Annotated in this window: 100 protein-coding genes and 2 pseudogenes (2 of these 102 only partly in view); 43 read left to right on the top strand and 59 right to left on the bottom strand. The window is 29.2% G+C overall.

Annotated elements, in window-relative coordinates; genetic code table 11:
- The 3 genes in view from ACJJVY_RS02440 to ACJJVY_RS02430 are tightly spaced (at most 51 nt apart) and all read left to right on the top strand, a layout consistent with a single transcriptional unit that may run on beyond the window.
- Nucleotides 1-140: the 3' portion of an ArnT family glycosyltransferase gene (locus ACJJVY_RS02440; RefSeq protein ID WP_405604769.1), read on the top strand. 1,543 nt of this gene lie to the left of the window's left edge; 140 of the gene's 1,683 nt are visible here — the last part of the coding sequence; its start codon lies off the left edge, out of view; the stop codon is at nucleotides 138-140.
- 51 nt (nucleotides 141-191) lie between these two features.
- Nucleotides 192-812 carry a DEAD/DEAH box helicase gene (locus tag ACJJVY_RS02435; RefSeq protein WP_405604767.1) on the top strand — a complete coding sequence of 207 codons (621 nt, stop codon included), beginning with the start codon at nucleotides 192-194 and terminating at the stop codon, nucleotides 810-812.
- Nucleotides 813-822: 10 nt separating this feature from the next.
- Nucleotides 823-1,452, top strand: a complete 630-nt coding sequence (locus ACJJVY_RS02430; protein ID WP_405604765.1) for a thiamine phosphate synthase — start codon at nucleotides 823-825, stop codon at nucleotides 1,450-1,452.
- A gap of 69 nt (nucleotides 1,453-1,521) precedes the next feature.
- On the opposite strand, the gene ACJJVY_RS02425 is transcribed toward ACJJVY_RS02430, so the two are convergent.
- The 4 genes from ACJJVY_RS02425 to ACJJVY_RS02410 all read right to left on the bottom strand — a co-directional run bounded on the left by ACJJVY_RS02425 (nucleotide 1,522) and on the right by ACJJVY_RS02410 (nucleotide 6,606).
- Nucleotides 1,522-2,415, bottom strand: coding sequence for a carbohydrate kinase (locus ACJJVY_RS02425; RefSeq protein WP_405604763.1), 894 nt, complete (start codon nucleotides 2,413-2,415; stop codon nucleotides 1,522-1,524).
- A 3-nt stretch (nucleotides 2,416-2,418) separates the two neighbouring features.
- A complete protein-coding gene (locus ACJJVY_RS02420; protein ID WP_405604761.1) occupies nucleotides 2,419-3,918 on the bottom strand; it encodes a mannitol dehydrogenase family protein in 1,500 nt (499 codons plus the stop codon).
- Between the two features lie 6 nt (nucleotides 3,919-3,924).
- Nucleotides 3,925-5,640, bottom strand: a complete 1,716-nt coding sequence (locus ACJJVY_RS02415) for a purine-cytosine permease family protein (RefSeq protein WP_405604759.1) — start codon at nucleotides 5,638-5,640, stop codon at nucleotides 3,925-3,927.
- A gap of 87 nt (nucleotides 5,641-5,727) precedes the next feature.
- On the bottom strand, nucleotides 5,728-6,606 hold the full coding sequence (locus tag ACJJVY_RS02410) for a hypothetical protein (protein ID WP_405604757.1): 879 nt from the start codon (nucleotides 6,604-6,606) through the stop codon (nucleotides 5,728-5,730).
- A 259-nt stretch (nucleotides 6,607-6,865) separates the two neighbouring features.
- Here ACJJVY_RS02410 and ACJJVY_RS02405 point away from each other — a divergent pair, with 259 nt between their 5' ends.
- Both ACJJVY_RS02405 and hxpB read left to right on the top strand, forming a co-directional pair.
- The gene (locus tag ACJJVY_RS02405) at nucleotides 6,866-7,603 is read left to right on the top strand and encodes an NrtR DNA-binding winged helix domain-containing protein (RefSeq protein ID WP_405604755.1); all 738 of its coding nucleotides are present in this window, start codon (nucleotides 6,866-6,868) and stop codon (nucleotides 7,601-7,603) included.
- Entirely contained in the window at nucleotides 7,603-8,244 is a 642-nt protein-coding gene (hxpB, locus tag ACJJVY_RS02400; protein WP_405604753.1) for a hexitol phosphatase HxpB, read from the top strand. Before ACJJVY_RS02405 ends, hxpB begins: the two co-directional genes overlap by 1 nt.
- Nucleotides 8,245-8,299: 55 nt before the next feature.
- Here the strand turns inward: hxpB and ACJJVY_RS02395 are convergent, their stop codons facing one another.
- From ACJJVY_RS02395 to ACJJVY_RS02385, 3 genes are all read right to left on the bottom strand, one after another.
- Entirely contained in the window at nucleotides 8,300-8,908 is a 609-nt protein-coding gene (locus ACJJVY_RS02395) for a DUF6515 family protein (protein ID WP_405604751.1), read from the bottom strand.
- A gap of 463 nt (nucleotides 8,909-9,371) precedes the next feature.
- The gene (locus ACJJVY_RS02390; protein ID WP_405604749.1) at nucleotides 9,372-10,100 is read right to left on the bottom strand and encodes a LytR/AlgR family response regulator transcription factor; all 729 of its coding nucleotides are present in this window, start codon (nucleotides 10,098-10,100) and stop codon (nucleotides 9,372-9,374) included.
- Nucleotides 10,101-10,103: 3 nt separating this feature from the next.
- Nucleotides 10,104-11,144 (bottom strand): sensor histidine kinase, encoded by a 1,041-nt coding sequence (locus ACJJVY_RS02385; RefSeq protein ID WP_405604747.1) that lies wholly within the window; start codon nucleotides 11,142-11,144, stop codon nucleotides 10,104-10,106.
- A gap of 845 nt (nucleotides 11,145-11,989) precedes the next feature.
- Between ACJJVY_RS02385 and ACJJVY_RS02380 the strand changes: the two genes are divergently transcribed.
- Together ACJJVY_RS02380 and ACJJVY_RS02375 are read left to right on the top strand one after the other, a co-directional pair.
- A complete protein-coding gene (locus tag ACJJVY_RS02380; RefSeq protein ID WP_405604745.1) occupies nucleotides 11,990-13,153 on the top strand; it encodes a DUF748 domain-containing protein in 1,164 nt (387 codons plus the stop codon).
- A 131-nt stretch (nucleotides 13,154-13,284) separates the two neighbouring features.
- A pseudogene (locus tag ACJJVY_RS02375) lies at nucleotides 13,285-14,522 on the top strand (serine hydrolase domain-containing protein).
- Between the two features lie 259 nt (nucleotides 14,523-14,781).
- Here the strand turns inward: ACJJVY_RS02375 and ACJJVY_RS02370 are convergent.
- Nucleotides 14,782-14,899 (bottom strand): annotated as a pseudogene (locus tag ACJJVY_RS02370) (transposase); the annotation flags it as partial.
- 324 nt (nucleotides 14,900-15,223) lie between these two features.
- Between ACJJVY_RS02370 and ACJJVY_RS02365 the strand changes: the two are divergent.
- Together ACJJVY_RS02365 and ACJJVY_RS02360 are read left to right on the top strand one after the other, a co-directional pair.
- Nucleotides 15,224-16,885: a serine hydrolase domain-containing protein gene (locus ACJJVY_RS02365; RefSeq protein ID WP_405604743.1), complete on the top strand. Its 1,662-nt coding sequence runs from the start codon at nucleotides 15,224-15,226 to the stop codon at nucleotides 16,883-16,885.
- Between the two features lie 98 nt (nucleotides 16,886-16,983).
- Nucleotides 16,984-18,846, top strand: a complete 1,863-nt coding sequence (locus ACJJVY_RS02360) for a DUF885 domain-containing protein (protein WP_405604741.1) — start codon at nucleotides 16,984-16,986, stop codon at nucleotides 18,844-18,846.
- Nucleotides 18,847-19,425: 579 nt separating this feature from the next.
- Here ACJJVY_RS02360 and ACJJVY_RS02355 read toward each other — a convergent pair.
- Both ACJJVY_RS02355 and ACJJVY_RS02350 read right to left on the bottom strand, forming a co-directional pair.
- Entirely contained in the window at nucleotides 19,426-19,986 is a 561-nt protein-coding gene (locus tag ACJJVY_RS02355; protein WP_405604739.1) for a type 1 glutamine amidotransferase domain-containing protein, read from the bottom strand.
- A 70-nt stretch (nucleotides 19,987-20,056) separates the two neighbouring features.
- Nucleotides 20,057-20,698, bottom strand: a complete 642-nt coding sequence (locus ACJJVY_RS02350) for an SDR family oxidoreductase (protein WP_405604737.1) — start codon at nucleotides 20,696-20,698, stop codon at nucleotides 20,057-20,059.
- 668 nt (nucleotides 20,699-21,366) lie between these two features.
- Here ACJJVY_RS02350 and ACJJVY_RS02345 point away from each other — a divergent pair.
- The 3 genes from ACJJVY_RS02345 to ACJJVY_RS02335 all read left to right on the top strand — a co-directional run bounded on the left by ACJJVY_RS02345 (nucleotide 21,367) and on the right by ACJJVY_RS02335 (nucleotide 24,756).
- Nucleotides 21,367-22,659 (top strand): APC family permease, encoded by a 1,293-nt coding sequence (locus ACJJVY_RS02345; RefSeq protein ID WP_405604735.1) that lies wholly within the window; start codon nucleotides 21,367-21,369, stop codon nucleotides 22,657-22,659.
- A gap of 98 nt (nucleotides 22,660-22,757) precedes the next feature.
- Complete coding sequence (blaOXA, locus tag ACJJVY_RS02340) at nucleotides 22,758-23,564, top strand: class D beta-lactamase (RefSeq protein ID WP_405604733.1); 807 nt, start codon at nucleotides 22,758-22,760, stop codon at nucleotides 23,562-23,564.
- 124 nt (nucleotides 23,565-23,688) lie between these two features.
- On the top strand, nucleotides 23,689-24,756 hold the full coding sequence (locus ACJJVY_RS02335) for a serine hydrolase domain-containing protein (RefSeq protein WP_405604731.1): 1,068 nt from the start codon (nucleotides 23,689-23,691) through the stop codon (nucleotides 24,754-24,756).
- Nucleotides 24,757-25,070: 314 nt separating this feature from the next.
- On the opposite strand, the gene ACJJVY_RS02330 is transcribed toward ACJJVY_RS02335, so the two are convergent.
- Genes ACJJVY_RS02330 through ACJJVY_RS02310 form a run of 5 tightly spaced genes read right to left on the bottom strand, consistent with a single transcriptional unit; the run spans nucleotide 25,071 to nucleotide 30,922 of the window.
- Nucleotides 25,071-26,366, bottom strand: a complete 1,296-nt coding sequence (locus ACJJVY_RS02330; RefSeq protein ID WP_405604729.1) for a DUF1566 domain-containing protein — start codon at nucleotides 26,364-26,366, stop codon at nucleotides 25,071-25,073.
- Between the two features lie 32 nt (nucleotides 26,367-26,398).
- Nucleotides 26,399-27,619 carry an ABC transporter permease gene (locus ACJJVY_RS02325; RefSeq protein ID WP_405604727.1) on the bottom strand — a complete coding sequence of 407 codons (1,221 nt, stop codon included), beginning with the start codon at nucleotides 27,617-27,619 and terminating at the stop codon, nucleotides 26,399-26,401.
- Nucleotides 27,620-27,621: 2 nt separating this feature from the next.
- Entirely contained in the window at nucleotides 27,622-28,365 is a 744-nt protein-coding gene (locus tag ACJJVY_RS02320) for an ABC transporter ATP-binding protein (RefSeq protein WP_405604725.1), read from the bottom strand.
- 5 nt (nucleotides 28,366-28,370) lie between these two features.
- Entirely contained in the window at nucleotides 28,371-29,579 is a 1,209-nt protein-coding gene (locus ACJJVY_RS02315; RefSeq protein ID WP_405604723.1) for an efflux RND transporter periplasmic adaptor subunit, read from the bottom strand.
- Nucleotides 29,580-29,590: 11 nt separating this feature from the next.
- Complete coding sequence (locus ACJJVY_RS02310) at nucleotides 29,591-30,922, bottom strand: TolC family protein (protein ID WP_405604721.1); 1,332 nt, start codon at nucleotides 30,920-30,922, stop codon at nucleotides 29,591-29,593.
- A gap of 296 nt (nucleotides 30,923-31,218) precedes the next feature.
- Between ACJJVY_RS02310 and meaB the strand changes: the two genes are divergently transcribed.
- Nucleotides 31,219-32,223, top strand: a complete 1,005-nt coding sequence (meaB, locus tag ACJJVY_RS02305) for a methylmalonyl Co-A mutase-associated GTPase MeaB (RefSeq protein ID WP_405604719.1) — start codon at nucleotides 31,219-31,221, stop codon at nucleotides 32,221-32,223.
- A 77-nt stretch (nucleotides 32,224-32,300) separates the two neighbouring features.
- Here the strand turns inward: meaB and scpA are convergent, their stop codons facing one another.
- From scpA to nfsB, 6 genes are all read right to left on the bottom strand, one after another.
- The gene (gene scpA / locus ACJJVY_RS02300) at nucleotides 32,301-34,436 is read right to left on the bottom strand and encodes a methylmalonyl-CoA mutase (RefSeq protein WP_405604717.1); all 2,136 of its coding nucleotides are present in this window, start codon (nucleotides 34,434-34,436) and stop codon (nucleotides 32,301-32,303) included.
- Between the two features lie 51 nt (nucleotides 34,437-34,487).
- On the bottom strand, nucleotides 34,488-36,287 hold the full coding sequence (locus ACJJVY_RS02295) for a methylmalonyl-CoA mutase family protein (protein ID WP_405604715.1): 1,800 nt from the start codon (nucleotides 36,285-36,287) through the stop codon (nucleotides 34,488-34,490).
- A gap of 315 nt (nucleotides 36,288-36,602) precedes the next feature.
- Nucleotides 36,603-37,004 (bottom strand): methylmalonyl-CoA epimerase, encoded by a 402-nt coding sequence (gene mce / locus ACJJVY_RS02290; RefSeq protein WP_405604713.1) that lies wholly within the window; start codon nucleotides 37,002-37,004, stop codon nucleotides 36,603-36,605.
- A 1,515-nt stretch (nucleotides 37,005-38,519) separates the two neighbouring features.
- A complete protein-coding gene (locus tag ACJJVY_RS02285) occupies nucleotides 38,520-38,720 on the bottom strand; it encodes a hypothetical protein (RefSeq protein WP_405604711.1) in 201 nt (66 codons plus the stop codon).
- A 168-nt stretch (nucleotides 38,721-38,888) separates the two neighbouring features.
- Nucleotides 38,889-39,665, bottom strand: a complete 777-nt coding sequence (locus ACJJVY_RS02280; protein WP_405604709.1) for a patatin-like phospholipase family protein — start codon at nucleotides 39,663-39,665, stop codon at nucleotides 38,889-38,891.
- Between the two features lie 568 nt (nucleotides 39,666-40,233).
- Nucleotides 40,234-40,893 carry an oxygen-insensitive NAD(P)H nitroreductase gene (nfsB, locus tag ACJJVY_RS02275; RefSeq protein ID WP_405604707.1) on the bottom strand — a complete coding sequence of 220 codons (660 nt, stop codon included), beginning with the start codon at nucleotides 40,891-40,893 and terminating at the stop codon, nucleotides 40,234-40,236.
- Between the two features lie 171 nt (nucleotides 40,894-41,064).
- Between nfsB and ACJJVY_RS02270 the strand changes: the two genes are divergently transcribed.
- Complete coding sequence (locus ACJJVY_RS02270; RefSeq protein WP_405604705.1) at nucleotides 41,065-41,946, top strand: AraC family transcriptional regulator; 882 nt, start codon at nucleotides 41,065-41,067, stop codon at nucleotides 41,944-41,946.
- A gap of 47 nt (nucleotides 41,947-41,993) precedes the next feature.
- On the opposite strand, the gene ACJJVY_RS02265 is transcribed toward ACJJVY_RS02270, so the two are convergent.
- On the bottom strand, nucleotides 41,994-42,800 hold the full coding sequence (locus ACJJVY_RS02265) for a universal stress protein (RefSeq protein WP_405604703.1): 807 nt from the start codon (nucleotides 42,798-42,800) through the stop codon (nucleotides 41,994-41,996).
- A gap of 336 nt (nucleotides 42,801-43,136) precedes the next feature.
- Between ACJJVY_RS02265 and ACJJVY_RS02260 the strand changes: the two genes are divergently transcribed.
- The 5 genes from ACJJVY_RS02260 to ACJJVY_RS02240 all read left to right on the top strand — a co-directional run bounded on the left by ACJJVY_RS02260 (nucleotide 43,137) and on the right by ACJJVY_RS02240 (nucleotide 47,290).
- Nucleotides 43,137-43,706, top strand: coding sequence for an acetate uptake transporter (locus ACJJVY_RS02260; protein ID WP_405604701.1), 570 nt, complete (start codon nucleotides 43,137-43,139; stop codon nucleotides 43,704-43,706).
- A 175-nt stretch (nucleotides 43,707-43,881) separates the two neighbouring features.
- Nucleotides 43,882-44,460, top strand: a complete 579-nt coding sequence (locus ACJJVY_RS02255; RefSeq protein ID WP_405604699.1) for a TetR/AcrR family transcriptional regulator — start codon at nucleotides 43,882-43,884, stop codon at nucleotides 44,458-44,460.
- Between the two features lie 20 nt (nucleotides 44,461-44,480).
- Nucleotides 44,481-45,113, top strand: a complete 633-nt coding sequence (locus tag ACJJVY_RS02250) for a nitroreductase family protein (protein WP_405604697.1) — start codon at nucleotides 44,481-44,483, stop codon at nucleotides 45,111-45,113.
- Between the two features lie 7 nt (nucleotides 45,114-45,120).
- Nucleotides 45,121-46,119: an NADP-dependent oxidoreductase gene (locus ACJJVY_RS02245; RefSeq protein WP_405611560.1), complete on the top strand. Its 999-nt coding sequence runs from the start codon at nucleotides 45,121-45,123 to the stop codon at nucleotides 46,117-46,119.
- Between the two features lie 10 nt (nucleotides 46,120-46,129).
- Nucleotides 46,130-47,290, top strand: coding sequence for an iron-containing alcohol dehydrogenase (locus ACJJVY_RS02240; protein WP_405604694.1), 1,161 nt, complete (start codon nucleotides 46,130-46,132; stop codon nucleotides 47,288-47,290).
- A 67-nt stretch (nucleotides 47,291-47,357) separates the two neighbouring features.
- Here the strand turns inward: ACJJVY_RS02240 and ACJJVY_RS02235 are convergent, their stop codons facing one another.
- Nucleotides 47,358-48,512 carry an endonuclease/exonuclease/phosphatase family protein gene (locus ACJJVY_RS02235; protein ID WP_405604692.1) on the bottom strand — a complete coding sequence of 385 codons (1,155 nt, stop codon included), beginning with the start codon at nucleotides 48,510-48,512 and terminating at the stop codon, nucleotides 47,358-47,360.
- A 233-nt stretch (nucleotides 48,513-48,745) separates the two neighbouring features.
- Between ACJJVY_RS02235 and ACJJVY_RS02230 the strand changes: the two genes are divergently transcribed.
- The gene (locus ACJJVY_RS02230; protein ID WP_405604690.1) at nucleotides 48,746-49,267 is read left to right on the top strand and encodes a 5' nucleotidase, NT5C type; all 522 of its coding nucleotides are present in this window, start codon (nucleotides 48,746-48,748) and stop codon (nucleotides 49,265-49,267) included.
- A 2-nt stretch (nucleotides 49,268-49,269) separates the two neighbouring features.
- Here the strand turns inward: ACJJVY_RS02230 and ACJJVY_RS02225 are convergent, their stop codons facing one another.
- From ACJJVY_RS02225 to ACJJVY_RS02170, 12 genes are all read right to left on the bottom strand, one after another.
- Nucleotides 49,270-50,565, bottom strand: coding sequence for a cryptochrome/photolyase family protein (locus tag ACJJVY_RS02225; RefSeq protein ID WP_405604688.1), 1,296 nt, complete (start codon nucleotides 50,563-50,565; stop codon nucleotides 49,270-49,272).
- Nucleotides 50,555-51,040, bottom strand: coding sequence for a hypothetical protein (locus tag ACJJVY_RS02220; RefSeq protein WP_405604686.1), 486 nt, complete (start codon nucleotides 51,038-51,040; stop codon nucleotides 50,555-50,557). The genes ACJJVY_RS02225 and ACJJVY_RS02220 overlap by 11 nt, the downstream gene beginning before the upstream one ends.
- 1 nt (nucleotide 51,041) lies before the next feature.
- Nucleotides 51,042-51,557, bottom strand: coding sequence for a glutathione peroxidase (locus ACJJVY_RS02215; protein ID WP_405604684.1), 516 nt, complete (start codon nucleotides 51,555-51,557; stop codon nucleotides 51,042-51,044).
- A 64-nt stretch (nucleotides 51,558-51,621) separates the two neighbouring features.
- A complete protein-coding gene (locus ACJJVY_RS02210; protein WP_405604682.1) occupies nucleotides 51,622-52,299 on the bottom strand; it encodes an SDR family NAD(P)-dependent oxidoreductase in 678 nt (225 codons plus the stop codon).
- A 1-nt stretch (nucleotide 52,300) separates the two neighbouring features.
- Entirely contained in the window at nucleotides 52,301-53,722 is a 1,422-nt protein-coding gene (locus ACJJVY_RS02205; protein ID WP_405604680.1) for an SDR family oxidoreductase, read from the bottom strand.
- 28 nt (nucleotides 53,723-53,750) lie between these two features.
- Entirely contained in the window at nucleotides 53,751-54,365 is a 615-nt protein-coding gene (locus tag ACJJVY_RS02200; protein WP_405604678.1) for a flavin reductase family protein, read from the bottom strand.
- A complete protein-coding gene (locus ACJJVY_RS02195; protein ID WP_405604676.1) occupies nucleotides 54,366-55,676 on the bottom strand; it encodes an ABC1 kinase family protein in 1,311 nt (436 codons plus the stop codon).
- Entirely contained in the window at nucleotides 55,673-56,332 is a 660-nt protein-coding gene (locus ACJJVY_RS02190; protein WP_405604674.1) for a TetR family transcriptional regulator C-terminal domain-containing protein, read from the bottom strand. Before ACJJVY_RS02190 ends, ACJJVY_RS02195 begins: the two co-directional genes overlap by 4 nt.
- Nucleotides 56,333-56,343: 11 nt before the next feature.
- Complete coding sequence (locus tag ACJJVY_RS02185; protein ID WP_405604672.1) at nucleotides 56,344-56,823, bottom strand: TspO/MBR family protein; 480 nt, start codon at nucleotides 56,821-56,823, stop codon at nucleotides 56,344-56,346.
- A gap of 157 nt (nucleotides 56,824-56,980) precedes the next feature.
- Nucleotides 56,981-58,291, bottom strand: coding sequence for a DEAD/DEAH box helicase (locus tag ACJJVY_RS02180; RefSeq protein WP_405604670.1), 1,311 nt, complete (start codon nucleotides 58,289-58,291; stop codon nucleotides 56,981-56,983).
- Between the two features lie 6 nt (nucleotides 58,292-58,297).
- Entirely contained in the window at nucleotides 58,298-59,635 is a 1,338-nt protein-coding gene (locus ACJJVY_RS02175) for a DEAD/DEAH box helicase (protein ID WP_405604668.1), read from the bottom strand.
- A gap of 146 nt (nucleotides 59,636-59,781) precedes the next feature.
- Entirely contained in the window at nucleotides 59,782-61,050 is a 1,269-nt protein-coding gene (locus tag ACJJVY_RS02170) for an MFS transporter (RefSeq protein WP_405604666.1), read from the bottom strand.
- 71 nt (nucleotides 61,051-61,121) lie between these two features.
- Between ACJJVY_RS02170 and ACJJVY_RS02165 the strand changes: the two genes are divergently transcribed.
- A complete protein-coding gene (locus ACJJVY_RS02165) occupies nucleotides 61,122-62,024 on the top strand; it encodes an EamA family transporter (RefSeq protein ID WP_405604664.1) in 903 nt (300 codons plus the stop codon).
- A 16-nt stretch (nucleotides 62,025-62,040) separates the two neighbouring features.
- On the opposite strand, the gene ACJJVY_RS02160 is transcribed toward ACJJVY_RS02165, so the two are convergent.
- Complete coding sequence (locus ACJJVY_RS02160) at nucleotides 62,041-64,536, bottom strand: ABC transporter permease (RefSeq protein ID WP_405611557.1); 2,496 nt, start codon at nucleotides 64,534-64,536, stop codon at nucleotides 62,041-62,043.
- A gap of 37 nt (nucleotides 64,537-64,573) precedes the next feature.
- The gene (locus ACJJVY_RS02155; RefSeq protein WP_405604662.1) at nucleotides 64,574-65,278 is read right to left on the bottom strand and encodes an ABC transporter ATP-binding protein; all 705 of its coding nucleotides are present in this window, start codon (nucleotides 65,276-65,278) and stop codon (nucleotides 64,574-64,576) included.
- 21 nt (nucleotides 65,279-65,299) lie between these two features.
- Here ACJJVY_RS02155 and ACJJVY_RS02150 point away from each other — a divergent pair, with 21 nt between their 5' ends.
- Nucleotides 65,300-66,046: an arylesterase gene (locus tag ACJJVY_RS02150; RefSeq protein WP_405604660.1), complete on the top strand. Its 747-nt coding sequence runs from the start codon at nucleotides 65,300-65,302 to the stop codon at nucleotides 66,044-66,046.
- A gap of 5 nt (nucleotides 66,047-66,051) precedes the next feature.
- On the opposite strand, the gene ACJJVY_RS02145 is transcribed toward ACJJVY_RS02150, so the two are convergent.
- From ACJJVY_RS02145 to priA, 3 genes are all read right to left on the bottom strand, one after another.
- Entirely contained in the window at nucleotides 66,052-68,154 is a 2,103-nt protein-coding gene (locus tag ACJJVY_RS02145; RefSeq protein ID WP_405604658.1) for a prolyl oligopeptidase family serine peptidase, read from the bottom strand.
- 149 nt (nucleotides 68,155-68,303) lie between these two features.
- Nucleotides 68,304-69,839 (bottom strand): SDR family NAD(P)-dependent oxidoreductase, encoded by a 1,536-nt coding sequence (locus ACJJVY_RS02140; protein WP_405604656.1) that lies wholly within the window; start codon nucleotides 69,837-69,839, stop codon nucleotides 68,304-68,306.
- Nucleotides 69,840-69,962: 123 nt separating this feature from the next.
- Nucleotides 69,963-72,407, bottom strand: a complete 2,445-nt coding sequence (priA, locus tag ACJJVY_RS02135; protein WP_405611554.1) for a primosomal protein N' — start codon at nucleotides 72,405-72,407, stop codon at nucleotides 69,963-69,965.
- Nucleotides 72,408-72,707: 300 nt separating this feature from the next.
- Here priA and ACJJVY_RS02130 point away from each other — a divergent pair, with 300 nt between their 5' ends.
- The gene (locus ACJJVY_RS02130; protein ID WP_405604654.1) at nucleotides 72,708-73,232 is read left to right on the top strand and encodes a hypothetical protein; all 525 of its coding nucleotides are present in this window, start codon (nucleotides 72,708-72,710) and stop codon (nucleotides 73,230-73,232) included.
- A gap of 269 nt (nucleotides 73,233-73,501) precedes the next feature.
- Here the strand turns inward: ACJJVY_RS02130 and ACJJVY_RS02125 are convergent, their stop codons facing one another.
- The gene (locus ACJJVY_RS02125; RefSeq protein ID WP_405604652.1) at nucleotides 73,502-74,425 is read right to left on the bottom strand and encodes a LysR substrate-binding domain-containing protein; all 924 of its coding nucleotides are present in this window, start codon (nucleotides 74,423-74,425) and stop codon (nucleotides 73,502-73,504) included.
- Nucleotides 74,426-74,527: 102 nt separating this feature from the next.
- Between ACJJVY_RS02125 and ACJJVY_RS02120 the strand changes: the two genes are divergently transcribed.
- The 3 genes from ACJJVY_RS02120 (at nucleotide 74,528) to ACJJVY_RS02110 (ending at nucleotide 78,593) form a co-directional block, all read left to right on the top strand.
- The gene (locus ACJJVY_RS02120; protein ID WP_405604650.1) at nucleotides 74,528-76,063 is read left to right on the top strand and encodes a catalase; all 1,536 of its coding nucleotides are present in this window, start codon (nucleotides 74,528-74,530) and stop codon (nucleotides 76,061-76,063) included.
- Nucleotides 76,064-76,133: 70 nt separating this feature from the next.
- On the top strand, nucleotides 76,134-76,646 hold the full coding sequence (locus ACJJVY_RS02115; RefSeq protein ID WP_405604648.1) for an ankyrin repeat domain-containing protein: 513 nt from the start codon (nucleotides 76,134-76,136) through the stop codon (nucleotides 76,644-76,646).
- 252 nt (nucleotides 76,647-76,898) lie between these two features.
- Nucleotides 76,899-78,593, top strand: coding sequence for an ArnT family glycosyltransferase (locus ACJJVY_RS02110; RefSeq protein WP_405604646.1), 1,695 nt, complete (start codon nucleotides 76,899-76,901; stop codon nucleotides 78,591-78,593).
- A 202-nt stretch (nucleotides 78,594-78,795) separates the two neighbouring features.
- On the opposite strand, the gene lon is transcribed toward ACJJVY_RS02110, so the two are convergent.
- Nucleotides 78,796-81,249 carry an endopeptidase La gene (gene lon, locus ACJJVY_RS02105; RefSeq protein ID WP_405604644.1) on the bottom strand — a complete coding sequence of 818 codons (2,454 nt, stop codon included), beginning with the start codon at nucleotides 81,247-81,249 and terminating at the stop codon, nucleotides 78,796-78,798.
- A gap of 155 nt (nucleotides 81,250-81,404) precedes the next feature.
- Nucleotides 81,405-82,022 carry a methyltransferase gene (locus tag ACJJVY_RS02100; RefSeq protein ID WP_405611552.1) on the bottom strand — a complete coding sequence of 206 codons (618 nt, stop codon included), beginning with the start codon at nucleotides 82,020-82,022 and terminating at the stop codon, nucleotides 81,405-81,407.
- Between the two features lie 102 nt (nucleotides 82,023-82,124).
- Here ACJJVY_RS02100 and ACJJVY_RS02095 point away from each other — a divergent pair, with 102 nt between their 5' ends.
- The 5 genes from ACJJVY_RS02095 to ACJJVY_RS02075 all read left to right on the top strand — a co-directional run bounded on the left by ACJJVY_RS02095 (nucleotide 82,125) and on the right by ACJJVY_RS02075 (nucleotide 86,060).
- Nucleotides 82,125-83,072 carry a hypothetical protein gene (locus tag ACJJVY_RS02095; RefSeq protein ID WP_405604642.1) on the top strand — a complete coding sequence of 316 codons (948 nt, stop codon included), beginning with the start codon at nucleotides 82,125-82,127 and terminating at the stop codon, nucleotides 83,070-83,072.
- Nucleotides 83,073-83,149: 77 nt separating this feature from the next.
- Nucleotides 83,150-83,716 (top strand): RNA polymerase sigma factor, encoded by a 567-nt coding sequence (locus ACJJVY_RS02090; RefSeq protein ID WP_405604640.1) that lies wholly within the window; start codon nucleotides 83,150-83,152, stop codon nucleotides 83,714-83,716.
- Nucleotides 83,706-84,230 (top strand): hypothetical protein, encoded by a 525-nt coding sequence (locus tag ACJJVY_RS02085; RefSeq protein ID WP_405604638.1) that lies wholly within the window; start codon nucleotides 83,706-83,708, stop codon nucleotides 84,228-84,230. Before ACJJVY_RS02090 ends, ACJJVY_RS02085 begins: the two co-directional genes overlap by 11 nt.
- Complete coding sequence (locus ACJJVY_RS02080; protein WP_405604636.1) at nucleotides 84,211-85,296, top strand: hypothetical protein; 1,086 nt, start codon at nucleotides 84,211-84,213, stop codon at nucleotides 85,294-85,296. Before ACJJVY_RS02085 ends, ACJJVY_RS02080 begins: the two co-directional genes overlap by 20 nt.
- A gap of 29 nt (nucleotides 85,297-85,325) precedes the next feature.
- A complete protein-coding gene (locus ACJJVY_RS02075) occupies nucleotides 85,326-86,060 on the top strand; it encodes a head GIN domain-containing protein (RefSeq protein WP_405604634.1) in 735 nt (244 codons plus the stop codon).
- Nucleotides 86,061-86,140: 80 nt separating this feature from the next.
- Here the strand turns inward: ACJJVY_RS02075 and ACJJVY_RS02070 are convergent, their stop codons facing one another.
- The 4 genes from ACJJVY_RS02070 to ACJJVY_RS02055 form a co-directional block, all read right to left on the bottom strand.
- On the bottom strand, nucleotides 86,141-86,683 hold the full coding sequence (locus ACJJVY_RS02070) for a DUF4252 domain-containing protein (RefSeq protein WP_405604632.1): 543 nt from the start codon (nucleotides 86,681-86,683) through the stop codon (nucleotides 86,141-86,143).
- Nucleotides 86,684-86,752: 69 nt separating this feature from the next.
- Nucleotides 86,753-87,268 carry a DUF4252 domain-containing protein gene (locus ACJJVY_RS02065; protein ID WP_405604630.1) on the bottom strand — a complete coding sequence of 172 codons (516 nt, stop codon included), beginning with the start codon at nucleotides 87,266-87,268 and terminating at the stop codon, nucleotides 86,753-86,755.
- A 32-nt stretch (nucleotides 87,269-87,300) separates the two neighbouring features.
- A complete protein-coding gene (locus ACJJVY_RS02060) occupies nucleotides 87,301-87,747 on the bottom strand; it encodes a hypothetical protein (protein ID WP_405604628.1) in 447 nt (148 codons plus the stop codon).
- Nucleotides 87,734-88,243, bottom strand: coding sequence for an RNA polymerase sigma factor (locus tag ACJJVY_RS02055; protein ID WP_405604626.1), 510 nt, complete (start codon nucleotides 88,241-88,243; stop codon nucleotides 87,734-87,736). The genes ACJJVY_RS02060 and ACJJVY_RS02055 overlap by 14 nt, the downstream gene beginning before the upstream one ends.
- Nucleotides 88,244-88,394: 151 nt before the next feature.
- Here ACJJVY_RS02055 and ACJJVY_RS02050 point away from each other — a divergent pair, with 151 nt between their 5' ends.
- The gene (locus ACJJVY_RS02050) at nucleotides 88,395-89,858 is read left to right on the top strand and encodes a S41 family peptidase (RefSeq protein WP_405604624.1); all 1,464 of its coding nucleotides are present in this window, start codon (nucleotides 88,395-88,397) and stop codon (nucleotides 89,856-89,858) included.
- 2 nt (nucleotides 89,859-89,860) lie between these two features.
- Here the strand turns inward: ACJJVY_RS02050 and ACJJVY_RS02045 are convergent, their stop codons facing one another.
- Nucleotides 89,861-90,766 carry a DUF72 domain-containing protein gene (locus ACJJVY_RS02045; protein ID WP_405604622.1) on the bottom strand — a complete coding sequence of 302 codons (906 nt, stop codon included), beginning with the start codon at nucleotides 90,764-90,766 and terminating at the stop codon, nucleotides 89,861-89,863.
- A gap of 1 nt (nucleotide 90,767) precedes the next feature.
- Nucleotides 90,768-91,721 (bottom strand): patatin family protein, encoded by a 954-nt coding sequence (locus tag ACJJVY_RS02040; protein WP_405604620.1) that lies wholly within the window; start codon nucleotides 91,719-91,721, stop codon nucleotides 90,768-90,770.
- Nucleotides 91,722-91,768: 47 nt separating this feature from the next.
- On the opposite strand from ACJJVY_RS02040, the gene ACJJVY_RS02035 reads away from it, so the two are divergent.
- From ACJJVY_RS02035 to pepT, 3 genes are read left to right on the top strand one after another with little or no spacing between them, the layout of a single operon-like run.
- Entirely contained in the window at nucleotides 91,769-92,812 is a 1,044-nt protein-coding gene (locus ACJJVY_RS02035) for an oxidoreductase (protein ID WP_405604618.1), read from the top strand.
- Nucleotides 92,813-92,814: 2 nt separating this feature from the next.
- Complete coding sequence (locus tag ACJJVY_RS02030) at nucleotides 92,815-93,375, top strand: hypothetical protein (protein ID WP_405604616.1); 561 nt, start codon at nucleotides 92,815-92,817, stop codon at nucleotides 93,373-93,375.
- Nucleotides 93,376-93,377: 2 nt separating this feature from the next.
- Nucleotides 93,378-94,619 (top strand): peptidase T, encoded by a 1,242-nt coding sequence (gene pepT, locus ACJJVY_RS02025; protein WP_405604614.1) that lies wholly within the window; start codon nucleotides 93,378-93,380, stop codon nucleotides 94,617-94,619.
- A gap of 37 nt (nucleotides 94,620-94,656) precedes the next feature.
- On the opposite strand, the gene ACJJVY_RS02020 is transcribed toward pepT, so the two are convergent.
- Nucleotides 94,657-95,196, bottom strand: a complete 540-nt coding sequence (locus tag ACJJVY_RS02020; RefSeq protein ID WP_405604612.1) for a 1-acyl-sn-glycerol-3-phosphate acyltransferase — start codon at nucleotides 95,194-95,196, stop codon at nucleotides 94,657-94,659.
- Nucleotides 95,197-95,240: 44 nt separating this feature from the next.
- Between ACJJVY_RS02020 and rmuC the strand changes: the two genes are divergently transcribed.
- The 3 genes from rmuC (at nucleotide 95,241) to ACJJVY_RS02005 (ending at nucleotide 97,211) form a co-directional block, all read left to right on the top strand.
- Nucleotides 95,241-96,560 (top strand): DNA recombination protein RmuC, encoded by a 1,320-nt coding sequence (rmuC, locus tag ACJJVY_RS02015; RefSeq protein WP_405611549.1) that lies wholly within the window; start codon nucleotides 95,241-95,243, stop codon nucleotides 96,558-96,560.
- Nucleotides 96,561-96,660: 100 nt separating this feature from the next.
- Nucleotides 96,661-96,894, top strand: coding sequence for a hypothetical protein (locus ACJJVY_RS02010; RefSeq protein ID WP_405604610.1), 234 nt, complete (start codon nucleotides 96,661-96,663; stop codon nucleotides 96,892-96,894).
- Nucleotides 96,895-97,025: 131 nt separating this feature from the next.
- The gene (locus ACJJVY_RS02005; protein ID WP_405604608.1) at nucleotides 97,026-97,211 is read left to right on the top strand and encodes a CsbD family protein; all 186 of its coding nucleotides are present in this window, start codon (nucleotides 97,026-97,028) and stop codon (nucleotides 97,209-97,211) included.
- A 53-nt stretch (nucleotides 97,212-97,264) separates the two neighbouring features.
- Here ACJJVY_RS02005 and ACJJVY_RS02000 read toward each other — a convergent pair whose 3' ends face one another.
- On the bottom strand, nucleotides 97,265-98,509 hold the full coding sequence (locus ACJJVY_RS02000) for a cation:proton antiporter (RefSeq protein ID WP_405604606.1): 1,245 nt from the start codon (nucleotides 98,507-98,509) through the stop codon (nucleotides 97,265-97,267).
- 85 nt (nucleotides 98,510-98,594) lie between these two features.
- Complete coding sequence (glyA, locus tag ACJJVY_RS01995; RefSeq protein ID WP_405604604.1) at nucleotides 98,595-99,869, bottom strand: serine hydroxymethyltransferase; 1,275 nt, start codon at nucleotides 99,867-99,869, stop codon at nucleotides 98,595-98,597.
- Between the two features lie 199 nt (nucleotides 99,870-100,068).
- Here glyA and fahA point away from each other — a divergent pair, with 199 nt between their 5' ends.
- Nucleotides 100,069-101,346, top strand: a complete 1,278-nt coding sequence (fahA, locus tag ACJJVY_RS01990) for a fumarylacetoacetase (protein WP_405604602.1) — start codon at nucleotides 100,069-100,071, stop codon at nucleotides 101,344-101,346.
- A 71-nt stretch (nucleotides 101,347-101,417) separates the two neighbouring features.
- Here fahA and ACJJVY_RS01985 read toward each other — a convergent pair whose 3' ends face one another.
- The 7 genes from ACJJVY_RS01985 to ytxJ all read right to left on the bottom strand — a co-directional run bounded on the left by ACJJVY_RS01985 (nucleotide 101,418) and on the right by ytxJ (nucleotide 109,359).
- The gene (locus ACJJVY_RS01985; RefSeq protein ID WP_405604600.1) at nucleotides 101,418-101,690 is read right to left on the bottom strand and encodes a hypothetical protein; all 273 of its coding nucleotides are present in this window, start codon (nucleotides 101,688-101,690) and stop codon (nucleotides 101,418-101,420) included.
- Nucleotides 101,691-101,747: 57 nt separating this feature from the next.
- On the bottom strand, nucleotides 101,748-102,716 hold the full coding sequence (locus ACJJVY_RS01980) for a deoxyhypusine synthase family protein (RefSeq protein ID WP_215995436.1): 969 nt from the start codon (nucleotides 102,714-102,716) through the stop codon (nucleotides 101,748-101,750).
- A 206-nt stretch (nucleotides 102,717-102,922) separates the two neighbouring features.
- Nucleotides 102,923-104,446 carry a GNAT family N-acetyltransferase gene (locus ACJJVY_RS01975; RefSeq protein WP_405604597.1) on the bottom strand — a complete coding sequence of 508 codons (1,524 nt, stop codon included), beginning with the start codon at nucleotides 104,444-104,446 and terminating at the stop codon, nucleotides 102,923-102,925.
- A gap of 9 nt (nucleotides 104,447-104,455) precedes the next feature.
- Entirely contained in the window at nucleotides 104,456-105,400 is a 945-nt protein-coding gene (gene speB / locus ACJJVY_RS01970) for an agmatinase (protein WP_405604595.1), read from the bottom strand.
- Nucleotides 105,401-105,415: 15 nt separating this feature from the next.
- Nucleotides 105,416-106,864: an arginine decarboxylase gene (locus tag ACJJVY_RS01965; protein WP_405604593.1), complete on the bottom strand. Its 1,449-nt coding sequence runs from the start codon at nucleotides 106,862-106,864 to the stop codon at nucleotides 105,416-105,418.
- 481 nt (nucleotides 106,865-107,345) lie between these two features.
- Nucleotides 107,346-108,896, bottom strand: a complete 1,551-nt coding sequence (locus tag ACJJVY_RS01960; protein ID WP_405604591.1) for a DEAD/DEAH box helicase — start codon at nucleotides 108,894-108,896, stop codon at nucleotides 107,346-107,348.
- A 61-nt stretch (nucleotides 108,897-108,957) separates the two neighbouring features.
- Nucleotides 108,958-109,359, bottom strand: coding sequence for a bacillithiol system redox-active protein YtxJ (gene ytxJ, locus ACJJVY_RS01955; protein WP_405604589.1), 402 nt, complete (start codon nucleotides 109,357-109,359; stop codon nucleotides 108,958-108,960).
- Nucleotides 109,360-109,523: 164 nt separating this feature from the next.
- Here ytxJ and clpB point away from each other — a divergent pair, with 164 nt between their 5' ends.
- From clpB to ACJJVY_RS01935, 4 genes are all read left to right on the top strand, one after another.
- On the top strand, nucleotides 109,524-112,133 hold the full coding sequence (gene clpB / locus ACJJVY_RS01950; protein ID WP_405604587.1) for an ATP-dependent chaperone ClpB: 2,610 nt from the start codon (nucleotides 109,524-109,526) through the stop codon (nucleotides 112,131-112,133).
- A gap of 86 nt (nucleotides 112,134-112,219) precedes the next feature.
- Nucleotides 112,220-112,720, top strand: a complete 501-nt coding sequence (locus ACJJVY_RS01945) for a SixA phosphatase family protein (protein WP_405604585.1) — start codon at nucleotides 112,220-112,222, stop codon at nucleotides 112,718-112,720.
- A 247-nt stretch (nucleotides 112,721-112,967) separates the two neighbouring features.
- Nucleotides 112,968-115,118 (top strand): VIT and vWA domain-containing protein, encoded by a 2,151-nt coding sequence (locus ACJJVY_RS01940; RefSeq protein WP_405604583.1) that lies wholly within the window; start codon nucleotides 112,968-112,970, stop codon nucleotides 115,116-115,118.
- Between the two features lie 7 nt (nucleotides 115,119-115,125).
- Nucleotides 115,126-115,343 carry the 5' portion of a hypothetical protein gene (locus ACJJVY_RS01935; RefSeq protein WP_405604581.1) on the top strand. 826 nt of this gene lie beyond the right edge of the window, so only the first 218 of its 1,044 coding nucleotides appear in the window; it begins with the start codon at nucleotides 115,126-115,128; its stop codon lies beyond the right edge, outside the window.

The raw sequence follows: 115,343 nt of genomic DNA, 5'->3' as shown, positions 1-115,343 counted from the left end.
AAGATTTAAAAGTTAAAATTATTACTCCTGATAAACCTGATAATTACGGACTTTATTTAACAATTAAAACAGGTTGGTTGCCAACTACAATAAATAGTGAACGTTATAAAATTAGGGTTTTAGAAAATATGAATGATTAAAATGATTACATCAATATAGTTGTATATTTGCCTTCTTTATATTAATAAATTATGATGCCTGCACCTTTTAAAAAATTACATCCACATTTAAAAGAGATTTTAGAATCTCTAGAAATATCGACTCCTACTCCATTTCAGGTAAAAAGTATTCCTATTATAAAAAGTGGTGCAAATGTTTTTTGTACAGCATTAGAAAACAGCGGAAAAACAACTACCTTAATATTAACTACTTTACATAAATTAAAATGCGAAGAAGCTGGTACAGCGCCAAGATCTATTGTTTTAGTAGAAAATAACGAGAAAGCAATTGAGTTGTATGAGGCTTTTTTAAAATATACTAGAAGAACTACTTTACGTGTCTATTTGGGTGATGAAAAAGAGCATATAGATTTATTAAAATCAGAAATATTTGAAGGAATCGATGTGCTTATTGCTACACCTAAAATTGTAAATCAGTTACTTTTATTAGAAGGTTTAAACACTACGCAAGTAAAAATTTTTAATGTTGATGATGCTAGTTTTTTAACCAATAACGCTGCTTTTACTGCTGTAATGGCTGTAACACAAAGTATTCATAAATGTCAATTTGTAATTTATTCAGAAAAAATAACTCCTACATTAAAACGTTTAGAGTCTTATTTTATGGAATATGCTAAAATAGTTTCTGCTTAAATTTTTAAAAATGACAATCCCAAAATTACATTATATTTCTCAAGGAAGTTCACCTAAAGAGCATATAGAAAACATTCAAAAAGCATGTTCATCTGGTGCTGAATTGGTACAATTACAATTAGAAAATATTTCTGATAAGAAATACTTAAAATTTGCTGCAGAAGCTAGAGGTATTACTGATCACTTTCAAACGAGATTAATCATCCATGAAAACTATAAAATAGCGAGTGAAATAAAAGCGGATGGTGTTCATTTAGGTACAACAACATCTATGTTAACTCCTGCTAGAAAAGAATTGTACACTTGGCAAATGATTGGTGCAACTGCCTGCAATTTAAAAGATTGCCAAACTTTACTAAAAAAAGAAGTAGATTATATTTCTTTAGGTTCTTTTAAATCTAATAAAGAAAATTTAGTTTTAGGGTTAAATGGTTTCACTTCCATTTTAGAAATTCTAAATACTGATACTCCAATAATTGGTTTTGGGAACATAACCAATCATGATGTTAAATCCATTTTAGAAACAGGAGTTTCTGGTGTCGCTGTGAGTGAAGAAATTACTCAAAATTTTGATTTGATAAAAGTTTATCATCAACTATTGAGTGCGTCTTCTATAGATGAACAACGTCATTCTTTTTAAAATAAAAAACAGTATATACACAAAATAATCTTTGTGTATATACTGAATGAAAAAAGGGAGAATTAATGCTTAATTTTTATACTCTAAACCAATAAACTCTTCAATTATTTGTTGATTAATTACTGGGTTTGCTCCTTCTGAACCAGCAACCAAAGCTCCCATTGCACAAGCAAAATCAATAGCTTTTTGTGGTTGAAAACCTTTTAATAATTTGCCTATTAAAGATGCTAAAAAAGAATCTCCTGCTCCAACTGTATCTACAACATCTACTTTAAAACCTTCATTCTGATAAAATATATTTTCATAATACAGAATAGCTCCTTCTCCTCCTCTAGTTACACAAATAGATTTAGTATTTGTTTTTGCTGCTATAAACTTTATGGTTTCTTCTAAAGAAGTTGCCTTACAATAGAATAATTTAGCTATTTCAAAGATTTCTTCATCATTAAATTTGATAAAATCAGCTTCCATCATCAAATGCTTTAAAATATCATCTGTATAATGAGGTGCTCTTAAGTTTACATCAAAAACTTTATATTTTGCAATTTTTAAAAGTTGATATAATGTATTTCTAGAAACCTCATTTCTTGCAATTAAACTTCCGTAAATAAAAGCATCTGCATCTTTAGTAATTTCTTTAACGCTTTCTGTTAATTCAAGATAATCCCAAGCTCTCGGAAAATTAATTGTATAAGAAGCAGAACCATTAGTATCTAAAACAACTGCTACTTCTCCTGTATTATGTTTTTTATCAACTTGTACATTTTCTATATGTATACCACGTTCTTCAATAAAATCTTTTATTTGAGCACCTAATAAATCATCTCCGATTTTGGTAATAATAGCAACATTATTTTCTAAAGATTGTAATCTTAAAGCAACGTTTAAAGGAGCTCCACCAATCTTTTTATGATTCGGAAAAACATCCCATAAAACTTCTCCAAAGCAAACTATATTTTTCATATCCTAAATAAATTTAAGCACAGAATTATTCATTTTTACTACACATTCTTCAATACCTAATTCTGTAATATTATTGTACGCTTTTGTGTATGCTTCAACAAATCTTTTAGAATCTTTTAATTTTCCAAATATTGTTGTTATTTCTAAAAATGCTTCAGGGTTTTCTTTCGCAGCAATTGCTTTTTCATTTAAAACAGCTTTCATTGCATCTTTAATCAATAAAGGTTGTCCTTGTTCATTTTTACCTAAACTATAAATTGCCCAAGCAGCAATAACAAATGCAGCAAAGTTTACAGAACCATTGTTTTCTAATTGTTTGTTTACAGTTGGTAAAATAAATATTGGAAATTTAGCAGAACTTTCTGAACAAATTCTATCTATTTGATCTTTAATATAAATATTACCAAATCTTTCTAATAAAGAAGCTTTATAATCATCTAGATTGACACCTTCTAAGCCAGCTAAAGTTGGTGTAACTTCTATATTCATGTAATTTTTTAAGAATTTTTTAATTTCAGTATTATTTACTGATTCATCTATGGTTGCATAACCAATTAAATCACCTAAAATGCCTAAAACAGAATGTCCTGCGTTTAATAAGCTTAATTTCATTTTTTCAAAAGGAACAACATCTTCTACAAATTGAGCTCCCACCTTTTCCCAGGCAGGTCTTCCTGCAATAAAATCATCTTCTATAACCCATTGTTTAAAAGGCTCACAAACAACTGGCCAAGCATCTTTAATACCAGATGTTTCTAATAAATTTGTAATATCAGATTCTGATGTAGCTGGTGTAATTCTATCTACCATAGCATTCGGGAAAGATACATTTTGTTCAATCCAAGCAACTAATTCTGGTTCAGCTTTTTCTACATAACTTAACAACATTTTTTTAGCCATGTGTCCGTTACCTTGTATATTATCACAAGATTGTAAAGTAAAACCTAATAAACCTCTTTCTTTTCTTAACTTTAATGCTTGGGTTAAATATCCAAAAATCGTTTTAGGTGCTTGTGGATTTTTTAAATCGTGATGAATTAAAGGATTCGTAAAATCAAAAGCTCCTGTTGCTTCATTATAATTATAACCACCTTCTGTAATCGTTAAAGTAATGATTTTGGTATCTACACTTGCCATTTTTTCAATCACTTTTAAAGGATTTTCTGGCGCATATAAATAATCTACAATAGAGCCAATAACTCTCTTTGTTAAAGAACCATCTAATTCTTTAATTACTAAAGTATATAAACCATCTTGCTCTTTAAGAGTATTGTAAATTTTAGCATCAAAATCTAATAAAGCAACACCACAAATACCCCATTCTGTAACCGATTCGTCATGTAATAATTGGTCTGTATAAAAAGCTTCATGTGCTCTATGAAACCCACCAATACCAACATGTACAATTCCTGTTTTAATAGTACCTCTGTTGTAAGTAGGACAATCAACTTTATCAGCTATTTTAGCTAAATTGTTCTGATTCAATTTAATTATATTTTCCATGATTTTTTATTTATTTAAAGAATTACCTCTTCTAAGTGCCCAAATAGATGTTACAAAATAGATAACCGTACAAGCAAATGCATAAGTGTAAAATGTTTCTTTATTTTCTATGTAGACGTTTTCGTTTTCACTGCCAAATAAAACAATACAAGCTAGAACAAGGGTAATAGCCAATACAACCATGGATATCACTTTTAATACTTTAGTGAATAAAGAAATGTCTTGTATAATAATAACTTCTTTTTCTGCCTTTTGTTCTTGATATTTTTCTATATTAATATTTCTTATTCTCTCTTCTTCCTCTTCTTTTGGATATTTCTTTTTCGCACCATATTTTCCTGCTAAAAAAGTATAAATAAGTATTGTAAATATCCAAGTTGGTATAAATAAATAATAAAAAGACATTACATTTAAGATATTTAAACCAAAACCAAACACCAGTCCTAAAGCCCAAGAAGCAATTGCTGGTGTGCTAAATGTTAGTTTTTGATATCGTGCAAAATAACGTGTGTAACCTATTTTAGGGAAAATTTGATGCTCTGCAAAAACGATACTACCTACTGGCACTACTAATAAACCGGCGTACGTTAATAACGGAAGCATTTGCGAGAATACAAAAGGAAAACATGCCACTACCATAGTTACTAAACCAACTACAATTGTTGTCTTTTTTCTTGAATTTTTAGTAAAAATAGCTTGTGCAGCTAAACCAGCTCTATAAAGATTGGCTACTGCGGTGGTCCAACCAGCTACAATAACAATTACAAAACCAGACCAACCTAAAGCATAAAAAGCAACATCCCCTGGATCTAATTCTACAATAGACTTACCAATAATAACAGCTGCTCCTGCTCCCATAATTCCTGCAGAAATCCACGCAACAAAATGCCCAAACATCATACCTGTACTAGTTGTTAAACCGTAAGATTTCTTTTTAGCAAAACGAAATAAAGCCATATCTATAAGACCAAAATGTGTAATTGAGTTTGCAGCCCAAGCAAAACCAATTACTTCTAACAAACCTATACCAGGTTCTCCATCACTATTCAATCCCGTCCAAATAGATTTATCACCTAAATTAATAAGTTCAGCCCATCCACTTGGTAATGTTTCTCCTAAAACATCTAAAGAAAGTGCAGGTAAAAGCACAAATGCACCACTAACAAACATTACAAATAACCAAGGAGCACAAATTGCAGAAAACTTAGAAACTGCTGTAAAACCATAGATAGCAATAGCAACTACTACAATACCAACACATAAAACAATTAAAACAAACCAAAGATTTGTTGGATACCAATCTAATTGTGCCGGAATGTCAAAAGCAAAACGAACTGCTGTGGAAGAAACTGTAATCATAGCAGCAGAAATTACTGTAAAAATAACTACGTTCGCCCAATTGTAGAGCTTTGTCATAGAATCTCCAGCAATTTTATTCAAATAAGTATATAAACTTAATCGGGTATCTACAGCAATAGGAGATGCAATAAACGTCCAGCTTAAAACGGCTAAAATATTACCAATTAATAAACCTAAAATAATATCTTTAGTTGTTGCACCTAAAGCAACAAAAGTAGCTCCAATTACAAACTCTGTGGCGGCAACATGCTCTGCGGCATATAATCCGGCAAAATGAGACCAATTATGTAGTTTATTTTTAGCGATTGGTAATTGTTCTACTTCTAAATTTTCGAACTGCTGATATTGATTAGATGTTTCCATATAATGTTTCTTAAAATTAATTCTTCTTTTCTTTGTTTACATTGCTTTGATATGGCAAATTGAAAATATTTAATAGTTTTTATTTATTTAAAATAAGGTAAGGTTTAATTGTAATACTGTTCTCTCTTGTTCAGGGTTCCACATAAGTGTTACATCAACAGGGAATTTATATTTATTGATAGATAATTGTTTTTTATAAGTAGCACCTATATTTATAATGTTTCCTGCACTTTCTGTGTAAAATGTTTTATCTGTAAGAAAAGACCAAGCACCACCTACAAAAAGAGATAAGCTTTCTGTCTCATTTTGCCATACTTTACTATTTACTTCAAAATAATGCGTCCAAGAATCTTTTAAGCTTCCATCTGTTTGTACTTCATAATCACCAGAACCTCCATTAATAATTGTTGCTAAATATAATAGTGTATTTGGTGTTATATTATATCCGAAGTTAATATCTACAAAATTATAACCTTGTGTTTTATCGTAACTCCAATAACTTAATTGATCTCCTCTTTCTTCTACTCCTGTAAAATTATTATGAGTTACTGCTTCAATAAAAAAGCGATCAGAAAAACGGTATTTTGTATAAATTGAAAGTTCTTTATAAAATGCACTTACATTTTCTCTGGTATTTATATTTTCTACATCTACAGATGCAAAACTTGCTCCTCCCCAAAATCCAAAAGTAAATTTCTTATCCTTAGAATTAAATTCTAAACTTGTTGCAAATAATGCTCCAGGATGCACCACAAAACCATGCCATGTGTGCATATTTTTTACATGTCCGCTAATACTAAAAGGTGTATATTCTTTATTAATTGTATCCGTTTGTGCAAACAAATTGTTTATTGATAATAAAATAATCAAACTAAACACAAGTGTATTTTTTTTGTCTATTTTTTTTATTAATATTTCATTTAAAAATTTTAATGATTCTTTAAAATAAATAAATATGAATTTCATTTTATAAGTTTTATTATTCATTTGCTCTATATAACGTCATAATTACGTTTATTTTTCAAATGTATGGAAAATTTATACATAAAAAACAAATTTTATAAAAAATATACAATATTTTACCTTTATACTATTCTATATTGACCTTGTTTTACATTAATATAAGGTGAATAGCATTTAATTTATAACGTACCTAAAACGTTTATTAACACAAAACAAGTTTCTTAATTATATTTTATTTAAATTTGTTGCTTAAAATATTTTTATGAAAAACAAATTGATTGATAATATATCTGTAGATTGTGTAGTTTTTGGTTACGATACAAATACCAAATCTTTAAATGTATTATTGATAAACCGTTACTTAGAGTCTAAATCTAATAACGAAATACTTGTGGATGACTATGTGCTTACAGGTTATCATGTTTATGAAGATGAAACTTTAGATGAATCTGCAGCTAGAGTATTAGAAGAGTTAACTGGATTAAAAAACATTTATAAAAAACAATTTAAATCTTTTGGAGACCCTAATCGCTTAATGAATGATAAAGATTTAATTTGGGTTAAGAACGAAGACTTTAATTTTAGAACCATTACAATCGCTTATTATTTTTTATTGAAAACAGAAGATGTAGCTGTTGACAAAAACAAATATAAAGCTAAATGGTTTCCGGTAAATAATTTACCAGAATTAGGGTTTGATCATAAACAAATTATTTTAGAAGCTTATGAAGATCTAAAAAACAAATGTTTACAAGAACCGATTATTTTTGAATTGCTACCAGATAAATTCACAATTAACGATGTACAAGATTTATATCAATCCATATTAAGTATAGAAATAGATAACCGTAATTTTAGACGTAAGTTAATCAATAAGAAGTATATTATTCCGTTAGATGAAAAACAAGTTGGTGTTTCTAAACGACCTGCACAACTATATATGTTTAGTAAAGATATCTACGATAAAATGTTTCAAAAAAATTATTTAATCAGTATATAATGACTCTTAACACTTTTATTTTTGATATGGATGGAGTGATTATTGACTCTGAACCCTTTTGGAGACAAGCTCAAATAGAAATTTTATCAAAATACCATAAAACAATTTCTGTAGCCGATTGTATTAAATATACAATGGGTAAAAGAATTGATGATGTTGCTTTAACTTGGTGTCAATTACACTCTTTAAAAATAGAGTCAAAGTTATTGGAGCAAGAAATTATAGCTGCTGTTGCCGAATTAATTAGCGAAAAAGGAAAAGCTAAAACGGGGTTGTATGAGTTATTAGATTTTTTAAAAGAAAAAAAAATCCAAATTGGTTTAGCTACTTCTTCTAGTCTACCTATTATAAATGCCGTTTTTAATAGATTATCTATAGCTCATTATTTTGATGTAGTTTGTAGTGCTGATGAAGAAATTTACGGAAAACCACACCCTGCCGTTTATTTAAAAGCTGCTAAAAAATTAAATGTTACACCTAATAACTGTATGGTCTTAGAAGATAGCGTTACTGGACTAATTGCTGCAAAAGCAGCTTCTATGAAAACATTTGTAATACCAGAAGATAAAACTGATACAAGATTTAGTATATCTGATAATATATTTTCAGACATGCTAGAAATTATTGAGGTTTTAAAATAAAAAAAGAGTATGATTCCACATCATACTCTTTTTAATATTACTGAATAACAAATTGTTAATTCATATCTATAATCCCTACAACTTCATAAGCTCTAGTTCCGTCTATTTGAACTTTTTCATATAAAATATTTGCATATTCATAATAAGTTAATCCATCTATAGTTACTTTTTCATAATCACTTGGTAATTCATAAATTATTGTACCAATTTCCGGATCTACCACTTCATAATCATTATTAATTTGATTATAAAAAATACCATTAATTGTAAAATAAATATGATTGTTAAACTGAATTCTTCTATAATTAGCTGGTAAAGTTCTTACTCTAAAACCTACTTTTGGTGCAATTGGTATATACATTCCTCTAGATTGTGTATAATACTTATTATTCGCATAATAATAACTTTGTCCGTTATGTTTAACTACCGTTTTATTAGGTACATTTCTAACAGAAACTACTTTTTTTGTTTGCTTCTTATAGGTTACTTTACTACTCGGTATTTTTTTAGTAGACACACTTCTAGTAGTAACTGTAGTTCTTTTAGTTGTTGTATTTTTTTTATTATTTGTTGTTGTAGTTGTTCTTTTTTGTGCAATTATCTGTGTAGAAATTGCTACAATAAACAATGACGGTAAAACGAATGTTCTTATAAATTTTTTCATACTTTTAATGTTTTAAATTAATTTTCTTTCTATACTATTAAGACCCTAAATTTTAAGTCTGGTTTAATCTGTTAGCTACCTTAATAGATAAATTGTCTAATTTTATAGACTAAATAGGTGATTTTATATACGGAATTTATTTCAAGAAAGAAGAATTCTATAAAGAATACAAAAAGTTTATTTGATAATATAATTAATAACTGGAGTTAAATTTAAATGAGATGTGATTTCTCAATCGTTCCTTAGTTCTTAACACAATTTTAAGCTTGTTTTGTTAGTATTTTATTATCTCTTTTGTTTTTTACACAAATTTTTCTTTCTGACAAAGAAGAAATCGTATAAAGAATATTATGCCTATACTGCATGATATGAATCCTAAACACATAGGAATGAAATTATTGACTTTAATTTGTGAATGGATTATTTTTTACGCAAACTGTTATCACTACCTAAAAAGTTAACATTACAAAGAATTATTATTTACAAACTTTAAAAACTTAGCTTTGTACTGCTCAGAAACTGTAATACGTTGTTTGTTAATAATAATCTGACTGCGTTCTATAACATCCACATTTTTTAAAGAAACAATAAAAGAACGATGCACTCGCATAAACTGAGTTTCTGGCAACTCTCCTTCTAAAGATTTTAAACTCATTAAGGTTAAAATAGGTTTCGGATTGTCTTTCAACCAAATTTTAATATAATCTTTTAAGCCTTCAAAATATAATACATCTGCTAATTTTATACGTAGTTGTTTGTATTCAGATTTCACAAAAAGAAACTCTTTTTCTTCTGAAACAATTGATTTTTTTGTGCCTTTTATCAACTCGAACCAAGTATTGGCTTTATTAGCTGCGGCTAAAAACTCTGCATAATCAAAAGGCTTTAACAAATAATCTAAAGCTTCAACTTTAAAGCCTTCTAAGGCATAATGATCAAAAGCCGTAGTAAAAATAACACGTGCTTCTTTAGGTAGCATTTTAGAAAACTCAATCCCCGTTAAATCTGGCATTTGTATATCTAAAAAAAGTAAGTCTACAGGATTATTTTTAACAAACTCCATCGCTTCAATAGCGCTACTACACTTTTGCTTTAACTCTAGAAAAGGGGTTTTTTCAACATAACTTTCTACTAAATTTAGTGCCATAGGCTCATCATCTACAACAACACAGGTTATTTTTATATTGCTCATAACTTAATTTGTATCAATTTCTAAATGTACTAAAAAACGATCTGCTTTTAGAGTGGTTTTAAACTCATGTTTTTGTGGATACAATAATTCTAAACGTTTTACTATGTTTTGTAAACCTATACCAGAACCACTTTTATCTTCCGTAAGCTTTGGATAATTATCGTTTTCAATAGTAAAGATTACGTTTTTATCCTTGCAAGTCATGTTTATAGAAATTAAACTTTCTTTACTTGCAGAAACTCCATGTTTAAAAGCATTTTCAATTAATGAAATAAATAATAAAGGTGCTATTTTAATATTCGTTTCTTTTACAGGAAAACTATAATTAACTAGGGTTTTATCGGAAACACGTAGCTTCATTAAATCGACATATTTTTTCATAAAATCGATTTCTTTCGTCAATAAAACTTGTTCTACATTGGTTTCATACAACATATATCTCATCAATTTACTTAAACTATGTATGGATGTTTTTGCCTGATCTGGAGAAATATCTACCATTGCATAAATATTGTTTAACGAATTGAAAAAGAAATGTGGTTGTAACTGATAATGCAAATGCTGTAGCTCTGATTGTAACTTAAAATTTGCAGCTTCTTTGCGCTCTGCTTCGGTTTTAACCCAACGCGTTGTTGTTTTTACAGCTATAGAAAATAATAAAGGTGCCATGTAAGAAACCATTTGTACATATATGAACATTTTAAAAGGAGGCCCAATTTCTTCCCCGTTTTCTGATATCTTTCTTCTAGTAAATTCTTGAAAAAAAGCGCTTTCAATTGTTTCTTTTAGGAAAATAAAAAATGCAATTAAACTTATGTTGATAACTAGAAACCAGATTGTTTTTTTTGTGAATAGAAACCGATCTATTAAAACAAAATAATTGAAGTAAAAAATAACTGCAGAAAACACCAACGGAATCCAAAAGTGTGCAATTACTCTATCAATTTCTTGCTCTTGTCCGTATGATAACAAATAAGGCATACTAAAAAGGACAAACCATACTAGTAAATGTGATAGAAACGTAATATTTTTATTTTTATCCATGTTGTTTTATTTTGAATCTTTATATATCTGCAAGTTCTAATTATCTTTCACAAAAATAATACTAAGAACTCCTTACCTACTGTAATTTTAATTGATATGATAAAGATAAACCAAATCCTTTTTTGCAACCCTATAGTATAGACAGTTTCAACTTTTTACTATACTAATAAGGATATTATATCGATGATAATTGAATGTTTTTATAGTAAGAGTAGAGATTCGTTTTTACATTTATTTTTAAATACGACAAAATCTCTTTTAGAGGTTTTATAGGTTTCTATAATAGAACCCAAACAAAACTTTTTTTAAACCTTACCACCTGCTTTTTAATAGCTATAAAAAATTCCTTTAACGCTTTATTTTATATAAGTTTGATTTTATTAAACTTATATAACCAACAATATAATTCTTAAACTCTTTGTGTACTTGAGATTAATAACAACAAGCATCAATTGTTTTTTTTGATATATCTATTCCTGCGACTTCTTTGTAATTTTTCATGTTTTTAAATTCAAGTGAATAAATATGTTGCCTTAACTACTTACTTTACTCCAAATGATTCTTAATAACTTTATAAAAATATTTAATTCAAAATAAGGTCTGAATTTTGATACCTCTAAATCTCAAATAATTTTAAAAAAAGTAATACCCTCAAACATTTGAGTACTTTACTTTTACTGAATGTATTAAAAAATACAATTAATTTATTCAAACAAATAAGATTAAACTTATCTTTAGATTAAAGAAATCTCGTTAATCTATTTATGTGTTAACATTTAAATAAAGATTACCTAAATATTATTTGAATAATTAAAGACATAATTATAAAAAACTATATACTTAAAATGACAGAAGTCTCAGAAAAAAAATCAATAAAAAATAAAAGTAAAAAATCTGTTTATAAAAGAAAACGATATGTAATTCCTTTAGTTTTTATTATTTTACTACTAATTTTTCGTATCTACTTACCAACTTTAGTCAAAAATTACGTTAATAAAATACTTGCAAATATCCCTGAGTATTATGGCCACATAGACGATATAGATATCTCTTTATTTCGTGGGGCATATGTAATTAATAATTTGCAGTTAGACAAGCTAGACGCAAAAACAAAAGTTCCGTTTTTAAAATTTCCAAAAACAGATATTTCTGTACAATGGAAATCATTATTTAATGGCAAAATTGTAGCAGAAATTATTATGGATAATCCAAAAATTGTTTATGTTTTCGAAGATCAACAAGCCACAACCGAGGGAGAAGAAGCAGATGTAGATGATTGGACAAATGTAATAACAGATTTAGTTCCTTTAGAAATAAACCAATTAGATATACGTAATGGAAAATTAGCATTTGTACAATTATCAACAGATCCTAATATTGATTTGTCTATTGATAAATTAAATTTAACAGTTATAAATTTGCGTAATGTTGTAGAAAAAGAAAGAACTTTACCATCATCTATATCTGCAACTGGTATTTCTTTTGGAGGCGGTGAAGTAAGTCTAAACGGCAATCTAAATATCATAAAAGAAATTCCGGATATGGATATCACTTTTTCATTAAAAAATAGCAACGTAACAGCTTTAAATGATTTTAGCAATTACTATGCAGGTATAGATTTTGAAAGTGGTACAGCAGAATTATATAGCGAAATTGCTATAGCAGATGGTTTTTTAAAGGGCTATATGAAGCCCTTACTTACAGATAGTAAACTCTTAGGAAAAGAAGATGGTTTTTTAGAAACCTTATGGGAAGGACTGGTTGGATTTTTTAAATTTGTTTTAAAAAATCAAAGTACAGATACATTAGCTACAGAAATCCCTTTAGAAGGAGATTTAAATAATGTAGAAGCAGGAATACTACCAACAGTTGGTGGCATATTTAAAAATGCTTGGATTAAAGCATTTAAAGGAGAAACAGATGGTACTATTGAATATAAAGATGCTTTTAAAAATGCCAAAGAACTAACTAGCAAAGAGAAAAGAGCCGCAAAAAAAAGAGAAAAATAAGTTAGATTTAAACCCTTTTAAGGATTTTTATTTTTGCAAAATCATATATTTTATGGGTATTTTATTACAGATATAAAGAGTTGTATACAAGCAGAAAAACAACATAAACAAAATTTAACCGACCAACATAAATGAAATACATAGTAGCAATTATAATATTTTCGACAATTTTATTTTCATGCAAAGAAAATAACGAAACTAAAAAAAAGCTTAAAAAAGACAATACCGTAATAAACGATACTTTAACCAAAAATTTAAAATCAGCTTTTGAGAAAGATGCTATCATTGGATTTTCTGTATCAGTTGTTGATGATAAAGGCGTGATTTACGAAAATGGATTTGGCTTTACAGATATAGCGTTGACGAAAAAATATACGCCAAATACAACACAGAATATTGCTTCAATATCCAAGACTTTAATAAGAGTTTCACTTTTAAAAGCACAAGAATTAGGGAAATTAGATTTGAATGAACCAATAAATACCTTCCTTTCAAAATAATAAACCCTAATTATCCAGATAAACCAATTTTAATTAAACACCTTGCTTACCATTCTTCTTCAATAATTGATATTGACGAAGTGTATGCAAAGTCCTATGTGCTAAAAAAATCAGAACACAATAAAAATGAAGGTGTTTATGATTGGTTTAGTATGCCGGAAAGTAAAATTTCACTCATCGAATTTATTGAAAATAGTCTTACTGAAAATGGGAAATGGTATACTAAAGAAACTTTTGCCAATACAGAACCGGGAGAAATAAGAGAATATTCCAATATTGGAGCTGCTCTTTGTGCACAAATAATCGAATTTGCAACTGGACAAGATTATCCCTCTTTTACAAAAGACTATATATTAAAACCTCTAAAAATGACATCTTCAGGTTGGTCTTCAAAAGATATTGATACGACAAAACGTTCGAGATTATTTGCAAATAAAGAAATGCTTATAGCTGAATATTCTTTAATAACTTATGCAGATGGTGGCTTTATAACTTCAAATAATGATTTAGGATTGTTTTTAACAGAATTAATGAAAGGTTACAAAGGAGAAGGCACACTTTTAAACAAAGATAGCTACTCAAAACTATTTGAAAAACAAAGGTTTCCGAATGTGAAAACTGGTGAAGAATTTGGAATTTTTATGGAATTTAGTAAGGAATTTATAAAAATAAAAGAAAATGTAATTGGTCACAATGGTTCAGACCCAGGTGTGATGACAGCTATGTATTTCAATCCAACAACTGAAACAGGCAAAATACTTTTAGTCAATACAGACTCTGATTTCGATGATAATTTTTGGCCAGAAGTTGTGTCTATTTGGAATTCATTGATAAAATACGAGACCAAATTGAATAGCGAACTTAGGTAAAAATGTATATAAATAGAGAAATAATGAATGTGAAAAGAAAATAACGTTTTACAACACTATATTAAAAATATAAGAAGGTCTAAGCTTAATTTGAAAGTCTGTGTTTCTTTCGAGGTCATCAAATATAAAACTTGTCGTTTATAATAGAAAAGATAAAAGTAAAATATTTATATTTAGTTAAATAATAAACTGAAACGAAAGAACTTCTTCCTTTTAATTTCTTAACCAAATCACTTATAGATAATGAAGGACGATACTAAATATGGATATAATTTTTTGAGACAATTCATTTTAGAATACGTACATCTTCTGATTCACATATCTGAATGAGAATAGCTCTACAACGTTGCTATATCTCCCTCAAGAACCTGATACCTATTTGCCACAAAGTTCCTAAAGTAATCGTTGAAAGTTTGCTTTTTAAATATTATTACCCTTAGTAGTTTTGTAGTATTATAAAAAGACGAGAACTACATTATTTATTTCAGCGAATTTAAAAAAGAACATGTTTGGCAAGCCACTTAACTTATGAATAAACAAATACATTTCACAATAAAACACAGTTATAAACACCTGAATACATGTTGATTAAAATTTTTTATAACTTTATATTTGATTTTTTTTATTAAATTAGGTGCTTAAAATATATAACACCCATATCCATATAAAAACACTTTGACACTAATTAAAAAAAAATAGCTATGAGAAAATATTTACTATTATTATTTCTTATTTCTTTTACAATTTATTCGTTTGGTCAAATTAAAGAAAGTCAAGCGATAGATAGCATTTTTTCGGAATGGAATAAGAAAGATGTACCAGGATGTGCGTTAGGAATAATAAAAGAAGGAAAACTAATTTATACCAAGGGATACGGAATGGCAAATATGGAATATGATATTCCGAACTCTGCTACTTCTGTGTTTAGAATCGGTTCAACTTCCAAACAGTTTACGGCTGCATCTATTGTACTACTTACAGAGAAAGACAAACTAAGTTTAGATGATAATTTGAAAAGCTTATTCCCTGATTTTCCTGAATATGCAGAAAAGATTACAATTAGACATTTACTAAATCATACGAGTGGTATTAGAGATTACTTGCAAATTAGTTATTTAAAAGGATTGGGAGATGATGACTATTATACAGATGACAATGTTATGAAATGGCTAATACATCAAACTGATTTAAACTTTGCGCCTGGTGAAGAATATTTATACAGTAATTCTGGATATTGGCTTCTTGGTCAAATCGTAAAAAAGGTAGCTGGAATGAATATGGCTGAATTTGCTAGGAAAGAAATATTTGAGCCTCTTGAAATGAATAATACACATTTTCATAATGACCATACACAAATAGTAAAAAATAGAGCGTCTGGATACGTTCCTGATAATAATGAGAACTATAAAATCAGTATGACTACATTAGATATGATTGGTGATGGTGGAATCTTTACTTCAATAAATGATATAAAGAAATGGGATGACGCCTATTATGAGTCAGCTGTTTTAAGTAGAGAGTTTTGGAATGTAATGACACAACAAGGTGTATTAAATAATGGAGAAGTTATTGACTATGCTTCTGGTTTAATGATAAGTAAATACAAAGGATTAAAAACGGTTAGACACGGAGGAGCTTTTGTTGGTTTTAGAGCGGAACTATTACGCTTTCCAGAACAAAAACTATCCATTGCAATATTTGCCAATAGAGGTGATGCCAATCCATCAAGAATGGCAAATCAAGTTGCTGATATATTACTGAAAGACAAACTAATTAAAAAAAATGTTAATATAGATAAAAAAGTAAAGTTTGATGTTCCAAAAGAAGAATTTCAACAAGGACAATTAGTAGGTGATTATGAAATACAACCTGGTGTTGTTCTCAATTTATCTATTAAGAATGACTCATTAAATGTACTTCAAACTTGGGATAAATTAAGCTATACTATTGTAAAAGTAAGTGGGAATACTTTCCAAATATCAGGAAATGAAAATTTAAGTTTTTCATTTTCTAATGTAAAAGATGGTTTTACACAAACGCTTAAAGTTTTACAAGGTGATAGTGAGACAATCGCAGAAAGAAAAAAAGAGATTGATACTTCGGGAATCAACCTAAAAGATTACACAGGAAGTTACTATAGTAAAGAACTAGATGTGAATTATAATTTTGAAATAGAAAACGAAATTTTAATTGTTAGAATTGAAAATACACAATCAATTATTGAATGCACAATTAGTGACTTAGACCAATTTTCAACGGAACTAGGATTAGTAAGGTTTCAACAAAAAGATGGCCAAGTTTCAGGGTTTGAATTAGATTCAGGAAGAGTTAAAAATTTGAAATTTAAAAAACAATTAGATTAGCATCGTTTCTAAAAATAGCCATTTTTAGTATTAAAACAAAAATTAGTGTTTACCCACTACTTTTCATATACAAGACCGCTAACAAAAAAACAACTATTATGAAAAAACACCTTATTAACTTTACCGCATTATCAATGGTTTTTCTACTATTTTCTTGTGCCACAAAAAACACTGAACCAACAGAACTACCAGAGGGTACAATTACAGAAAAACTTAATTTTATTAAGAATCCCAAGAATTTTAATAGTGAAAGTGAGCGGCTAAACCTACTTTTTGAAGCCTATACTGATTACCAGATAGAGGCTTCACCTATGATGGCCACATTTTCTGGCAAACCTGGATATGACCACCTTTGGGATGATTTTTCAGAAGAAGGATTGGAAAAAGATTTGTCTGTGTTAAAAATTTTTGATGAATCGAAAGATTGGTTTCAACCCGATGAATTAACTGAAGAGGACAAAATCAACTTAAATATCTTTAGTAGATCTATAGGCAACGACTATTCGTTATTCAGTCAATTTCCAGTACAATACTTCATGATAGATCAAATTCAAGGTATTCACAGTATTATTCCTGCCGTTATTCAAATGATGCCAACCAATTCACCAGAAGCCATTGATAACCTCACCTCTAGACTTGAAGGGATTTCAGCACTTTTAACAGATGTTGAAAAGGTCCTTTCTAAAGGAATTGATAAAGGAATCGTGATGCCCAAAAATACGGTATTATTAGTACCAGATCAATTAAAACAGATGTATTCTAAAAATCCCGAAGAAAGTGTTTTTTATATGCCTTTCGCAAATTTAAAAGAAGACACCAATATAGAGGGACAGCAAACGATACATGAAATTGTTAGCCATATAATCGGCACCAGCATCAACCCTGCATTAAAGCGCTTTACCACTTTTATGGAAGAAGAATACCTACCCAATACACGTGAAAGCTATGGACTTAAAGCATTACCAAACGGTGAGGCATGGTACCAAGAATATATAAAATACTTTACCACCACAGATATGACCGCTAAAGAGATTCACGATTTAGGGCTTTCTGAAGTAGCCAGAATACGGCTCGAAATGGAAAAAATTATTTTGCAATTAAATTTTGATGGAGACCTAAATGACTTTAATGATTTCTTAAGAGAAGACCCACAGTTTTACTATAATACCCCAGAAGAATTATTAGCTGCTTATCGTGATATCTGTAAAAGAATTGACCCTGTTTTACCTCAGCTTTTTGGTAAACTACCAAGGCTTACTTACGGTGTTAAGAGAGTTCCCGCATATTCCGAAAAAGCCACAACAACGGCCTACTATCAGTCTGGTTCGTTAAAAACAGGTATCCCTGGGTATTTCTTTGCCAACACCTATAATTTAAAAAGTCGCCCGAAATGGGAAATGGAAGCCTTGAGCATACATGAAGCAGTACCCGGGCATCATTTGCAGATTGCAATTGCGCAAGAATTAGAAAATGTACCCGAGTTTAGAACTATGTTATCCTTTACTGCTTTTGTAGAAGGTTGGGGACTTTATTCTGAAAGCCTAGGCCCTGCTTTAGGAATGTATAAAGACCCCTATGCCAAATACGGACAATTGACTTATGAAATGTGGCGCGCCATACGGTTGGTTGTGGATACAGGTATCCATGTTTTTGACTGGTCTAGGCAAGACGCCATTGATTATTTTAAAACAAATTCTGGTAAAAGCGAAAATGATATTACGGTGGAAATAGACCGTTATATTGCTTGGCCAGGACAGGCTTTAGCTTATAAGATTGGTGAACTAAAAATCAAAGAACTTAGAAAGCGTTCTGAAACAACTCTAAAAGATCGATTTGATATTAGAGCGTTTCATGATGTTGTTCTTGGTAGTGGTTCCATCCCATTAGATGTTTTAGAAGACAATATAGATCATTGGATCAACGAGCAAATGGCAATTGAAAATAATACTGTTAATAAATAATATAACATACCATTTTGTGTTGTTAGTTTTCATAATAACTCTATCACTCAAAGTCAAGATTGCAATTTTGTCATATATTCCAGATGCTTGTGGTCCAAAAAGCTTTCAAAGAAGTGAAGAGAATTTTTATAACTGACAATGAATATATGTGTATTGAAAGTTTATAAAAGGTCAGCGTATATATGAAAATTACTCCATGCATTTGTGAGTCAATTGAATAATAATAATAATACTTACAACATGGATAAAGTTAACACAAGTTATATCCTTTGAGGTTAGAGATATTAAAAATGGAGGTTATTTAAAAAATATTGATAATAGACAAAAACAACAAATTTTTATCTAATTTATTATAAACTAACTTAAGAACAACTGACATATAAAACAACTTTTTTCTATATTAATATTGTACTAAAAGTGTTTAATCTATATCCTAAATCTATCTATACTAGAACATAGGATGATTATTAATAAATAGAAACATCTGAATAAGTATTGTAATATTTTGATTTATATTGATTAAAAAAAGGCATCCAATTAAGGATGCCTTTTTTTAATTAAATTATACAACTTTTACTATTATGCAATCTGCTCTTCATGTTTACCTTCATAAACCTCTTCAACTAATTTTGCATTAAATGCCGGTAAATCTTCGGGAGATCTACTAGTTACTAACCCAGAATCTACCACTACCTCTTCATCTACCCAATTGGCTCCTGCATTAATCATATCTGTTTTTATTGAAGCATATGATGTCATCTTTCTATCTTTTAATACATCTGCTTCGGCTAACAGCCATGGTGCATGACATATTGCTGCTACTGGTTTATGATTTTCAAAAAAAGATTTTACAAAATCTACAGCATCTTTGTTGTTTCTCAATAAATCAGGATTAATTTGACCTCCTGGTAACATTAACGCGTTATAATCTTTGTGAGACACCTCATTAATAGTTTTATCAACTTTATATGAATTACTCCAATTACCATCTGACCACCCTTTAATTTCACCAGATTGCAAGGATACAATATGCACATCTGCTCCTGCCTTTTCTAATGCCTTTTTAGGTTCACTTAATTCGCTTTCTTCAAATCCGTTTGTTGCTAATATTGCTACTGTTTTTTTATTTAAATTTTCCATGTTATAGTTTTAAAATTTTAATATTCGTATTCTTTTATTTTATTATTCATTCTAGATATATAGGTTTAACCTAATAAACGCTAACATTTAATTCATTCATAGCTTTACTTATAAACATATCTCCTTCTATAATTTCGAATGTGGTATTATATGGAGCACCATCATGTAATGCCTTTACTAAAGTTTGAGCCACATCTGCTCTACTTATTTCTCCTTCTTTATTCAATTTGTTTTTAAATTCAATTTTTCCAGTACCCTCAGAATTTTTAAGAGTTCCTGGTCTTACGATTGTGTATTTAAGTCCACTATTTCTAAGGTGTTCATCTGCATTTTGTTTCGCTTTCATGTAGTCTTTTAAATCTTTTACTGATTCAGGATTGTCAGCTCCCATAGAACTTAACATTACAAATCTGTTAATATTTGCCATTTTAGAAACTGCTATTAAGCGCTTAGCTCCTTCTTGATCAACTTCAATAACATTTTTACCACCAGATCCTGCTGCAAAAATCACTTTATCAACACCATTTATAGTATGCGTTAAATCTCCAGTTAAATCTGCTAAAACCGTATCTACTCCTTCAGATTTAAATTGATTTATTTGCTCTTTCTTTCTTACCATTGCAACGGGATTAAAATATTGTGATTCTTTTAAAAGATTAACTATTTTTTTTCCTGTGGTACCGTTGGCACCTGCTACTAATATATTTTCCATCTGTTTATTTTGTATTTACATAAAAAGTACAAATAATGACTAAGTATCATTCTACTCAATTAAAAACTCTGTTTTTAATCTTTCCTTTTTTAAACTAACAAAGGCCACTATAAAATGCTAAGTGTTATTTTTAACAACCACTCTACTTGCTTTATATGTTTTTTGTTCTATACAAAACTAAATGGAATGATTTGCTAATCTTAGCGCTAATCATTCTTATCTTGATGCAAATAATAATTTATGAAACTCTTAAGATTTTCTTAGTATCTAATTATTGTTGTGATTTTTCTTTATGTACGAAGGCCTATGTGACAACAAATAATTTATTGTTATTATTTACAGTCACCTTTTTATCTATATCTATAATTGTAAATATCATGATTGCAAAAATTTTAACAAAAGTATTTAAATCAACCATTACAATTGTTAGTCTCTATTTTTTCTCTTATAGAAGATATTTTAGAAATTTGACAATTATTTTTTATAAAAATCTTAAAAGTTGTTAGGGAATTAAATAGTTGAAAAATAATTTTAAATTATTGTGGCTAATACACTTATAAAATCTTTACGAATTTTTCTTTGTTATCAATTATTTATTAACTTTATAGCTTAACTACAACAAAGAAAATTCTACAGGCACGTTAGGCATAACTAAAAAAACAAATTGAGTGAATAAAAAAATTGGACTAAAAGATGCCGTTTTTATTGGAATTGGAGGAATGGTTGGTGGTGGAATTTTTGCTGTTCTTGGTCTTGCTGTTTCTTTAGCTAAAGGAGGAACGCCTATCGCTTTTCTTTTAGCAGGAGTAATTGCGTTATTAACAGCTTATTCATATGCTAAACTTTCAAAAAAATACCCAGAAAATGGAGGTACTGTAAGGTTTGTTCATCATCAATTTGGTAATGGTATTTTTGCAGGAGGTGTAAATAATCTTCTTTGGATTAGTTATATTGTAATGTTGGCGCTGTATGCTTCTGCGTTTGGCTCATATAGTGCTGAATTAATTTCAATTACTGGAGAAAAAGACATTGATGTAAAAATTTTTCAATCCTCTATAATTATCCTAGCATTACTAATTAATTATTTAAGCATAAAACTTGTTAGTATTATTGAGTCTGTTTCAGTAATAATAAAATTATTAATTCTAATTGCCTTTATAGGAGTTGGTTTTTATGGAATTTCTTTACATCCTGAAAATGTAAATCAACTATCAACAAAAAACTGGGAAGAACCTTTACTATTACTTTCTGGAGGAATGGTAATATTTGTTGCTTATGAAGGGTTTGAATTAATTGCAAATTCAATTTCAGATTTAAAAAACAAAGAAAAAAACACTGAGAAAGCTTATTTCTATGCCGTTGGTTTTGTCGTAATACTTTACATATTGATTGCTATCGTTACAGTAGCCGCACTTCCATTTCAACAAATTGCTAATGCACAAGAATATGTTTTAGCAAAAGCAGCCGAACCTACTTTAGGTCAAATAGGGTTTACAATAATTACCATTACAGCAATGATATCTACTTTTTCAGCAATTAATGCAACTGTTTTAGGAAGTGGAAGAGTTAACTATGATATTGCAGAGGATAAAGAATTACCAAAATATTTTTGCCACAAGTTCTGGGGAAAACCAATAGGATTTATTATTACCTCAATCTTATCTGTTATCTTGGTCAATTCAATTAATCTTCAGAGTATTTCAACTGCTGGAAGTGCTGGCTTCTTGTTGATTTTTACTATTGTTAATTATATTGGATATAAAAAACATACAATTTTAGATTCGAATAAATTCATTCATTTATTTTCAACCATACTCTGTGCATCGGCTTTTGTAACACTTTTAACACAGCAATATTCTGAAAACAAAACGGGTGTTTTGATTGCTTTTGGAATAATCCTTTTTTGTTTTCTACTTGAATTAGTCTACAAAAGAACGATATCTAACAGCATAAAAAATTAATTGTTAGTTCTAATCTAATTACGTAAATATTTGTCGTATTCTATTCGACTTTTATTAGTTAAATCATGTACAAAATCACAATAAAAGCTATCAGCAGTATGAATATAAAAATATTAAATATAGTTTTAGTAATATACCTTTTAGTTTCTTGTAATGAAAAAACTAATAAAAAAGAAATATTTAAACCCGAATTTCAATCAATTATAGATTCCAATAATGTAAACGGTTCTATTCTTATTTATGATTTCCAAAAAGATTTATTCTACTCTAATAACTTTGATTGGGCTAAAGTTGGACGATTACCTGCTTCTACATTTAAAATCCCGAATTCTATCATTGCTTTAGAAACTAAGATTGTAGAAAATGATAGTACATTATTCAAATGGAATGGAGAAAAAAGAGCTTATAAAATTTGGGAGCAAGATTTAATATTAAGAAATGCTTTTCAATATTCTTGTGTGCCATGCTATCAAGAAATTGCCAATAAAATTGGAGAAAAAAGAATGAAAAAATATCTTAATGAATTGCAATTTGGTGATATGGATGTTACCTCTGAGAATTTAGATCTATTTTGGTTAGAGGGAACATCAAAAATTAATCAATTTCAACAAATAGATTTTTTAAAACGGCTTGTTAATTCAGAATTAAAAATTTCTAAAAGAACTAAAGAAATTATGAAAAAAATATCTTTTATTGAAGAAAATAAAGGGTATAAATTGTATGGAAAAACAGGTTTATCTATTAGAAATAGTAATAATAATGGTTGGTTTGTAGGTTATATTAAATCAAAAAATAAGATTTACTTTTTTGCTACTAATATTGAACCTAATAAAAATACAAATAAAAAAATATTCCTAAATTTAAGAAAAGAAATTACTCTAAAATCTTTAGAATTAATGAAATAAATATATTTTCTAGCAACGGCTAAAATTAATACGTATTCTATACTTTATAGAAGTTTTGTGTATATTTACTAAATTACCAAATTATTTTTATTTGGTTTTTGTAAAAGAAAAAGAAAACACTATTATGATTTATAGGTTATTTATAATATTTATTCTTTCAACTATTTTAAGTTGTCAGTCCGATAATTCAATCGAGTTAGACACACCAGAAGAATCTTTATATTTCCCACCTATTAATACCAATAATTGGGAAAACATACCTCCAACTCAATTGAACTGGGATTTAAACAAACTTGTAGAATTGAAAAATTTTCTTATTGAGGAAAATACAAAATCTTTCATGGTATTGGTCAATGGAAAAATTGTAGTAGAAGAATATTATAACGGTCATACAGCAAACGATACTTGGCAATGGAATAGTGCAGGTAAAACCTTGGTAACAGCTACAACCGGTATTGCGGAACAAAATGGATTAATTGACATTAATAATAAAGTCTCTGATTATATTGGTACTGGGTGGACAAGTGCTACATTAGAACAAGAAAATTTAATTACGGTAAAGAATTTACTAACTATGACGTCTGGTCTAGATGAAGTACCTCAATTAGTGATCAAAAACAATTTAGTTCCTCTTGCAGATGCTGGAACACGTTGGGCATATGGTAACGTGTTTCAACGATTAATGAATGTAGTTGAAGATGCTAGTGGAACCGAATTTGAAAGCTATTATAATACTGAATTAGGTAATAAAATTGGTATGGTTGGATTCTGGAATAACGGATTTTTTTATCGTATTTATCATAGCAATACAAGAAGTATGGCAAGATTTGGATTATTGGCTTCTCAAAATGGAAACTGGGACGGAGAGCAAATTATTAATCAAGATTTCTTTTTAGATAGTAAAACAACTTCTCAAAGTATCAATCCAGCTTATGGTTATCTATGGTGGTTAAATGGAAAAAGTAGCTACATGCTACCATCTACTCAAACAGAATTTACAGGAAACCTAATTCCTAATGCACCTGCAGATCTGGTTGCTGCTTTAGGTAAAGATGAACAACGCATCTATATTGTACCTAGTAAAAATTTAGTAATTATAAGAATGGGTGAGGCTACGGAATCTGAAGATAATTTTGCTTTGTCTTCTTTCGACAATGTTTTCTGGGAGAAATTTAATGAAGTAATTAACTAAAAAAATGGGAATAAAAATATACATCTTACCCCCTATTCTTCCTAGTAAAGAGGAACTAATGAAAACACAAACGGAATTATTTGAAGTTATCTTCCTAAAGGAACTAACTTTAATGAAATTAATATAAAAAAACTCCTAACTATTCAAGAAAAACTAAACGCAGATCTCACAAAATTATTGCATATAAAACTCCGAAAGAAATGATGCAGAATGAATTAAAATTTGTCCCTTAATAACATCTAAAACAATAATAATTTGTTGCGTTGCAACGTTGAATCCAAGATGACCTCAACAATTTAAACTCTTATATATTTTTATTTCACATTTCTTACTAGACGCACATAATTGTAATAACGCTCTCCGCCTTCTCCTGCTGGTCCATGCTCATCTTTTGTATCAAATCTTACGGCTCCTGCTCCATGGAAATCTAATCCTTTAGGATTTACAGCTCTACCAAATGCTACATACCAAGCATAATAATAAGGTTTTCCTTTTTGAAATCTTGCTGATGTACTTGTCCAAAAATACGGATAATCTTTATCTCCATTTTCATTGATAATTTCAGAAATAGCAAATATCGGATTGATTGCTGCTCCTTCATTACTAGAATCCTCAGCACCTGGTGCATAAGTATAATCTACAATACCTTGTAATTCTTTTACGTTTGGCAAACGCCAATCGGAATATCCTGCCAATTCAGATTCTTCTGCATAAGCCAAAGCATTTTTCCAATCTAACCCTTTTTCACTATCTTTCGTAGACCACATTAAGCCTGTTGATTTATCTGTAATTGTTTTATCTTCATTAACTACAAAATCATTTATTCCGTAAATATTTCCACGAACTGCACGCACATGTTTTAACATTGGGTTTCCTGATGGACGCTCCCCATTTCCTGGAGGTGGTGGTCGATTTTCATCTTTTTGCTCTCCCTGTTGCCCTTGTGGATTTTGATTTCCTGGAGGTGGACCTTTTCGTTCTCCTCTACCTTTAGGTTCTTCTCCTGGATATGCTTTAATATGACCAGTAGCATGATTGACTCCAAAAGCAGCTGTATATCCACCTTCTTCTGTATGACCAATATATGGGTTATCTGCCCAATATTGCTCACTCTTATCTACATGTTTATTATTAACTAACGAAAAACAAGAAGTATTTAAATAAGGCCAACCTTTGCTAAAATCACTAATAGAATACAATTCTTTTAGTGTAGGCATTCTCCAATCATTATAACCACCCAATTCTAAATTCTCTACATACTCTTTTGCTCCTTGCCAATCAAAACCTTGTGTAGTTGGGATTTCTTGCCACATTAACCCAGAATTTAAATCTGAGACAGTTCCGTCTTCATTTTTCTTAAAAGACATCTCTTTCCCTTTTAAATAATTTGCATCTTGTCCATAAAGAGGATCTCCTGGATTTAAATCATTTAAAATTTCACCATCTTCTCCATAAGCTACCACTTGTCCTGTTGCTATTTGTGTATAATTAGATTTTGTTGTTACAGCTTCTTTTGTATTCTTTTTTTTATTGGTACAAGATTCTATTGTAACAACAACTAATAGCAAACACATTGTTTTTAAAGCTGTTCTATTTATTATCGTTTTCATTTTTATACTATTTTATGACTAATGTTGATTTTTTACTCGTAACGTAAAGCTGTAATTGGGTCTAATGCTGATGCTTTACGTGCTGGATACCATCCGAAGAAAATACCTGTTACAGCACATACTGCAAACGAAATAACAATAGAATACATAGCAACACTTGTTGGCCAATGTAAAAATTGTTCTATAAAAACCGTGGCGGAGAGTCCTAAGAGAACTCCTAAAAGTCCCCCAGTAATACTTATTAAAATGGCTTCTATTAAAAACTGCATTAAAATATCTGCTCCTTTTGCTCCTACCGCCATTCGCAAACCAATTTCTTTGGTACGCTCTTTTACCGAAACATACATAATATTCATAATACCAATACCTCCAATCAATAAAGAAATACTTGCGACAGCTACCAATAAAATGGTTAACATTTCACTTGTAGAACTAAAAGTAGAAATTAATTCTTCCATAGAACGAACAGAAAAATCATCTTCCTCATTGTCCATTAATTTGTGTTGGCTACGTAAAATAGCAGTTACTTCTGTTACTGCTTCTGGTGCATCATCTTCACTAATTGCAGAAGCCATAATCTGATTTAAATAGTCTATAGCCAAAATACGTTTTTGAACTGTAGTATAAGGAGCTATTACAACATCATCTTGATCTTGTCCAAACGTATTTTCTCCTTTTTCTTCTAACACCCCTATTACTTTAAACGGAATGTTATCAAAACGAATCATTTGTCCTACAGGATCTTGACCATCAGGAAAAACATTGTCTACTACGGTTTGACCAATTAATGCAACTTTAGATGCAGACTGCACCTCAACATCTGTAAACATAGAACCACTTTGTAAATCCACCACTTTAATGTCTAAATATTCTGGATTAACCCCATAAATAGTACTTGGCCAGTTGTTAGAGCCGCTAATTACTTGACCGCCACCATTTACAACTGGTGTCATAAAACTTAACAGGCTTGTTTGTTCTTTAATCTTTTCGTAATCTTTAAGTGTAAGCGTTTGTACATCTCCTCCACTCCCTCTTGCAGGACCTCTTGTATCTGCACCAGGTCTTATAGTAATCATATTAGAACCCATACTAGAAATGGTAGTACGTATGCTTTCTTTAGATCCTTCTCCAATTGCCAACATTGCAATTACAGAAGCAACACCAATAATGATTCCTAACATGGTTAACAATGTTCTTGTTTTATTAAGAACAATAGCTTTAAAAGCAATTTTAAGTAAGTTTAATAGTCTCATAATTAATGGTCTTCTTTAGGTAGTTTTGCTAATTCATTTGCAGCAGACTGTACCTTGTTATTTTTATAATCTTGCATAACGTGGCCATCTTTTAAAACCACTGTTCTGCTACTAAAAGTTGCAATATCTGGCTCATGCGTAACAAAAGTAATCGTGATTCCTTTTTTGTTTAATTCTTGAAACAAAGACATAATTTCATACGATGTACGTGTATCTAAGTTTCCAGTAGCCTCATCTGCTAATATCATTACCGGATTGTTTACTAAAGATCTTGCAATAGCAACACGCTGTTGTTGTCCTCCAGAAAGTTGAGATGGAGTATGGTGTAATCTTTCTCCTAACCCTACCATTTTTAATGCTTTTATAGCTCTTTCTCTTCGTTCTTCTGTAGAAACCTTACTGTTATATAATAAAGGTAATTCTACGTTTTCTATAGCAGATGTTCTTGCTAATAAGTTATACGATTGAAAAATAAAACCTATTTTTTCGTTTCTGATAGTTGCTAATTCATTTCTACTTAAATCTTTAACACTTACATTGTCAATTTCATACAAACCAGATGTTGGTTGATCTAAACATCCTAAGATATTTAACATGGTACTTTTACCAGAACCACTAGAACCCATTATGGTTACAAACTCCCCTTCATTTATAGTAAACGAAATCCCTTTAAGCGCATGAACCGTTTCGGTGCCCATGGTAAACTCTCGCTTTAAATCTTCTATTTTTATAATTTCTTTGCTCATTGCTATTATTTTTTTCCTGGTGGTTTTGGCATAAAAGGACTCTCATTAGATCCTCCTGGTCCTCCTGGATTTCCTTCTGATCTAGAAATAGCTTTTAAACTATACACTAATTCATCACCAACATTTATTCCACTTAAAATTTGAACATTTACCCCATCACTAGCACCTAATGTTACTGTTTTTTCTGTTATACTTCTATCCGTACCTAATACCCAAAGTGTTTTACTTTTACTTGCTGTATTTACAGTAGTTTCTGGTAAATTATGATGTAAATTATACGTTGATAAAGTTTCTGCTTCTGGTTTAAAATTAATAGCTTTTGCTTCTGCAGACAATACATTTTTTAACTCTAAAGTATACACAGAAATTGTTGCTGTTAAACCTGGTTTCAACTTTAAATCTTCATTATCAGCTTTAATTACCACTGTATAAGTAACTACATTAGAGGTTACTGTTGGGTCTAAACGTACTTGCGTTACTACACCATTAAATGTTTCTCCTATATAAGCATCTACAGTAAACTCTACTCTTTGTCCTTCTTGTACTTGTCCTATATCCGCTTCATCTACGTCTGCTTCTACTTGCATTTCTTTTAAGTCTTGTGCAATTGTAAATAAGGTTGGAGTACTGTAGCTTGCTGCAACTGTTTGTCCTTCTTCAATATCTTTAGATAATACTACTCCGTCTATTGGCGAGTATATATTTGCATATCCTAAATTGGTAATGGCAGATTGTAAGTCTGATAAACGTTGTGTTACCGTTCCTTTTGCAGTTTCATAATCATACACAGCATCATCAAAATCAGATTTACTAATTACTTGACTATTGTATAACGATTTTTGTCTTTCATAAATAGTTTTCATATATTTTCTTTGTGTTACCGCATTGTCATAAGAAGCTTGTGCTTGTGTTTTAGCTGCTTTTAAATTTGTCTTATCTAACTCTGCAATTAACTGCCCTTCTTTAACAACACTATTATAATCTACATATACTTTTTCTACAACTCCAGATACTTGTGTACCTACATCAACTTGGTTTATTGGCTCTATTGTTCCTGTTGCAGTAACCATTGTTGTTACATCAGATTTTTTTGCAGTAATTGTTTTTGGTTCTATAATGATTGCATCATCTCCTTTTATTAAAAAAAGATAAGCTGCAAAAGCAATTACAGCAATTGCTACACTGCTTATTATGATATTTTTTTTAGTTTTCATGAGAGTATTAATTAAAGTTTAATGTCGTTTCCTTGATAAAATTGTAATAATTGATGATATAAAATATTTAAATACTTAGCTTGTAAATAATTTTGTTGTGCATTGGTGTATGTATTTTGGCTAATTACTAAATCTGTAGTACTTAAATCGCCTAACTCATATTTCTTTTGTGCTAACTTGTAACTTTGTTCTGCTGCTGCTTTAGAAGCTTCTGATGCAATTACTTGCTCTTGAGAAGACAATGCGTTTTGATAAGCCGTTTCTACCTTTTTATAAACTTCTTTTTCGGTAGTTAGTTTTTGTATTTCTGCTTTTTCTATATTAATGTTTGCTGTTTTTACTGCCGCTTTTGTTTGATTTCTGTTAAAAATTGGTATTGTTAAAGACAAACCCAATTTTTGATTAAAGTTGATATCAAACTGATCAGAAAAAGTACTATCATCTACACTTGTGTAACCAGAACCTAAACTACCAGATAACTCTAATGTTGGCAAAAAGCCTCCTTTAGTAATTTCTAATTGTTTTTTGTTAGCATCCACATTTAAATTACTCGATTTAATTTCTGGTAAATAACCTAAAGCATTTTTGTATACTTCTACTTTATTTAATTCGATATTTAATAAGTCTAAATTATCATCTACACTTTCTATCTCCATTTCATCCATTGGCGATAATTCTAATAATTGCTTTAGTACAATAATGTATTGTTGATAATCGTTTTTGGCTGCAATAACATTGTATTTATTGGTTGCAGCCTGACTTTGAGCTTCTGTATAGTCACTTAATGCAATAGTACCAGCATCTAATCTCGCTTTAGCTCTTAAAACTTCTTTTTCTGACACAGATAAATTATTTTCTGCTACAGCAATACTTTCTTTGCTATATAAAGTCTGTAAATAAGTTTCTAAAATTGTTAAAACAATATTGTTTTTTTCTACTTCTTCATCAAAAACACTTTGGTCAAATAATATTTTATTTTGCTTAATTTGATTGTTGATCTGATTTCCTTGAAACAAAGTCATAGAAGTGTTAATTCCCACATTTGTACTATGTATTTGGTCTGTTACATAATTACTTGTAATAGGATCAATAGTATTCCCGTTAGAAAAACTTTGTGATGCACTACCAAAAAGGTTTGGTAATTTTGATGATTTTGATGTGTTATAATCAACCTCTGCAATATTTTTATTCAAAGCTGCATCCTTAATAGTAATGTTATTTTCTAAAGCATAATCTATACTTTCTTGTAAAGACCAAACTTTGGTAGATGGTTTTGTAGCTGTTTCTTGTGCAAAACCTAATTGCACTAAAAACAAACTTGCTATAATTACGAATGATTTCATTTTTCGGTGTTTTAATTTAACACTTCAAAGATGTAACTATATGTATTCTTATAAAATAAGAATAGAAGTTTAGCGCAATTGACTATACAGAAAGTCCTTTTTTATCGATGAGTTTTAAAAGATGTTTATTTATAGCATTAACCCTCAAATTTGCCATAAAATAATAATTGCCTGTTATATAAAAATTGCTATTTAATTTGTAGAAGAAAAATATTTTATGTCATACTTTTTTTATTTTATTATTATCTTTGTTATCCTAAAAATTTTTGATAATTGCAGCTTATTATATCTCAAAAATGAAAAAATATAAATCTAAAAATAGATTAACATCAAAAGCTTATATCGATGGAGTTTTAAAAGGTGATAGAGTTATTTTGTCTAGAGCAATTACAATTATCGAAAGTAATTTAGAAGGTGATAAAATATTAGCTAAAGAAATAGTTCAAGAAATATTACCAAATTCTGGGAAATCGATTCGTATTGGTATTACGGGAGTTCCCGGAGTTGGTAAAAGTACTTTTATAGAAGTCTTTGGTTTGCATTTAGTAAATGAAGGACATAAAGTTGCAATATTATCTATAGATCCAAGTAGTCAACGTTCTAGAGGTAGTATTTTGGGAGATAAAACTCGAATGGAAGAATTGGCTATTTTACAAGAAGCGTATATTAGACCTTCTGCCTCTGGTGATACTTTAGGAGGTGTTTCCAACAAAACAGGAGAAACAATGTTGCTTTGTGAAGCTGCTGGATATGATATTATTTTAATTGAAACTGTTGGTGTTGGGCAATCTGAAACTGCTGTACATGGAATGACAGATTTCTTTTTATTGTTGATGTTATCTGGTGCTGGTGATGAATTACAAGGAATTAAAAAAGGAATTATGGAAATGGCTGATATGGTTATCATTAATAAAGCCGATGGAGATAATATGAGAATGAGTCAAATGGCTAGATTACAATACCAAAATGCGCTTCATATTTTTCCAGAATCTGAGTCCGGTTGGAGTCCTGTGGTAACTACTGCTTCTGCAATAAAAAATATAGGGATTTCTAATGTTTGGGATGAAGTTTTAAAATTTAAAAAATTGGTTAATGAGAATGGTTATTTCTTAAAAAATAGAAATCACCAACAAATAAAATGGATGTATAATAATATTAATGAAGAATTAAAACAATTGTTTTATGGTTCAAAAAAAATTAAAAGCGAGCTTTCAATTTTAGAAAAGGATATTGTTTCTGCAAAAATTTCGCCAGTTAAAGCGGCACAAAAAATACTTGAAGATTTTAAAAAATCACTTTAATTTAATTTTGTAATATAAAATTACAAAAAAATCTAAACAATAAATGTTTGGGATTTTTAGTATCTATAATTTAAAACTTATTCTTTCTCTAAATACTTTTCCATAATTGTAATCGCAGCTTCAGAAATTACAGTACCAGGTCCAAATACAGCAACTACTTTTCTTTCGAATAAATAATCATAATCTTTTGCAGGTATAACTCCACCAGCAAAAACCATAATATCTGGTCTTCCTAATTTTTCTAATTCACCAATTAATTGAGGAATTAAGGTTTTGTGCCCAGCTGCTAAACTAGATGCTCCAACAAAATGTACATCATTTTCTACAACTTGTTTTGCAACTTCTTCTGGAGTTTGAAATAAACCTCCCATATCTACATCAAAACCTAAATCTGCAAAACTAGAAGCAACAACTTTTGCACCTCTATCATGTCCATCCTGACCCATTTTTGCAATCATAACTCTTGGTCTGCGACCTTCAATTTCTGCAAATTTATCAGTCATTTTTTGCGCTTTCGCAAACACACTATCGTCATTTACTTCTTTTCCGTACACTCCACTTATCAATTTAGTATCTGCTTTGTGCCTACCAAAATGAACTTCTAAAGCATCAGATATTTCACCTAATGTAGCAAAATTTTCTGTACATTCAACAGCTAAAGCCAATAAATTACCTTCACCTCCTCCAGCACAATTCTCTAATGCTTTAAGTTTTTTAGCAACTACATCAAAATTGCGCTCAGCCTTCATTTTATTTAAACGTGCAATTTGAGAATCTCTAACAACCGTATTATCAACTTCTAAAATTTCAATATTTGATTCTTCAGTTGTTTTAAATTTATTTACTCCAACTAAAATATCTTGCCCCGAATCTAAACGCGCTTGTTTACGAGCAGAAGCTTCTTCTATACGTAATTTTGGAACACCAGTTTCAATAGCTTTTGCCATTCCTCCTAGTTCTTCTATTTCTTCAATTAATTTCCAAGCTTTCTTTGCTATTTCTTGCGTTAAATACTCAACATAATAAGACCCAGCCCAAGGGTCAACAGATTTGGTCATCTGTGTTTCATCTTGAATAAATATTTGCGTATTACGTGCTATTCTAGCCGAAAAATCTGTAGGTAAAGCAATTGCCTCATCCAATGCATTTGTATGTAAAGATTGTGTTCCTCCCAATGTTGCAGCCATTGCTTCAATACAAGTACGAGCTACGTTATTAAAAGGATCTTGCTCACTTAGACTCCAACCAGATGTCTGACTATGTGTGCGCAATGCCATAGATTTTGGGTTTTTAGGATTAAACGTTTTTATGATTTTTGCCCATAGCATACGCGCCGCACGCATTTTTGCGATTTCCATAAAGTGATTCATACCAACGGCCCAGAAGAATGATAAACGAGGCGCAAATTCATCAATTTTTAAACCTGACTTTAATCCAGTTCTAATGTACTCCATTCCATCGGCTAAAGTGTATGCTAATTCAATATCTGCGGTTGCACCAGCTTCTTGCATATGGTAACCACTAATAGAAATGGAATTAAATTTAGGCATATTTTTAGTCGTATAATCAAAAATATCACCAATAATTCGCATAGAAGGTGCTGGTGGATAAATATAAGTGTTACGCACCATAAATTCTTTTAGAATATCATTCTGAATCGTTCCTGAAAGCTTATCTAAAGATACACCTTGTTTTTTAGCCGCTGCAATATAAAATGCCATAATTGGTAATACAGCACCATTCATTGTCATAGAAACAGACATCTTATCTAATGGAATTTGATCGAACAAAATTTCCATATCTAATATAGAATCTATAGCAACACCTGCTTTACCAACATCACTAGTTACACGTGGATGATCAGAATCATAACCACGGTGTGTTGCTAAATCAAAAGCTACTGAAAGTCCTTTTTGACCTGCAGCTAAATTTCTTCTGTAAAAAGCATTTGACTCTTCTGCAGTTGAAAATCCGGCATATTGACGAATTGTCCAAGGACGCATTGCATACATGGCGCTATAAGGTCCTCTTAAAAAAGGAGGCACACCGGCTGTATAATGTAAATGTTCAGCTTCTGAAATATCTTCTTTTGTAAAATGTTTTTTTACAGGTATGCCTTCAGGAGTATTCCAAACGTCTTTAGTCTCTTCTTTAGTTTCAACTGTATGTTTTACAGCTGAGTTTAATGTTATATCTGAAAAATCGGGTTTCATGTCGTTTTTATTTAGAGATTTCAATAGTTACATGCATTCGCAAAAGCAATTTCATACTTCTAAAGATTTAAAGGTTTTTTGGAGTTTTTTCTGAATAGCAGAAAGTGTTACAAGAACATCTGTTCTCATATTAACCACACCATCTAAGCCCGCTTCAGTTAATTCGTCCATGTTTTTTGGTGCGCCTGCTAACAATAATACTTTGTCTTTATTAAGCTTCCTAAATGTATTTATAAACTCTAATGCGGTAGCATCATAATCATCATCAGAACTACAAATTACAACCACATGCGCTTCTGATTTTGCACTTTTGGTAGCCGCTACATTAGCATTTTCAAAACTTTCTTCTTGGTGAACATCAAAACCACTAACGCCAATAAAATCGTAAACAAATGCAGCTCTCGCTTTACGCATTGTTAAATTACCATAACTCGCTAATTGTACAATAGGACGCACATTGGTTTCATCTACTAACTCTTCAGTAACTCTACGCATCTCCTCTATTTCTAAAGATGCACGACGTGGTGTTAATACTTTTGGGTTTGAAGTAGCCCCTTTAGAAAGGAGATTTTTGTCTACAGTTTCCATAAGGTTTGGATATTTATTTATTCCAACCATAGCTATACGACGTTGACTAATTAATTTCAGCTTTTTTAAACGGATTTCAGCTATTTGCTGCTGAATGGTTTCGTTTTCAAACACGGTAAAGAAACCACCATCACTTTCAATGGATTTAAATAATTCTAAAGCTTTTTCTGCTATTTTAGAACTAACTTCTTCAATATAATAAGAACCATCAACAGGATTTGATACTTTACCAAAGTAAGATTCTTCTCTTAAAATGGTTGTAATATTACCTGCAATTCGACTTGAAAAATCAGAAGGGTTCTTAAACTCTTTATCGTATGCATCAATTAAAACACCATCTACATTTCCTAATATAGCAGACATGGCTTCGGTAGTACAACGTAACAAATTGGTTTCTGCATCGGTAATAGACTTACTCCAAATAGACGTTTTAGCAGTAATTGTATTGCTAAAATCTATAACATTGTATTTAGCTGCGATTTCACCTAATAAGTTATTGAAAGCTCTAAATTTTCCTATTTCAACAAAATATTCTAAACCAATTGCAAGCTTTACATTTAAATGATCAAAAACACTTTGAACAGCAACACCCTTTTCTTTTAATTTTTCAATTAGAAAAACCAAAGAGCTTAACGTGTAAGCTATTTCTTGAACTTGATTAGCTCCAGAATCTAAATATTCTGTTCCGGAAACTGTAAGAACTTTAAGATTTGGAAAATAGGTTACTAATGATATTAACTCGGCAATCACTTCTATTTGATTTTCATCAAAAGTACCTGTTGTCACATAATTAGAAATTAAACCTGTGTCAATAAAACCTTTTAAATTTTCTCCTTTAGAAAAGGCAACCAATTCTTTAGTAAAAGTAACAGCATCAATATCTAATTTAAAAGATACCTCGATTTCATTCAAATTAATACCTTTTAATAATTCTGCAACGGATACACTTTCTTTTAATTCAAAAACAACACCATTAAGACCTTCTTTTACAGCTATTAATGCTAATTCATTACCTTTAGAAGCAGATGTAACAATAATACTTCTATAGTTGACTAAAGCCTGAGAATTTTCACCTGTATTTTTAAGCTGAGTTATTGTGTCTTCACTCGTATAACAAGGCTGTATATTAAGACCTGTTAAGTTTTTCCAAACAAGTTTTCTGTCAAAATCTGCACCTTTTAAATCTACGGTCAATCTTTCCATCCATTGTTCTTTAGAAACATGTGGGAAATCTGAAAAAAGTGGTTTGTATTTAGTATTCAAAATATTAAAATTATTTAATTTATAGTTATAATTATCATAATAAATCGCATATAAAATCAAGTGTAATTTCAAGAACAAATTATTACAAATAAAGCTTTAAAACTTACTCAATATTGACTCATATAATTGCTTATTGCTACAAAATATCAACTTGTATTTTATTAAAACACTATTTAAATATAGGTAAATTGTTAAAAAAAAAGATAAATCATTTGTCTTAGCCAATATATGTTTGTTACGTTTATTATGATTGATATATTCTTAGCTCTCATGAAAATTATTATTGCTAGTTTTCTCTTTAAATTTTAATTAATACTATTTAGAACATAATTCTGTAAGTACACCAAAGGTAAATTTAGGATTAAGAAAACCTATATCCAAACCTTCCGCTCCTTTTTTAGATTGATTATCAATTAAGCGAACTCCTCTCTCTTTTGCTATCTTTAGAGCTTTATCAACATTCTCTACAGCAAAAGCAATATGATGAATTCCTTGCCCCTTCTTTGCAATATATTTTCCTATGGGACCTTCTGGAGATGTACTTTCTAATAACTCAATTTTTGTGCTACCTACCCAAAAGAAAGCAATCTTCACTTTCTGATCAACTACCTCTTCTCTTGAATAACATTTTAATCCTAAAACAGTTTCGTAATATTTTATGGATTCTTCTAAATTTTCAACAGCAATACCTAAATGTTCTATGTGTGAAATATTCATAATAATTATTTTTCTTTAACAAATTTAGTTTTTAATTTGAAATATTCATAATAATTTTAATCTATCTATGAACTTTATTACTAATGAAGCATTATTATTAAATAAATATCTTTAAAATAATTTAAAGAACATTATATTTCGTTTAATAAAAAAACCTTTATTATATAAATTTATAATGAATATTTTAGCCACCAATAAGTTCGAAGTGTTCTTTTAAATTTCAAAATTAATATATTTATAGATATGAAATACAAGAAATTAACCTTTAATTTGAAGTTAGAAATATTATCTGTGATTGTTAAATCCTGCCGAAAATGCAGTGTAAGTACTGCCTCTTTTTACAGTTGGAAAAAGAAATCTGAGCACAAAGGCTAAGCAGGTTTAAAAGCAACACATAACACTAAAAGCAAATAACTTGAATAGGGTGAATAAGAGAATCGAGTATTAAGAAAATTGTTAATCGATAGAGAAATCTAGCTTGAAGTTCAACGTGAACTTTTAAAAAAAAGTTTGTGACGTCTGATCCTAGAAATATTTAGTGGAAGCCATTTGTCAGAAAAATAAGTGTAGTAAGAACAAAGTTATAGAAATGTGGTATTTATCGAGTAGCTATTGCAGAGAGATTAGCTGTGGTAAAAAGTGTAATAAAGAGAATTTTCACAAAATGAAAGGTTTGTATTGCAAGACAATTTAATAACCTCTATAAAACAAATTTAAAAGCACGGATTTATAGACTATTGTTATCTATTAATAACCATTAGTCATAAAAAGTTGTATAGAGTTATGAATGAAGAAAGCTTAATAACAGAATAGAAGTAGTACTGGATGCAAATTTATAATGTTTAGGAAAGTCTACATTTAAAATACCTGGAGATAGATATAAAATGGTTTGAGTACCAAGGATGGATAAAAATGCTTATGCACTCTCAATTATAAACCTTCACACACGTTAAATATAAAAAGACTATTTTTCTTTTAGAAGTAAACAAAATCACGTCATAGCTCTAATCTCTGAATTCTTTGGAAATTATGATTATCCTACTAAGTGTGATTGTTAAAAGTGATAATTGAAGTCAATTTACAGCAAAAAATGGACCTGAATATTTAGGTTTAATAGATGTACAACCAGAATTTAAACACATTATAACACAATAATAAAACGCACACATGGAAGTCTATAACGGAATATTAAAAAATAAGTCTTTAAAAGGTTCAACTCTCTATATTTTTGGAGAGATACAATAAATACTAAAACGTTGTGTTAAATTACATAACAATAAAAGGCTTCACAGATTGTTGCGACACATAACACCAATACAAAAAATGGAATGTCGATAAAAAGCTAATTATAATGAAAATTTAACTGCATAATTTATAATTGAAATTTAAAAGATTACTCTTATTTTACAGAGATAAAACAAGTAAAAGCAAGGATTTTAATAAAATATTTATAATTAAACCCCTTAATTTAATAATACACTACTATTCAATTTTTATATTATTAAATACATTATATTAACTTTTCTTAACAAAAACACCTGCTAAAAGTGTAACAATACCAATACCTAAAGTTATATAAGCATTTGTATTATCTTGAGATTCAAATTCTGCAATCCCAATATCTAAAGATGCTTCTGGATTAATTAATTCATATCCTCCGTATATTAAAAGTCCAATACCAGCTATAATTAAAATTGTTTTTATCAATGTGTTCATAATTATTTTTTTGATTAAGTTTTATTATGATACAAATATAAGTTGCTTATAAAGTGTAGTTTTGCTCATATAAACTTCTTCTTAACTCATATAATTTTTTAAAATAAATGAGTTAATGCAAATCAGAACTTAATTAAGCTTAAAAAAAATAAATTTATTTAAAACGAATTAGATCAAATTAAGATACTCTTTGGCTGAATTATAAATTTTTTCGGCTTCTTTATTATCTAAACCAGAGAAAGTTGATAAAGGGAAACTAATGGTTGTTTTGGTAAAATCAAATTTAAAACTTTCGGCAGAATGTGCTCGTAAATAAGTAGCTTGAGTAATTACTTTTAAAGTTGTGTTTAATTCTTGTGCAGTTTTTACAGAAGGCTCACTAACATAACTTCCTATAATTGGTAAGTCTGACGCCAAAAAAGGTTTTACAGGAAAATTATCTATAATACCACCATCTGAATATAATATTTTATTGATTTTAATCGGACTAAAAATACCAGGAATTGCACAAGATGCTAGTACTGGTTTTAATAACTTTCCTTTGCTAAAGTAGCGTGGTTTTCCATTTTGCATATTAGAAGCAACAATATAAATAGGTATATCCAGTTCGGTAAACTTCGCTTTTATTTGATTTTCTATAATCGATTTAAATAAAATAGTATCAAAAATACCTGCTTTTTTAATACTAAAAAATGAAAATTTAAAAAGACTTGTTTTTTTAAATATTGATAAAATTTCTTGAGTAGAAACTCCTGAAGCATATAAAGAAGCTACCAACGCACCACCACTACTACCAGAAATTGCATTAATAGTTAAACCTAATTCTTCTATTTTTTCTAAAATGGCCAAGTGAGCTGCACACTTTACACCACCTCCTGATAATACTAAATTGATAGGTGTATTTTTATTTAATTTATGAAGCCTTATGACACTTTTATTTTCCAATTTTAATAATTTATTTAGTGTATTTTATCACCTTAAACTTTGAGTAAATATAGTTTTTATATTAGAAATATAAGAAATTAAAATGTTCTTAATTTATTTATTACTTCTTTATAATAAGTTTAGTTTAAAATAGTAAATGTTCAATTTTATCCTCATTATATACATCGGTATGTGCATTATTATAACTTACCCTATCATTGTCAAAATAAAGATCTAATTGATTCTTATGAAGTTCTTATACTGCCAACTCATAAAGAATATATAAACCTTTTTCTACTAAAGACCAATGTTGTCCGTAAGCTTCTTTAGCCTTTTTAGTATTGAATAAAGAGCCATGATTAACAGCAACTGTAGTGATATTAGGGTGTTGTTTATCAAAATGAAAACTCCAAACGGTTAAAATTTAATTTACTTTATATAGGCATCGCTTGCGTTAATAGAAACAACTCCTGTAAGAATACCTTTTTTAACTGTTTTTGGTATTTGTGCGTTTGCAAAAAAACCTACTACTAGTGCTAATGCGATTAAAATATTTTTTTTATGACTTTAATTTGAATAAAAATACTAATTATATTTCAGTGAATAATTCACTTTCTGGTAATCTAGATTTTGGTGTTTTATCTGTGGAATTAAAATCAGATTCTGCTCTGTAACCTATAGAAACAGCCACTAAAGCTGTAAAACCTTTTTCTCTTAAACCAAATTCTTCATCTAATGCTTTTACATCTATACCTTCCATTGGAGTTGCATCTATACCTAAACTCGCTACACCTAGTAAAAAGCTTCCTATATTTAAGTAAACTTGTTTTTCCATCCAGTGTTGTTGGTCTTTTAAATCGTATTTATGAATACCTGCAAACGCTTTAACAGCACCTAAAAATCCGTTTTTTATGTCTTCATTTGGAAACCTTCCATTTTTATCTTCAGTATCTGCAATATGTTGGTAATAGGCATCATCTGCATCAATTTTTGAACAAAATAATACAACTGCTGAAGCATTAGTTACTTTAGGCTCATTAAAATGAAAGAAACCTTGAGTTCCTTTTGCCATACGTGCTTTACCTTCTGTAGTTTCAGCAACTATAAAGTGCCAAGGTTGTAAGTTTACACTCGATGGGCTCATTCTTAATAAGTTTTTGACTTCTGCCATATCTGCTTCAGATATTTTTTTTGTTGAGTCATATTCTTTAGTTGTGTATCTCCAGTTTAGTGTTTCAGATAAATTCATTTTTATTTCTATTTTTTGAGTTCTTAATTAATTATGTGACAAAGATAATTTTAACCATAAAGAGTTTTATGGTATAAAAGAAGGAGATAGTTGTACAAAAAAAGGTTTATTTATTATTTATTATAAATTAATAAGATTTTTTATCTAATTTTGAATGAAATTAAACAGATAATGAACGTAATTGAAGCTTATAAACCTTTTGAAATACAAGAAATTGAATTAACAGAATGGAAACAAAGACCTGTTAAAAATAATTTTTTTGAAGTAGTTTTAATAAAAAAAGGGAAAGGAACACAATGTATTAATTACAATGAATCTCTTTATAAAAAAGGTAGTATATACTTACTTCCTCCTTTAAAATGCCATTCTTTTACAATCGAAAAAACTACAAAATTTGTATTTTTAAAATTTACTGACTCTTTTTTTAAAAGTGCTACAAAAATTAATATTGATAGAAATGAATGGTTTAAAGAAGCTTCTTATATATTGTCTAATTATAATCAATTACCAGGTGATATTATAAAAAATGAAATGGATAGAAATCATTTGTCTAACCTAATTGAAATGATTTTACAAGAATCTAGAAATTACGACATTTCTTCTGTAAATCTTGTAACAAGTTTAATGACTAGTGTTTTAGAACTATTAATCAGAAATATTAAAAAAAGTAGTTATTTTGAAATATTAAAAGATAGTAATAATGATAGAATTACTAAAATGCTAACTTATATAAATGAAAATATTGATAAAACTGAATTGTTAAAAGTTGAGAATTTGGCTAATGTTTTTATGATGTCTCCTACTTATGTAAGTGAGTTTTTTAAGAAACAAGTACAAATGTCTTTAAGAGAATATATCATTAAAGCAAAACTAAAACTTGTAGAAATACGTTTATTAAATTCTGATTTCACTTTAACACAAATTGCAGACGAATTAGGTTTTACTGATGTAAGTCATCTATCTAAAACTTTTAAACGTTATGTTGGTAAATCTATTAGAGATTTTAAAAATGACGGTAATTATATACTTTTAAAAAGAAATGTTTGTGCCTAGTGTTAATGTTTAAAACTTTTAATATAGAAATATTATCTTTAATTTAATTATTCTATAGATATAGAAAATAAAGGTATATCTAAACCAGAAGCCATTTCTCTTGTTTTACTTTTGTGTAATAAAGATTCCCAAAAACCATATTTCTTTGGTATCATTACTAATAATTCTGATTTAGACTTTTCTATTTCCTTTTTAATTTCTTCTAAAACTGTTTTAGATTTTACATTTTTATACAAAAGTGTAACTTCATTTAAACCTCTATCTATAGAATCATTAGTAATTGTTTTCATATTATCAATTCTCTTATCAACATAAAATACAGTTACATCAGATTTTAATTCTACAGCAATTTGTCTTAATTTGACTAATTTTTTTAAAGGGATATCATCTAATAAATCGCAAGCAAAAAGTATTTTTTTTAAACCGGTAAATTTTGCTTTTATAGGAATTGCTAATACAGGAAAACGTTTTAAACTAATTAATGTTGTTGTAGGATTGCCTAATAAATTTTGTTCCATAGATTTAGGAGACATACCAATTACTAAGAAACGCGCTTTGTATAAAGTCATTAATTCTTCTATTTCATCTTCTAAAGTGGAAAATCTACACTTAAACTCAGTTTCAACATTAAATTTCTGTTTAATTTCTTTTGTTATTTTTTTTAATTTTTGTCTATTGATCTCAATAAAAACATCTAAAGAGTTAGCAGATAATCTACTATTTGCTGCATGTATAGGTAGTTTAAAAGCATTAAAAATAATCAACTTTGTATTAAACTGTTTCGCTAATGAAGCAGCATATAAAACAGCATTATCTGATAATTTCGAGAAATTTGTTGCTACTAAAATACTCATAACATATCATTTTTAATTACCACTTAAATTTAAACAATTAAAAGCAAAATTGCAATCTAATTAACATATAACTTAACACAAATCTTTTTTTTATTAATACTCAAAACCTCTAATCATACTAATAGAAACATTATATTATTTTAACTATTCATTATAGATATAAAATAAAATTTTATCTATTTTTATTAATTTGATAATAAAATTCATTAATATTTATAAATTAAGAATTAATCACCTTATATTGCAATAGATTATATTTAGATTTTTTTAATGATAAAAATCATGATTTAAACTAAATGTATATAACATCTTTACACATTCATTAAAAATAGTAAAATGAGCACAACTAAATTAGGAAACCCTGCTGTAGTAGGTTTATCAGGCTTCGGATTAACAACATTACTTTTACAGTTTCATAATCTAGGTTGGTGTGGTTTAGGACCAATTATAGCAATGGGTTTTATTTTTGGTGGTTTAGCTCAATTAATAGCTGGTTTTATGGAACAAAAAACAGGTAATAATTTTGGGTTTGCTGCATTTTCTACCTACGGTGCTTTTTGGATTGGTTTAGGTATTATTTGGCTCTTTAATTTTTTCGATATATATCCATCAACTACAACCGATGTTGGTTTTTATTTGGTTGGTTTTACTTTGTTAACACTTATTTTTTTAATTGGTTCTTTATTTATTCATAAAGCAATGGTAGTAACATTTGCTTCTTTGGCATTAGGTTTTATTTTGCTAGACTTTGCTCATTTTGGTTTTCCTGAAGCAACAACTTCAGCTGCAATCATTTTAATCTTTTGTGCTTTTAGTGCTTGGTATATGATGGCAGCAATTGTTATAAATGATGTAGCTGGAAAAGAAATATTAAAAGTTGGTAAACCTATTATTAAAAGTCTTTAATCACCTCTTCTTCAAGAATAGATCCTTTAATCTTTTTAAATTCATTATTTTATTAACTATAGTTTTATATAAATTACTTGCAATGTTAAAATTAGCATAGGTTATTGTTAAACTTACATTAAAAAAAAGAATGAACATTCATTTTTATGTATCTTTGCTGTAGAATTAATTTAAAATGGCAAAACTTCAGAAAAGTATAGATAAAAAAAACGCATTAGTAAAAGCTACTATAGAGTTAGTTAACAACAATGGTTTTCATGCAACACCTATGAGCAAAATAGCTAAAATGGCTAATGTATCTCCTGCTACTATTTATTTATATTTTGAGAATAAACAAGATTTAGTAAATCAAACTTATATAGAAGTAAAAGAAAAATATACTAAATATGCTTTTGAAACTTATAATACAAATATGTCTGTAGAAGATGGTTTCGAATTAATTTGGAAACGTATTGCCGAGTTTAAATTAAAAGAATGCGAAAACGCAATGTTTTTGGCTCAATGTGATAATACACCTATGATTGATGAAAAAAGTAGACAAGAAGGTATTAAACACTTACAACCCCTACTCGACCTTTGGCAACGTGGTATAGACCAGAAAATTATAAAACCTTTGTGTATATATATTCTATATGCTTACGCAATAAATCCCTTATCATTTTTAATGATGGTACAAAAACGTGGTATTATTACCTTAAAAGAATCAGATATCGAAGAAGCTTATCAAGCTGCTTGGAATAGTATAAAAAAATAAAATAAATAAGAATAATAGATATGGAATTATTAGATAAATTAAATTGGAGATATGCTGCAAAAGCAATGAATGGAGAAATTGTAGCTGATGATAAAATTGAACGTATTTTAGAAGCTGCTCGTTTAGCTGCAACTTCTAGTGGTTTACAACCTTTCGAAATTTTAGTAGTAAAAAATCAAGAAATTAAAGAAAAAATTAAACCAATTGCTTGGAATCAATCTGTAATTACAGACTGTTCTCACTTATTGGTATTTGCTGCTTGGGATACTTATACACCAGAACGCATTAATTATATGTTCGATTTAACAAACGAAATTCGTGGTTTTAAAAACGAAGGTTGGGAAAACTACCGCCAAATGTTATTAAGTTCTTATCCACAAAGAGATGCAGAAGAAAACTTTAACCATGCAGCAAAACAAGCATACATAGCTTTTGCTCATGCAATTATCGCTGCAGCTTATGAAGGTGTTGATGCCACTCCTTTAGAAGGTTTTGATCCTGCTGCTGTAGATGAGATTTTAAACTTAAAAGAAAAAGGGTTACGTAGTGCTGTTTTATTACCATTAGGTTATAGAGCAGAAAAAGAAGATTGGTTAGTAAATTTAGTTAAGGTTAGAAAACCTATGACAGATTTAGTAACTGTAATAGATTAAAAAAGAAATTATGAAAACTATTTTATTAAACAATAGACCCAAAGGGAAACCTACAACTTCTAACTTTGAATTTGTAGAAGAAAATAAAATATTAACTGTAAATGAAGGAGAAATACTTTTAGAGGCTAAATATGTATCTGTAGATCCTTATTTAAGAGGAAGAATGAGTGATGCAAAGTCTTACGTGCCACCTTTTGAGTTAAATAAGCCAGTACAATCTGGTATCGTTGCAAAAGTAATTGTTTCTAACAACGATAAATTTTTAGAAGGCCAATATGTTTCTGGTTTATTAAACTGGCAAACGCAACAAGTTTCTACAGGTGTCGGTCTTACTAAAATTGATGAAACCAAAGCCCCTTTAAGTGCATTTTTAGGTATTTTAGGAATGACTGGTTTAACTGCATATTTAGGGTTAAACGAAATAGGAAAACCAAAAGCAGGAGAAACCATTGTTGTTTCTGGAGCCGCAGGTGCCGTTGGCTCTGTAGTTGGTCAAATTGCTAAAATTTTAGGTTTAAATGTAATCGGGATTGCAGGTACTGATGAAAAAATAGAATTATTAAAATCTAAATTTGGTTTTGATGCAGGTATCAACTACAACACAAGTACTAATATAGATGCAGATTTAAAAGAATTAGCTCCTAATGGTGTAGACATTTATTTTGATAATGTTGGCGGACCAATTTCTGATGCTGTTTTATTTAACATCAACAGATTTGCACGTATTATTATTTGTGGTGCTATTTCTGTTTACAATGAAACTGAAACTCCTAAAAGTGTTAGTGTACAACCTTTTTTAGTTAAAAACAGTGCTTTAATGCAAGGTTTTATCGTAAGTAATTATGCAGATAAATTTCCAGAAGCAACGCAACAACTAACCAGTTGGTTATCAGTTAGTAAATTAACTTATACAGAAACGATTGTAGAAGGTTTCGATAATATTCCGAATGCTTTTATCGACTTATTTGATGGAAAGAATAAAGGAAAAATGATTGTTAAAATTTAAAAAAAACAAAATGAATAATTTTGAATTTAAAAATCCAACCAAAATAGTTTTTGGTAAAGACACCATAGCAAAAGTAAAAGAAGAAATACCTAAAGATGCTAAAGTTTTATTATTATTTGGTGGAGGAAGTATCAAAAAAAATGGCATTTACGATCAAGTAAAAACAGCCTTAACAGATTTTGATGTAGTTGAATTTGGTGGTATACCAGCAAACCCAGAATATGCTATTTTATTAGAAGCTTTAGAGGTTATAAAAAATGAAAACATCACCTATTTATTAGCTGTTGGTGGTGGTTCTGTAATAGACGGTACAAAGTTTTTATCTGCTGCTGCTATTTATCAAGGTAAAACTCCTTGGGATATTTTAGCTAATAATGTTAGAACAGAAGTGGGTATGCCTTTTGGTACGGTTTTAACATTACCAGCAACAGGATCAGAGATGAATTCTGGTGCAGTAATTACTAGAGCAGAAACTAAAGAAAAATTAGCCATGGGTGGTCCTGGTTTATTTCCACAATTTTCTATTTTAGATCCGCAAGTTATTGCTTCTATACCTAAACGTCAATTGGCTAATGGGCTTGCAGATGCTTTTACACATGTTTTAGAACAGTACATGACATACCCAGTCGGTGCTATGCTACAAGATCGTTTTGCAGAAAGTATTTTACAAACTTTAATTAAAGTAGCTCCAAAAGTTATAAAAGATCCTACTAACTATAAAGCTGCATCAAATTTTGTGTGGAGTTGTACAATGGCTTTAAATGGTTTGATACAAAAAGGAGTACCAACGGATTGGGCTGTTCATGCAATGGGCCATGAACTTACTGCTTTGTATGGTATAGATCATGCACGTACTTTAGCTATTATTACTCCAAGTCATTACAAGTTTAATTTTGATGCTAAAAAGCAAAAGTTAGCACAATATGCAGAACGTGTTTGGAAAATTAAGAAAGGAAGTAAAAATGATAAAGCTTTTGATGCTATAGAAAAGACTGAAAATTTCTTTAAAGAATTAGGTATTGACACTAAATTATCTAATTACACGGATGAATACGAAGGTACAGCTGAAAAAATTGCAAAACGTTTTACTGATCGTGGTTGGTTAACATTAGGAGAGCATAATAATTTATCTCCTGATAAGATTGAAAAGATTATAAAAATGGCTTATTAAGCATATATTATATAATCAAATAAAAAAGGTTGTCTTTTAAAAGCAACCTTTTTTGTTTACATCAAGTTTAAAACTTACTTAATTTACTTTTTAAAAAGTTATTACTATTGTTTGTGCTAATTTCTATCCAAACAGGTAAATGATCACTAATTTGGTCTCTCTTCCAATATCTATTAAAATAAGAAGTGAATTTTTCATCAGAAATAAGTGTTGTAGGGTCATTTTTGTGTAACAACATTAATTCTTTGTATTCATTGATAACTTCTGGTGTATTTTGATAAACATAATTAAATAAATTAAATACTCCTCCAACCTGTTTACCGTTTTCATCAATATTCAACCTAAAATAATATCTTGAATTAAAAAAGATACGATCATAAATCTGAGTGAGACTTGTGTTTGTAAATTTACCTTCTAAACCCGTAGATTCTGTAAAACCAATATTATGAAATAATTGTACAATATCCGTATCTTCCTTATACAAATTAGTATCACCTAAAATTACTGTGTCTCTATCATCAGATGAAAAACGAGCTAATTTCTTTTTTAAAACTTCGGTTAATAACCGAACTTCTTCTTTTCTAATTTGATGATCAGTAGGCATATCTATACCATTTGTTCCTTCACCTGGATGTAAATGAATACTTATAATCGAAAACTTTTGCCAACCACTTTCAAAACCTGTAAAAGTAGGGGTTCTTTTTAATTGACTAATTATTGGATGTTGATGAAGAATTTCTGGTGGAATTACAATTTCTCCAGACAAACCAGAAAGGGTAACTCGTCTAGAATCATATAAAAAACCAAAACGTTCATCATTACCAGAGTTTCCTTCTGTAATATCACTAATTGTATGTTTCCAATAACTCCCTAATATTGATAAAACTTTTTTAAAATGACTGATATCACTATTAATTTCTTGTAATGCAACTATATCAAAAGCATTAATAGTTTCTGCTATGTAATATAAAGACTCTGCAGTTCTGTCTTTTATTTTTCCGAAGTTTTTAATATTCCAAGAAGCTAAAAGTAAGTTTTCATCAACCTGTTTACTCGGTATTTCTTTTAAAAGTCCTTCTCTTAATTTAACAATATTTGTAATAATTCTTTTTTTGTCTTTGTCTGCTAACAACCTTTTATAATTGTTTTTATTATCTAACATTATTAATGAATAACGGTTGTTTGTTAATTCATTATCAGGTCTTAAATCGTTGTACCACATCGCTATTTTTTTTACTAACAAGATACTTATTTACAACACATTAGCCATGTTTTTTTCAGTTATTTTATTGTTATATTTTATTAGAAATATTATATCTAAATAAATCTATAATTTTTTTTTGTAAATTTTTTGGAATTATTCTTTTAAGTTATTATAACTTTAAAAAAAGATTAATTGTACATTTTTCTATTGACTTGTATTGATTAAAGTAATTAATTCGTAAAAAACTATTTATGACGATTTTTGTAGATATGGATGAAGTGTTGGCAGACACTTATGGTAAACATTTAGAACTATATAATAAAGAATTTAAAAAAGAAATATCTTTAAAAGACATTATTGCCGGAGAAATATGGGATAATGTAGAAGATATTCATAAAGAAGAGGTTTTAAAGCATGCTTACGTTCCTGGCTTTTTTAGAAGTTTAACACCTATGAAGGATTCTATAGAAGTTATGGAAGCTCTTTATGCTCAACATGAAGTTTATATTGCCACAGCAGCAACTCAATTTCCAACTTCTTTAAAAGAAAAGTGTGATTGGTTAGATGAGCATATGCCTTTTATTACTTGGCAACATCGTATTTTATGTGGTGATAAATTTATTTTAAACGGAGATTTATTAATTGATGACCGTGTGTATAATTTAGAACATTTTAAAGGCGACACCCTGTTATACAACTCGCCACATAATGTGTATGAAACTGGTTATACACGTGTTTCTAACTGGCAAGAAATAGCTAATAAATTACTATAATACTACACTGTTAAAGCATCTTTATATGTTTTAATAGCTCTTTCTCTAGCCATTTTATGCTCAACCATTGGTTGTGGATAAGAAAGGTCATCAAAATCTTGTACCCATTTACGAATGTATTTTAAATCTTTATCAAATTTTTTAATTTGTTCTGATGGATTAAAAACCCTAAAATATGGAGCAGAATCACTACCTGTACCTGCACTCCATTGCCAGTTTCCATTATTTGCAGACAAATCATAATCTAATAATTTTTGGGCAAAATAAGCTTCTCCCCATCTCCAATCGATTAATAAATGTTTGCATAAAAAACCCGCTACAATCATACGAACTCTATTATGCATATATCCTGTTTTATTTAGTTCTCGCATACCAGCATCAACAATTGGGTAACCGGTTTCTCCTTTACACCATTTTGCAAATTCTTCTTCATTATTACGCCAAGGAATGCTATCATATTTTTGTTTAAAATTGTGTGTTACCACTTTAGGAAAATGAAATAAGATTTGCATAAAAAACTCACGCCAAATTAATTCGCTTAAAAAAGTTGCATTGATATCTAAAGCCAAAATGACCATTTTACGAACGCTTACTAAACCAAATCTTAAATACGGAGACAAATTAGAGGTTTTATCTAACGCAGGAAAGTTTCTTATCTCATCATAATTAGATAAATTATCTAAATTATAGGGTTTTACCTTTATGTTACTTTCTTTAAAGCCTAAACTTTTAATACTTGTAAAATCAATATTAATTTTTAATAAATTACTTAAACAATCTTCACTATTATAACTCTTTGTATCAAGCTCTCTATCAAAGTTTTTTAACCATTTATTTTTATAAGGTGTAAAAACAGTATAAGGAGTATTATCGTTTTTTAAAACCTCTTTTTCCTCAAAAATTACTTGGTCTTTACAAGCGGTAACTTCTATCTTTTTTGATGCTAAAAAATCTGATATTTCTTTATCTCTCTTAATTGCATAAGGTTCATAATCCTTATTAAAAAAGATGCTTTTTATATCATACCCTTCCGTTAATTCTTTCCAAATAGTAAGTGTATTTCCTTTTTTAATTAGCAAACTAGATCCTTCTTTTTTTAACTGATAATCGATGTCTTTTAAAGAATTGTATATAAAAGTTATTCTAGCATCGTCTTCGGGTAAAGTATTAATGATTTCTGTATCAAAAATAAAAATAGGAAGCACATTATTACCAGAATTTAAGGCTTTATAAAGTGCAATATTATCCTCTAAACGTAAATCTCTACGAAACCAAAAAAGAGTAATTTTACTTGTCATTAAATAATTGATTTAAAGTGGTAAAACGATGTGTAAAAATATTTTTCAACTGATTTTTTATAAAAATAGTTTGTGAAATATCTCCTAAAAATCCAAAAGGAAGTTTGTAAGATATTTTATCATTCATTAATGTTTTTCCGTCTGGTAATTCTTTAAACCAATGCTCATGATGCCACATTTTGTAGGGACCAAAACGTTGTTCATCAATAAAAAAATCATTTTCTTTTACTTTGGTTATTTCTGTAACCCAATTTTGTTTTACTCCGGGTAATATTCCAACTTTGTATGTAATTATTTGTCCTTCGTAAGCACTTTTTTCAACTTCTGATGTAATTGAAAACCCCATATGATCTGGTGTAATATTTTCTAAATTGATAGGCGAACTAAAAAAAGTCCAAGCTTCTTGTAATGAAACATTTAAAACTTGCGATGTTTTTAGTGTATAAATACCCGAATGTTTTTTAAATTCTATCATGTTAAATCAATTTTATTATTTTAGAACTCATTGGTTTGGTTAACGAATAAAAGTAATCTATAAATTTTCCGTTTTCATCAATCAAGTACTTTTGAAAGTTCCATTTTACGGTAGAGTTCGATTTTCCGTTCAACTCTTTTTTTGTTAACCATTTGTACAACGGATGTTGCTGCTCTCCTTTTACATCTACTTTTTCTGTTATTAAAAAAGTAACTCCATAATTTACTTGACAAAAAGATTCAATTTCTGAAGAATCCCCAGGTTCTTGTCCTCCAAATTGATTGCAAGGAACACCAATAATCATTAATTCTTCTTGATAGTTATTATACAACTCTTGCAACTCTTTATATTGTCCAGTAAAACCACATTCTGATGCTACATTGACAAACAAAATCTTTTTTCCTTTGTAACTATTTAGATCAATCAAGTTTCCTTTAATATCTTTTATAGCAATGTTATAAATAGATGTCTTAGGACTTAATGCATGTGCTTTTGTATTTGAATTAAAAATTCCCATAATTCCTATTTCTTTTATATTGTAAAGTGTTTCTATAATAATATTTCTCTTTAAAAAAGTGATTTTACACTTTTAATGTCACCATTCCTGCATCAATCGGAAATATTTGTCCCGAAATAGATTTGGCATTTTCAGAAAGTAAATAATTAGCCAAAGATGCCACTTCTGCAGGTTCTAAATATTGTTTTAAAGGATGACGCTCTTTCATAACTTCTTTTTGTTTATCATTTCTTAATAAACGAGCCGCTAAAGGTGTGTCTGTAACTGTTGGTGCAATTACATTAAATCTAATTTTTGTAGCATATTCTGCCGCTAAAGATTTTGCCAAACCTTCTACTCCTGCTTTACTAACCGCAATACTTGCATGAAAAGGCATTCCCATTTGTGTTGCAACGGTACTAAACAAAACAACACTTCCATTATTAGCACTCAATACTTTTTCGTATTTTTTAATCACTTTAATGGCTCCTAAAACGTTGATTTTAAAATCATCACTAAAATCGTCTAAAGTCAATCTTTTAAAAGGTTTTAAGTTGATGCTACCTGGGCAATAAACCAATCCGTCTAAAGTATCTATTTCTGGTAATTTGTCTTCCAAAACATCTAAAATAAACTGTTTGGTATTTTCTTTACTTTCACATTCTGTACGACTTATGGTAATTACATTATGTGTGCTTTTTAAAGCATTTACAATTGCCGCTCCTATTCCTTTGCTTCCGCCAACTATTAAAATTGTTTTCATATTATTTTTTATTAATTAATGAATTTATCATGCCCTTAAAAACAAATGCATGAAATGGTAACACAGAAAACCAATAGAATCTACCCAAAACACCTTTAGGTCTAAAAACTGCACGCTGTTGTAATTTTCCGTTAGTAATTTTAAATTCTAACCAAGCTTCACCAGGTAATTTCATTTCGGCAAATAACAATAACCTTTTTTCTTTTTTATCAGCCAATAAAACTCTCCAAAAATCTAAAGGATCACCGGCTTCTAAATGTGTGTTGTGTGTTCTTCCTCTTCTTAAACCAACACCTCCAAAAACCTTATCTACATATCCTCTTATTTTCCATAACCAATTAAAACTGTACCAACCATTTTGCCCACCAATAGACCAAATTTTGTTTAAAGTATAATCCTCATCTTTAATATCTCTTACTCTTACATCTGTAAAACAACCAAACTCTGGTAATTGAATGTGTTTTGCCAATTGATCATTAAAAACCCCACTACTCATCGCATCTTTCCAACTAGAAACTACATCATTTTGTTCTATTTTCTGAAAAGCTAAAGACACTGCTTTTTGGTAAGTAATTGGTACAATATTTAGTGTTTTGTATAAGTTATTAGGCTTTGCAATCACTTCAATCTTCATACTATCTACCAATGCTTGTGCCAATTTAAAAGAAGTAGAAGTTACAAAATATAACCAATAAGATGATAATTTAGGACTAAGTACTGGCAAAGTAAAAATATATCTTTTAAAACCTCTAACAGCTGCAAATTGTAATAGCATTTCTTTGTAAGTTAATACTTCTGGCCCTCCAATATCAAAAGATTGATTGTATAATTCTTCTTTACATAAAGCTCTTTCTAAATAAGACAAAACATCTCTTACAGCAATTGGTTGTGTTTTTGTATTTAACCATTTAGGCGCAATCATTACAGGTAGTTTCTCTACAATATCTCTAATAATTTCAAAAGAAGCACTTCCACTTCCAACTACAATTCCTCCTCTAAAAGTTGTAAGAGCATATTTGTTAGATTGTAATGTTTTTTCTACTTCGAAACGAGACTTTAAGTGTTTAGAAAGTGAATTATCATTTACAATTCCACTTAAATAAATTACATGTTTAGCTGTTGTTTCTTCTATTAATTTTTTAAAATTTAAAGCACATGTTTTTTCTAAACTTTCAAAGTTACTCGCATTAGTAGACATCGAATGAATTAAATAATAAGCAGCATCAATATCTTTTGGAAACGTAATATTATTTACATCTAAAAAATCAACTTTTAAAAAAGTAATATTTTTGTGATGCTCTATTTCATCCGGAATTCTATCTAAATCACGGACACAACAAACTAAATCATGATTTTTTTCGAGTAAATTTAAAACCAACCTTTTAGCAATATAACCTGTTGTACCTGTGATAAGAATTTTCATCTAAAATTTTTAAATTATGAATCTGTAACTATTTTTTTGGTCTTTGATAAGTCATCTTTTTATAATTATTTGGCACTGCATAAGCATCCAAACCATTAATAACAGCCGTTTTTGCTTTTGATAAGTTAACAAGACCATCATTTTCAATTAAAACATCATCTATATATAAATCTACAATTTTACCTAACACTAAAATAGTATCGTTTGCTTTAATATAATATTCTTCTAAATATTTCATGCCCATTTTAACTGCACAACCTTGTACAAAAGGTGCTTGAAATTCGTTTAAGTATTCTTCTTGTAAGTTGGTTTTGTCAAACTCAGAAACTTCCGAAGGATATTTAGCAGAAGTATGGTGTGCATCTTCTATAATGTCTTGATGAATGTGATTAATCGTATAAAAACCTGTTTCTTTTATATTATCGTAAGTATTACGAATAACAGTATTGGGCCTTAAAACAAAACCTAAAATTGGTGGATTAGAACCATAATGTACTACAGAACTAAAAACAGCCACATTAGAAACAGCATCTTTAGATTTTGTAGCAATTAAATTTGCCGATTTAAAACCCGATACACTATTAATTAAATTAATTTTGTATAAATGATTTAAACTATTAATGTCTTCTAATGTAAAATGCATTTACAAGTTTTTAAAATTATTAATTTTAATATTTGTTGCTTTTAAATCATGCATTAAATTGTACAAGCCAAAAAATGTTCTATTGATGTAAATAAAATGTTTAGAACCTCTATTACCATTCATTTTCTTTAATTCTGTGCTTTTAGCGTATTTCTGACCTAAATCGCTAATTTTACCAAAGAATACTTCATCAGAAAAATCGAATACTTCTTCATGAAAAGGTTGTGTAAAAAGTGCTAACATTTCATAAAAAAGTGCTTTAAAAAAGTCTTTTTCTTCAGGAGAATCATCTGCTCTTAAAATTTCTAATTCATATAATTTCGATTCAAAAAAAACAGGATTTTCAATATTTTCTTTTTTGGCTAATTCAAAATAAGGAACATAAAAACTATCCGGAACTTCTTTCATACAACCAAAATCAATCGCTATCAATTCATTTTCGTTAGAGATTAAAAAGTTTCCAGGATGCGGATCTGCATGTACTTTTCTTATAACATGTAATTGATACATGTAAAAATCCCAAAGTGCTTGACCTATTTTTGTTAAGTCTTCTGTAGAGTTATCTTTATTTACATATTCTGATAAATGTACACCTTCCATCCAATCCATGGTTAAAATACGCTGTGTAGAAAATTCAGGATAATAATTCGGGAATTTTAAATTCGGTATTTTAGTACATTTACTAGCAACTTCGTTACTCTGTTCTAACTCTAGAATATAGTTTGTTTCTTCTGTTAATTTATTTTCTACTTCTTTAAAATACTCATCAGAACCTTCTCCTTTGATGTTAAACATTTTCATAGCAATAGGTTTTACCATGGCTAAATCTGTAGAAATACTTTCTGCCACACCAGGATATTGAATTTTTACCGCTAGTTTTTTACCATCTTTAGTTGCTTTGTGTACTTGACCAATGCTTGCTGCATTTACAGATTGTGTAGAAAAAGTATCAAAAACTTCTGTAGGACTTTTCTTAAAATACTTTTTAAAGGTTTTAACCACCAAAGGTGGAGATAAAGGCGGAACAGAAAATTGAGACAAAGAAAATTTTTCTACATAAGCACCTGGTAAAATATTTTTTTCCATGCTTAGCATTTGTGCTACTTTTAAAGCAGATCCTTTCATGGTTTTTAAACCATCATAAATGTCTGTAGCATTTGCTTCGTCTAAATTTCCTTTAGCTTCTTCTTCTGTTTTTACTATTTTTTCACCATAATATTTTACATAATTGGCACCTACTTTTAAACCTGTAGAAACTAACTTAGAAGCTCTTTGAATTTTGGATGTTGGTATACTATCTATGTTTTTCATACAGTTGGTTTTTTTTCTTTCCACAAAAATTTAGCAAAGTCGATTACGCTTTGCACAGGTGTTACATCTCTTAAATCGAAACTTGCTTTTACAGATTTTTCAATAAAAATGTCTGTTTTTTCAAAATTGGTAGAACTATCATCTAACCAAAATTGAATGGTAAATAATAAATGTACCCAAGCTGCTTCTTTAATTCCTTTTTCTTGAATTTTATTGATAGTTTCATTCTTAAAATCAATATTATCTGTTTCTATTTCTTTGCTTATGAAATCAATAAACACAGTTCTTAGTTCTGATAATAATTTTAAAGACTCTAACTTATTCTTATTTTCTTTTAATTTTAAATGAACATAAGATCTATTTGCTGTCAATAGTTCGAAAAATGTATAATAAAAACTTAACAATTTACTTTTAACATCGTAAGTTTTGTATTCTTCATTCTGAAGTAATAACTCTATTGTTTTTGAACAAAACACCGAAAATATGTGCTTTTCTAATGCTTCAAAACCATTAAAGTATTGATAAAACAAACTCTCATCAAAATTATTTTTTTTACTAAAAGCATATACAGTTTTAGAAGTAGATTCTTCCATTAAAACTTCATCCATGTATAATTCTATAATTTTATCCGCAGAAATACTCTTTTTTTTAGCCATAATTCTATTCTTTAATTATTAAAAATAATATAAGCATTTAAGCTCATTGCAATTGTCATCCATACTAAATACGGAACGATTAATAAGGTAACCAATTTTACTTTGTTAAAAAATTTAAAAGTGAAATAACCTATTAATAACCATAATAAAACAATAATTACTATACCTATTTTTGTTTGATGTTGATTAAAGAAAGCTAAATTCCAACCAACATTTAAAAACCATTGGGCAACATATAATGTAATTAGCTTTTTATCTAAAAAAGGAAATTGAAAACTCAATTTTGTCATATAAAAAGAAAACAAGAACATAATGGTTGTCCATGCTGCTCCAAAAACCCAACCAGCAGGCGTCCAAGGTGCTTTGTTCAAAGAAAGATACCAATCTTCTTTAGGTCCATTTTCCATTAAAAGAACTCCAATACCCAAAGCCAAAAAGTTACTTAACAGAAATATAATTATTCTAACTATTTTGTTTTCTTTCCAATTCATATGCAAATTTACAATTTTTGTTTAACTTAATTAAATAATAATTAAACAAAATAAATTATAAGACTATCAAACAAATTGATACAAACAAAAAACCCATCAATAATTTGATGGATTTTTATATAAAAAACTTTTTACAGCCATTATTTTATCTATAAAATTACAAAACAGTAATTCTAACTTTTTTCTTTTTTAATCTAGTATTATTTAAATTTTCTACTAATTCATCTGCTTTAACTAAAGGAACCGCCACAAAAGCACAATCTTGTTTCAATTCAATATCTCCTAATTCTTCTCTAGACAACTTCCCTTGTTTTATAAATAATCCAGCAATATCACCTTTAGAAATTTTATCTTTTCTACCACCAGAAACAAATAAAGTTTCCCAATAAGGAGCTTCTCTTTCTGCTTGTTTAGAAATATTTTGAACCTCTACATTTTTAATAAAATCTGGCAAACTTTCATCTTTCCATTTTAAGACATAGGCAGTTCCTTCTGCAGAAACTCTTGCTGTACGTCCGTTTCTATGCGTAAACTCTTCAACAGCCAATGGTAATTGGTAATGAATAATGTAGTTCATTTCTGGCACATCAATACCTCTTGCCGCTAAATCTGTGGCAATTAAAAGCTGATTTGTTCCGTTTCTAAACTTAATTAAAGAACGTTCTCTATCTTTTTGTTCCATTCCTCCACTAAAACAACCATGTCTTATATTTTTGCTTTCTAAAAAAGCACTTACACTATTAATGGTATCTTTTAAGTTACAGAAAATAATTCCTTGCTGATTTCCTAAATGATTTAATAAATGTAATAACGTATTCAGTTTGTTTTTTGCTGGAGAAATAACTGTTTTAATAGCTAATTTAGATGTAGTTGCTTTTAAGTAATTTACTGTATTTGGTTTTCTTAAACCTACAAAATCAGGAATTTCAACACCCTGTGTCGCTGACGTTAGAATACGTTTACTTAAAGCTGACAATTGATTGATAATTCCTCTCATTTCATACTCAAAACCAACTTCTAAAGATTTATCAAACTCATCTAAAATTAATGTTTTTATAAAATCTTTAGAGAATCTTTCATTTGCAAAATGATCAGAAACTCTACCTGGTGTTCCTATTAAAATAGCTGGTACGTGTTTTAATTCTATTTTATCTTTAGACATTGGTCTACCTCCGTAAACAGCGTTTACTTTGTAACCAGAACCCATAGAACGAATTACTTGTTCTATCTGAATAGCCAACTCTCTAGACGGAACCAAAATTAATGCTTGTACTTCTTTAACTTCTGGATCTAATGTTTTTAACAAAGGTAAACAAAACGCCAATGTTTTTCCTGTTCCTGTTGGCGATAATAAAATGATATTATCATTTTTATGAATCGTTGCAATTGCTTCCTCTTGCATTCTATTTAACTGACTAATATTCAGTTTTTGTAATATTTCTGCTTGGTCTTTGATAATATTTGCCATGTAGTTTTATTTTTTACGTTTTTTAGGAGCGTCTATTTTTGGAATACTATTACTTGTTTGTGCTAAATAATTTGCTAATATTTTATCAACTAACTCATCTTTAGTTAGATGATGAAAAACAGTTCTAATTTGATGCTTAAAATCTTCTGAAACGTTACGGTTTGGTTTTGTTTTAAAAATTTTTTTCGCCCATAAAAGTCCATTATTTTCTTCAATACTTTTAGCATCTGCTTTTTTATATCTACTAAAAGAAATCCCTAATTCTTTTTCAAAATCTGCAATATCTTGTACTTCTTCCTCTTGTAAAATTGTTAAAGATAATCCCTTTGCTCCTGCTCTAGCTGTTCTACCACTTCTATGTACATAAGCATCATACGTGTCTGGTAAATGATAATTAACTACGTAAGCAATTTCTTTAACATCGATACCTCTTGCAGCCAAATCGGTAGCTACTAAAATGTCTATATGACCATCTCTAAATTGCCCCATTATTCGATCTCTAATCCCTTGTGTTAAACTACCATGTAAAGCACCAGAAGAAAATTTATTTATGGCTAAATTCTTGGCTAATTTATTAACTGCTGCTTTGGTTTTACAAAAAATGATTCCCCTTTGTCCTTCTTTAGAGTTTAAAAAATGTAATAAAACCTCTAACTTTTCAATAGGTTCTACTACTACATATTGATGATCAATTCCTTGATGCCCCATAGTTGCCATGTCTGCTTCTACCTGAACAACTTCTTTAGACATGTAATTATTTACCAATTGTTTAATGCTACCTGGCATTGTTGCAGTAAATAATAAAGTTCTTCGATTTTTAGGAATTTCTTTAATGATGATATCTAAATCCGTTTTTAAAGCAGTAACCATTTCATCTGCTTCATCTAAAACTAAATAATTTACATTTTTAACGTTAATACCTTCTCTTTCTATCAAATCTACCAAACGCCCAGGAGTTGCTACTACAATTTGTGTCGATTTTTTTAGACGTTCTATTTGTGGTTTTATTGGGATTCCTCCGCAAACAGCTGCTATAGAAATAGCTGGAATTTCTGCTGCAAAAGAAACTAGGTTTGCGTGTATTTGATGACCTAACTCTCTTGTTGGTGCTAATATTATTGCTTGCACATTGGTATTTGTAACATCTATTAATTGTAATAAAGGCAAACCAAAAGCAGCCGTTTTTCCGGTTCCGGTTTTAGCTAAAGCAACTAAATCTTCTTTTTGTTTCAATACAACAGGTATTGCTTTTTCTTGAATATCTGTTGGAATCGTAATTTGTAATGCTGCTAATCTCTTTTGAATTTGAGATTCTATTCCTAAATCGGAAAAACGTTTTGACATAAAAAAATATTTTATGCAAAGATAGTTACACTTTTATTGCTTGTACCACCAATTAGTATTTATTGATTGGTTTTTTTGTATAAATATTAATAAAACTAGTTCTTTTCTACTAAAAGAGAAATATTTATATTGATAATAGAACAAAATTACCGTTCTTTTAAATGTTTAAAAACAGCCATTGTTAACGGAATATACATAAAGCCACCAATGATAAAAATGATAAAAGCCCTTTGTAGACCAAAGTATTCTGCTAAATATCCTACCATGGGAGGACCTAAAAACATCCCCACAGTTGCATAAGTACCAATAATAGCAATTACAATTCCAGTGGCATATTTTTTAGCTTTTCCTGCCATCATAAAAGTAATAGGAAACAAACTAGCAACTCCAAACCCTGTCAAACAAAAACCAATCAATGCAATCCAAAAAAAAGGAAATACCACCACAACTGTCATTCCACACATAATTAAAATAGCACTTAAAAAATACAGTTTCTTAACACCAAAACGCTCCATTAATTTATCAATAATAAACCTAGAAACAGACATACAAATCATAAATAACAAATACCCATAAGTAAAAACTTCTACCTTTATTACATCTTTAAAGTAAACACCATTCCAATCATAAACTCCACCTTCACAAATGGCTGCAAAAAACAACATCAAACCTAGTAACATAATGTATCGGTTTGGTTTACCTAACTTAAATTTATTGCTATTGGTAGATTTATCCTTCTTTATTAAATAAGGGTAGGCTATAAAAACACTTACCAAAGAAAAAAGTGAAACCATTAAAAAATGTATTTCAACAGAAATTTTAAGCGCCAACATTAGAGTAGTAAATAAAACACCTACAACACCACCAATACTCCACAAACCATGAAAAGAACCAACAATAGGTTTTTCAAATTTTTCTTGTACAGAAATCGATTGTGTATTTATGGTAATGTTGATAATCCGCAAACACAAGGCAAATAAAAAAAGTGAAAATATTAATAATAACAAACTATTAGAAAAACCAATTAAAAACAGCGATATAAAATAAAAGATATAAGCAAATTGTTGCGGAATCCGACTATCATATTTAGAAATCAACCAACCAGAAAGAGGAATACCAACAATGGCACTTATAGGCATAATCATTAACATGTTCCCCAATTCTTGCTCATTAAAGCCAAACTTATCTTTAATAGTAGGTATTCTAGAAGCCCAAGAAGAAAAGCAAACACCAGACAGTAAAAAATAAGTTGATAACGCAATACGTTGTAAATTTCTTTCTTGCATAAGATCTTTATTAATGGGCAAAAGTAAATATTTTAGGAAATGTAACTCTCTTTTTGTGTTAAATTTTCGGGGAACATAAGAACTCTTTTTACGATTAAAAAAAACGTATACCCCTATAAAACAAATCATTAATTATTAATAATTAAATAATGGACTTTAAAAGTTTCATATCGAAAAAATAAAATATCTTCGCGCGCATTATGTGGATGTATCTAGGACTTTTAGCAGCCTTATTTTTAGGCTTACACAATTTATGTAAAAAACATGCTGTACAAGGCAACGAAGTGTTCCCAGTGTTATTAGGCACTATCTCTTCGGGTTTTCTATTGCTACTCCCCTTTTACTTAGGTTCGCTTTGGCAGCCAGATTATATGAAAGAAATACAAATGTTTGTAGAAAGTATTCCGTGGCAAACACACGGTTTTATCTTTATAAAATCGGCTATAATGGCTTCTTCTTGGGTGTTAGCCTACCAAGCTTTAAAACATTTACCAATAACCATCGTTACTCCTATTCGTTCTGCAGGTCCTTTTTTTACTTTTATAGGCGCTATTTTTATTTATCAAGAAAAACCTAATTTCTGGCAATGGATTGGTTTCTTCTTAATTATTTTCTCAGTAATGCTCTACTCTAGAATCGGAAAAAAAGAAGGCATCAACTTTAAAAGAAACAAGTGGATATTTGCCATTATTGGGGCAACTTTTTTAGGTGCTTCTAGTGGTTTGTATGATAAGTTTTTAATACAAACTTTAACTTTAAACCCACAAACACTGCAATTTTGGTTTTGCTTTTACACTGTATTAATACTATTAGTTATTTTAAGTATTACGTGGTTTCCTAATGCAGAAAAGCGCAAGGCATTTAAATGGCGATGGTCTATACCTTTAGTAGGTATTTTACTACAAATTGCTGATTATTTTTACTTTAGAGCATTGCAAGATCCAGAGGCTTTAATCATGTTACTTTCTGCTATAAAACGTAGTCAAATTATTATTGCTGTTGTAATTGGTGGTATCCTTTTTAAAGAACAAAATAAACGTAAAAAACTAATTCCTTTAGCCGGAATTTTATGTGGTGTCTTCTTGATTTTATACACCAAGTAAGACACCATAATCTCTTTTACACTTCTTTTCTTAAAACCTCTAGTGGCGGACTCTTTAAAACTGTACGAATATTACTCAAACCAATAAGTAAAACCAACAGAGTAATACCTGGTAAAAAAACCAAAAACGGAATTGCAGAAGGTATAAATGGTTCTTTAAACAACAAATTTGCTAATAATTGACTACTAATTAATGATAGTAAAATACCCACCAAACTACCCAATAAACCTAAATACACATATTCTAAAGCTGTAATTTGCAGTATTTGTTTGCTCTTTGCTCCTAAAGTTCTTAGCAAAACACTTTCTTTAATACGTTGGTATTTACTATTTCTAACTGAACCAATTAAAACAATAATTCCTGTAAGAATACTAAAAAATGCCATAAAATTGATTATCCAAGAAATCTTATCGAGGATGTCTTCTACAATCGTAAATATCTGACGAATGTCTAAAATGGTAATATTAGGAAACTTTTTCACTAAATCTCTTTGTAAATCCGCAGAACTTTCCGCATCAGAAACATAAGTGGTAATGACATTAAACTGTGGTGCATTTTCTAAAACCCCTTCAGGAAAAACAATAGAAAAATTCAATTGAATATTACCCCAATTTACTTTTCGAATGCTACCAATCGTAGTTTTCATTAAAACTCCTTGAATGTTAAAAACAATTTCATCACCTACTTTTAAATTAGCATCTCTTGCAATATTATCTGAAATAGATATTAAAACAGGTGCATCTTTTACTTGCTTTTCTACCCAATTTCCTTCGGTTATTTCTTCGGATTCTAATAACTTACTTCTGTAAGTTGCTCTAAATTCACGATTTAATATCCAACGTTTACTTCTAGAAGTACTGTCTTTTCTAATCTCATTGGCCAATCTACCTTTAATTTGATGCATACGCATAGTCACAATCGGTATGTTATCAATAATATCTAATCCTTTAGGAGTAATAGTATTTACAACTGCTTTTTTTTGATCACTTTGTACATCCATTAAAATGATATTGGCATCATTTTTACTCGTATCAATGGTAGTTTTGGATAATAAAATATCTTTTGTAAAATACAACGTACTAATTAAAAAAGTTCCCAAACCGATTGCTACAATCAACACCATGGTTTGGTTATTAGGTCTGTATAAATTTAACAAACTTTGCCTTTTGGTAAAACCCCATTTTTTTGGAAAATATTTTTTAATGACTTTCATAAACAAACTAGCAACACCTGCTAGTATGGCAAAAGCCACTAAAATACCTACTGTAAAAAGCAATCCGTTTAAAGCATCTTTTAACAACCAAAAAGAGAATAAAAAGATAAAAACCAAGATGGCTGCAAAGGTTAATATGCGTGCTTTTTTAGGTTCTTCTAAATGATCATCGGTACCTCTTAATACTTCTAACGGAGATACATACCAAGTACCTAACAAAGGCAACAAGGCAAATAAAACCGACATTAAAACCCCTAACGTGATTCCCATTACCAAAGGTTGTGCTGTAATGGCTATTTGTACATCAAAAGGTAAAAACTCTTTTAAAATATAAGGAAATGCATATTGTAAACCAATACCAATGGCAGAACCTATAATACCGCCAACCAAACCGATTCCTACAATTTGTAACAAGTAAATGATAAAGGTTTGTTTTCTAGAAGCGCCCAAACATTTTAAAACGGCTACGTTTTTTAATTTCTCTTTGATGTAAATATGTACCGAACTTGCAATACCCACACAACCTAAAAGTAAGGCGATAAATGCTGCTAAATTTAAAAACCGACTCACATTATCGTACCTTCTTCCTAAACGAGCACTTGTACTTGTATGTGTATCTATATCTGCATTTTCATCATCTAAAATAGGATCTAATTTTTTATCTAACAAATCTAAATCCATTTCTGGTGCTGCTACAAAAAAGTATTGATATTCTTTTCTACTTCCTACTTGCAACAATTCCGTTTCCTTTATAAATCGATATGGAATTAATACTGTTGGAGCAACCGAAGTAGAAATGGCTGTACTACCTGGAATCGATTTTAACACCCCAATAATCGGAAAAGTTGTTTTTCCTAACTTAATAGAATCTCCTGTTTTTAAATCGTATTGTAATAATAAAGTAGCATCTACTAAAGCCCCCCCTAATTGTTGATATTCTTTTGCTGCACTTACTGGTTCTGTATCTAAAGTTCCGTAAAAGGGAAAATTACCTTCCATAGCACGAACTTTTACCAACTTTGTTCCGTCGTTTTTAGGAAAAGCCGCCATAGACACAAAATTGACTTCAGAAGCAGCAACGTTTAAAGAATCTATAATGGCCATCACCTTTTTAGAAGGTAACTTTTTACTATCAATAATAAAATCTGCCCCCATTAAGGCTTTCGACTGATTCTTGATATTATCTTTTAAATTCTGACTAAATAATTGAATGGAAACCACAGCCGCAATCCCTAAGATAATAGATGCCATAAACAACATCAATCTAGAAAAACTTGCTTTTCCGTCTCTCCAAGCCATTTTAAAAAGCCATTTTATTGGAGTTTTAGAAGTAGAATTATGCATTTACAGTCGTTGTTTTTTCGTTAGATATTATCTTCCCTCCTTTTAATCTTAGTATTTGCTGTGTTCTATTAGCCAATTCTAAATCGTGGGTAATAATAATTAAAGTTGTACCTGCTTCTTTGTTTAAATCAAACAATAATTGAATTACCTTTTCGCCAGTTTCTTCATCTAAATTTCCCGTAGGTTCATCAGCAAATAAAACCGATGGCTTATTAGAAAAAGCTCTTGCCAAAGCTACACGTTGCTGCTCACCACCTGATAATTGCGAAGGATAATGATCAAACCTTGCTCCCAAACCTACTTTTTCTAATAGCTCTTTTCCTATTTTAGTAGCATTCTTTGCTCCTTGTAACTCTAAAGGAACAATTACATTTTCTAAAGCAGTAAGTGTAGGTAATAATTGAAAATTCTGAAAAATAAATCCGACTTCTTTGTTACGCAATTGCGCTAATTCATCTTCATTTAAATTTTCTAAATTGCTGCCGCATAATTCTATATTACCAGAAGTTGGACTATCTAAACCCGCACATAAACCCAATAATGTTGTTTTTCCACTACCCGATGGCCCCACAATAGAAAAGATACTACCTTTTTCTACATCAAAAGAAATATTTGATAAAACAGTTAGTTTTTTAGAACCACTTATATATGTTTTCTCTAGTTCGTTAATCTTTAATATCTTTGTTACTGTATCCATGGAAACTTTATTTTACGAAGAATGATAAAACTGAAAAATAAACAATTGCTTTTAAATTTTAATACTAGCGCATCAAAAATTTTATTAAAATTTAGTTATGTATTCTTACTTGTTTTATTTTCTTGTGGAAACGGAGACACTTCTAAGAAAAAAGATACCACTAAAACAACCATTGAAAAAGCTACTAATTCATCAGAAGAAAATACTACAAAAACTATCTTATTTTTTGGTGATAGTTTAACCGCAGGTTATGGTCTAGAAGATGTAAATAATGCCTATCCTTCATTAATTCAATCAAAAATAGATTCGCTTTCTTTAGATTATACCGTGGTAAACTCTGGTGTAAGTGGAGAAACAACAGCTGGAGGAAAAAGTAGAATCAATTGGGTGCTTAAAAACCAAGATGCCGCTATTTTTGTATTAGAATTAGGTGCTAACGATGGTTTACGTGGCGTACCACTACAAGAAACTAGAGAAAATCTACAAGCAATTATTGATGCTGTTTTAAAGAAAAATGCTAATACTAAAATTGTATTAACAGGTATGCAATTGCCACCCAATATGGGGATTGATTATACCACAGAATTTAAAACAATTTTCCCTGAATTAGCTAAAAAGAATCAATTGACTTTAATTCCTTTTTTATTAGAAAACGTAGGTGGTATTCCTTCTTTAAATCAAGGAGATGGCATTCATCCAACGGCTAAAGGACATCAAATTTTAGCTAAAAATGTATGGGCTGTTTTAAAGCCCATTATTACATTATAAAAAGTTTATTCTTTTGTCAATTCATTGATTAAAAAACTATAAATAAACGTTTTTTCTTCAAAATAGCTATTGTATTGGCTTGCTCCAAAATGCCCTTCTTTTTCTTGTGTCCACAGTAAAACTGGGTTCTTTTGGTTGATACCATTCTGTAGTTTACCAGCAAATTTATAAGATTGATAAGGCGGTACTCTTGTATCATTAGTACCTGTAATTAATAAAGTAGATGGATAATTTACATTCTCTTTAATGTTATAGAAAGGCGAGTAAGAAAGTAAGTTCATAAATTCATCTTTCTTTTTTACAGTACCAAATTCACTTTTATTAACAATAGAAGCACCTGTTTCTGTTTGTTCCATTCTAAGCATATCTAAAGCGCCTACATTTATTACAGCAGCACCAAATAACTCGGGTTTTTCTATCATTGCTCCAGCAGTAATTAATCCACCATGAGAAGTTCCAATAATTCCAATTTTCTTGGGCTTCGTATAACCTTCATTAACTAAATATTCAGCAGCACTAGAAAAATCTAAAATTCCATTTTTCTTTTTCAAATTTCTACCTTCTTGCCACCAATCGTAACCTAACTCTCCTCCACCTCTAATGTTTACATAAGCAAAAGCACCACCATTTTCTATAAAATAAATTACGCCAGCATCAAAATTAGGTTTAGCAATTGTACCATAACCACCATACGTTTTTAATAAAAAAGGAGTATTACCATCTTTAGCAATCGAATCTTTGTAAACAATAAACATCGGTACTTCTGTGCCGTCATGAGAAACAAATTTTTTACGCATAAAATGGTATTTTTTAGCATCAAAATTTACTTCTGCTTTTCCTAAGTACTTAAATGTATAATCTTTTAAGTTTAACTTACAAGTAACAGGAGGTATTGTATAAGAAGACAATTTAAAGGTAAACTCTTTCTTAGTTTTATTGTAATATAGGTTGCTAACACTCATTCCATCTGGAGTAACCACTTCTCCTAAAACTTTTCCTTTAGTATCAGAAACTACCAAAAAAGAAGATTTTTCTGTTTGAAAAGAAGTAACAATTTTATCTTCTACAAACTCATAATCTGTAAATACAGCACCTTCATAAGACGGACTTATTAAAGACCATTTTTTGGGCTCGTTAACAGGAAAAGAAATTAAAAACCTATTTTTTTTAATTTGGGTATTGGCTATTATTGTATCAGATTTAAATCGTAAAATACTCATATCATAATTAATGTCCGTAAAAAGTGGTGTAAATTTTTTGGTATTACTTTTAGGTCTGATATATAAATAACTATAATTTTTTGTTAATCGATTTGATTTTTTTATTAGGTATAAACTTTGATTTTCTGTTCCATATAGACTCAAAGTTTCATCTTTTGTATCTACACTAAAAACCTTTTTATCTTCTGATTGTGGTGTGCTTAAAGTGTGATACATCACTTCTGGAAATGTTCTTCTTACCTTTTCTGCATTGTAATGGTGTTTTACATAGAAGAAACCTTGTCCGTACCAATTAATTTGAGGCGATAAAACTTCTGTTAAAGTTTCTTTAAAAAAAACTCTATTTTTAATTCCTACTATTTTAATTTCTTCCCAATCACTACCATTTCTGTTGTATTGATATGCTAAAAATCGATCGTCAAAAGAAGGTCTTAAACTTGTAAAACTAATTCTGTCTGTTTTAGATATAGAATTTGGTCCTATTAACTTTTGATAAGTAGATTTATTCCCTTTTTTATAATAAATATTAGGTTGAGAATTCTTTCCAGGATACATCAACCTATAATATATTTTATCATTTCTTTCTGAAGAAGAATTCTTATCAAAATCCATTTCATACCAATCATATGCTTTCATCTGTTTTCTAGCACCATTTGTATTTGATAATTTATTTAAATATTTTAAAGAAACTTTATTTTGATTTTCTACCCAATCTTTCACCTTTACGTCTCTTAAATTCTCTAACCATTGATAATTATCCGTAATTTCTATATCATGATATGTATCTATTACTGGTATTTTATCTGTAATAGGATATTTTAGTTGGGATTGTATGGAGCATGTTAAAAAAACAAAAAGAGTTAAAAAAGCTTTTGGAAATTTATTCATATTTAAATAATATAAGTTTCTATTTTAAGAGATAATAAAGTTTGCAAAATAATCTATACAGAATGATTTATGTGTTTAAAGACAAATAAATTGACAAAAAAATAACATAAAAAAATCAATGTTGAACTTCAAAAACTACTCAAAAAACATTACCAATCAATCGGAAAATAATCTTTTAAGAATTTACCACACCAATGTTTACCTGTATTAATTCCGTCTATTAATGGATCCATAACTCTTGCTGCACCATCTACAATATCTAAAGGAGGTTGAAAATCGTGTGTTTCTACTTTCTTTTTTGATAATTCTGCTGGATCTTCATCGGTAACCCAACCTGTATCTACAGCATTCATATAAATACCCGATTTTGCAAAGGTTGATGCTGATGTATGTGTTAACATATTTAAAGCTGCTTTTGCCATATTGGTATGCGGATGCCTGTCTACTTTTTTAAATCGATGAAACTTCCCTTCCATCGCTGTAACATTGATAATGTGTTTTTTACCTGTATTTTCTTTCATCATTAAATTAGACAAACGATTGCATAACACAAACGGAGCAACAGCATTTACCAACTGTACTTCTACCATTTCTGTTGTTTCTATTTCGCCTAATTTTAAACGCCAACTATTGGTTTTTCTTAAATCTACTTGTTGTAAATCGGCATCTAATTCGCCTTCTGGAAAAACTTCTGCTGTTTGTAATGAATTGTCAAAACTATACGGAATTTGAGATAATTCTGCCGAATTACGCAAACCAATTCCTGGCTCTGGTCCGTGCCAAGTAACAGGCAGCACATTATTTTTATCCGTTTTAGAAGGGCCAATACTTAAGCTAGCCAATTCTTCTAAACAACTTTCGTGATCTTGTAATAAAGTCTGCGCTAATTTTGGTAATTGATCTATTGGTTTCTTTTCGTTTTCCATTAAATGGAAGTAAAAACCAGACGGACGTCTTACCGTTTGTGCCGCATTGTTAATTAAAATATCTAATCGATCGTATTTTTGCTCTATATAATTACAGAAAATTTCTACACTTGGTATGTGTCTTAAATCTAAACCATGTATGTGCAAACGATGGCTCCAATCTTTATAATCTTCTTCCTTTGCAAAGCGAATTGCAGAATCTGCAGGAAAACGTGTTGTTGCCACAACGGTTGCGCCAGAACGCAAACACATTAATGTAATATGATAACCAATTTTTAAACGAGAACCAGTAATTACGGCTACTTGTCCTTTTAAATCGGTGGTTTGAAAACGTTTTGCATAATTTAAATCACCACATTCTGTACACATTGTATCATAAAAATGATGTAATTTGGTAAAAACTGTTTTACATACATAACAATTTCTTGGCGATTCTAATTCTGGTGTATCTTCTGGAATGGCCGCTGCGCCTAAAAGTTTAGGAGCTACAAATAAAGCCGCTTCACGAGCAGAACGAATACCAGTAGATTTTCTAGCATGTTTATCGCTTTCAATCATTTTACGTTTTGCCGCTTTTTTAGCGTCTTTGCGTCTGCGTTGAAATTCATCACGATTTGGTCTAGACAATGCTCCTGCAACCTTAAAAAGCGCTACTCTTTGTGCTTCTGGCAACTCAAAAAGTTTGTTGGTATCGTCTAATAAATGTTGAAGTGTATGAATACAGTTTTCAATATCTATATTTTGTTTTTTATCACACATGGTAAAACTACTTGTTATATTTGTTGAGCTCTCATATAAAAAAAGTGCTTATTTGGGCGCGAAATTAATTCTTTTTTATGATTTTGGCTTAAAATAAAAATGCGAATTAAAAGTGCTCTAAATCTAATAAGCATCTACATCAATAATAAACCTAATAGGTCTAAAGTCTTTAACAGCTTCAAACGTATCTTTTATCTTTTTAAGTTGATTTTTAGTGTTTGCTAAATTTTGTTTTGGCGGAATTTTAATCACTATATTTTTAATATACTGATTTCTAATTCTAGCAACTGCAGGTGCTGTTGGCCCTAAAACATATTCCCCAAAGGAATTTTGTAATGCTTTTGCCAACCAATTAACGCCACTTTCTACTTTATTGTAATCTTTATGCTTTAAAGTAATTTTAATCAGACGATAATAAGGCGGATATTTATATTGCCAACGTTCTTGCAATTGTTCTTTATACATTTCTGCATAATTTGTTGTAGAAACTTGTTGTAATATTTGATGATACGGATTGTAAGTTTGTATGGCTACATTTCCTTGTTTTTTACTTCTTCCTGCTCGTCCAGAAACTTGTACCATCATATCATACGCTCTTTCGTGAGCTCTAAAGTCAGGGAAATTTAACATAGAATCAGCATTTAAAACACCAACTAAAGAAACATTTTCAAAATCTAAACCTTTAGACAACATTTGGGTTCCTACCAAAACATCAATTTCTTTAGCTTCAAAAGCACCAATTATTTTCTGATATCCAAATTTACCTTTTGTAGTGTCTAAATCCATCCTTCCGATATTGTAATCGGGGAATAATTCTTTTAATTCTAACTCTATTTGTTCTGTACCAAAACCTTTATTATCTAAAGTATTGCTTCCACATGCGCCGCAACTATTTGGCATTGCTCGTTGATAGTTGCAATAATGACAACGTAATTCGTGCCTAAATTTATGATAAGTTAAAGAAACATCGCAATTAGGGCATTGAGGTGAAACACCACAAGTTTTGCATTCTACAACTGGTGAAAACCCTCTTCTATTTTGAAATAAAATTACTTGTTCTTTTTCGTCTAAAGCTTCTTGAATCAATTTTAGCAATCGGTCAGAAAAATGACCTGTCATTTCCTTCTTCTTCTGCTTTTCTTTTACATCAATTAATTCAATTTTTGGCAATTGTACATTTCCATGTCTTCGGTTTAATGCCACAAAACCATATTTATTTTGTTGTGCATTAAAATAACTTTCTAAAGACGGAGTTGCAGAGCCCAATAAAATTTTTGCTTTGTGTAATTTTGCTAAAACAATGGCAGCATCTCGCGCATTATATCTTGGTGAAGGTTCAAATTGTTTGTAAGAAGTTTCGTGTTCTTCATCAACTACAATTAAACCTAAATCAGAAAAAGGTAAAAAAATTGATGAACGTGCGCCTAAAACTATTTGTGCTTTGGTTTTATTTTCTAAAATATTATTCCACACTTCTACCCTTTCGTTCATAGAATATTTAGAATGAAAAACCGAAATTTGATCTCCAAAGTAAAACTGTAAGCGGGTAATTATTTGTGTGGTTAAAGCAATTTCTGGCAATAAAAACAACACTTGTTTCCCTTGGTCTAAAACTTCTTGAATTAACTTTGTATATACTTCTGTTTTACCAGAACTTGTAATTCCGTGTAAAAGTGTCACATCTTTTTTTGTAAACGATTCTTTAATTTCTGAAAGCGCTTTTTCTTGAAATTCATTCAACACTTTTAAATCATTAGTATCTCCTTTAAATTGAATTCGATCTGTTTGAATATGATAAAATTCAAAGATGTTTTTATCTACCAACGATTTTAAAATAGCAGCAGAAACTTTTGCTTTTTCTTCTAGATCTTTTGCTTTTATTGGTTTTTTAGAAGCTGATAATTGGAAAAAAGTTAAAACAGCTTCTCGTTGTTTTTTTGCTCTCGATAATTCTTCTAGTAATTTCCCTAAAGAATCATCAGAACTATAATTAGTATGTAAACGAACATATTTTACCAATTTGGGCTTGTATTGTTCGTAAATTTCTTCTTTAATTGTAATGGCTTCTTTTTTGATTAAAGAGTTTACAATTGGCATTACTTTTTTCTTTCCTAAAATTGCAACAACTTGATGAATTGTAAGTTGAGATTGATGCTGTAAAGCTTCAAAAATCAAAAACTCATCATCTGCTAAAACAGATTCATCTGTAAAATCATCATTTTTATTGATAATTGTTTCACTTTCTAACAAAAAAGCAGAAGGCAAAGCTGCTCTGTAAACATCGCCTAAAGAGCACATATAATAATTAGAAATCCATTGCCAATGTTTTAATTGTAGTTCATTTACCAAAGGGGTTTCATCTAAAATTTGATGAATTTCTTTAGCTTCATATAACATTGGTTTTGTTTGATGTATATTTAAAACTAACGCAGAATACATTTTAGATTTACCAAAAGAAACAGCAACCCGCATTCCTTTTTCTAAGAAAATGGCTTCTTCTTTGGTTACAGAATAGGTAAATGTTTTCTGAATTGGTATGGGTAATATGACGTCTATATAATGGATAATACTTTTTTTAAATTGATTTCAAAACTACATAAAATTCACTACATTGTAAGTAGAAATTTTAAACAATACAATTATATAAAACGGATAAATTAACCATTTTTTTTGAAGCAATATTTAAATCAAAAACAACACATAAAGAAGTTAATAATACCATTTCAAAAATCGATTATAACCGTAGTAAAATAGAAATCATAAAAATGCCTAACATTAATAATAAACAGTTTAAAATTTCTAAATGTTTTTGTAGAGTGGCCAAAACAATAAAAAAAGGAGTTATAGGTAATTAAAAACTGAAAATAAATGAAATACATTCTATCCATTATATTATTGATTTTTATCCAATCAGATTGGACAGAAAATATTGAAAAATCTATATCTCGAATAAATCGAAAAGGAAAATTAGAAAATGAATTTGAGAAAAAAGACAAAGAAGGAATAACTATTTTTAGAAAATATTCTGCTGGAAAAGAAACAAAATCTAGCGTCAAATATAAATATGGAAAATTAATGGATATTAATATTAATTTTTATGAAAATGAAGAGTTAATATTTGCGGAAATTATTAGCGGAAAAGACGTTTTAATATACAAAAAAAAGAGACTAAAAGATGAACCTTATGCTGTTCTGATTGAAAAAATAACATATTTTAAATCTAATAAAGAAGGAATAAAAAAGACTAGAAAGATTAAAGTTTTTGAAAATAGTAATCTTGAAAAATTAAAGAAGGAATTAAAGGAAATAGAATTTGAAACCGAAAAAATTGGAGAAAAAGAATATTTAACTTTAAAAGAAAAATATAATGGAATTACAAAAATAGCGGAATAAAAACTACCTACAACACCATATATAATTTATTGCTGGTTCTAGCCTACTTACGAAAATCCTCGCGGATTTTCTATTCCGTTTTTATTTGCTAACTTTAGTACTTAACCTCGCAACAAACCATATATAAACTCGATATAATTTGTGCACTAAATAGTAATAACAATACCATTAAATTTGAAAGTTTTATTACTGGTAAATTCGTTAAAATTATAACCCAAAAAGGCTCTTTAAATTTTAATGAAGAGATTTGTAAAATAGAGCGTTTTTAATTATTTCCAATTAATCTTTATAAACCTATTATTCTTTACAAAGCCTTTAGGTATTTTTTCTAAAACTTCTAACCGAACAGCGTCTATTAAACTATCTTTTGCAAAAGATTGATGCACAACAATACTTACTTCTCTTATTGGTTTTGGCTCTTTAAAATTAATAGCTGCACCAATATCATTTTTATTAATAGCCATTTCTGGTACTAAAGTAAAACCACCATAATTATCTACCATTTTTTTTAAAGCTTCTATAGAACCACTTTGAAACTGAATACTTTTAGGGTTTGTAGTTTGAGAGCAAATATTTAAAACCTGATTTCTAAAACAATGACCACTTTTTAAAAGCCAAATATTATCTAAATTCTCAATTTCTTCTGCAGATACTTCTTTTTTACCCTTATAAAAAGCATTTTTATGTCCATAAAAAACAAAAGGTTCGTTATATAATTTTATTTCTCTTATAAAAGGTTCATTAAGTGGTGTTACTAAAATACCTATATCAATTTCTTTCTTTTTTAACGCAGATACAATATTTTCTGTCTGCATTTCTTCTATAATAAGGGTAGTTTCTGGATATTTCTTTGAGAAATCACCAGAAATTAACGGAATTAAATAAGGAGAAACCGTTGGTATAACTCCTATTTTAAATGCTCCATCCATACTATCTAACTCCGTATTTATCATGTTTTTTAATTCATTTACTTCTCGTAAAATCATATTAGATTTATTGATAAATACTTCGCCCAAATTTGTGGGTTTAAATGGAGATTTACTTTTGTCAAAAATAGAAAAACCTATTTCATCTTCTAATTTTTTAACCTGAATTGTAATTGTTGGTTGGGTTACAAAACACTTTTCTGCAGCAGTTACAAAGTGCCTATAAGTATCTAATGAAATTACATATTCTAGTTGTTGAAGCGTCATTCTTTATTGATTTTAACAATACAAGGATATAAACTATTAATTTGATTTATAAGAACCGCTGATTGATATTTGTACTTTAATTATAAATAAAATCAATTTAAAATGAAAACAAAATTAATAACACTTATTGCTTTATCATTTGTTATTTTGGGATTTGCACAAAATAACAGAGGCAAAAAAATAATGACCACAAACGGTGGAGTTCCTATTGGTGACAACCAAAATTCTAAAACAGTAGGTGAATATGGGCCTGTTTTATTAGAAGACATTCATCTAGTAGAAAAATTAGCAGCCTTTGATAGAGAAAGAATTCCTGAAAGAGTGGTGCATCCTAGAGGTGCTGGAGCTTCTGGTTATTTTGAAGCTACAAAAGACATGTCTGAGTTTACAAAAGCAGTATTGTTTTCTAAAGCTGGAAAAAAAACTGATTTAGCTGTTCGTTTTTCTACAGTAATTCATGGAAAAGGTTCTCCAGAAACGGCAAGAGATCCTAGAGGTTTTGCTGTAAAATTTTATACAGAACAAGGTAATTATGATATTGTTGGTAACAATTTACCTATCTTTTTTATTAGAGATGCTATCAAATTCCCTGATATGGTTCACTCTTTAAAACCTTCTCCAGAAACTAACAAACAAGATCCAAATCGATTTTTTGATTTCTTTTCTCATGTACCAGAAGCAACACACATGATTACTAGATTGTATACAGATTTAGGCATACCAAAAGGTTACCAATACATGAACGGAAGTAGTGTACATGGTTATAAATGGATTAATAAAGCTGGTAAAGTAACGTATGTAAAATATTCTTGGGTTTCTAAACAAGGAGAAAAAAACTTAACAGTAGAAGAAGCTGCAATACAACAAGGTAAAGATTGGCAACATGCTACAGTTAGTTTACGTAAAGATATTGATGATAAAAATTATCCTCAATGGGATTTATATGTACAAATGATTGCTCCGGAAGATATTCATTCTTTTGACTTTTGGCCTTTAGATGCTACCAAAGATTGGCCAACAGATAAAATTAAAAAGATTAAAATTGGTACCATGACTTTAAACCAAAATCCGATAAATTATTTTGAGCAAGTAGAAAGCATTGCTTTTTCTCCTGGAGCATTAATACCTGGTGTAGAACCTTCTGAAGATAAACTTTTACAAGGTAGATTGTTTTCTTATTTTGATACACAAAGACATAGATTAGGCCCTAATTTTTTACAGTTAGAAATTAACAAACCATTAAAAGAACCAAATAATTATAATTCTGATAGTTGGAACAGTGCTGGTAATAAAAGGTTTGAAAATACGGATGTTAATTATCAACCCAGTAGTAAAGCTTCTCGAACAGAAGACGCACAATACAAACAATCAGAAACTACTCTTACAAACGTAACAATCACGCAAAAGAAAATTTCTAAAACGAATGATTTTGCACAACCAGGTAATTTTTACAGATCACTTTCTAAAAGTCAGAAAGATAATTTAATCAAAAATTTAAGTGGAGATTTAGGTCAGGTTACTGATAAAAAGATTCAAATGACAATGATTACTTATTTCTATAAAGCTGATAGAGAATACGGAATGAGAGTTGCAGAAGCTTTAGGTTTTTCTGCCAAAGATTTTATGAATCATAAATAAAATTCCCCCCTAATATAAGCACTAAAGAGGTTGTGCTAATTGCACTTCCTCTTTTTTCAATTTAAAAATTATGAAACACATTATATTTATTGTAATACTAACAATAGCATCAACCATTTCTGCTCAATCTATTTTTGAAGCTTCTAGAAATGGTAATTTAGAAAAAGTAAAAGCCCTCTATGTTTTAGATAAAAAGGCTATCAATGCATCCGATAGTAAAGGTTTTACTCCCTTAATTTTATCCGTTTATAATAACCAACCAAAAGTTGTTGCCTTTTTACTAGAAAAAAAAACTAATATAGATGCTAAAGATGCTTCTGGCAATACTGCTTTAATGGGTGTTTGTTTTAAAGGTTATACTAATATTGCTAAAACATTAATTGAAAATGGAGCTGATGTAAACCAACAGAATTACAATGGTGCAACTGCTTTAATTTATGCCAGTACATTTGGTCATACAGAAATTGTAGAATATTTATTAGCCAATAAAGCTGATAAAAACTTAAAAGATAATAGAGGTAACACAGCCCTAAAACATGCTACAATGCAAGGAAATACAGAAGTTATAACTCTTTTAAAATAAGAGTAAAGCTAGCAAACTGGTTTAGCCCTGATTAAAGCATTTGTTTGAGCTCTTTTTGAGGAACGAAAAAAAGCGAGTGCGGAAAGCAGGAAATGGCTTCTAGAAATTATTGATTTTCTTTTGTAAAAATAAGCTCATACAATTTAGTTTTGAGCTTTTTTTATTTCTACAATATAAATAAAAATTAAGTAAATTATAAAAAGTTACTTTTACTTCCTATTTTTCTTATAATAAGAAATTTTAAATGTGGTCATGAATAAAAATACATCTTTAAAACAAATCTTTTTTAATAACAAAAAAACTCTTTTAGTTTCTGGTGTTTTTCTTTTAGTAAATTTAATACAAGCTTATTTTACACCATTGTTAAATGACGAAAGTTATTATTGGTTGTATTCAGAGAATTTACAATGGGGATATTTTGATCATCCTCCGTTAATTGCTTTTTTAATAAAACTTTCTACGCAAATATTTCCTTTAGAATTAGGCGTTCGTTTTATAAATGTCTTATTGGGTGCATTCACCATTTTTTTATGGTGTAAACTCATTGAACAAGAAACTAATTCTAAAATAAATACCAAACTTGCTTTTTTATTATTATGCGGAAGTTTATTTCTTAATTTATATACTTTTCTTGCCATTCCGGATACTCCTCTACTCTTTTTTGAAGCTTTATTCTTCTGGTTTTATAGAAAATATTTAAAGAATGATAGTTGGAAAACTATTTTAGCTTTAGCAATTGTAATTACTTTATTGTTGTATACTAAATATCATGGAATACTAATTGTTTTCTTTACATTACTATCTAACTTTAAAATACTTAAAAGAAAATCATTTTTTATAATAGTAATTATCTGTTTGGTCTTATTTGTTCCTCATATTAATTGGCTTTTCGAGAATGATCTTCAGACAATTAGATTCCAGTTATTTGAAAGAACTTCTTCAGGTTTTAAATTGAAAAATGTACTGAGTTATGTTGGGGAACAATTAGGTTTAACAGGACCTATTTTTGTTCTATTATTTAGCATTTTTTATAAACCCAAAAACAATTTTCAAAAAGCATTAAAATACAATACAATTGGTGTTTTTATTTTCTTTTTATTCAATTCTTTTAGAGTAAATATAAATGCATACTGGACTGTTATTGCATGGTTTCCTATGCTATTTTTATGCTACTTATATTTTACCGAAAATAAACCTAAAAAGATCTATTTAGGTTTGTTGATATTTAACATCACCTTAGTAATCTTTTTACGATCTGCATTTTTGTTTGAGTGGAACAAGATTTCTCATTTTAATGATAGAAATCTTAAAGTAATGTCATCCACCTTAAAAAAAGAAGCAAACGGAGATAAATTAGTTTTTTTGAATACTTTTATAGAGCCAACTGCTTACATGTTTTATGAAAACGAAAAATGCTTTTCTATCAATAATATTTTTTATAAGAGAACTCAGTTTAATTATTTAAACTCTTATGAAAATAATGTACAAAACGAACCTGTTCTTTTAGTTTCTAAACATGCTTTAAACGATTCTTCTAAGAAAATAGAAATCTCAAACGGAAAAACCTATTATATAAATAGAATTAATGATTTTAAAAGCTATTTTACTTCAATTAATGTTACAACAGCTAACTTAAAGGGTACAATGAAATCTGGAGAAAATTTAGTTATTAATTATATCATCAATTCTAATTTAACCTCTTCCGAAAAACTTAAAATTTTAAAATCTTCTGATTTTAGTTTACAATTGAACCTAATTAATTCTGAGACAGGAAAGGTTATTAGCTATTCCGCTCCAATAAATACATTAGAAAAAAAAGAATCTCAATTAGAAATAAAACTTCCTACAGAACTCGGAAAATACAATTGTATTTTCAGTATAAACCGTAAAAATCATAATTACTTAAATGGGTTTAATAGTTTAACATATACTGTTGAAATTAAATAAATTAAAAATATTTTTTAGATATAGAACAAGTTAGCAAACAAGTTTATTCTTGATTACAATAATTGTTTTAACTCTTTTTGAGTTTTGTAAAAAATGAGTTCTCCACAAAGTAAAAAAGACAATAGTGAAAAAACAAATTACTTCTTATACTCTAAATAATTTAAAAAAAAACCTCTCAATATTGAGAGGCTTTTTTTTATAATTAATCTAATTTCTTAGCATTTTTAGCTTTTTGCTTTGTAAGTGCAATTTCTATTACTTCTTTCATTTCGGTAACATAATGAAAAGTTAAGCCTTTTAAGTAGCTTTCTTTTATTTCTAAAATATCTTTTTCATTGTCTTTACACAAAATAATTTCTTTAATATTTGCTCTTTTAGCAGCTAATATTTTTTCTTTAATTCCGCCAACTGGTAATACTTTTCCTCGTAAAGTAATTTCACCAGTCATAGCTAACTTGTTTTTTATTTTACGTTGCGTATAAGAAGAAACTAAAGAAGTTAACATGGTAATACCTGCACTTGGTCCATCTTTTGGTGTTGCTCCTTCTGGTACGTGAATGTGCACATCGTACTTTTCTAACATCTCTGGTTTAACCCCAAACTCTTCTGCATTAGATTTTATGTATTTCATGGCAATCGTTGCAGACTCTTTCATTACATTTCCTAAATTACCTGTAATAGAAAGTGCTCCTTTTCCTTTAGATAAAATAGACTCTATAAATAAAATATCTCCACCAACTTGTGTCCAAGCTAAACCTGTAACTACACCTGCAGTATCGTTATTTTCAAATTTATCTCTGTTTCTTGGTGTACCTAAAATATCTTCTATTTTTTCTGATGATAAAGCAACATCATATTCTTCTTCTAAAGCAATAGATTTTGCTGCAAAACGAACCACTTTTGCAATTTGCTTTTCCAAACCACGTACACCAGATTCTCTTGTATAACCTTCTACAACTTGCTCTATTTGTTTTTTACCTAACTTTAAATCTTTAGTAGTTAAACCATGCTCTTTTAATTGCTTTGGTAATAAATGTCTTTTAGCAATTTCTATTTTTTCTTCAATCGTATAACCAGTAACATTTATAATTTCCATTCTATCACGTAAAGCCCAAGGAATTTGACCTAAATTATTGGCTGTAGCAATAAATAAAATTTTAGATAAGTCGTAACCAACTTCTAAATAATTATCATAAAAAGATTCGTTTTGTTCTGGATCTAAAACCTCTAACATTGCAGATGATGGATCTCCTTGATGACTTTGTCCTAATTTGTCTATCTCATCTAAAACAAAAACTGGGTTTGAAGTTCCTGCTTTTTTTAAATTCTGAATTAAACGCCCTGGCATTGCGCCAATATAAGTTTTTCTATGTCCTCTTATTTCTGCTTCATCACGCAAACCACCTAAAGACATACGTACATATTTACGTCCTAAAGCTTCTGCAACAGATTTTCCTAAAGAGGTTTTACCAACTCCTGGAGGTCCATATAAACAGATAATAGGCGATTTCATATCGTTTCTTAACTTTAAAACAGCCAAATGTTCTATAATTCTGTCTTTAACTTTTTCTAAACCAAAATGGTCTTTGTCTAAAACTTTAGTTGCATGTTTTAAATCGAATTTATCTTCAGAATAAACTCCCCAAGGCAACTCTAATAACAGTTCTAAATAACTTCTTTGAACGCCATATTCTGCCGCTTGCGGATTCATTCTCTTTAGACGATTCAACTCTTTTTCAAAAGTTTCGCCAACTTCTTTTGTCCATTTTTTAGTTTTGGCTTGCTTACGCATTTCCTCTAATTCTTCGTCATTAGAAGCACCACCTAATTCTTCTTGAATGGTTTTTAATTGCTGATGTAAATAATACTCACGTTGTTGTTGATCTAAATCTTCTCTTGTTTTAGACTGGATATCATTACGTAATTTTAATTTCTGAAGCTCTTTGTTTAAGTTTTTCAACGCCAATAAAGCACGTTCTTTTAAATTATCTTTTTCTAAAATAACTTGTTTTTGCGCTACAGACAATTCCATATTAGATGAAATAAAATTCACTAAAAAAGAATCTGATTTTATGTTTTTAATAGCAAAAGAAGCTTCGCTTGGTAACATTGGGTTTTCCTTTATTACTTCTAAAGCTTGTTCTTTTATAGAATCTATAATTGCATCAAATTCTTTTTGATCATCAACACTTTTATCATCAATAGCTTCTTTTACAGTTGCTTTTAAATACGGTTTTTCTTGTATAATTGTATCAATTTCAAAACGCTTTTTACCTTGTATAATAACAGTTGTGTTACCATCAGGCATTTTTAAAACTCGTAAAATTTGTGCAACAACTCCTGTAGTATGAATGTCTTTTAAAGCTGGCTCTTCTACATCTTCATTTTTTTGTGCTACTACTCCAATTACTTTATCACCTTTATTAGCATCTTTTATTAACTGAATAGATTTATCTCTACCCGCAGTAATTGGTATTACAACTCCAGGAAATAAAACCGTATTTCTTAAAGGTAAAATTGGTAATGTTTCAGGTACACTTTCTTTATTAATAATCTCTTCGTCTTCTGGCGTCATTAACGGAATTAATTCCGAATCTTCATTTATCATATTTTGTAGCGACAAATTGTCTAAATGCATTACTTTTGGTTTGCTCATCTGTTATATCTCTGTCATACTGACATTAATTTTTAAAACAATAAAAATTAATATCAATTCGTTATTTTTAATTTACTGACAATCAATTAAATAATAAATAATATAATTAATATCTTTTAATAGAAAACAATTGTTATGCCAAGGTTTAAAGAGTTTTAATACATCATATAAAGCTTTGTTACAATAATTCCTTTATTATTATCTAAAGTATAAGATAATAAATGTTTTTCTTCTTTTATTTTTAAATAAAAAGGAGCGGTTAAAAGATTTAAACCACTTTTTTTCTTTATTCTGATTCCTTGTCCAGAAATAATATCTTTATTGGGTTCAAATTCTCCATTTGGTAAATGTTCTGTTAAAATAACATATTTATAATTATTTAATTTGCTAATTACATTTTTAACCTCATAATTAGATAAATGTTGCAAAACTTGCCTTACAATAACACAATCTGCCTTGGGTAAATCATCAACAGCAATATCTAAACATTTAAATTCTAAATTATCTGCTTTAAACTTTTGTTGATTATAACTTATTAAATCCGATACAATATCTACAGCTATATAATTTTTTGTTTTTGGTACAAAATGTTTACCTATATTAAAATCTCCACAACCTAAATCACAAACAATCAATGGTTCTTTAAAAGAAGTTAAAAAATTGGTAACAATTTCTATGTAAGGATTTATAATTTCTGGTTGATGTGAGCCAGAACCTGAATAAAATTCAGCATTATTACTTCCCCAAAATTTCATTTTATAAACCTGATCCATTGCATCTTTTGTTGGCCAAGGTTTTTTATTTTTTTTCTTCAAATTGATTCATATTTAGCTACTTCAGTTTTTTTTGTCATTTTTGCATTTAAAATAAAATAGATGTCAGCAATACAAATTAAAACGATTACCTATAAAGGTTGGAAAAAGGCTGTTGAGATTTCAAATTTAGAAATTAAAATTATTGTAATTCCAGAAACTGGAAGAATAATTTACTTCGGATTTTTAAATGGCGAAAATCTATTTTATGAAAATAAAGAATTAGAAGGAACTGAATTTAAAATTGGAGAATATTTCTCTGTAAATTCAGAAAAACAAGCACCAAATATTGGTGGAAATAGAGTTTTACCTTGCTCTGAAGAATATCATCATTTGTTAACTTATTCTAGACATATTCCTGATCCTTATATAAACGCAAGCAAATACACTGTTACTTTTTTAAAAAACGGAATTGTTTTAGAAAGCCCAATTAGTGAAATTCTAGGAATTCAAATTAAAAGAGCAATTACTATTGCAGAAAAAGGTACAAAAATAAATATCAATCAAGAATTGATAAAAAAACAAGTCGCCCAAAATATTGATTTAGAAAAAATTCCTTTAACTATTTGGAGTTTATCAAAAATTAAAACTCCAAATATTAGTTTTACAAAATTAGCAGAAAACAGTATTTTTAAAAATCGTTTTACCATTTCTAAATGGCCAGACGCAAAAAATTATGCAGAAGAAAATGCTTCAGTAAAAAATGATATTTTATCCTTAAAATCTTCTGATGAGTTTCCTCAAAAGATAGGTTCAGACTCAAAAAATTGGGTTGCAAGTTATTTAAAAGACACTTTATTTATAGAAGAATTTAATTTTGATGAAAAAGCAACTTATCCAGATAATGGTACTTCTGTAACCATTTTCGGCAATCATTTATTTACAGAACTAGAATGTTTAAGTCCAGAGAAAACATTATCAATAGGAGAAAAAATCAACTATAATTTAACTTGGAGTTTAATAAAAATAGCAAATAAAAACCACTTAGAAACTACCTTAAAAAGTCTGTAATTAATTTTTATTGTTTTATTTTTCATAAAACTGTCACAAATTAAAAATCATTTTGTCTATAGAATAGAATCGTTTTATTGGAAACTAATCAACCACATATAACCAAACTTATAGAACGCTGCAAAAAGTTGGATAAAAACGCGCAGTTAGATTTGTACAAAGCCTATTACAAAGCCATGTACAATACTGCTCATCGTATTTTAAAAGATAATTTTGAAGCAGAAGATATTATGCAAGAAGCGTTTTTAACGGTTTTTACAAAAATGCATACTTATAAAGGAGAAGTAACATTTGGTGCGTGGTTAAAAAGAATTGTTATCAATAAAAGTTTAACACAGTTAAAAAAGAATAATAGATACAATGAAGTTAAAATGGAAGTGATTCCTAATGATGATATTGAAGAAGAAGTAATCGATTATTCTAGCTTAAAAGCCAATAAAGTGTTGGATTGTTTACAAAGTTTAAAAGAAAATTACAGACTTGTGTTAACATTACACCTAGTAGAAGGTTATGATTATGAAGAAATTGCAACAATTCTAAATTATACAAATGATAATGTTAGAACAACGGTTTCTAGGGCAAAAAAGAAATTAAAGCAAGTATTACTTGCAGAAAACATTAAAAAACAAGCGTATGGAAGATAAATTAAATCAGTTTTTTACTGAAAATGAATTCGACTTTCAAGAACCACATTCTGGTCATTTAGAACGTTTTGAACGCAAACTAAATCAACAAAAAAAAGGAGTTAAAACTTCTTGGAAATGGCTATCTGTAGCCGCATCTGTAGTTTTGGTTTTAGGATTTTTCTTGGGTAGTAATCATCAAAAAAGTCAATTAGATTTGGCAGATGTTTCGCCTAAAATGGAAGAGGTACAAACTTATTTTGTATCAACCATTAATCATGAATTAAAAAATTTAGAAAAAAACAGAAGTTTAGATACCGAAAGTATTATAGAAAATGCCTTAGAAGAATTAGAAAAATTACAAGAAGAATATACTGATTTTGTTAAAGAATTGACTAAAAATGGTAAGCAGAGAGAAATTATAAATGCAATGATTAAAAATTACCAACAGCGTTTAGACATTTTAGAAAACACTTTAGATCAGATAGAAGAAATTAAAAACCTTAATATAAAAAATGATGAAATTTATATATAAAATCACTTTATTTTTTCTTTTAATACCTCTATTAGTAAGTGCTACTGAAGATAAAAAGAAACACGAAAAAAATAAAGTTGTAAAAAAAATATATACTGTAAATTCTGATGCAACAGTATCTTTAAACAATAAATATGGTAATTTAAACATTACTACTTGGGATAAAAATAGCGTAGAAATAGAAGTAACAATTACTGTACAAGGTGATGATTTAGGCGATGTAAATGAAAAACTTTCTTCGATTGCTGTTATCTTTAATGCCAATAGATCTTTAGTTGAAGCGGAAACGATTATAGAAAGTAGTAAAAGCAGTTGGACTTCTTGGTTTAAAAGTAATAAAAACATTAACTATAAAATTAATTATGAAGTAAAAATGCCAAAATCTAATTCGGTAGATTTAGATAATAATTATGGCAATATTTATTTAGACAATTTAGACGGAAAAGCAAATATTGCTTGTGAATATGGTAAAATATTTATTGGTAATTTAAATGCACAAAATAATGATATTAACTTAGACTATGCTACTAATTCTAGTATTCATTACATGAAAAGTGGTCGTGTTAACATTGATTATTCTAAATTAACCATTGATATTTCTGAAAAAGTTAAAGTAGTGGCAGATTACTCTACTTTAAAATTAGATAAAGCAGAAATAGTTGATTTTAATTGTGATTATGGGGCTATTTCTGTGGAAGAAGCAACAGATATTAAAGGAAATTCTGATTATTTATCTATGCGTTTTGGTACCATAAAGAAAAATTTGTTAATCGATACAGATTATGGCTCTGTAAGTATTAAAAACTTAGTAAAAGGATTTGATAATGTAGACATTAATACCGAATATGCTAGTGTAAGAATTGGTGTAGATCCTGCGGCAGTTTTTGAATTTATATTAGATTTGCAATATGCTAGTTTTAGTAGAAATGATGACAGAATAGAGTTCTATAAAAACATCTCTAAATCTACAGAAAAATATTACGAAGGTAAATTCGGTAAAGGAAATACTGAATCTAAAATTGTTATTAACTCTCAATACGGAGGCGTTAGTATCAAAGAAAATTAATCATAGAATCAACTAAAAAATAAAAAATTATGAATAAAAAAATCTTTTTAACTTCTTTAGTTTTAATGCTTGCAATTACAACAAAATCTCAAAATTGGTTTAGTGGTAGTAAAAGAATAAAAGGAAACGGAAACACTAAAATTATTACAAGATCTACTTCTAATTATGATGCTATTGCAATTGGTGGTTCTTTTGATGTTGTTCTTATAAAAGGGAATGAAGGAGAAATTACTATAGAAGCAGAAGAAAACATTTTACCTTATATAGAAACAGAAGTTTCTAGAAATACCTTAAAAGTTAAGTTTAAAGATAATACCAATATTAACACTACAAAAAGAATGACGGTTACAATACCATATAAAAGTTTAGAAAGTGTTTCTTTAGGAGGTTCTGGTAGCATTTCTTGTAAAAGCTTAATAAAATCAAACGATTTTAAAGTTAGTATTGGTGGTTCTGGTAATATTGATTTAAAACTTGATTCAGGTTCTATAAAAGCATCTATTGGTGGTTCTGGTAGTATTTATTTAGAAGGTAATACCAACGAGTTTGATTGTTCTATTGCAGGTTCTGGTAATATTAATGCTTACAATCTAGAAACTGATGAATTAAATGCTAATGTAGCAGGATCTGGAAATATTAAAACAACAGTATCTTCTAAGATTGATGCTAAAGTAGTTGGTTCTGGTAGCATTTATTACAAAGGAAAACCAAGTAACATAAAAAGTAAATCTGTAGGTTCTGGTGATGTAGTTGATAAAAATTAAACTTATACTCAACTCATAGCAAATAAAAAAAGCCTTAAAAGAATATTCTTTTAAGGCTTTTTTATAATCTTAATATTCGATTATTTATCTTTAAAAATAGCACTAAACTTTTCTAGATCAATACTGTTTTCATCTAATTTTACGTTGTTTATCATTTCTATAACCATAGCCGGATTCATGTCTTCACCTAATAATCTTGCAACTCCCACTCCTGCTTTTTCTCCATAACCAAAAGCAATTATTTCGTCTATAGAATCTGTATTACCTGTGTAAAAAATATTAACGTGCATCCCTTTTGCTTTTAAAGTCATAAGAGATTTATAATCTTCATTATCTTTAAAAATATTCTTAAGTTTTGCCTTTTCTATTTCGTAAGCTTCTTTATTATCTTTAATTGGCAAAGCAACCACATTTACTTTTCTAATACTTTCTAAAGTTTCTTTAACCTCTTTAGAAACATCATCAGACTTTAATTGTAAAATACTTGCAGGTACATCTATAGTAATAAAACCTGTTTTTTCTTGACTTTCTACTAAATATCCTTGTAAAGATTTTTCATTTTTACAAGAAGTCAACATCAATATAATTGAAAAAAGGGAAAATACTTTAACTAATGTTTTCATAATTTATATGGTTTTGATTGATAAAAAAAGTCGGGCTAAAAAACCCGACTTTTTGCTGTTTTAATTATATTACTTGTCTTTTTCACCTACAAAAGTATCTGCTAATTCAGACATTTTGTTAATATCTATGTTACCCGTTAGAGAAACAACTACAGCTTCAGAATTTCCTTTTGTTTTTTTATCAATTCCTTTTACAAACATTAAAACTTCGCTTACAAAATCTTTATTTTTAGTGGTTTTCACATAAATATTTACACGAGAATCATCTTCTTTAATCCTCATTAACTCTGTTAAATTAGCACTTTTTACTTGAGAACTTACCATTGTACTCATAGCGTTTGCTATAGAAATATCATTGGTAGAAAACACTTTAAATTCTTTTAATTCTTGAATCATTTTAAAGACTTCCATTGCCTCATTTCCTTCTGATTTTCCTGGATTAAATTTTGATAAAATTTCGAAAGCATCTTTGTTTACAATAATGGCATCTACGCCATTCATGTCTTCTAATTTATCAAAAAACGACTGTGCGCTTGTTACCATTGGTGTAACTACTAACGCTATTAATATGGCTATTTTTTTCATTGTTCTTTTAACTTTACTTGGTTTTACTAATCTTACTTGGTTTCTTTTAAAATTTTATTTACGGTATTCTCATAAGTGTATAAAGTTGCTACAGCTTGTTCTCCTTTCTTTAGATTTGTAGATAATAACTTTAATCCTTTACTTACTTCTGCATAAAGAGCTTTTGCCTCTTGTTCTTCTTGGTACTTTTTATACTCTTGGTTGCCAATAAATACACTAAATAATAATACTACAGATGCTGCAACAGATAACCATTTTAAGTTCTTTGTCTTATTAGATCTTTTGGGTTTTAACAGAATGGTTTTTGTATAAGTTTCATCTTTTGTAGTAGAAAAATAATTAAACATATACTCGTACTCTTGCAAATGTGGTGCAACATTACCTCCTGTAAAATAGTTTCTTAAGGTAGTTTCTTCTTGCAAAGTAGTTTCTGCATCTAAATATTTTTGTAATAATTTTTCTATGTTAGCTAACTCCATAGTTATGTTTTTTTATTAATTCTTCTCTAATTGTTTTTCTTGCTCTAGATAATGCTACCCTTACTGCAGTCGGTTTCATGTCTACCATTTTACAAATTTCATCAAAATTATATTGCTCTACATCACGTAATTGAATAATAATTTTCTGATTTTCGGGTAATTTTTCTATCAATTGGTGCACTTGGTTTACACTGTCTCGATGTTCTATGTTTTTATCTAAAGATGTTTTTGTCTCTTTATAATTACTGTGTATTAATGTTAAGTTACTTGCTTGTTTAGATTTTAATCGATCAAAACAATAATTTTTTGTCATGGTCATTGCAAACGCTTCAACATTCTTATAATCAGCAATCTTTTCTTTACTTTTCCATAATTTAAAAAACAATTCTTGGGTTGCATCTTCAGCTTCTTCTGTAGAAACTAAAAGTCTTTTTGCTAACCTAAAGACTTTGTCTTTAAATGGTAAAACAACTTTTAAAAAGTCTGATTGATTCATTTTGGTTTAGTTGATTGTTTTATATAATTATAATCTTGTTATCAGGCCTACATTATTACGACGAAAGAGAATATATTTTGTTACAACAATTTATTAAAAAAATACTATTTATATATATATTGCGTTGTAATACACATAAAAACTAAAAACTATGTCATTTAAATTTTCTGTGAAATCAGTAATAATATTATTTATCTCTGTATTCTTTTTTAATTGTTCTACTAAAAGCGAAGATATTCCTGTAGACATAGAAGTGCAAAACTTTGTTTGGCATGGTTTAAACGCTTATTATTTATGGCAAGGTTCTGTACCAGATTTAGCAGATACTCGCTTTAGCTCTCAAACAGAATTAAATGCTTATTTAGAAGGCTTTTCTACACCAGAATCTTTATTTGATAACTTAATTTACACACCTACAGATCGTTTTTCTTGGATTGTTGATGATTACGTAGCATTAGAAAATTCTTTTCAGGGAATAACATTAAACAACGGAATGGAGTTTGGTTTAAGATATTACAGCGATGGTTCTACTAATGTTTACGGGTATGTAAGGTATGTAATACCTGGTTCTGATGCTGAGGCAAATGGAATAACTCGTGGTATGATTTTTAATCAAATTGATGGAACACAAATTACAGATACAAATTATACTACTTTATTATCTAGTACAACATATACAATTGGTTTGGCTAATTATAATAGTGGAAGTCCAATTGCAAGCGGAGCAACTGTTACTTTAACTAAAGGAGATCTTACAGAAAACCCTATTTTAGTTACCAATGTTTTTGATGAAGGAACTACAAAAATTGGATACATTATGTACAATCAATTTTCTAGTTCTTTTGATAGTGAATTAAATACTGCTTTTTCTAATTTTAAAGCAGAAGGTATAAATGATTTAATTGTAGATTTACGTTATAATGGTGGTGGTTCTGTTAACACAGCTACTTATTTAGGGAGCATGATTACAGGTCAATTTAATGATGAAGTTTTTTCTAAACAAGCATGGAATGAAAAAGCAATGGCTGTTTTTGACGAAGAAGATCTTACCAATAGGTTTACTGATCAAATTGTAACTACAGATACGTCTGGTAATGTAATTTCAGAAGAAACTATTAACAGTTTAAACTTATCTAGAATTTATTTTATTGTTTCTGGTAGTTCTGCATCAGCGTCAGAATTGGTTATAAATTCTTTATCATCTTATATAGATGTACAATTAGTTGGCACAACAACAGTTGGTAAACAAGTTGGTTCTATTACTTTATATGATTCTGAGAACTACCAAAGAACAGGTACAAACTTAAACACAAACCATACGTATGCTATGCAACCGATTGTGTTAGAAATAACAAATAAAGATGATGTAAATTATCCTGATGGAATTATACCAGCAACTACTTTTCCTGGTGTCTATTTAGAAGAAGAAGATAGTAATTTAGGTACTTTAGGTGAAAAATCTGATCCTCTTTTAAGCAGAACAATTACTTTAATTACAACAGGATCTAAAGCAATAGATTCTGGTAAAAGCATAGAACAATCTAAAGAAGTTTATAATTCTAAAATGGCAAACCCTTCTTATAATAATATGTATGTAGATTTTAATAAGAACTAAAACTACAACAAACTTAATTGTCCGTTAGAACTTGAATCTTCTTTTTGGTTAGGAACTTTTAAATCTAGATTAAATTCTAGATTTATTTTTTTTATAAAATGTGCGGCCAACAATGGAGATTCAATTTCTAAATTTTGATGAATAAAAAAGTGAATATTTTTTAATCCACCATCTACCCAAATTTTCAATCTTTTAACCCAATCATCTAATCGATTATAATCTGTTAAATGGTTAGCACCTACAAATCTAATAAAAGCTTCGTTATTGGTTAATCGCATATGCATCATGTCTCTTCTACCAGCAGTATCAACCAGAGTATTTGCAATTTTATTTTCTTCTAAAAGCTGATAAAATTCCTCTTCTATTACTTTGTCTGCAAACCAATCTTTATGTCTAACTTCTATTGCTAAGGGCAGTTCTTTAGGCCAACTTTCTGCAAAATTTTGTAATCTATCAAAATTAGTAGGTCCAAAGTTACTGTGTAATTGTAAAAATGTAGTTCCTAACTTTTCTTTTAAATTTAAAGTATTGTCTAAAGAAATATTTACAATATCAGCTACATTTTCTAAACGTTTAAAGTGACTAATTTCTTGATTAATTTTAGGAAAAAACTTAAAATCATTAGGTGTTTTATCATGCCACTTAGAAAATTGTTCTGCCGGAAATTGTCTATAAAAAGTAGCGTTTAATTCGATAGAATTAAATTGACTAGAATAATAAACTAATTCATCTTTTGTACCTCTCGGATAAAAACCTTTTAAATCTGCTCTATTCCACTTAGCACAACCAACATAAATACTAGGTTTATTTACTTTCTGATAAGTATTTAAAAGTCTAAATGTATCTTTATGAGTGTTTGGTAATGTAAAATCTATATTTTCTGGATTATTTACTTTTCCGAATTTCATTCTATAAGTTTTCTGCTCCTTCTTCTATTTCTTTATCCGTTAAAACGTCTGGTCTAAATTCACTCATTAATTCTTCTCGTTTAGATTTTGCATATTTATAACCAGATTTCCACCATTTACGCATTAAAACTTTATCAAAAACCAAAGCATTTGTAGTTAAAACTGTGGGTGTATAATAAAGGTTAAGTTTTACGTTTTTATGAGTAGCCGCTAATTTACCAATAGTAATATTATGCCTTTCTACATGTGTTAACATAAAATCAAAAACATCAAACAATAAAGAAAAAGGATTTTTAGAAGGCAATCTATTAAACTGGGTTACTTCTGTTTCTAAAATAATTGCATCAATTTCTGTTGCTCCTCTTAAAATGGCTTCTCTAATAGGTACTAAAGAGCCAAAGCCACCATCTGCATATTGGCAATTGTTTTTTTCTAACAAACTCATAAAAGGTACATAATTACAAGAACCCCAAATCCAATCGCAAAAATCATCATAAGTACAATCATTAATAGACTTATATTCTATCTGATTGGCGGTTAAATTAGAAACTGTAACCACAACATCTTTGTTATTTGCCCTAATTTCTTGGTACATTTCTTTAGTAACTTTCTTTTTAATCAAACTTCTTAAGTTTTTGCTTTCTCCAAAAGTTTTTCTTCCATTTAAAAAGTTCCAAAATGTATTTAAATGACGAATACTAATCACTTTTTCACCAGAAACTTTTGTTATTTTAAAAGGATTATTACTAAAAATGGTCTTTTGGTTTACATTGGTATATAAATCTTTTAATTCATCTAACATACCTAATGCCAAATGAGATACCATTAAACTACCTGTAGAAGTCCCTAAAAACAAATCGTAATCTCTATTTTCTTTCTTCATTAAATATTGCGCAACTCCACCTGCAAATGCTCCTTTACTTCCTCCTCCAGAAATTACCAATGCTTTTTTCATTATCTAAAAAATGATTTGTTTATTTTAGTGCTATAAAAATATCAAAAATGAAAAGAATAACGTTACTTATTTTTACTTTCCTTTTAATTAACTCCTGCACAAAAAAATATATACCAAGAAATATTATGGCTGTAGAGATTAAAGAATTTAAAATGGACAGCACAAGTATAAGAACTATACAAGTTGTAGATAAAGATACTGTTTATTACGCGGGTTCTATTGGCGATTTTGGTTTTACCACAAATTCAGGTAAAACATGGACCACAAAAACGATTACATATCAAGACTCTATAATTCCTCATTTTAGAAGTTTGGCTAAAAATGGCGATGCTTTTTTTGCTTTCTCAATAGCAAATCCTGCTTTGTTATATAAAATTTCTAAGGATACAACCTCTTTAGTCTATTCAGAAAATCATGAAAAAGTGTTTTATGATGCTTTACATTTTTTTGATGATGGTAAACACGGTATTGCTGTTGGTGACCCTACAGAAAATTGTGCTTCTATTATTTTAACGGAAGATGGAGGAGATTCTTGGACAAAAATAGATTGTACAAACCTCCCTGATTTTATTGAAGGGGAAGCTTTTTTTGCGGCAAGTAATACCAATATAAAAACATTTGGTAGCACGGTTTGGATTGTTTCTGGAGGAACTAAAGCTCGTGTTTTAAAATCTGAAGATTATGGTAAAACCTGGCAAACGTATAACACACCAATCATTCAAGGTAATGGTCCACAAGGTTTATATTCTGTTGATTTTTTTGATGAAAATAACGGAATTGTATTTGGAGGAGATTATTCTAAACCATTAGAAAACATAGCCAATAAAGCAATTACCAAAGATGGTGGAAAAACTTGGACATTAGTTTCTGACAAACAAAACCCTAATTATAAAAGTTGTGTACAATATGTACCAGAAACCAACGGAATGGAAATTTTTGCAGTTGGTAAAACAGGAGTTTCTTTTTCTAATAACGGAGGTATAAGTTGGGTTGATGTTTCTGAGGAAGGATATTATACAATCCAATTTGTAGATAAAAATACAGCTTGGTTAGCTGGTCATAATAAAATAGGAAAACTCGTTTTAGAATAATTATGAAGAAAAATCTTGTTGTTGTTCTAACCACTTTACTCCTATTATTAGCTTGTAACACACAATCTAAAATTAGTAAATATTTTAATTGTAGTACAATCAATTTTAAAAATTTAGAAGAAGTAAAAGATTTTAAAAACCTATTTTCTGTAGAAATTCCAGAAACATGGAAAACTAACTTGTATTACGATCATTTTCAATCCTCCATTTACACAGCAGACACAACAAAACAATTAACACAAACATTACTTTTAGATATTACTCTTATCAATAAAAGCATTAATTTTGATTCCAACTTTAAACTAAAGCAAGAGCAAGAAAACTTATCTAAGAATCTTATCAAAATAAAATCAGCAGAAACTACTTTAATAGAAAAACCCTCTTACTATACTATTTCTAAAGGGAAAAAAGGAAATTATGATTATCAGATTGGTCATTTTTTCATCAAAATAAACGAACAAAATTTTATACTTGCAAAAGCAGAAATTTATGGAGATTCTATAGTAGATCAAAGGTTTTGTAATGCTCTTTCACTTATACAGAAGATAAAAAACTACCATTAAAAATGATTGATAAAAAATATATTACAGACAGATTTATAAAATACATTACTGTAGATACTGAATCTGACCCAAATAATCCTGCTTTTCCGAGTACCGAAAAACAATGGAATTTAGCTAAAATTTTAGTAGAAGAATTGAAGCAAATAGGAATGAAAGAGGTAGATTTAGATGAAAATTGCTATATTATGGCAACATTACCAAGTAATTTAGATTATGATGTACCTACGATTGGTTTTGTTGCGCATATAGATACAAGTCCAGATTTTACAGGTAAAAACATCAAACCCCAAATTGTAGAAAATTACCAAGGAAATGATATCATTTTAAATAAAGAAGAAAATATTGTTTTATCACCAGATTATTTTGATGATTTAATACAATACAAAGGTCAGACTATTATAACAACAGACGGGACTACTCTTTTAGGCGCAGATGATAAAGCTGGTGTAACAGAAATTGTAACTGCAATGGAATATTTAATTCAGCATCCAGAAATTAAACATGGAAAAATAAGAATATGTTTTACACCAGACGAAGAAGTTGGTAAAGGTGCACATTTATTTGACGTAGAAAAATTTGGTGCAGAATGGGCTTACACCATGGATGGAAGTCAAATTGGTGAATTAGAATATGAAAACTTTAATGCTGCTGGTGCTAAAATTACCATTACTGGTAAAATTGTGCATCCAGGATATGCAAAAGGAAAAATGGTAAATTCTATGCTTATTGCTAATGAATATATTGCGGCACTTCCGTTAAGAGAAACCCCAGAAAAAACAGAAGGTTATCAAGGTTTTTTTCACTTACATGATATGCATGGTAATGTAGAAAAAAGTGTTTTAGAATATATAATTAGAGATCATGATTTAGAATTGTTTGGTAAAAGAAAACAATTAATGCATAGAATAGCAGATGATATTAATGAAAAATATACTCAAGATGTAATTGAAGTAGAAATTAAAGACCAATACTTTAATATGAAAGAGAAAATTACTCCGGTTATGCACATTGTAGATATTGCAGAAGAAGTATTGCTAGATTTAGAAATAAAACCTTTAATTAAAGCTATTCGTGGAGGAACGGATGGTTCTCAACTTTCTTTTAAAGGATTGCCTTGCCCAAATATTTTTGCTGGCGGACATAATTTTCACGGACGTTTTGAGTATGTGCCAGTAGAATCTATGATAAAAGCAACACAAGTAATTATAGGGATTTCAGAAAAAGTATCAGAAAAATTTAAATAATATAAAAAGGAGTTCGTTAAACTGAACTCCTTTTTTATTATGATAAATTAGAATGTTTTCCTTTTACGTTTTTAAAGAAACTTCTTAAAACTTTAAAATCTTTATCTTTATTTTCTGTTGGATAAAAAGGCTCAGAGATTTTTACTTTTTTATTTTCAAAATCTAGAGTAGCCATTACAATAGGTACATTTGCACCTTTTGCTATATAATAAAAACCTGTTTTCCATTTATCAACTTTTTTACGAGTGCCTTCAGGAGAAATCCCTAACCTAAATTCTTTTTTAGAATTAAAAACATCAATAACAGCATCCACAGTATTATTACTTTTAGATCTATCAATTGGTGTACCGCCCAAAGCTTTAAAGAAAAAACCAAAAGGAGGTTTAAATAATGATGCTTTACCTACAAAATGAACCATGGTACCAGAAGCCATTCTAGTTAATATGGCTATCGGAAAATCTAACCAACTTGTATGTGGTGCAGCAATGACTACGTATTTTAAAGGATCTTTAGGAAAATCATTTTCCAATTTCCAACCCATAATTTTAAATAATATAAATTTTGCAATTCCTTTCATTGTCTGTTTTAAAAGTGATAAATTTAAGTACTTAATTTGATATGATGAACGAATTGATTACTTACTTCTTAATAGCACTGATTTTTAGTTTTGTAGGATTCTTTATAGGAAAGATTTTAACCAAATTAAAGATAGAAAAAGAAAAATCTGCCTTAGAGTTTGAAGTTGATAAACAAAAAGAAAGTTTTAAAAACACCGAAATTACGATTGATGATTTACAAAGCGAGTTAAGATACATTCAAAAAGAAAAAGAAGTTTTAATTTCTGATAAAACACGTTTAGAAACAGAGCTAAAAAACACTAACGAAAAACTATTAGAAAACAAAAAAGAAGTAGAAAAACTACAAGAAAAATTCACCAAAGAGTTTGAAAATTTAGCCAACAAAATTTTAGATGAAAAATCGAACAAATTTACACAACAAAATCAAGAAAATTTAAAAATAATTTTAAATCCGCTTCAAGAAAAAATTAAAGTTTTTGAAGACAAAGTAGACAAAACTCACAAAGAAAGTATCGATTATCATGCAGCTTTACGTCAGCAAATTTTAGGTTTAAAAGAGTTAAATATGCAAATGAGTAAAGAAACTCTAAACCTTACAAAAGCTTTAAAAGGAGACAATAAAACTCAAGGGAATTGGGGAGAATTGGTTTTAGAAAGAGTTTTAGAAAAATCTGGTTTAGAGAAAGATAGAGAATATTACATACAGCAAAGCTTTACCAATGAAGATGGCCGTAGAATACTACCAGATGTTGTTATTCATTTACCTGATCATAAAAAAATGATTGTAGATTCTAAGGTTTCATTAACCGCTTACGAACAATTTGTAAATGAAGAAGATGAGATTTTGAAAGCACAATTTTTAAAAGAACATGTAAACTCTTTAAAGCGACACGTAGATCAATTATCAGAAAAAAAATACGAAGACATTTATAAAATAGAATCGCCAGATTTTGTGTTACTTTTTATACCAATTGAACCTGCTTTTGCTGTTGCAATTAATAGTGATAATCATCTTTACAACAAAGCTTTTGAAAAAAACATTGTAATTGTTACACCTACTACTCTATTGGCTACTTTACGAACTATAGATTCTATGTGGAATAATGAAAAACAACAAAGAAATGCTATAGAAATAGCAAGACAAGCCGGTGCTTTGTATGATAAATTTGACGGACTTTTAAAAGATTTAGTCGGTATTGGTAAACGAATTGATGATAGCAAGAAAGAATATTCTAACGCCATGAATAAACTTTTTGATGGTAGAGGAAACTTAATTACCAGTGTAGAAAAGTTAAAGAAAATGGGGGCAAAAGCTAAAAAATCGATTCCAGAAAACATTATAGAAAGAGCAAGTGAACAATAACATTTATTTCTTTTGAGTTACTCTTTAAACCTTATTAGTTAAACAATTTTCTTTTAAAAATTTAATTTTGATTCATTATTAATCGTAAAACAAGAAAATTATGTCGAATAAAGAGAAATTAAGTGTAGAAAATCAAACAAAAGGAAATGCTGGAGATGTAAATGAAAGAGGTCTACATCCATTAAAAGGAACCGTAAAAAAAGGTTCTAAAGACAATGATACTGATAAAGACATTTTAAAAGGAGAAGACAAAGAAAAATTAAAAGACCAGGTACATAGTGCAACCGATAACTCTAGTGATAGAATTGCAGATGAAATTCAGCATAAAAAATAATCTATTAAACAACTAATTCATTTGAGCACATTTTTAAATGGATACTGTTAAACAAGTACTTAGATACTTTATAGATTTGTACTATTATTAATCACTACTGAATGTGAGTTCGGTACTTAAAATTTAAAATTATGAATACAGATACAGCAAAAGGAAACTGGAAACAAATTAAAGGAGAATTTAAAGAACAATATGGTAACATCGTAAATTCTGATTCTGCCAAAGCAGAAGGGAAATTAGATAAATTTATTGGAGAAATTCAAGAAAAATATGGTAAAACCAAAGAAGAAGTTAGAGAAGAAATTAAAAATTGGTAATTATATTATTTATACAAAAAAAAACATCAAGAATTAATTCTTGATGTTTTTTTTTATTCTTTTAGTTTAAACCTATTTACTAACTTACCAACTGTTAAACCTTGTACAATTATAGAAAATACTACAACTATGTAGGTAATTACCAAAAATAAATCTCTATGCATTTCTGTTGATAATCCTAAGGCTAACGCAATAGAAATACCACCACGTAAACCACCCCAAGTCATAATTAAATTGGTTTTGGGTACAAAATCTAATTTCTTTTTAAAGAGATTAATCGGTAGAAATAAAGAAATATACCTACAAATTAAAACAATTGGTATTGCAATTAAACCTGCAACAATATATTTGCCTTCAAAAACCAAAAGCAACATTTCCATACCAATTAAAACAAATAAAATTGCATTTAAGAGAATGTCCAACAACTCCCAAAATTTATCTACATATTTTTCTGTTATTTCAGACATAGAACTTGCTCTAACAGTATCATTACCTACAATTAAACCGGCAGTAACCATTGCTAAAGGTGCAGATAAATGTAGTTTATGCGCAATAACTGTACCTCCCATAACTGCTGCTAAGGTTATAATTACTTCTACATCATAATCATTTATAGATCTTATTAGACGATAAGAAACCCAGCCTAATAATCCACCTAAAGCAATTCCTCCGATTACTTCTTGTCCAAATAATTGTGCAACATCTGCAACAGAAGTATTACCTACCCCAGATTTTGCAATCTGAAAAATAGTTAAAAAAACCACAACTCCTACTCCATCGTTAAATAGAGATTCTCCAACAATTTTCGTTTCTAATTTTTTGGGTGCTCCTACTTGCTTTAAAATCCCTAATACTGCAATTGGATCTGTAGGTGAAATTAAAGCTCCAAATAATAAACAGTAAATAAAATTAACATCGAAACTTAAAACTTGTAGAATAAAAAACATCATAATACCTACTAAAAATGTAGATGTTAAAACGCCTAAAGTAGAAAATAGTAAAATAGGCCAACGTTGAATTTTTAATTGCTCAAAATTGGTATGTAAAGCTCCGGCAAATAACAAGAAACTTAACATCTCATCTAATAAAACTGTTTTAAAATCAATGCTAGAAATAATTGATTTTTCAATATTTAATAAAGTAGGATCAAAATAACTTATCAATAAAACAATCAAAGTAAACACAATTGTCATTATCATTAACCCGATTGTATTTGGCATTTTTAATAAACGTACGTTTACATAACCAAAGATTGCAGAAAGAAAAACTAAAACTGTTGCTATAAAATAAGTATCCATATAAAATTTTATTAAATATATAAAAAAAACATCAAGAATGAACTTGATGCTTTTTTTTGTTTTTATAAAAGTAAAATTACTTTAATTACATTACAAATAATCTTCTAGAACTCATCATATCAGAAACTCTCTCTGCAATTGCCTCTAAAGCCGTTTCATTTGCTGCATTTGTAATTGCTTCATCAATAAAATTAACAACTGCTACCATATCTTCTTCCAATAAACCACGAGTTGTAATTGCAGCTGTACCAACACGAATTCCTGAAGTTACAAATGGAGATTTATCATCAAAAGGAACCATATTTTTATTTACTGTAATATCTGCTTTACCTAAAGCAATTTCTGCGTCTTTACCAGAAATATTTTTATTACGTAAATCTATCAACATACAGTGGTTATCTGTACCACCAGAAATAATATTATATCCTTTAGCTACAAATTCTTTTGCCATTGCAGCTGCATTTTCTTTTACTTGAATTTGGTATTCTAAAAACTCATCTGTTAAAGCTTCTCCAAAAGCAACCGCTTTAGCAGCAATAACATGCTCTAAAGGTCCACCTTGATTTCCTGGAAAAACAGAAGAATTAATTAAAGTAGACATTTTCTTTGGTTTTCCACTTTTTAAAGTTTCTCCAAAAGGATTGTCAAAATCTTTACCAATCATAATCATACCACCTCTTGGTCCACGTAATGTTTTATGTGTTGTAGTTGTTACTATATGACAATGAGGTAACGGATCGTTTAAAATTCCTTTTGCAATTAAACCTGCTGGGTGAGAAATATCTGCCATTAAAATAGCTCCAACAGAATCTGCAATTTCTCTAAATTTTTCAAAATCTATATCTCTAGAATATGCAGAAGCACCCGCTATAATCAATTTTGGCCTATGCTCATTTGCTTGAGATTCTAAATGGTCATAATCTATTCTACCTGTTTCTTTATCAACTCCATAAAAAACAGGGTTGTATAATTTACCAGAAAAATTAACAGGAGAACCATGTGTTAAATGTCCACCATGAGATAAATCAAACCCTAAAACCGTATCTCCTGGCTTTAAACAAGCAGCATAAACAGCTGTATTTGCTTGAGAACCAGAGTGAGGCTGAACGTTTACATATTCTGCACCAAATAATTCTTTAGCTCTATCAATTGCAATTTGTTCAATTACATCTACTACTTCACAACCTCCATAATATCTTTTACCAGGATATCCTTCAGCATATTTATTGGTTAAAATAGAACCTTGAGCTTTCATTACTTCATCACTCACAAAATTTTCTGAAGCGATTAACTCTAAACCATTTAACTGTCTTTCTTTTTCTTCCTGAATAAGGTCAAAAATTTGATTATCTAATTGCATTATCGTGTTGTTTTTAAATAATTTTCAAAAATAATAAAAACATGTTTCTTAAAAACATGTTTTAATGATATTTTATTAATTTTTATAAATATTGTAATAATCAGAATAAATTAACCCTAAAATTATTTTTTTCATTGTTTTTTTATTTTATAAATGAAAAAAAAATGTGTAGGTTTGAAAAATATTAAATAGTAATAGAATGATCATAACAGCAAATAACCCCAATAGAAAATCTTGGTTAAAAGTAAACGAAGATTCAGATTTCCCAATTCAAAATATTCCTTTTGGTGTATTTATAACTAGAGATGATATTATTACAATAGGAAGTAGAATTGGTGATTTTGCAATAGATTTAGGTGCGTTTCATCAATTAGGATATTTTAAAGGAATCCTTTTAACAGAAGATATTTTTTTACAAGATAATTTAAATGATTTTATTGCAGACGGACGTAAAACATGGCGTTTGGTAAGAAATAGAATTGCAGAAATTTTTGATGTTACAAATGGTAGTTTAAGAGACAACCCAAACCATAAAGATAAAATTATCTTTAGAATGGATGAAGTAGAGATGTTATTGCCAGTTGCTGTTGGTGATTTTACCGATTTTTCTACTAGCAAAAAACATGCTACCAATCTAGTTTCTTTATTTAATAGTCCAGAAGATACATTATCACCTAATTGGTATCAAATGCCAGTCGGTTATCATGGTAGAAGTTCTTCTATTGTACCATCAGGGACAAAAATTAGAAGACCTTACGGGCAAACTAAACCAAATGAAGGAAGTACAACTCCTAATTTTGGACCGACAAAATTATTAGATTTTGAATTGGAAATGGCTTTTATTACAACTGATGCAAATGTTTTAGGTGATAGAATTCCTATTGAAGAAACAGAAGAAAACATCTTTGGTTTGGTACAATTAAACGATTGGTCTGCTAAAGACATTCAATCTTGGGAAAAAGTGCCTTTAGGGCCATTTATAGGAAAAAACTTTGCTTCTACAATTTCTCCTTGGATTGTAACTTTAGATGCCTTAGAACCTTTTAGAGTAGAAAACCCGAATGAATTAGAAAAACCTTTATCTTATTTAGAGCAAGAGAAAAAAGGAAGTTATGATATTAATTTACAAGTAGCTATAAAGCCAGAAAAAGGAGAGGAAACAGTAGTCGCTAATTCTAATCTTAAATATATGTACTGGACAATGGCGCAACAATTAGCACACCATACTGTAAATGGTTGTCCTGTAGAATCTGGAGATTTAATGGGTTCTGGTACTATTTCTGGCCCAACAAAAGACAGTTGGGGTTCTATGTTAGAATTAACATGGAATGGAGAAAATCCAATAAAATTAAAAGACGGAACAGAGCGTAAATTTATCAATGATAAAGATACCGTTATTATGAGAGCTCATTGTAAAAATGACAAAGTTCGTATTGGTTTTGGAGAATGTATTGGTAAAATTTTACCTGCTAAATAAATAAAACATTTTTTATAGAAAAAGCCTCACAATTATTTGTGAGGCTTTTCTATTAAATTAATAATTTTTAATTAGTCTCCTAAATCATCAACATCTAAATCTTCATCCTCATCAAAAGAATCTTCATCTTCGGCATAATCTTCCATTGTTTGTTCTAAACGCTGACTTATTTTAACTAAGTAAGCAGTATCTTCTGTTCTTACTTCTACTGCTTTTACAGTTTCTCCTTTTGCATTTTTAAAAGAGATGATATCTGAATAATCATATCCATAAGGATATTTTTCTACCAATAAATCTAAAATATCAGTAGTTAACTTAGCGTATTCTACAATTACTCGTTTCATTTTTTATAAAATAGTTTTAATTAGCAATTTTGCTTTTTTATAAAAGCATTTGCCATGCTACATTTCTAATAAATAAGCAAAAATTAACGGAGCAACAATTGTTGCATCACTTTCTATTATAAATTTTGGAGTATCTATATCTAATTTACCCCAAGTAATTTTTTCGTTTGGTACTGCACCAGAATACGAACCATAACTTGTTGTAGAATCTGAAATCTGACAAAAATAACTCCAAAATGGTGTTTCTGGCTTTTCCATATCTTGATACAACATTGGCACTACACAAATAGGAAAATCTCCTGCAATCCCACCTCCTATTTGAAAGAATCCTATTCCGTTTTCAGAATTATTAGTATACCAATCTGCTAAAAATGTCATGTATTCAATTCCAGATTTCATGGTACTTGCTTTTAATTCGCCTTTTAAAACATAAGAAGCAAAAATGTTTCCCATTGTAGAATCTTCCCAACCCGGACAAATAATTGGTAAGTTTTTTTCTGCAGCAGCATACATCCAAGAGTCTTTTAAATCAATTTCATAATACTGTTCTAAAACTCCAGAAAGCAATAATTTATACATGTATTCATGTGGTAAATAACGTTCTCCGTTTGCTTCTGCATCTTTCCATATTTTTACAATATGTTCTTGTATTCTTCTAAAGGCTTCTTCTTCTGGTATGCAAGTGTCTGTAACTCGGTTTAATCCTTTTTCTAATAAATCCCACTCATCTTGTGGCGTTAAATCCCTATAATTAGGCACACGTTTGTAATGAGAATGTGCTACTAAATTCATAATATCTTCTTCTAAATTTGCACCGGTACAAGAAACAATTTGCACTTTATCTTTACGAATCATTTCTGCAAAAATCTTACCTAATTCTGCTGTACTCATTGCTCCTGCTAAAGAAACTAACATTTTAGATCCTTTATTTAATTGGTCTTCATACCCTTTTGCTGCATCTACTAAAGCAGCTGCATTAAAGTGTAAAAAGTATTTTTCTATAAAATTTGTAATTGGTTTTTTCATTTTTTTATTTTGTTTGATAAAATTTCTAAATGTTCTCGATACGATTTTTTCGAAAAAGAAAAATCACTCGAACTGACAGTCCTTTCTTTAAGTGATTATTTATTTGCTGTCACATCGAGTAAAATTTCTATTTCAGAAATTTTGTATCGAGATGTTTTTTTATTTATTTAGAGATTTTATCGTTATTCTATTTATTAATTATTTTTTTAAAGTTTTTTAACCTCGAAGATGTCTTTTCTTCTATCTTTTAAATTACGTACACTACCAAATTGATTTAAGTCTTTTAAGAGATCTAAATCTACATCAGCAATTAAAATCATTTCTGTATTTGTAGTTGCTTCTGCTTTAATTCCGTTTGCCGGAAACGAAAAATCACAAGGTGTAAACACCATCGATTGTGCATATTGTATGTCCATATTATTTACTTTTGGTAAATTACCAACACTACCAGCAATAGCTACATAACACTCATTTTCTATGGCTCTTGCTTGTGCACAATGACGCACTCTAGAATATCCATTTTGTGTATCCGTTAAAAACGGGATAAACAAAATATCCATGCCTTCTTCTGCTAAAATTCTACTTAATTCTGGAAACTCAGAATCGTAACAAATTAAAACTCCTATTTTACCACAATCGGTATCAAATGTTTTTAGTTGATTTCCACCTTGCATTCCCCAAACTTTAGCTTCATCTGGCGTTACATGCAATTTCTCATAACGTTCTGTACTACCATCTCTTTTACAGATATAACCTACATTATACAACAACTCCTCTTTTATTTCTGGCATACTACCCGTAATAATATTGATGTTGTATGTAATTGCTAATTCAGAAAACTTCTGAACAATTACAGGTGTATATTTAGCCAATTCTCTAATTGCTTCCGATTCTGGTAAGTGATTATTATCCGCCATTAAAGGCGCATTAAAAAACTCTGGAAACAATGCAAAATCAGAACGATATGCAGAAACTGCATCTACAAAATATTCTGCTTGTTGCATTAATTCTTCCAAATCTTTATACAAACGCATTTGCCACTGAATCAATCCTAAACGAACTACTTTTTTCTTTGTCGCTGCTTTTTTAGATTTTTTCTCATAATAAATATTGTCCCACTCTAATAAAACGGCAAACTCACCAGAATTTTCATCACCTTCTAAATATCCTTTTAAAATTTTTGAAGGATGAAAATCATTCGAAATTTGAAAGTTTAAAACCGGATCGTTAATTTCTTTACGCTTTACACTTTCTATATATTCTTTTGGTGATAAAGTTGCTGCATATTTATGATAATTTGGTATTCTTCCTCCAAATGCAATTCCTCTTAAGTTCTGCTTTTCTGCCAACTCTTTTCTGTAATCATACAATCTTCTACCCAAGCGTAAACCTCTGTATTCTGATTTTATAAAAACATCAATTCCGTATAAAACATCACCATTTTCGTCATGTGTATCAAACGTATAATTGTCTGTAATATCTTTGTAGGTATGCTGATCATCGAAACTATCGTAATCTAATTTGATAGACAATGCACAACCTGCTAATTCTCCATTTATTTTGATAACAACTTGTCCTTCAGGAAATTTTTCGATTAGTGTTTTAATCTGATTTTCTTTCCAATAAGAATCTGGCATGCTAGAATATGCCTGAATCATTGCAGCTTTTAAAGCTTTATAATCGTCTAAAGTTAAAAACTGCAATTCGATATTTTCTATATTTTTTATCATTATAGAAACTTAAAAATCGTCGTCATCATTTTTAAATTTTGATAATTTACTAAACGGATTTGAATCATTTTCATCCTCTCCATTGTCATAAGAATCATCGTTAGCAGCAAACTTATAGCTCAACATTTTGTAAAATAATTTAGCCGCTAAAAAGTCTGATGATTTTTCATTTCCGTTTGGACATAATTCTACCATATCAAAACCAACCACATTTTTTTGCTCAAAAACTTGTTTTAAAAACTCTAATGTTTCATAATAAAATAATCCGCCAGGTTCTGGTGTTCCTGTTGATGGCATAATCGATGGATCTAAGGCATCTAAATCAAACGTGATAAAAACATTTTCTGTTAATTGGTCAATAACATCTTCCATCCAATCTTCATTTACAGCCATATCATGTGCAAAGAAAACTTTATCCAAATTCATTTCTCTTTTTTCAGAAATATCCATACTTCTAATTCCAACTTGCACTAAATTAGTTGTAGAATTCGCTTCGTAAACTGCACAAGCGTGGTTGCATCTAGAACCTTCGTATTCTTTTCTTAAATCTGCATGAGCATCAATATGTAAAACCGTTAAATTGTTAAAACACTCGTTAAAAGCTCTAATTGTACCAATAGAAATTGAGTGTTCTCCACCAAAAACAGTTACAAATTTATTTCTGTTAATGTATTTTTTAGTGATATCATGCACCGCATCTACCATTGTTTCTGGTGACGCATTCTCTGTAATAGCATCCGCTAAATAAACACCTTCTTTATACACTTCAGAATCTGTTTCTATATCGTACAGTTCCATATTTTCAGACGCTTCTAAAAAAGCTTGTGGGCCTTTATCTGCTCCTTTTTGCCAAGTGCTTGTTCCGTCATAAGGAACAGGAATTATAACTATTTTTGATGTTGACAGGTTTCCATATTTTTCTGAAATTCCTGCGTATGTTTTATTTGTATTCATGCTATTTTTTGAAGCTTAAATAACTTCTTCTTTTATTAATTTTTCTGATTCAATTTTACTTTCTGATAACTCTCCATAACCTAAAATAGAAAGCAATTCGCTACTTTTTTGTTGTTCTTTAAATATTTTTGTGATCAAGTTTCCTTCTTCATCTCTATCAATAATTAAATGTTTTGGATGCGGAATTAAACAGTGTTGTAATCCACCAAAACCACCAACAGATTCTTGATATGCTCCGGTATTAAAAAAGCCGATAAACAATGGGTTTTCTTTTTCATAAACTGGTAAATAAATACCATTTATGTGTTGTTCTGAATTGTAATAATCATCACTATCACAAGTTAAACCACCTAATAAAACACGTTCATATTGTTTATTCCATTTATTAATTGGCAACATTATAAAACGTTTATTAATTGCCCAAGAGTCAGGTAAAGTTGTTATAAATGAAGAGTTTATCATATTCCAGCGTTCTCTATCATTTTGTTTTTTCTGATATAAAACTTCATAAATTGCCGCTCCAGATTCGCCAACAGTAAAACTTCCAAATTCTGTAAAAATGTGAGGCACTTCTACCTCTGCTTCATCACATGCTTGTTTTATTTGATTGATAATTTCATCAATCATGTAAGCATAATCATAATCAAAAGCCAAAGAGTTTTTTATAGGAAAACCACCGCCAATATTTAAACTATCTAAACTCGGACACACTTTTTTTAGGTTGATGTAAACGTTTAAACATTTCATCAACTCGTTCCAATAATACGCGTTGTCTTTAATACCCGTATTGATAAAAAAATGTAACATTTTTAAATCAACTTGGTTATTATTAGCAATTTCACGCTCGTAAAAAGACACAATATTTTTGTATCCAATTCCTAAACGAGAAGTGTAGAATTCGAATTTTGGTTCTTCTTCTGATGCGATTCTGATACCAACATTTAGTTTTTTTTCCGTTTCATCTAATAAAAGATTTAATTCTTCGTAATTATCTATAATCGGAATTACATTTTGATGCCCAGAGTTAATCAATCCACCAATATTTTTAATGTATTGATCGCGTTTAAATCCGTTGCAAATTACATACGTATTGTCTTTTATTTTACCTTCTTTTTTAAGGTTATTTACAATATCAATATCAAAAGCAGATGATGTTTCTATATGGATTTCATTCTTTAAAGCTTCATTTAAAATGTGTTTAAAATGAGAGCTTTTTGTACAATAACTGTAAAAGTATTTACCTTTATAGTCATGTTTTTCCATACTTTCTTGAAACCAACCTTTTGCTTTGTTGATGTTTTCTGATATTTTTGGCAGGTAGGTAAATTTTAACGGAGCACCATATTTTGCTGCTAATTCCATTAAATTAATTCCGTGCCAAAACAATTTGTTGTTTTCTGTTTTAAATTCTTCCTGAGGAAAATCGAATGTTTGTTCGATTAAATTGATGTATTTTGTGTTCACTTTTATTTTTAAATTAATTGTATGATAAACCTATCCAGACTAAAACAAAAAAAGTTTTAGAATAGAAATTATAACCCTAGAAAAAGGTGATTATCACTGTAATATTTGCAAGTAAACTACGTGCAACTTTGAGAAAAGCTGCAATTCTTGAAGAAAACAAAACGGAGATACCTTAATTTTTTCGTTGCATTTCCAAAATGCGATGTAACCTTCATTCTCCGATAAAGAGTTACTTCCGAAATAAGAAAAACTAAACATTTTACTTAATCATAAGTGCGGTAAATGTAAATTATTTTTCAATACAAAAAACAAAATCAAAAAAAAAGTGAAAAAATAATGCATTTTTATTTTTTCCTTTAAATATAAGGCTTTCAACACAAAAGAACTTCTATATTAAAGAAAATAAACTTAATAGTACCCCAAAACAGAAGTTGTAGATCAAAAAAAAACGCTGAATACTCAGCGTTTTTTTAATAATAATTTATTCTTCTATTGGTGGATGACCATGAATTTTTTCATAATCTTCATCAAAATTAGCTCTTAAATAAGCGTTTAATTTCTTTCTATAATCATCTTTTAGCCAAGTAACAAAATTGTGTGTACTTTTAGAAATACATTTTGCATATCTGTTAATTCTATCATCTATCTCCTCACCTAGCATTTTTGCTAAGATTAATGCATCAAAAACATCTTCACTATTTTCTATACACATTTTTGCATGGTGCTCTATCGATTTTTCCAACACTCTTTTAGACGATTCTCCCATTCTAATGGTGTCTATATATACTTTTTTCATTTCGAAATAAGTATCCGTAGATTTTGCAAATTCTTTTTTAACGTCTGCAGGTAATTCATATTTAAAAGTGCTTTCTATTTCTTCATCAGAAAGGATAGCATTTAAATAATAATCTGGTGCACTAAACATTTTTTGCCAATCTAAATCTGCTCCCCAAGGTCCAAATCTATGAAAATTGTTTCCTAAATCAATTACATCAAACTCGTTTCTATCTTTGTAAATACGAGAACCACGACCAATCATTTGGTAATATAAAGTCAAAGATTTTGTTGCTCTATTTAATATAATAGCCTCGATACTTGGTTCATCAAACCCTGTAGTTAAAATACTTACAGAGGTTATAATTGCATTTGGTGTTTTATTAAACCACTTTAAAATAAGTTCTCTTTCTGCTTTGGTATTTGTATTATCTAAATGTGCAATAGGATATCCTGCTCTTTTAAAAGCATGAAATACTTGTATAGAAGTATTAATACCGTTATTAAAGATTAACGTCTTCTTCCCTTTTGCTGTTTCTTCATAAGCAGCAACCAACTTGGTAAGCATGTCATTATTTGTATATAAATCTTCAGAAGATTTTACCGTATAATCACCATTTGCACCTACTTCTAATGAGGTTAAACCAACATTGTAAGAGTACATATTTGCTTTCGCCAAATATCCGTTTGCAATTAAATCATGAATTGGTTCTCCTACAAATAACTCTTGGTAGTTTTCATACATTGGTAGTTTTGTATTTGAACTTAAAGGAGTTGCGGTTACACCAAGAATAAAAGCATCATTAAAAAATTTAAAAATCTTTGTAAAAGAATTGTAATGTGCCTCATCCACAATAACTAAACCAATATCAGAAATATCTAATTTATCATCATTTAACCTATTTTTTAAGGTTTCTACCATGGCAACAAAACAATCAAAATCATGCTGATCGTCTAATTTAGCCGTAGAATTGATAATTTTATTTCTAACACCAAATTCTTTTATCATTTTAGAAGTTTGCTTGCTCAACTCAATTCTGTGCGTTAAGACCAAAACTTTCTTATTGAATTTAGAAATGTATCTTCTAACTATCTCAGAGAAAATAACAGTTTTTCCACCTCCTGTTGGTAATTGGTATAATAAATGATAATCTTTAGCCGCTTCCTCAAATCTTCTAAAGATTTCTTGAAGTGCGTCTTTTTGATATCCGTATAATTCTTTACCTGGTTTTGTTACTGAAGTGTTTATATCTGCCAAATCGATTAAAAATTTTAGGTAGCAAAAATAAGACTTAAATAAGGTTTAATGCAAGTTTATATTATATAAATCTTGATAAATTTGTAATTGTGATGTCATAATGTGATACATCGTGTACAGAAACCCCGTTTTGTACCACAATTAACTGAGGTGATTGATGCATTACTTGAAAGGTATAGCCTACTTCATCAGAAATATCTCGGTAATTTAACAAGTCTAAATAATACACTTTTAAATCTTGATGTTCTTCTGTAAAAAGTGCTTCAAATCGTTTAATAACCATACTACTGATCCCGCAACGTGTAGAATGTTTAAAAATTAAAACCGATTCTGTTTTAGAAATCTCCTTAATTTCTTCTAGTTGCTCTAAAGAAGTTAAAGGAATCCATTTTAAAAATGTCTTTTTTTCTTCTTTTTTAGATCCTTCATCTTTACCTTTAAACATGTTATTAAATATACCCATTTTATGTTTTCTTTTGTTTGTCGATGCAAATATAGAAAACTTTCATCAGTCAAAAAGTCAGTAAAAAAACAGTTTGTACAGACAAAATGACTTGTTTTTATTTTAAAAACGTAATGGTATTAAAATTGCTAATAGTTAATCAAAAGAAAATAAAAAATTAAAAAATGAACTTTAATAATTATACAACAAAATCGCAAGAGACCATACAAATGGCGCAACAAATTGCGCAAGGTTTTGGTCATAATCAAATAGAAAACGAACATATTTTTAAAGCTTTAACTCAAGTTGATGAAAATGTTTTGCCTTTTTTATTGAAAAAACTAAATATTAACAATCAGGTTATAGAACAAATTTTAGACAAACAATTAGAAAGTTTCCCTAAAGTTTCTGGTGCAGAATTAATGATTTCTAGAGAAGCAAGCAAAACACTTACAGAAGCCTCTGTAATTGCAAAAAAAATGAATGATGATTACGTTTCTATAGAACATTTAATTTTAGCTATTTTTAAATCTAAAAGTAATATCGCACAAGTTTTAAAAGACCAAGGTGTTACAGAAAAACATTTAAAAGCGGCTATCGAAGAATTAAGAAAAGGAGAAAGAGTTACTTCTCAAAGTCAAGAAGAGACTTATAATTCTTTAAATAAGTTTGCAAAAAACCTAAATAAATTAGCAGAAGACGGTAAACTAGATCCTGTAATTGGTAGAGATGAAGAAATCAGAAGATTGCTTCAAATTTTATCACGTAGAACTAAAAATAACCCCATTTTAGTTGGTGAACCTGGAACAGGTAAAACAGCCATTGCAGAAGGTTTAGCACACAGAATTGTTGATGGTGATGTGCCTGAAAACCTAAAAGATAAATTGATTTTTTCTTTAGATATGGGAGCTTTAATTGCAGGAGCAAAATATAAAGGTGAATTTGAAGAACGTTTAAAATCAGTTGTTAAAGAAGTAACCAATTCAGAAGGAGATATTGTACTATTTATTGATGAAATTCACACGCTAGTTGGTGCAGGTGGCGGACAAGGTGCAATGGATGCTGCAAACATTTTAAAACCTGCTTTAGCGCGTGGAGAATTACGAGCAATTGGTGCAACTACGTTGGATGAATATCAAAAATACTTTGAAAAAGACAAAGCTTTAGAACGTCGTTTTCAAAAAGTAATTGTTGATGAACCAGATACAGAAAGTGCCATTTCTATTCTTCGTGGAATTAAAGAAAAGTACGAAACACATCATAAGGTTCGTATTAAAGATGAAGCGATTATTGGTGCTGTAGAATTATCTCAACGTTATATTACCAATCGATTTTTACCAGATAAAGCCATCGATTTAATGGATGAGGCTGCTTCTAAATTAAGAATGGAAATCAACTCTAAACCAGAAGAATTAGATGTTTTAGACCGTAAAGTGATGCAATTAGAGATTGAAATTGAAGCTATAAAACGAGAAAAAGATGAAGTTAAATTAAAGTCTTTACGTTCTGATTTAGCTAATTTAAAAGAAGAACGCAACGAAATTAATGCAAAATGGAAATCTGAAAAAGAAGTTGTAGACAATATTCAGAATGCAAAATTAGATATCGAAAACTTTAAAATTGAAGCAGAAAAAGCAGAAAGAGAAGGAAATTATGGTTTAGTTGCAGAGTTGCGTTACGGGAAAATTAAAAAAGCGCAAGAAGATTTAGAAGTATTACAAAAAAACCTGAAAGAGAATCAATCGGAAAACTCTTTAATTAAAGAAGAAGTTACTTACGATGATATTGCAGAAGTTGTTGCTAAATGGACGGGAGTTCCGGTTACAAAAATGATTCAATCGGAACGTGAAAAATTATTACAATTAGAAAAACAATTACACAAACGTGTAGTTGGCCAAGAAGAAGCCATTGTTGCCGTTTCTGACGCCGTAAGACGCTCTAGAGCTGGTTTACAAAACCCAAATAAACCGATTGGTAGTTTCTTATTCTTAGGAACAACCGGAGTTGGTAAAACTGAATTAGCTAAAGCATTGGCAGAATACCTATTTGACGATGAAAACGCAATGACTCGTATTGATATGAGCGAATACCAAGAACGCCATTCTGTTAGTAGATTAGTTGGTGCGCCTCCGGGATATGTGGGTTATGATGAAGGCGGACAATTAACAGAAGCTGTTAGAAGAAGACCTTATTCGGTTGTTTTGTTGGATGAAATTGAAAAAGCACATCCAGATACTTTTAATATTTTATTACAAGTGTTAGATGAAGGAAGATTGACTGATAACAAAGGACGTGTTGCAGATTTTAAGAATACTATAATTATAATGACTTCTAATATGGGAAGCCATATAATTCAGGAGAAATTTAGCGATCCAAAAGCAGATTTAGAATCTGTAACAGAATTGGCTAAAATTGAAGTTTTAGGTTTATTAAAACAATCTGTAAGACCCGAATTTTTAAACAGAATCGATGATGTAATTATGTTTACTCCCTTAAATGAATCAAACATTTTTGAAATTGTAAAATTACAAATAGAGCACTTAAAGAAAATGATTGGTAAACAAGAAATAACTTTAGATGCTACAGGTGAAGCTATTAAATATTTAGCAAAAAAAGGATATCAGCCAGAGTTTGGAGCAAGACCTGTAAAAAGAGTTATTCAGAAAGAAGTTTTAAATCAGCTTTCTAAAGAAATTTTATCAGGAAAAATTACCACAGATAGCATTATTCTTTTAGATGCATTTGATAATAAGTTAGTTTTTAGAAATCAGTCTGATTTGGTAGAAAACATATAATTTAAGTTTGGTTAGTTTGGAAAAAGCGGTGTTTAAAAAACATCGCTTTTTCTTTTTTGCTATATTTGATTTTCAAATCAATATTTATGAAAAAGTTTTTATTCCTTTTTGTCATTGCTTTTAGTTTATTTTCTGCTTGCACTTCAGAAGAAAATACAACTTATTATTTAATTCGTCATGCAGAAAAAGAGAGAACGGATGATACAAATAGAAATCCTAATTTGAATGAAAAAGGATTAAAAAGAGCAGAAAATTGGGCTAAGCATTTTAAAAAAATTGATTTAGATGCTGTTTATTCTACAGAATACAATAGAACACAACAAACAGCTAAACCTACTGCAGAAAGTAAAAATTTAGAAATTATTAGCTACAACCCTAGAAATATGTACGATTCTATTTTTAAAGTTGATACTAAAGGAAAAACAATTTTAGTTGTTGGTCACAGCAATACAACACCTACTTTTGTTAATAAAATTTTAGGAGAAAAAAAGTATGAAGATATGAATGATAACGATAATGCAAGTTTATTTATCGTTACAGTTTCTAATGACAAAAAAACAAGTAAAGTAGAGAAAATAGAACTGTAATTATTTTCTTAAAAACTATAACTTAATAAGTAAGCTTAGCCCTGATTGTAGCATTTGTTTGAGCTCTTTTTTATTCTTTTCTGAATAAAAAAAGCGAGTGCGAAAAGCAAGAAATTGCTTCTAAAAAAAACTTTTTTTATTTTTATAACGAATTCTAATTCTATCGTTACGAATTCTATTTGGTATAATATTTAACCAAACCTACCTTCTATTTTTGATGTATTAATCAAATTAAAACATCAAAAAAATGAAACTACTATTTACTTTATTCAGTATTGTTTTTTCAACAATATTAAACGCACAACAAACTAAAAGTCCGTATTTAGAAACAATAACTAAAAACGCTAACATTCCTTTAAAAGCAACGCAAACCAACGTGCAAATATCGGGTACAATTGCAAATGTGCAAGTTATACAAACGTATAAAAACAAAGGAAAAACACCTATAGAAGCTAGTTATGTTTTTCCGATGAGTACAAAAGCTGCAGTGCACGACATGAATATTTCTATTGGAAAAAGAACGATAAAAGCGACCATTTTTGAAAAAAAAGAAGCTAATAAAATTTATAACAAAGCGATAAAAGAAGGAAAAAGAGCTGCTAAATTAGACCAAGAAAGACCCAATGTTTTTAAAATGAGAGTAGGTAATATTTTACCTAACGAAGAAATAATTGTGTCGCTTTATTATACCGAAATGTTAACTAATAATGCTGGTGAATATCAATTTATGATTCCTGGAGTTGTTGGTCCAAGATTTACAGGAGAAAATACTTCCAAAGAAGAAACATTTAACATTCCTTATACAAAAAAAGGTATAAAAAACACTTTTACAAATAGCATTGATGTTTGCATAAACGCGGGTATGATGATTCAGAATATTTCTTCTATTTCTCATAAAATAGACATTAATTACCCAGATGTTACTTCAGCAGAAATTGTGGTTTTAGATGAAGATTCTGCAAATAGAGATTTTATTCTAAACTATTCGCTAAGAGGCAATAAAATTCAATCTGGTTTATTGTTGTACGAAGGAGAAAATGAGAATTTCTTCACTTTAATGGTAGAGCCTTCAAAAGAAATTATTTCTAACAAAATCCCTCCAAGAGAATACTTATTTATTCTTGATGTTTCTGGCTCTATGAATGGTTATCCGTTAGCGGTTTCAAAAGAATTAATGCGCAATTTATTAAGCGATTTAAAAGAAACAGACACTTTTAATGTACAATTATTTGCCTCTACATCTTCTATTTTTAAAGAAGAATCTGTTAATGCAACAAATGCAAATATAGAAATGGCCATTAACTATTTAAATGGAAATGAATCTAATTACGGAGGAGGAACTCAGTTAATCAATGCGCTAAAAACCGCTTATAAATTACCTAGAAAAAATGAAAACTCCGCCAGAACAATGGTGATAATTACAGACGGATATATAAGTGTAGAAAAAGAAACTTTTAATTTAATTGAAAATAATCTAGACAAAGCCAACGTATTTACTTTTGGTATTGGCAGTAGTGTAAATAGATATTTAATAGAAGGTATTAGCAAAGTTAGCAACAGCGGTTCTTTTATTGCTACTAATAAAACAGATGCTTTAAAAGTTGCTAAAGATTTTAAAAAAATGATTGCAAACCCAGTTTTAACTCAATTAAAATTAACAACAAACGACTTTGCTATTTACGATGTTGAACCAAAAACAATACCAGATGTTTTTGCGAACCGACCTATTTTAATTTACGGAAAATACAAAGGAAAAGCAACCGGATCAATTAGCCTTTCTGGTTGGCAAGCCGATAAGAAAATTACACAAACACATCAAATTTTTAACGGAAAATTAAGCAAAGACAATAAAGCTTTAAAATATTTATGGGCACGCAAAAAAATTGAACGATTAATCGATTATAAAAAGAACTTTAATGATGATATAAAACAAGAAGTAATCAACCTTGGTATAACCTACAATTTAGCAACCGAATTTACTTCTTTTGTTGCCATTGATCATGAAATTGTAAACAAAAAAGGCAAACTAAGCAGTGTTAAACAACCTTTAACAATGCCAAAATATGTAAATAATACTTCCGTTGGTGCAGAAGCTAATATAAAAGGAACCTCTAAAATTAAAAAATCGTTTCAAATAAAAATCTCAAATAACATTAATAATAATCAAAAAAGAGTAATAAAAATGTGGTTAAAAGGAAATTATTCAGCAATAATAAATATGTATTTAAAAAAGTATAAAAACATAAAATTACATATAAACACAAATGGTATAATTGTAAAAATAGAAAAAGAAGAAAATGGTTTGTGGAAAAAAATAAGCAATTTAAAAGAAACTTTTAAGCAATTACCAGCCAATTTAAACACAAATCAAACCACGGTAATAATAGTATCTAAATAAAATAAAAATGCACCTAATATTAAAAACAATCGTTTATTTAAGTTTACTTCTTATAACATCTAACATATTAATCAACGATAAAAACGCTTTATTAAATGATAAAAAAGATGTAAAACCTTTAAAAAATTCGATTGTTTTTATTGCTGGTTTTGATAAAGATGAGAATCAATATTACAACAATGCAAGAACTTATTTTAAACAGAAAAACTACACAATAATTGAGGA

Source organism: Polaribacter sp. Asnod1-A03, from assembly GCF_045063585.1.
In the GTDB taxonomy this organism is placed as follows: Bacteria; Bacteroidota; Bacteroidia; order Flavobacteriales; family Flavobacteriaceae; genus Polaribacter.
The sequence above is the reverse complement of the archived record's forward strand: the minus strand, read 5'-3'. Positions and strand labels throughout refer to the sequence as shown.

What these genes read in the sequence shown, in the direction of transcription:
- ACJJVY_RS02435 (WP_405604767.1), top strand. Translation starts at nt 192, where the DNA reads ATGATGCCTGCACCTTTTAAAAAATTACATCCACATTTAAAAGAGATT.
- ACJJVY_RS02430 (WP_405604765.1), top strand. Translation starts at nt 823, where the DNA reads ATGACAATCCCAAAATTACATTATATTTCTCAAGGAAGTTCACCTAAA.
- ACJJVY_RS02425 (WP_405604763.1), bottom strand. Translation starts at nt 2,415, where the DNA reads ATGAAAAATATAGTTTGCTTTGGAGAAGTTTTATGGGATGTTTTTCCG.
- ACJJVY_RS02420 (WP_405604761.1), bottom strand. Translation starts at nt 3,918, where the DNA reads ATGGAAAATATAATTAAATTGAATCAGAACAATTTAGCTAAAATAGCT.
- ACJJVY_RS02415 (WP_405604759.1), bottom strand. Translation starts at nt 5,640, where the DNA reads ATGGAAACATCTAATCAATATCAGCAGTTCGAAAATTTAGAAGTAGAA.
- ACJJVY_RS02410 (WP_405604757.1), bottom strand. Translation starts at nt 6,606, where the DNA reads ATGAAATTCATATTTATTTATTTTAAAGAATCATTAAAATTTTTAAAT.
- ACJJVY_RS02405 (WP_405604755.1), top strand. Translation starts at nt 6,866, where the DNA reads ATGAAAAACAAATTGATTGATAATATATCTGTAGATTGTGTAGTTTTT.
- hxpB (WP_405604753.1), top strand. Translation starts at nt 7,603, where the DNA reads ATGACTCTTAACACTTTTATTTTTGATATGGATGGAGTGATTATTGAC.
- ACJJVY_RS02395 (WP_405604751.1), bottom strand. Translation starts at nt 8,908, where the DNA reads ATGAAAAAATTTATAAGAACATTCGTTTTACCGTCATTGTTTATTGTA.
- ACJJVY_RS02390 (WP_405604749.1), bottom strand. Translation starts at nt 10,100, where the DNA reads ATGAGCAATATAAAAATAACCTGTGTTGTTGTAGATGATGAGCCTATG.
- ACJJVY_RS02385 (WP_405604747.1), bottom strand. Translation starts at nt 11,144, where the DNA reads ATGGATAAAAATAAAAATATTACGTTTCTATCACATTTACTAGTATGG.
- ACJJVY_RS02380 (WP_405604745.1), top strand. Translation starts at nt 11,990, where the DNA reads ATGACAGAAGTCTCAGAAAAAAAATCAATAAAAAATAAAAGTAAAAAA.
- ACJJVY_RS02365 (WP_405604743.1), top strand. Translation starts at nt 15,224, where the DNA reads ATGAGAAAATATTTACTATTATTATTTCTTATTTCTTTTACAATTTAT.
- ACJJVY_RS02360 (WP_405604741.1), top strand. Translation starts at nt 16,984, where the DNA reads ATGAAAAAACACCTTATTAACTTTACCGCATTATCAATGGTTTTTCTA.
- ACJJVY_RS02355 (WP_405604739.1), bottom strand. Translation starts at nt 19,986, where the DNA reads ATGGAAAATTTAAATAAAAAAACAGTAGCAATATTAGCAACAAACGGA.
- ACJJVY_RS02350 (WP_405604737.1), bottom strand. Translation starts at nt 20,698, where the DNA reads ATGGAAAATATATTAGTAGCAGGTGCCAACGGTACCACAGGAAAAAAA.
- blaOXA (WP_405604733.1), top strand. Translation starts at nt 22,758, where the DNA reads ATGAATATAAAAATATTAAATATAGTTTTAGTAATATACCTTTTAGTT.
- ACJJVY_RS02335 (WP_405604731.1), top strand. Translation starts at nt 23,689, where the DNA reads ATGATTTATAGGTTATTTATAATATTTATTCTTTCAACTATTTTAAGT.
- ACJJVY_RS02330 (WP_405604729.1), bottom strand. Translation starts at nt 26,366, where the DNA reads ATGAAAACGATAATAAATAGAACAGCTTTAAAAACAATGTGTTTGCTA.
- ACJJVY_RS02325 (WP_405604727.1), bottom strand. Translation starts at nt 27,619, where the DNA reads ATGAGACTATTAAACTTACTTAAAATTGCTTTTAAAGCTATTGTTCTT.
- ACJJVY_RS02320 (WP_405604725.1), bottom strand. Translation starts at nt 28,365, where the DNA reads ATGAGCAAAGAAATTATAAAAATAGAAGATTTAAAGCGAGAGTTTACC.
- ACJJVY_RS02315 (WP_405604723.1), bottom strand. Translation starts at nt 29,579, where the DNA reads ATGAAAACTAAAAAAAATATCATAATAAGCAGTGTAGCAATTGCTGTA.
- ACJJVY_RS02310 (WP_405604721.1), bottom strand. Translation starts at nt 30,922, where the DNA reads ATGAAATCATTCGTAATTATAGCAAGTTTGTTTTTAGTGCAATTAGGT.
- meaB (WP_405604719.1), top strand. Translation starts at nt 31,219, where the DNA reads ATGAAAAAATATAAATCTAAAAATAGATTAACATCAAAAGCTTATATC.
- scpA (WP_405604717.1), bottom strand. Translation starts at nt 34,436, where the DNA reads ATGAAACCCGATTTTTCAGATATAACATTAAACTCAGCTGTAAAACAT.
- mce (WP_405604713.1), bottom strand. Translation starts at nt 37,004, where the DNA reads ATGAATATTTCACACATAGAACATTTAGGTATTGCTGTTGAAAATTTA.
- ACJJVY_RS02285 (WP_405604711.1), bottom strand. Translation starts at nt 38,720, where the DNA reads ATGAACACATTGATAAAAACAATTTTAATTATAGCTGGTATTGGACTT.
- nfsB (WP_405604707.1), bottom strand. Translation starts at nt 40,893, where the DNA reads ATGAATTTATCTGAAACACTAAACTGGAGATACACAACTAAAGAATAT.
- ACJJVY_RS02270 (WP_405604705.1), top strand. Translation starts at nt 41,065, where the DNA reads ATGAACGTAATTGAAGCTTATAAACCTTTTGAAATACAAGAAATTGAA.
- ACJJVY_RS02265 (WP_405604703.1), bottom strand. Translation starts at nt 42,800, where the DNA reads ATGAGTATTTTAGTAGCAACAAATTTCTCGAAATTATCAGATAATGCT.
- ACJJVY_RS02260 (WP_405604701.1), top strand. Translation starts at nt 43,137, where the DNA reads ATGAGCACAACTAAATTAGGAAACCCTGCTGTAGTAGGTTTATCAGGC.
- ACJJVY_RS02255 (WP_405604699.1), top strand. Translation starts at nt 43,882, where the DNA reads ATGGCAAAACTTCAGAAAAGTATAGATAAAAAAAACGCATTAGTAAAA.
- ACJJVY_RS02250 (WP_405604697.1), top strand. Translation starts at nt 44,481, where the DNA reads ATGGAATTATTAGATAAATTAAATTGGAGATATGCTGCAAAAGCAATG.
- ACJJVY_RS02240 (WP_405604694.1), top strand. Translation starts at nt 46,130, where the DNA reads ATGAATAATTTTGAATTTAAAAATCCAACCAAAATAGTTTTTGGTAAA.
- ACJJVY_RS02235 (WP_405604692.1), bottom strand. Translation starts at nt 48,512, where the DNA reads ATGTGGTACAACGATTTAAGACCTGATAATGAATTAACAAACAACCGT.
- ACJJVY_RS02230 (WP_405604690.1), top strand. Translation starts at nt 48,746, where the DNA reads ATGACGATTTTTGTAGATATGGATGAAGTGTTGGCAGACACTTATGGT.
- ACJJVY_RS02225 (WP_405604688.1), bottom strand. Translation starts at nt 50,565, where the DNA reads ATGACAAGTAAAATTACTCTTTTTTGGTTTCGTAGAGATTTACGTTTA.
- ACJJVY_RS02220 (WP_405604686.1), bottom strand. Translation starts at nt 51,040, where the DNA reads ATGATAGAATTTAAAAAACATTCGGGTATTTATACACTAAAAACATCG.
- ACJJVY_RS02215 (WP_405604684.1), bottom strand. Translation starts at nt 51,557, where the DNA reads ATGGGAATTTTTAATTCAAATACAAAAGCACATGCATTAAGTCCTAAG.
- ACJJVY_RS02210 (WP_405604682.1), bottom strand. Translation starts at nt 52,299, where the DNA reads ATGAAAACAATTTTAATAGTTGGCGGAAGCAAAGGAATAGGAGCGGCA.
- ACJJVY_RS02205 (WP_405604680.1), bottom strand. Translation starts at nt 53,722, where the DNA reads ATGAAAATTCTTATCACAGGTACAACAGGTTATATTGCTAAAAGGTTG.
- ACJJVY_RS02200 (WP_405604678.1), bottom strand. Translation starts at nt 54,365, where the DNA reads ATGCATTTTACATTAGAAGACATTAATAGTTTAAATCATTTATACAAA.
- ACJJVY_RS02195 (WP_405604676.1), bottom strand. Translation starts at nt 55,676, where the DNA reads ATGAAAAACATAGATAGTATACCAACATCCAAAATTCAAAGAGCTTCT.
- ACJJVY_RS02190 (WP_405604674.1), bottom strand. Translation starts at nt 56,332, where the DNA reads ATGGCTAAAAAAAAGAGTATTTCTGCGGATAAAATTATAGAATTATAC.
- ACJJVY_RS02185 (WP_405604672.1), bottom strand. Translation starts at nt 56,823, where the DNA reads ATGAATTGGAAAGAAAACAAAATAGTTAGAATAATTATATTTCTGTTA.
- ACJJVY_RS02180 (WP_405604670.1), bottom strand. Translation starts at nt 58,291, where the DNA reads ATGGCAAATATTATCAAAGACCAAGCAGAAATATTACAAAAACTGAAT.
- ACJJVY_RS02175 (WP_405604668.1), bottom strand. Translation starts at nt 59,635, where the DNA reads ATGTCAAAACGTTTTTCCGATTTAGGAATAGAATCTCAAATTCAAAAG.
- ACJJVY_RS02170 (WP_405604666.1), bottom strand. Translation starts at nt 61,050, where the DNA reads ATGATTTGTTTTATAGGGGTATACGTTTTTTTTAATCGTAAAAAGAGT.
- ACJJVY_RS02165 (WP_405604664.1), top strand. Translation starts at nt 61,122, where the DNA reads ATGTGGATGTATCTAGGACTTTTAGCAGCCTTATTTTTAGGCTTACAC.
- ACJJVY_RS02160 (WP_405611557.1), bottom strand. Translation starts at nt 64,536, where the DNA reads ATGGCTTGGAGAGACGGAAAAGCAAGTTTTTCTAGATTGATGTTGTTT.
- ACJJVY_RS02155 (WP_405604662.1), bottom strand. Translation starts at nt 65,278, where the DNA reads ATGGATACAGTAACAAAGATATTAAAGATTAACGAACTAGAGAAAACA.
- ACJJVY_RS02150 (WP_405604660.1), top strand. Translation starts at nt 65,300, where the DNA reads ATGATAAAACTGAAAAATAAACAATTGCTTTTAAATTTTAATACTAGC.
- ACJJVY_RS02145 (WP_405604658.1), bottom strand. Translation starts at nt 68,154, where the DNA reads ATGAATAAATTTCCAAAAGCTTTTTTAACTCTTTTTGTTTTTTTAACA.
- ACJJVY_RS02140 (WP_405604656.1), bottom strand. Translation starts at nt 69,839, where the DNA reads ATGTGTGATAAAAAACAAAATATAGATATTGAAAACTGTATTCATACA.
- ACJJVY_RS02130 (WP_405604654.1), top strand. Translation starts at nt 72,708, where the DNA reads ATGAAATACATTCTATCCATTATATTATTGATTTTTATCCAATCAGAT.
- ACJJVY_RS02125 (WP_405604652.1), bottom strand. Translation starts at nt 74,425, where the DNA reads ATGACGCTTCAACAACTAGAATATGTAATTTCATTAGATACTTATAGG.
- ACJJVY_RS02120 (WP_405604650.1), top strand. Translation starts at nt 74,528, where the DNA reads ATGAAAACAAAATTAATAACACTTATTGCTTTATCATTTGTTATTTTG.
- ACJJVY_RS02115 (WP_405604648.1), top strand. Translation starts at nt 76,134, where the DNA reads ATGAAACACATTATATTTATTGTAATACTAACAATAGCATCAACCATT.
- ACJJVY_RS02110 (WP_405604646.1), top strand. Translation starts at nt 76,899, where the DNA reads ATGAATAAAAATACATCTTTAAAACAAATCTTTTTTAATAACAAAAAA.
- lon (WP_405604644.1), bottom strand. Translation starts at nt 81,249, where the DNA reads ATGAGCAAACCAAAAGTAATGCATTTAGACAATTTGTCGCTACAAAAT.
- ACJJVY_RS02100 (WP_405611552.1), bottom strand. Translation starts at nt 82,022, where the DNA reads ATGGATCAGGTTTATAAAATGAAATTTTGGGGAAGTAATAATGCTGAA.
- ACJJVY_RS02095 (WP_405604642.1), top strand. Translation starts at nt 82,125, where the DNA reads ATGTCAGCAATACAAATTAAAACGATTACCTATAAAGGTTGGAAAAAG.
- ACJJVY_RS02085 (WP_405604638.1), top strand. Translation starts at nt 83,706, where the DNA reads ATGGAAGATAAATTAAATCAGTTTTTTACTGAAAATGAATTCGACTTT.
- ACJJVY_RS02080 (WP_405604636.1), top strand. Translation starts at nt 84,211, where the DNA reads ATGATGAAATTTATATATAAAATCACTTTATTTTTTCTTTTAATACCT.
- ACJJVY_RS02075 (WP_405604634.1), top strand. Translation starts at nt 85,326, where the DNA reads ATGAATAAAAAAATCTTTTTAACTTCTTTAGTTTTAATGCTTGCAATT.
- ACJJVY_RS02070 (WP_405604632.1), bottom strand. Translation starts at nt 86,683, where the DNA reads ATGAAAACATTAGTTAAAGTATTTTCCCTTTTTTCAATTATATTGATG.
- ACJJVY_RS02065 (WP_405604630.1), bottom strand. Translation starts at nt 87,268, where the DNA reads ATGAAAAAAATAGCCATATTAATAGCGTTAGTAGTTACACCAATGGTA.
- ACJJVY_RS02060 (WP_405604628.1), bottom strand. Translation starts at nt 87,747, where the DNA reads ATGGAGTTAGCTAACATAGAAAAATTATTACAAAAATATTTAGATGCA.
- ACJJVY_RS02055 (WP_405604626.1), bottom strand. Translation starts at nt 88,243, where the DNA reads ATGAATCAATCAGACTTTTTAAAAGTTGTTTTACCATTTAAAGACAAA.
- ACJJVY_RS02050 (WP_405604624.1), top strand. Translation starts at nt 88,395, where the DNA reads ATGTCATTTAAATTTTCTGTGAAATCAGTAATAATATTATTTATCTCT.
- ACJJVY_RS02045 (WP_405604622.1), bottom strand. Translation starts at nt 90,766, where the DNA reads ATGAAATTCGGAAAAGTAAATAATCCAGAAAATATAGATTTTACATTA.
- ACJJVY_RS02040 (WP_405604620.1), bottom strand. Translation starts at nt 91,721, where the DNA reads ATGAAAAAAGCATTGGTAATTTCTGGAGGAGGAAGTAAAGGAGCATTT.
- ACJJVY_RS02035 (WP_405604618.1), top strand. Translation starts at nt 91,769, where the DNA reads ATGAAAAGAATAACGTTACTTATTTTTACTTTCCTTTTAATTAACTCC.
- ACJJVY_RS02030 (WP_405604616.1), top strand. Translation starts at nt 92,815, where the DNA reads ATGAAGAAAAATCTTGTTGTTGTTCTAACCACTTTACTCCTATTATTA.
- pepT (WP_405604614.1), top strand. Translation starts at nt 93,378, where the DNA reads ATGATTGATAAAAAATATATTACAGACAGATTTATAAAATACATTACT.
- ACJJVY_RS02020 (WP_405604612.1), bottom strand. Translation starts at nt 95,196, where the DNA reads ATGAAAGGAATTGCAAAATTTATATTATTTAAAATTATGGGTTGGAAA.
- rmuC (WP_405611549.1), top strand. Translation starts at nt 95,241, where the DNA reads ATGAACGAATTGATTACTTACTTCTTAATAGCACTGATTTTTAGTTTT.
- ACJJVY_RS02010 (WP_405604610.1), top strand. Translation starts at nt 96,661, where the DNA reads ATGTCGAATAAAGAGAAATTAAGTGTAGAAAATCAAACAAAAGGAAAT.
- ACJJVY_RS02005 (WP_405604608.1), top strand. Translation starts at nt 97,026, where the DNA reads ATGAATACAGATACAGCAAAAGGAAACTGGAAACAAATTAAAGGAGAA.
- ACJJVY_RS02000 (WP_405604606.1), bottom strand. Translation starts at nt 98,509, where the DNA reads ATGGATACTTATTTTATAGCAACAGTTTTAGTTTTTCTTTCTGCAATC.
- glyA (WP_405604604.1), bottom strand. Translation starts at nt 99,869, where the DNA reads ATGCAATTAGATAATCAAATTTTTGACCTTATTCAGGAAGAAAAAGAA.
- fahA (WP_405604602.1), top strand. Translation starts at nt 100,069, where the DNA reads ATGATCATAACAGCAAATAACCCCAATAGAAAATCTTGGTTAAAAGTA.
- ACJJVY_RS01985 (WP_405604600.1), bottom strand. Translation starts at nt 101,690, where the DNA reads ATGAAACGAGTAATTGTAGAATACGCTAAGTTAACTACTGATATTTTA.
- ACJJVY_RS01980 (WP_215995436.1), bottom strand. Translation starts at nt 102,716, where the DNA reads ATGAAAAAACCAATTACAAATTTTATAGAAAAATACTTTTTACACTTT.
- ACJJVY_RS01975 (WP_405604597.1), bottom strand. Translation starts at nt 104,446, where the DNA reads ATGATAAAAAATATAGAAAATATCGAATTGCAGTTTTTAACTTTAGAC.
- speB (WP_405604595.1), bottom strand. Translation starts at nt 105,400, where the DNA reads ATGAATACAAATAAAACATACGCAGGAATTTCAGAAAAATATGGAAAC.
- ytxJ (WP_405604589.1), bottom strand. Translation starts at nt 109,359, where the DNA reads ATGGGTATATTTAATAACATGTTTAAAGGTAAAGATGAAGGATCTAAA.
- clpB (WP_405604587.1), top strand. Translation starts at nt 109,524, where the DNA reads ATGAACTTTAATAATTATACAACAAAATCGCAAGAGACCATACAAATG.
- ACJJVY_RS01945 (WP_405604585.1), top strand. Translation starts at nt 112,220, where the DNA reads ATGAAAAAGTTTTTATTCCTTTTTGTCATTGCTTTTAGTTTATTTTCT.
- ACJJVY_RS01940 (WP_405604583.1), top strand. Translation starts at nt 112,968, where the DNA reads ATGAAACTACTATTTACTTTATTCAGTATTGTTTTTTCAACAATATTA.